The sequence below is a fragment of the Lentzea miocenica genome (assembly GCF_033949945.1).
Classification (GTDB): Bacteria; Actinomycetota; Actinomycetes; order Mycobacteriales; family Pseudonocardiaceae; genus Lentzea; species Lentzea miocenica.
On sequence record NZ_JAXAVW010000005.1, the window covers coordinates 229,403 to 313,395 of the forward strand.

The 83,993-nt window shown below is 69.3% G+C and carries 46 protein-coding genes (1 of these 46 cut by a window edge); 25 read left to right on the plus strand and 21 right to left on the minus strand.

The genetic code is table 11. From position 1 onward, the window contains the following. The 5 genes from SK803_RS08445 to SK803_RS08465 all read right to left on the minus strand — a co-directional run. A protein-coding gene (locus SK803_RS08445) for an exo-beta-d-1,3/1,6-glucosidase (RefSeq protein WP_319965247.1) crosses the window boundary here: on the minus strand, window positions 1-1,515 show its 5' portion. Its footprint begins 726 nt before the window's first position; only the first 1,515 of its 2,241 coding nucleotides appear in the window; its start codon is at window positions 1,513-1,515; its stop codon lies beyond the left edge, outside the window. A 245-nt stretch (window positions 1,516-1,760) separates the two neighbouring features. After that, a complete protein-coding gene (locus SK803_RS08450) occupies window positions 1,761-2,270 on the minus strand; it encodes a COG4315 family predicted lipoprotein (protein WP_319965248.1) in 510 nt (169 codons plus the stop codon). 44 nt (window positions 2,271-2,314) lie between these two features. Continuing rightward, the gene (locus SK803_RS08455; protein ID WP_319965249.1) at window positions 2,315-3,739 is read right to left on the minus strand and encodes a hypothetical protein; all 1,425 of its coding nucleotides are present in this window, start codon (window positions 3,737-3,739) and stop codon (window positions 2,315-2,317) included. 276 nt (window positions 3,740-4,015) lie between these two features. Then, window positions 4,016-4,633, minus strand: a complete 618-nt coding sequence (locus SK803_RS08460; RefSeq protein WP_319965250.1) for a TetR/AcrR family transcriptional regulator — start codon at window positions 4,631-4,633, stop codon at window positions 4,016-4,018. A gap of 89 nt (window positions 4,634-4,722) precedes the next feature. After that, window positions 4,723-5,310: a D-alanyl-D-alanine carboxypeptidase family protein gene (locus SK803_RS08465; RefSeq protein ID WP_319965251.1), complete on the minus strand. Its 588-nt coding sequence runs from the start codon at window positions 5,308-5,310 to the stop codon at window positions 4,723-4,725. A 244-nt stretch (window positions 5,311-5,554) separates the two neighbouring features. Here SK803_RS08465 and SK803_RS08470 point away from each other — a divergent pair, with 244 nt between their 5' ends. The 4 genes from SK803_RS08470 (at window position 5,555) to SK803_RS08485 (ending at window position 9,867) form a co-directional block, all read left to right on the plus strand. Next, window positions 5,555-5,944, plus strand: coding sequence for an SSI family serine proteinase inhibitor (locus SK803_RS08470; RefSeq protein ID WP_319965252.1), 390 nt, complete (start codon window positions 5,555-5,557; stop codon window positions 5,942-5,944). Window positions 5,945-6,063: 119 nt separating this feature from the next. Next, entirely contained in the window at window positions 6,064-7,161 is a 1,098-nt protein-coding gene (locus tag SK803_RS08475) for a calcium:proton antiporter (protein WP_319965253.1), read from the plus strand. Window positions 7,162-7,243: 82 nt separating this feature from the next. Beyond that, the gene (locus SK803_RS08480; protein WP_319965254.1) at window positions 7,244-8,650 is read left to right on the plus strand and encodes an FAD-binding oxidoreductase; all 1,407 of its coding nucleotides are present in this window, start codon (window positions 7,244-7,246) and stop codon (window positions 8,648-8,650) included. An 86-nt stretch (window positions 8,651-8,736) separates the two neighbouring features. Beyond that, the gene (locus SK803_RS08485; RefSeq protein ID WP_319965255.1) at window positions 8,737-9,867 is read left to right on the plus strand and encodes a lipase family protein; all 1,131 of its coding nucleotides are present in this window, start codon (window positions 8,737-8,739) and stop codon (window positions 9,865-9,867) included. Here the strand turns inward: SK803_RS08485 and SK803_RS08490 are convergent. Next, complete coding sequence (locus SK803_RS08490; RefSeq protein ID WP_319965256.1) at window positions 9,848-10,249, minus strand: hypothetical protein; 402 nt, start codon at window positions 10,247-10,249, stop codon at window positions 9,848-9,850. The two genes, SK803_RS08485 and SK803_RS08490, sit on opposite strands and share 20 nt — an antisense overlap. A 56-nt stretch (window positions 10,250-10,305) precedes the next feature. Between SK803_RS08490 and SK803_RS08495 the strand changes: the two genes are divergently transcribed. From SK803_RS08495 to SK803_RS08560, 14 genes are all read left to right on the plus strand, one after another. Then, the gene (locus SK803_RS08495; protein ID WP_319965257.1) at window positions 10,306-10,845 is read left to right on the plus strand and encodes a TetR/AcrR family transcriptional regulator; all 540 of its coding nucleotides are present in this window, start codon (window positions 10,306-10,308) and stop codon (window positions 10,843-10,845) included. Between the two features lie 7 nt (window positions 10,846-10,852). Beyond that, window positions 10,853-11,794 carry a D-2-hydroxyacid dehydrogenase family protein gene (locus SK803_RS08500; RefSeq protein WP_319965258.1) on the plus strand — a complete coding sequence of 314 codons (942 nt, stop codon included), beginning with the start codon at window positions 10,853-10,855 and terminating at the stop codon, window positions 11,792-11,794. Between the two features lie 176 nt (window positions 11,795-11,970). Beyond that, entirely contained in the window at window positions 11,971-22,392 is a 10,422-nt protein-coding gene (locus tag SK803_RS08505) for a calcium-binding protein (RefSeq protein WP_319965259.1), read from the plus strand. 67 nt (window positions 22,393-22,459) lie between these two features. Then, a complete protein-coding gene (locus SK803_RS08510) occupies window positions 22,460-23,320 on the plus strand; it encodes an NmrA/HSCARG family protein (RefSeq protein WP_319965260.1) in 861 nt (286 codons plus the stop codon). Between the two features lie 13 nt (window positions 23,321-23,333). After that, window positions 23,334-23,789: an SRPBCC family protein gene (locus tag SK803_RS08515; RefSeq protein ID WP_319965261.1), complete on the plus strand. Its 456-nt coding sequence runs from the start codon at window positions 23,334-23,336 to the stop codon at window positions 23,787-23,789. Between the two features lie 232 nt (window positions 23,790-24,021). Beyond that, window positions 24,022-25,110, plus strand: a complete 1,089-nt coding sequence (locus SK803_RS08520; RefSeq protein WP_319965262.1) for a mandelate racemase/muconate lactonizing enzyme family protein — start codon at window positions 24,022-24,024, stop codon at window positions 25,108-25,110. A 64-nt stretch (window positions 25,111-25,174) separates the two neighbouring features. After that, entirely contained in the window at window positions 25,175-27,130 is a 1,956-nt protein-coding gene (locus SK803_RS08525; RefSeq protein WP_319965263.1) for an alpha-galactosidase D, read from the plus strand. A gap of 20 nt (window positions 27,131-27,150) precedes the next feature. Continuing rightward, window positions 27,151-28,116 (plus strand): carbohydrate ABC transporter permease, encoded by a 966-nt coding sequence (locus SK803_RS08530; RefSeq protein ID WP_319965264.1) that lies wholly within the window; start codon window positions 27,151-27,153, stop codon window positions 28,114-28,116. A 13-nt stretch (window positions 28,117-28,129) separates the two neighbouring features. Continuing rightward, on the plus strand, window positions 28,130-29,023 hold the full coding sequence (locus SK803_RS08535) for a carbohydrate ABC transporter permease (RefSeq protein ID WP_319965265.1): 894 nt from the start codon (window positions 28,130-28,132) through the stop codon (window positions 29,021-29,023). Then, window positions 29,020-31,179: a glycosyl hydrolase family 95 catalytic domain-containing protein gene (locus SK803_RS08540; RefSeq protein ID WP_319965266.1), complete on the plus strand. Its 2,160-nt coding sequence runs from the start codon at window positions 29,020-29,022 to the stop codon at window positions 31,177-31,179. Before SK803_RS08535 ends, SK803_RS08540 begins: the two co-directional genes overlap by 4 nt. Beyond that, complete coding sequence (locus SK803_RS08545) at window positions 31,173-32,078, plus strand: acetylxylan esterase (RefSeq protein ID WP_319965267.1); 906 nt, start codon at window positions 31,173-31,175, stop codon at window positions 32,076-32,078. Before SK803_RS08540 ends, SK803_RS08545 begins: the two co-directional genes overlap by 7 nt. After that, a complete protein-coding gene (locus tag SK803_RS08550) occupies window positions 32,075-33,421 on the plus strand; it encodes an ABC transporter substrate-binding protein (protein ID WP_319965268.1) in 1,347 nt (448 codons plus the stop codon). The genes SK803_RS08545 and SK803_RS08550 overlap by 4 nt, the downstream gene beginning before the upstream one ends. A 20-nt stretch (window positions 33,422-33,441) precedes the next feature. Then, window positions 33,442-34,092, plus strand: coding sequence for a GntR family transcriptional regulator (locus tag SK803_RS08555; RefSeq protein WP_319965269.1), 651 nt, complete (start codon window positions 33,442-33,444; stop codon window positions 34,090-34,092). Window positions 34,093-34,621: 529 nt separating this feature from the next. Next, a complete protein-coding gene (locus SK803_RS08560) occupies window positions 34,622-35,236 on the plus strand; it encodes a hypothetical protein (RefSeq protein WP_406601502.1) in 615 nt (204 codons plus the stop codon). Between the two features lie 73 nt (window positions 35,237-35,309). Here the strand turns inward: SK803_RS08560 and SK803_RS08565 are convergent, their stop codons facing one another. From SK803_RS08565 to SK803_RS08600, 8 genes are all read right to left on the minus strand, one after another. Then, the gene (locus SK803_RS08565; RefSeq protein ID WP_319965271.1) at window positions 35,310-36,158 is read right to left on the minus strand and encodes an XRE family transcriptional regulator; all 849 of its coding nucleotides are present in this window, start codon (window positions 36,156-36,158) and stop codon (window positions 35,310-35,312) included. 10 nt (window positions 36,159-36,168) lie between these two features. Next, complete coding sequence (locus SK803_RS08570; protein ID WP_319965272.1) at window positions 36,169-57,648, minus strand: glycosyltransferase; 21,480 nt, start codon at window positions 57,646-57,648, stop codon at window positions 36,169-36,171. Between the two features lie 192 nt (window positions 57,649-57,840). Continuing rightward, window positions 57,841-59,604 carry a WXG100 family type VII secretion target gene (locus tag SK803_RS08575; protein WP_319965273.1) on the minus strand — a complete coding sequence of 588 codons (1,764 nt, stop codon included), beginning with the start codon at window positions 59,602-59,604 and terminating at the stop codon, window positions 57,841-57,843. Window positions 59,605-59,652: 48 nt separating this feature from the next. Then, the gene (locus SK803_RS08580) at window positions 59,653-60,159 is read right to left on the minus strand and encodes a YbaB/EbfC family nucleoid-associated protein (RefSeq protein ID WP_319965274.1); all 507 of its coding nucleotides are present in this window, start codon (window positions 60,157-60,159) and stop codon (window positions 59,653-59,655) included. Window positions 60,160-60,202: 43 nt separating this feature from the next. Continuing rightward, window positions 60,203-60,967 (minus strand): ESX secretion-associated protein EspG, encoded by a 765-nt coding sequence (locus SK803_RS08585; RefSeq protein WP_319965275.1) that lies wholly within the window; start codon window positions 60,965-60,967, stop codon window positions 60,203-60,205. Further along, entirely contained in the window at window positions 60,964-62,574 is a 1,611-nt protein-coding gene (locus SK803_RS08590) for a PPE domain-containing protein (RefSeq protein ID WP_319965276.1), read from the minus strand. Before SK803_RS08590 ends, SK803_RS08585 begins: the two co-directional genes overlap by 4 nt. Before the next feature lie 43 nt (window positions 62,575-62,617). Continuing rightward, window positions 62,618-62,998 carry a hypothetical protein gene (locus SK803_RS08595; RefSeq protein WP_319965277.1) on the minus strand — a complete coding sequence of 127 codons (381 nt, stop codon included), beginning with the start codon at window positions 62,996-62,998 and terminating at the stop codon, window positions 62,618-62,620. Window positions 62,999-63,474: 476 nt separating this feature from the next. Continuing rightward, window positions 63,475-64,239: an ESX secretion-associated protein EspG gene (locus SK803_RS08600; RefSeq protein ID WP_319965278.1), complete on the minus strand. Its 765-nt coding sequence runs from the start codon at window positions 64,237-64,239 to the stop codon at window positions 63,475-63,477. A gap of 400 nt (window positions 64,240-64,639) precedes the next feature. On the opposite strand from SK803_RS08600, the gene SK803_RS08605 reads away from it, so the two are divergent. The 3 genes from SK803_RS08605 (at window position 64,640) to SK803_RS08615 (ending at window position 68,896) form a co-directional block, all read left to right on the plus strand. Beyond that, entirely contained in the window at window positions 64,640-65,755 is a 1,116-nt protein-coding gene (locus SK803_RS08605; protein ID WP_319965279.1) for a molybdopterin-dependent oxidoreductase, read from the plus strand. Window positions 65,756-65,831: 76 nt separating this feature from the next. Next, a complete protein-coding gene (locus SK803_RS08610) occupies window positions 65,832-67,409 on the plus strand; it encodes an MFS transporter (RefSeq protein ID WP_319965280.1) in 1,578 nt (525 codons plus the stop codon). Between the two features lie 152 nt (window positions 67,410-67,561). Further along, window positions 67,562-68,896: a collagenase gene (locus tag SK803_RS08615; RefSeq protein ID WP_319965281.1), complete on the plus strand. Its 1,335-nt coding sequence runs from the start codon at window positions 67,562-67,564 to the stop codon at window positions 68,894-68,896. A gap of 3 nt (window positions 68,897-68,899) precedes the next feature. On the opposite strand, the gene SK803_RS08620 is transcribed toward SK803_RS08615, so the two are convergent. From SK803_RS08620 to SK803_RS08640, 5 genes are all read right to left on the minus strand, one after another. Next, window positions 68,900-71,749 carry a CHAT domain-containing protein gene (locus SK803_RS08620; RefSeq protein ID WP_319965282.1) on the minus strand — a complete coding sequence of 950 codons (2,850 nt, stop codon included), beginning with the start codon at window positions 71,747-71,749 and terminating at the stop codon, window positions 68,900-68,902. 40 nt (window positions 71,750-71,789) lie between these two features. Then, a complete protein-coding gene (locus tag SK803_RS08625) occupies window positions 71,790-72,251 on the minus strand; it encodes a hypothetical protein (protein WP_319965283.1) in 462 nt (153 codons plus the stop codon). Continuing rightward, window positions 72,248-72,808: an RNA polymerase sigma factor gene (locus SK803_RS08630; RefSeq protein WP_319965284.1), complete on the minus strand. Its 561-nt coding sequence runs from the start codon at window positions 72,806-72,808 to the stop codon at window positions 72,248-72,250. Before SK803_RS08630 ends, SK803_RS08625 begins: the two co-directional genes overlap by 4 nt. Continuing rightward, complete coding sequence (locus SK803_RS08635; protein WP_319965285.1) at window positions 72,805-74,484, minus strand: S8 family serine peptidase; 1,680 nt, start codon at window positions 74,482-74,484, stop codon at window positions 72,805-72,807. The genes SK803_RS08630 and SK803_RS08635 overlap by 4 nt, the downstream gene beginning before the upstream one ends. 169 nt (window positions 74,485-74,653) lie before the next feature. Continuing rightward, on the minus strand, window positions 74,654-75,589 hold the full coding sequence (locus tag SK803_RS08640; protein WP_319965286.1) for a LysR family transcriptional regulator: 936 nt from the start codon (window positions 75,587-75,589) through the stop codon (window positions 74,654-74,656). A 108-nt stretch (window positions 75,590-75,697) separates the two neighbouring features. On the opposite strand from SK803_RS08640, the gene SK803_RS08645 reads away from it, so the two are divergent. Next, complete coding sequence (locus tag SK803_RS08645) at window positions 75,698-77,074, plus strand: aminopeptidase P family protein (protein WP_319965294.1); 1,377 nt, start codon at window positions 75,698-75,700, stop codon at window positions 77,072-77,074. A gap of 75 nt (window positions 77,075-77,149) precedes the next feature. Here SK803_RS08645 and glpK (SK803_RS08650) read toward each other — a convergent pair whose 3' ends face one another. Further along, on the minus strand, window positions 77,150-78,643 hold the full coding sequence (gene glpK, locus SK803_RS08650) for a glycerol kinase GlpK (RefSeq protein ID WP_319965295.1): 1,494 nt from the start codon (window positions 78,641-78,643) through the stop codon (window positions 77,150-77,152). 25 nt (window positions 78,644-78,668) lie between these two features. Further along, complete coding sequence (locus SK803_RS08655; RefSeq protein WP_319965287.1) at window positions 78,669-79,433, minus strand: IclR family transcriptional regulator; 765 nt, start codon at window positions 79,431-79,433, stop codon at window positions 78,669-78,671. 243 nt (window positions 79,434-79,676) lie between these two features. On the opposite strand from SK803_RS08655, the gene SK803_RS08660 reads away from it, so the two are divergent. From SK803_RS08660 to SK803_RS08670, 3 genes are read left to right on the plus strand one after another with little or no spacing between them, the layout of a single operon-like run. Continuing rightward, on the plus strand, window positions 79,677-80,432 hold the full coding sequence (locus SK803_RS08660; RefSeq protein ID WP_319965288.1) for an MIP/aquaporin family protein: 756 nt from the start codon (window positions 79,677-79,679) through the stop codon (window positions 80,430-80,432). Window positions 80,433-80,458: 26 nt separating this feature from the next. After that, window positions 80,459-81,976 carry a glycerol kinase GlpK gene (gene glpK / locus SK803_RS08665; RefSeq protein ID WP_319965289.1) on the plus strand — a complete coding sequence of 506 codons (1,518 nt, stop codon included), beginning with the start codon at window positions 80,459-80,461 and terminating at the stop codon, window positions 81,974-81,976. A gap of 34 nt (window positions 81,977-82,010) precedes the next feature. Beyond that, window positions 82,011-83,630: a glycerol-3-phosphate dehydrogenase/oxidase gene (locus SK803_RS08670; RefSeq protein ID WP_319965290.1), complete on the plus strand. Its 1,620-nt coding sequence runs from the start codon at window positions 82,011-82,013 to the stop codon at window positions 83,628-83,630. Window positions 83,631-83,993: the final 363 nt, after the last annotated feature.

Genomic DNA, 83,993 nt, shown 5'->3' on the forward strand with positions numbered 1-83,993 from the left:
GCCGACCAGTTCGATGCGGTCACCGACGACGGCGACCACGTAGTCGGCGTCCTGGGCGTGAGCGACTGCCTCGGCGATGAGCTCGGGGTCCGGCGCGCAGGCCTGGACGACGGGAGGGCGCGGCTGACCGTCCGGGAACGTGTCGCCCTCGGGATCCGGTTCGAGCGTGAGGATGTCGGCGCCACGGGCGTAGGTGACCTCGCCGCCGGACAGCTCGCGCAGGCCGTCCAGGACGGTGGTGATCATGTCGCGCGGCTGGCCGTCGGGCAGCCAGTCGGCCTGGCCGGACGAGCCCGCCCAGTCGCCGAGCTGGGTCTGCGCGTCGTCCGCGAGGGGGCCGACGAGCGCGATCCTGCCCTTCGGGTTCTGCAACGGCAGCACGCCGTCGTTGCGCAGCAGCACCAGCGAACGACGCGCGACCTGCAGGTTCAGCGCCACGTGCTCGTCGTGGTTGATCATCACGCGCTGGCGTTCGGTGTCGGGCCTGCGCGGGTTCTCGAACAGGCCGAGGTCGAACTTGAGCGTCAGGATGCGGGTCACCGCGCGGTCGAGGTCCTCCTCGGCCAGCAGGCCGTCCTCGACGGCCTGCAACGCGCCCTCGAAGAACCGCGGGGTGGTCATGATCATGTCGTTGCCGGCCTTGACCGCGGCCGCGGCGGCGTGGGCGTAGTCGGGCTGCAGCTTCTGCTCCCAGACCATCCGGCCCACGTTGTCCCAGTCGGTGATCAGGGTGCCCGTGTAGCCCCACTCGCCGCGCAGGACCTCGTCGAGCAGCCACGAGTTGACCGTGATCGGCACACCGTCGGTGCTCTGGTAGCCGAGCATGAACGTCGCACAGCCCGCGCGGGCGACCTTCTCGAACGGCGGCAGGAACCACGACCGCAGCTTGCGCCGTGACAGGTCGGCCTCGCTCGCGTCCCTGCCGCCCTGGGTTTCCGAGTAGCCGGCGAAGTGCTTGGCGGTCGCGAGGATCGCCGTCGGGTCCTGCAGGCCGTCGCCCTGGTAACCGCGGACCATCGCCGCCGCGAGCTCTCCGATCAGCACCGGGTCCTCGCCGAACGTCTCGTCGACGCGGCCCCAGCGCAGGTCCCGCGTGATGCACAGGACGGGGGAGAACGTCCAGTGCACGCCGGTCGCCGCCGCCTCGACAGCGGTGACGCGCGCGACCTGCTCGACGAGGTCCGGGTCCCACGACGCGGCCATGCCGAGCTGGGTCGGGAAGATCGTCGCGCCCTCGTGGAACGAGTGGCCGTGGATGCAGTCCTCGGCGATGAGCAGCGGAACCCGCAGCCGGGTCCGGGTGGTGAGGTCGTGCGCGCGCAGCACTCGCTCCGGCGAGGTGTGCAGGATCGAGCCGACGTGCTTGCGCAGCACGTGGTCGTCCAGGTCCTCCCTCGAGTCCAGCTGCATCATCTGCCCGACCTTCTCGGGCAGTGTCATGCGGGTCAGGAGGTCGGCGACCCGTTCCGCAGTGGGCAGCGTGGCGTCGAGGTAGGGCACGTCGTCGCGATCCATGTGGTCTCCGAGAGGGCTCGTGCGGCGGCAGCGTTCGTGGGAGCGCTCTCACAATGTCTAGCCGAAACCGGTTCCGGGCGAAACCGGTTTCTGGATTTCCGGTACAAACGAATCGGTTGAGATGGCCGTCAACTACCCCGAACACGACAAAACCGGCTGCCCTTTCGAGCAGCCGGTTCCAGTGTGTGGTCCGGGCGTGACGGCCTGCTGTCTATGGACCAGACCGAAATTTCGGTGTCTGGCCCCTAGCGCGTGGCCTTGGTGCCGTTCGGGGCGATGGCGAACCAGCGATCGTCCTTCCCGTGCCCTGCCGTGTCACCCGCCTGTTCGTCGTCGACGTACCGGTAGACCGGCCGTCCGGCGATGGTGACCTGCTCCAGGCCGTCCGGGCGCTTCACCGTGCCGAGCAACGCCTTGTCGAGGCCGGGAGCCTCGATGTTGCCGCCCGCGGCGAGCAGCGGCGGCCACACGAGCGTGCACTCGGCTTCGACGCAGGTCGACTTGGGCGGGTTGGTGCTGTCCTGGGTGCTGAAGTAGAGCGTGTAGTGCTCGCGGTCGGCGACGACGGGGCCGACCGCGGGCGACTGCTCCACCTGCAGTTTCGCGATGTCTCCCGGCAGCACCGGCGTCGGGCCCGCGACCGGACCGGCCGCGGCCTCCAGTTCCTCGAGCGTTGCGGTCTCCTGGGTCTCTTCGGGCGGTGCGGAGCAGGCACCGAGGACCAGGACCAGCGCGAAAACGGCGAATCGGCTCACATCAGAGGATTACGGACGACGGCCCCAGGCCGGTTCAGACGTCGTCACCAGGCGAAGACTAGCCCCAGGAAGTGGAGGATCAGGAAGAACCCCGGCACCAGCAACAGCACCTTGCCGTACACCGCGAGCATGTGGCTGTTGGTTCGCACGGCCATCGCCCGCTTGCCCGTACCGATCTTCCGCAGCGCTTCCTGCATCGCGCGGGCCACGTAGAACATGGCCGAGCCGTACCGCTTCTTCTCGCCGGGGAAGGGCCCCACCGCTTGCACGTGCGGGGTCCAGTCCTGGTCGAAGACGACCACCGCGGACGTCCACTTGCCCGGCAGCGGGTAGGCCTTCTCGATCTGGGCGGGGATCGGCAGGTGCGCGTCCAGCCGTTCGGTGAGGTCCGGGCGGTCGCCGGGGATCAACAGCACGAGCTTGCCCGGCGGCTGGGTGGCGCGTGCCTGGTCGACCTCCCACCACACCCCCTCGCCGGCGCCGAGCCGCAGCACGATCAGCTGGGACAGCTCCATCAGCCGCAGTACCCCGGCCTGCCAGTCCTCGACGGGCAGGTAGAACCGTGCCGCGCCGAGGTGGGGCACCTGTTCGCCTGGCCGGCCCACCGCGACGACGGGACCGAACGCCCCGAGCGCGCCGATGAGGTGTTCCTCCCGCGTGTGGATGCTCAGCATCCCGGCCGAGAGCGCGCCGGGCAGTGCGTCGATGACCGCCGCGTCCGGGTCGTCGTCGAAGCCGCGCAGGTACAGCACGGGTTCGCGCCAGTCGGCCCGCAGCGCCTGTGCCGCGCCTCGCACGGCCCTGGGACGGGAGTACTTCAGCACGAAGTACGCGACGGGCAACGCCAGAACGCCGCCGGCCAGGAAGAAACCTCGTGCGGCCCAGGGGAGTTCGTTGACCCGGGTCGCCGCGACCACCGCGATGAACCCGCTCACCAGAAGCGTGTAGCCGATGCCGCTGACCACCAGGAAGACCGGCCGCCGCCACCACGGTCGCGGCGGGACGAACGTCATGACCAGTTCGACGGCCTCGGCGTTCGCGGCGCGGCGCCGATGTCGCAGGACGAGCGCGCCCGCCGCGAGGATCGCGCCGGCCACCAGCCACGGCAGTGCGCGGTCCCAGGCCTCGGCGGCTTTGACGTCGAGCTCCCGCTGGTCCTCGACGAGCTCCTCCGGCACGTCGTCGGCGAAGAGCTGGGCGGTGTCCATCTCGCCGTCCTCGGCGGCACTGGCGGCGAGCGAGATCGAGGCGTTCGAGCTGCTGCCGGCGGAGGTGTTCTGGTCGAACCAGCGGGCGACCGCGCGGATGTCGGCGGAGGACCGGTTTTCGAGTGCGGTGAGGAACGTGGCGTACTGGGCGGGCGCGTCGTGGAAGGTGTTGCGCGCCCTCAGTTCCTTGCCCGCGGTGATGGCCAGGATCAACGCCACGTAGCCGACGACGACAGCTGCCGCCGTGACGAGTCTGCTCACCGTTCGCACGCCGTCATCTGATCACGACGACGATCCCGGTCGTGGTGCTTCGCGGCCGGATCGCCCGAACCGAGCAGCAAAGTCTTTCTGCTGTTTGGCGTGTGCAAGTACTACCAACTCATGATCGAACCGCCGCTACCTGCACCCAACTCCGCAGCGATGCCTTGCTCGATCGGTGCCGCCGCAGGACGGGACACGGCCAGTTGGTAGTAGCAAAGTGCCTGTTGATGTTGAGTTGGTGGTACTTGCAGACGCCATTGACGCAGGCCCCGTGAGCTACGGCCGGGTGATCGCCGCCAGCATCAGGTCGCAGATCTCCGCGGCGATCTCGTCCACCGCGAGCGGCGGCTGGTGCGCCTGCCACTCCCGCAGCAGCCCCGTGATCGCCCCCACCAGCGCGATCGCGGTCAGCCGGTACGACCGTTGCGGCGCCACTCCGGCGGCGGCCGCGCGCAGAGCCTCGGACTCGATGAACTCCGCCCACGTGTTCACCCAGCGCACGTGCTGCTGCTCGATCTCCGCGTTCACCCCGACGGCTTCGACGTAGTTGAGGCGCGGCGCACGGGGATCTGCCGTCACGCTGCGCACGAACACGTCCAGCAGCGTCGTGATCCGGGCGGCCAGGTCGGCGGTCTCGAGCTGGGCGAGCGCGGTGCGGACCTCGTTGAACGCCGTGGCGTTGATCAGGTCGTGCAGCTCGCGGAGCAGCTCTTCCTTCGAGGGGAACTCCTCGTAGAAGTTGCGCGTGGAGACGCCGGCCTCGGTGCACAGCTCGGAGATCCTGGTGGCGGCGAAACCCGTGCTGGTGAACAGCTGCAGGCCTGCCCGCAGCAGCTTCGCCCGGCGCTGCGCCTTGCGCTGCTCGGGTGAGATGCCGCCGTAGGCACGTGCCACCGGGGTGCTCCAATCTGGTAACTCGGGTTGTCAGATTACGTCGGCGCAACCTCGCGCGCACCCCAGGCGTCTAGACCTTTGCACGGGGGTCAGTTGCCGGTCGCGCTCTTCTCCAGCGCGGGGCAGCCGCTCGTGGAGTAGCCGGCGTTGTACTCGAAATGCCACTGCTCGTTTTCGTAACGGCGGCACCAGCCGAGGGTGCTGCCGTTTTTCTCGACCCATTGTGCCGATTCGATCGGCTGGATGTCGATCGCCAATCCGATCACGTGCATCGAGCGGTCCGGCGGGTTCAGCACATATCGCGACGCGAGTTCTTCGGTGCCGAACTTCTTGACGGCCTCGTCGAACTCCTTCCGCTGTTGCTGACGGCTGCGCTTGCCGTCGTTCAGGCAGAGCTGAACGCCCTGCTCAGAGGCGTTGGCGCGGAGCTTCTTCCACGCCTGCAGGACGTCCGGGCGCAGGCCGTCCGGAGCCTCGTCGAGGTAGCGGGCGTCGATGGGGCACTTCGGTCCGTCCGGCGGTCCCGGCACTTCTTCGAGAATCGCGAGCGGCTTTCCCGGATGACGGTCGAACGCGAGCGTCAATCTGCCCAGGTAACCCAGCGCCCCGCCGGCGGAAACCACGAGTGCGACGATCAGGAGCACGCCGAACACGACGCGTCTGGAGGTCTTGGACATGATTCGGATAATACGTCGGTCCGCAACTGGTTCTGTCCGCAACCCGTAACAGTCCGTCGGCAGCTGTGTCCCGGCACACGTGGCGCGGAACACATCCGTTCGGCCCAATCATGCTTTTGGCGGAGCGTCACAAATGTGATCGGTGAACGACGCTGGCCCCTTTTGCATCACCGAAACGTGGTGGCAACATCTGTGTCGGCCGAGAACCGGCCCGTTTTTGTGAGGTCTCAGGAGGACCGCTTTCATGTCCGGCCGCATTCTTGCGTTCGTTGCTCTGTTCGCTTCACTTTTCGCCTTCGCCGGCACCGCACAGGCCGCCCCGGCCGCTCGGGACACCGCGCTGGTGCTGACGGTCAAGTACTCGGATGTCGAGGACAACGCCTTCAAGGCAACGGTCCTGACCTGCGAACGAGGTGACAGCCATCCGCGCAGGGCCCTCGCCTGCGCGACGCTGGCCTCCGCCGGTGCCGACCTGCGGTCGATGCAGTCCGACGACCGCGCCTGCACGTTCATCTACGCGCCGGTCGAGGTGACCATGTTCGGCTTCTGGCGAGGTGAGCCGGTGTCACAGGTTCAGACCTACCCGAACTCGTGCGTCATGCTGGCGCACACCGGTGCCGTGTTCGATTTCTAGGCACCGGATATTAATGTGGAGCGGGGCGCGGCAGGGGCGCTCCGCTCCACATTTTCTTGTCCCGAAATGGGTGTTGCGCCGAATGGCGGCCTGGTTGATCGGTGTGCCAGGGTGTGATCATGGCCGCCACCTCCCGCTCCCCGCTGCTGTCCTGGACGACCATCGCCCCCGCGCTCGGCGTGCTGCTGCTCGTGCTCGCCTGGGGGCGTGAACTCGCCCCGGTGCTGGTCGCGCTGGTCGCCGTGGTGCTCGCCGCGACCGTCCTCGCCGCGGTGCATCACGCGGAGGTCGTGGCGCTGCGGGTGGGGGAGCCGTTCGGATCACTGGTCCTCGCGGTCGCGGTCACGATCATCGAGGTGGCCCTGATCGTCACGCTGATGGTGTCCGGCGGTCCCGAGGCGTCGTCACTCGCGCGCGACACGGTGTTCGCCGCGGTCATGATCACGACGAACGGCATCGTCGGCATCGCGTTGCTGCTCGGTGCCCTCAAGCACGGCACGACGCTCTTCAACGCCGAGGGCAGCGGCGGCGCGCTCGCCACGGTGATCACGCTCGCGACCCTCACCCTGGTCCTGCCGACGTTCACCACGACCACGCCCGGCCCCGAGTTCTCCGGCCCGCAGCTCGCGTTCGCCGCGCTCGCTTCCCTGGCCCTGTACGGGATGTTCGTCTTCACCCAGACCGTCCGGCACCGCGACTTCTTCCTGCCCGTCGACGAGGACGGCGTGATCGAGAACGACGAGCACGCCGAGGCGCCGTCCGGCAAGGCCACCCTGGCGTCGCTCGGTCTGCTGCTGGTCGCGCTGGTCGCCGTGGTCGGCCTCGCGAAGATCGAGTCGCCCGCGATCGAGGCGGGCGTGCGCGCCGCCGGCTTCCCGCAGTCGTTCGTCGGCGTCGTGATCGCCCTGCTGGTGCTGCTGCCCGAGACGATCGCCGCCGCGCGCGCCGCGTTGCGCGACCGCATCCAGACCAGCCTCAACCTCGGCTACGGCTCGGCGATCGCGAGCATCGGCCTCACGATTCCGACGATCGCGCTGGCAACGGTCTGGCTCGACGGCCCGCTGCTGCTCGGGCTCGGGTCGACGCAGATGATCCTGTTGCTGCTCACGGTCCTCGTCAGTGTCCTGACCGTGGTGCCGGGGCGCGCGACTCGTCTTCAGGGTGGCGTGCACCTGGTGCTGCTGGCCGCGTTCCTGTTCCTTGCCGTGAACCCGTAGCGCTGTGAACCCGTAGCACCGGGATCGGGACCGGTCCGCAGATCCGTTGTGTGCCGGTTTGTCCGGCTCCTACGTTCGTGGAATGTTGCGTCGCAGGGCACTTCTGCAAACGGCCGCGCTGGGCGCTGTGTCCGCGTGGTTCGGCAAGTCCACAATGGACGTCCAACTGATCAGGCCCGGCGACGCGGCCTATCGCGATGCCAAGCTCGGGTACTTCACCCAGTACGACGGGCAACGTCCGAGCGCGATCGCCCGCGTGACCTCGCCCGCGGATGTCCAGCGGTGCATCGAGATCGCGCGTCAGGACAGGTCGCGGATCACGGCGAGGTGCGGCGGCCACAGCTATCCCGGTTACTCCACGGCGGACGGTGCGCTGGTCGTCGACGTGCGGGGTCTCAACCGGATCGACGTCCGGCCGGACGGCACGGTCGAGGTCGGCGCGGGCGTCCTGTTGATGGATCTGTACGTGGCGCTGGCGAACGCGGGCCGCATGATGCCGGCGGGCACCTGCGCGACGGTCGGGATCTCCGGGCTGACGCTGGGCGGCGGCATCGGTGTGACCGCCCGCCAGTTCGGCCTCACCTGCGACCGTCTGGTCAGCGCGCGGATCGTGACACCGGACGGCGTGCACCGCACGGTCTCGGCATCGGAGCACGCGGACCTGTTCTGGGCACTGCGCGGCGGCGGTGGCGGCAACTTCGGCGTCGTCACGTCGTTCGTGTTCCGCACCGAACCCGCGCGGAACCTCACGACCCTCAGCCTCGTGTTCCCGTCCGCGGCGCTCGCCTCGCTGCTCAGCGTCTGGCCGGACTGGCAGGGCAAGGCGCCCGACGCCATGACCACGACGGTCGGCGTCGGTAACGGGCCGAACCCGTACGTCGAGGTCTCCGGTTGCTACGTCGGCACGCCCGCGAACGCGAAGCCGCTGCTGGACGACCTGGTCCGGCGGGCCGGGTCGCAACCGACGTCGCGTCGCGAACAGGAGCAGAGCTTCCTCGCCGCGATGGAACGGTTCGCGTGGTGCAAGAGCACTGACGGCTCGTGCCGCCCGAGCTGGAACGGTGGCGGCGGAACGCAGGGTCGCGGCAGCTACGTGGCGACGTCCCGGATGCTGACCCGTCCGATCACCGACCCGCAGCGGCTCGCGGAGATCTTCAAGAGCACGCCCAACTCGTACAACATGATCGACGCGATGGGCGGGGCCGTTGCCCGGGGTCCGGCTTCGGCGTTCCCGCACCGGTCGGCGCTCGCGAGCATCCAGGTCGAGCTCACCCTGCAGGCGGGGGAGACCAACGCGCGGCGGGCGATGGGCGTCGCGCGGGACGAGCTCGCGAAGATGTTCGGCGCCACCGGGTACGTCAACTACCTCGACCCGCAGATGCCGGACTGGGCGCGTACTTACTACGGCTCGTCGCTCACACGGCTGCAGGAGGTCGCGCGCAAGTACGACCCCGACCGGGTGTTCGCCTTCCCTCAGGGCCTGGTGTGAATCCATAAAGCCATTCCGGGTATTGCCACGTTACGACGTTCGGCCCTACATTGCGGTAACGCCGGTTACCACAAAGGGGTCCAACGATGCAGCTCCGTGCCGTGCTCGCCGCCGTTCTGCTCTTGTTCGCCCTGGTCACACCCGCAACCGCGGCCGCACCGGGCGAACTGGTCAGCAGCAGGGAGGTGGCGTGGCATCCGGAGCCGTTGAGGTTGCTGCCCGCCCCGGTGAAGGCCTACGACATCCGCTACCGCTCGACCTCCGCGACGGGCGTGGGCAACGTCGTGTCCGGCATGGTGCTCGTGTCGCCGCTGCCGTGGAACAACGGCCCGCGCCCGATCGTGGCGTACGCGATGGGCACGCAGGGGATGGGCGACCAGTGCGCGCCGTCGCAACAGCTGCAGAACGGCACCGAGGTCGAGATCGCGTTCCTCGCGCAGGCGATGTTCAACGGCTGGGCGGTCGCGGTGACCGACTACGAAGGCCTTGGCACGCCTGGGGATCACACCTACGCGGTGGCCCGGTCGGAAGGCCGTGCACTGCTGGACGTGGCACGGGCCGCGAGCGACATCCCCGGTCTGTCCGCTGACGCCCCGGTCGGCGTCTTCGGTTACTCGCAGGGTGGTCAGGCCGCGTCGGCCGCCGCCGAGCAGTGGAAGTCCTACGCGCCTTCGCTGAACGTCGTCGGTGTCGCCGCGGGCGGCGTGCCCGCCGATCTGAACGCGGTCGCGAAGTTCAACGACGGCAACGCCGGTTCGGGACTGGTGTTCGCGGCGGCCGCGGGGTACGCGGCGGCCTATCCAGAACTGCCGTTGTCGTCGCTGCTCAACGCCCGCGGTCAGCAGGTCATCGACCAGATCCGCGACGCGTGCGTCGCCGAGATCGCTTTGGTGGCACCGTTCACGCGACTGAACTCACTGACCACGACGCCGGACGTCATCCAGGACCCGTTGTGGCAGAAGCGGTTGAAGGAGAACACGCTCGGCGCGGTGAGGCCCGCGGCGCCGGTGTACCTCTACCACGGCACGCTCGACGAGCTCATCCCGTTCGCCGTCGGCCAGAAACTGCGCTCGCAGTGGTGCTCGCTCGGCGCCGACGTGCAGTGGACGCCGCTGCCGCTGCTCGGGCACGTCGCCGCCGTCAGCGCGTGGGGTTCGAACGCGATGCTCTGGCTCGGCGACCGGTTCGCCGGCAAGGTCACCCGCCCCAACTGCTGATCACCGCGGCGGCGAGGGCCGGGAACCAGGCCACTGGCGCGAGGAAGCCGTGCGCCAGCAGGAGCGGCTTCTTCCAGGCGGCCTTCGTCGCCTGGAAGTAGGCGATTCCCGGTGCGTCGGGATTGCGCTTCCGCCAGCCCTGCACCATCAGCGTGTCGCCGAAGGTGTTGTGCAGGGTGAGCACGGCGAACCCGATCCACGCCAGCGGTGTCGAGCCCGTTGTCATGAAGCCGACCCAGAAGCCGAGCCCGACGAACGCGGTGGTGAGGTGGTAGTAGGCGAGGGGCGGCACGTGTCTTCGTGCTCGGAGCAGGCGCCCCAGGATCGCCAGTCCCACCCCGATGTTGAGCACCCATCCGACCAGGGCGATCGTCGCTGTCATGAGTCGACGGTACTACGTTCGTAGTGTTCCGTCACTACGTTTATAGTAGAGCTGTGATGTCGAACCGGGACCGTGCTCTCGTCGCCGCCGTCGAACTGCTGGGCACCGAAGGCCTGCGCGGCCTCACGCACGCACGGGTCGACGACCGCGCGGGTCTGCCCAAGGGATCGGCGTCGAACTACTTCCGCAGCCGCGCCGCTCTGCTCGACGGCGTCGTGGACTGGATGGTGCGTCAGGAGACCCCTCGGGTCGAGGCGACGTTCAGGCCGGAGTCGCCGGAAGAGCTGATCGACCAGCTGTGCGAGCTCTACGAGTTCATGACCGGCCCGAACGCCGTCGTGGTCACCGCGCGGATGGTGCTGTGGGTGGAGGCCGCGACCAACCCGCGGGTGCGGCAGGCGTTGCTGCGAGGCCGGGCCTCGATGGCAGCGATGCTGATCCCGGCACTGGCGGGCCTCGGCGTGCGCGATCCGCTGGCCGTCTCGGACACGCTCGGGGCCTGCGTGCAGGGCCTGTTCCTGCAGCAGTTCGCCCGTGGCGAGGTGATCGACCCCCGGCCGTTGCTGGAGATCATCGTTCGAGGCGCTCTGACATGATCGGCCCATGAGGTGCGTGGTGCTGGACGACTACCAGGGTGTGGCTCTCGCGAACGCCGACTGGTCGGGCCTCGACGTGACCGTGGTCCGCGACCATCTCGACGACCCCGCGCAAGCCCTGGCCGAGGCCGAGTGCGTCGTGATCATGCGGGAGCGCACGCCGTTCACCGCGTCCTTGTTCGCCCGCCTGTCCAAGTTGCGACTGCTGATCACCAGCGGCATGCGCAACGCGTCGATCGACCTCGAAGCCGCGCGGGAACACGGCGTCACGGTCTGCGGCACCGGCAGCGCCAAGACCCCGCCGGCCGAGCTGACCTGGGCGCTGATCCTCGGCCTGGCCCGGCACCTGGCGGTCGAGAACGCGGCCTTCCACGACGGCGGACCGTGGCAGAGCACGGTCGGTGTCGACCTCGCCGGCGCCACGCTCGGCCTGGTCGGCTTCGGCCACCTCGGCAAAGCCGTCGGCCGCGTCGGCAAGGCGTTCGGCATGGACGTCGTCGCCTGGAGCCAGAACCTGACCCCCGACCGCACCGAGGCCGAGGGTGTGCGGCTGGCGTCCTCCTTGCACGAGTTGCTCGGGCAGTCCGACTTCGCCTCCGTCCACCTCGTGCTGAGCGACCGCACCCGAGGCCTCCTCGACGCCGCCGCGCTGGCCTGCCTCAAACCGTCCGCGTTCTTGATCAACACCTCGCGCGCGGCCGTCGTCGACCAGGTTGCCCTGCTGGACGTGTTGCGCGACAACAGGATCGCCGGCGCGGGCCTGGACGTTTTCGAGACCGAACCGCTGCCGCTGGGCGACGAGCTCAGGACGTTGCCGAACGTCCTCGCCACCCCGCACCTCGGCTACGTCACGCAGGCCAACTACCGGGCGTACTTCCAGGAGGCCGTTGAGGACGTCCACGCGTTCCTCCGGGGCGCGCCGATTCGGGAGCTGGCCCACTCCCGGTAGGTGTCTGGTCGGCCGAACGGGTGAATCGCGGCCCCCGCTGGATCCACGGCTAACGCCTTCTTCTGGACGGGCGACTACCCGTTGGCGGCACAAGTGTGCCCTGCGTCACTCCATATTGGACAACTGACCTGGCAGCGAGGCGTCGGGGGCCACGCCGTCAAGAGGGCGGGTCGGCCATGCGGTATTCGCGGAGCAGCAGGCGGGCGGTAGCGGCGTTCACCAGTGGTGCGCTGGCGTTGCTCGGACTCGTCGTGGTCAGTCCACCGGCGGTGGCTCAGGCCCCGGACGTGCAGAAGATCCTCGCGGGGATCAGCGCGTTCGGTGACTTCTCGAAACAGCTCGCGAGCGTCGGCAAACTGGGGGAGGCGCTGCCGCTGCTGGGCGTCAGTCCTGGCGCGGCGCTCGGGTTCGGCGATCTCGTCGCCAAGACCGTGCACGACCCGTTGAAGGACAAGCAGAACTTCCCCGACCTCGCGGGCACCTACCAGCTCGGCGACAGCCGGCCGGGCACGCTGACCGTGCAGACGAGCGACACCAACGGCATCAAGCGCGTCGACGCCACGCTGCACGTCACGACGGTCGCGGACAAGCAGCCGATCAGCGTCGCCGATCCGTCGGTCAGCTTCACGACGTCTGGTGCCGTGGACGTGACGTTCACGCTCGACGCCAGGTTCCACTTCGCCTACCAGGAGTCCACCGGCTCGTTCTGGCTGGTCAAGGACGGCGACTCGCCGAAGTTCACCGTGGGCGCCAAGGGCGGGCTCGACCCCGACGCCGTGCCGACCGCCGGCTTCGGCATCCTCGGCGTCGACCTCGACAAGGGCGCGTCGCACGTCACGGTCGAAGCGAACCTCACCGCGTCCGCCGACGACCCCAACGGCGACGGCAGGCTCACCGAGATCAGCGAGCCCGGTGCCGCCGCGGGCCTGTTCCACATCGGCCTGGGCAACCCGGCCGGCAAGGTGGACGCCAGTCTCAAGTTCACGTCGCAGCAGCTCGCCGGAGCGAACGTCGGCGGGCTCACCGGCACGATCGGCGTGCAGTGGCCGGACATCGCGAGCGGCACGCCGTCGATCAGCGTCAGCGGCCCTGACCTGGCCCAGCTCACCAGGTTCACCACGCTCAGCCCGCGTGACCTGCTCGAGGGCCTGAGCCACCTGGTCAACTCGATCGACGCCGTGCAGCGCGCCCAGTGGGGCTCGACGGCCGACCCGGTCGGCAACGTGAACCTGCCGTTCATGCGCGGCACGGTCGCCGACGCGGTCAAGGCGGGCAGCGCGCTCGCGAAGTTCGTCGACGACAACGTGTTCAAGCCGGAGGAGGACCCGGCGAAGGCCGGGCTGCCGAAGTTCAGCTCGGTGCAGGAGCTCTTCACCAAGCTCAACACCGGCCCGATCGCCGTGTCGGGCGTGAACTACCGCGACGACGTGAAGAAGCTCGAGTTCACGTTGACCATGAAGCAGGACGCTCCGCAGAACGGCGCGCCGCTGGACGTCGTGGCCGAACTGACGTCAGGGCAGGGCGACGACGTCACCTACACCGACACGACCCTCAAGCACGTCAACAAGACCAAGCCGTGGGCGGTCGACGCGTTCAAGGGGCGCATTGTGTCCGCCGGCACCTCACAGGGTGTGGTGAAGAGCAACACCGCTGACGAGATCACGCTCGAAGAAGGCTGGCAGGGCGGGAAGCCGGTCGACCACGCGCCGTACAAGGTGAACGCGCCGGACCCGATGACCGGCCAGGTCACGTTCGGCGACATCTTCGCGAGCAAGGGCCTCAAGGGCGCCAACGCGTTGAACGCCACCGCGACCGTGAAGCCCTCCTACGAGGCCAAGGCCACGCTGGTGCTGGACCTGCGCGACCCGATCAAGGGTGACGCGTGCAAGCCGCTCGACCCCGACGCCGCGGCCACCGGCTGCCCGTTCGCGGACAAGAACCCCGACGGCACCACGACCCTGGTGTCCAGCCTGCCGCGCACGCCGGACCGGTTCCTGCTGCGCACCGGCGGCAAGTTGCTCGGGGCCAGCGCCGCGATCGACACGAACGTCGACGTCAACGGCAGCGTCGGCTACCTCAAGGTGCACATGTCCGGCGATCTGCACATGTCCACGAAGGACGGCTCGACCGACATGCTGTCGATCAGCCTGAAGAAGCTCGGTGACGCGGACGGCGACCTGCCGTTGTCGCAGATCTTCGCGAAGGTCGTCGACAACCCGGACACCCCCGCGCTCGAACCGGAGAACCTGCTCACGGTCGCGGTCGGCGCGAAGGCCACCGCGACGGTGAAGCTCGACGTGCCCGGCATCCAGGACTTCTTCGGCGGCCCGGTGCAGGTCGGCGTCACCATGCCCGACATCACCGATCCGGCGAACGTCCAGTTCACCGGCCTCGACGCGCTCGACAAGGCCAAGGCGTTCGACTTCGACCCGAACAACCCGCGCGCCATGTTCGGCCAGATCATCAAGGCGCTGCAGGTGCTCAACGGCTCGTTGCAGGCCGTCGAGGGTGACGGCAAGGTCAAGAACGCGCTGACCACGCCGTTGCCGGTCGTCGGCAAGTCGTTGTCCGAACTGCTCGGCAGCGCGGACACCGGAACGGGCAAGTACGGCAACACCACGTTCAACGGCAAGAACGTCGGCTTCCTGCGGGACGACAGCAGGACCGGGGACAAGGCGTTCGGCGCGGACCTCCACGGCCGGGCCGTGCTGGTCGGCACGCAGGTCGCCGTGGTCCTGGCCGCGGACCCGCAGAACAACCGCGTGCTGCTGGCCGAACCGTGGGGTCAGGTGCCTGGTGACGGCACGGCGTACGCGTTCCGCAGCCCGCTGGAGGACGCGGTCGACAGGCTGACCGCCGCGCCACCGGACTACCTGCAGGACCTCGTGACGCAGCTCAACGCCGCGCTGCCAGCGGGCAGCGGCATCTCGTTCGCCTACCAGGTCGTCGACTCCAAGCCGTCGATCGTCCTGAAGATCGACGTGAAGCGGAAGGTCGCGACCTCGCAGCCGGTGCGGTTCTCGTTCACCGACGACAAGGGCACCGCGCGCTCACTCGTGGGCGCCGAGGGAGAGGCCACCGCGAACCTCGCGCTGACCGGCTCCACCAAGATCGGCTTCGTGCTGCCGCTGGAAGCCGGTGACGGACCGGCGAACGCCGGCGGTCTCAAGGTCCTGCCGGACTCCACTGTGGACATCACCGCGCACGGCGGCATCACCGGTGTGGTGAAGTCGTCCGTCGGGCCGCTGTCCATCGCTCTGGGCAACCCGAAGGGCACCGAGAAGGCCGTCGCGAACGCGCACTACAACGCACACCTCGGCTATTCCGGGCAGAACCCGGTGTCGTTGAGCGACTTCGTCAAGGGCGTGTCGCTGACGCTGAACGGCGACAACCAGCCCGTGACGTGTCAGGGCGACCCGGCGCAGGGCACCGACCTCGCGCTGTGCGCGGTGATGCCGGTGTTCGTCAGCTCCGACAACGTCACCTGGACCAAGCTGTCCAGCCCCGGTGACTCGTTCGTCGTGCGGTTGCCACGTCAGGTCAGCGATCTGGACCAGGCGTTCTCGTTCAGCCCGGACCTGCCGGGTGGCGTGAAGCGGTTCGAGATGCCGACCGACATCGGGCAGAAGATCCTCGACGCGCTGCTGGACTTCTCCCAGTTCGGCGACGGTGTCGAGAAGTACCTGGCGATGATCGAACGCGCGCTGCGCACGGCCGCGTTCGACGGCAAGCTGCCGCTCGTCGGCGACGACGTCCAGCAGGGAGCCGACAAGTTCGGCCAGCTGCGGGCGAAGATCCAGGAGGCGATGACCAAGCTGCCGGGCGGCGGCCGGGTGAACAACACCGGCGAGCTCTCGACATGGGTCAACGACCACCTCAAGCCCGCGGTCGGCAGTGCTGTCACGGTCGGCTTCACCTGTGACGCCACGTTGCAGCCCGCGACCAATGCGAAGGCCACGGCCCAGGGCACGACCGGGTCGAAGAAGTACGTCTACGGCGTCGTCGCGACGGCGCAGGGCAAGGACGCGCCGCCGTCGGTCGCCGAGGTCACCAACGGCGCGGATCCGTTGACCAACGACAACTTCAACCGCATCACGTGGACGAAGTCGCAGTACGCCACCGGCTACAAGATCATCCGCAAGACCGACCCGAACGCGAACAACTGGGTCGTGATCAAGGGTGACGTGGCCGGTGACCAGGTTCAGTTCGACGACAAGAACCTGCCGGGCGGCGCGGCGTACGTGCCGGCCACGTCGAACCCGAAGCTGACGGACTGCCCGGCGGCGGCGTCGCTGGCGGACATCACCGGCGCCACGTTCACGTTCGACGTGTGCGACGGCGACGTGTTCGGCAACGACTGCGACAAGGAGACGCTGACGCCGGAAAGCCCGCTCGACATCGGCATTCCGGGTCTGTCCCTGAAGGCCGCAGAGGGTGCGCCGAACATGAAGGCCGCGCTGGCCTACCACCTGCACGTCAAGGTGGGCGTCGACAAGAGCAGCGGTTTCTTCGTGGCCACGAAGGACGGTCCGAACCCGGAGCTCGGCGTCAAGCTGAGCTTCACGCTGCCCGACGGGATGAAGGCACGTCTGGCTTTCCTCGACGTGGACCTGAAGCAGCACGCGGGCGGTGCGACGGATCTCTTCGCCGGCACGTTCGTCGTCGACCTGCACAAGAAGGGGCAGGCGGCCTGCTTCGAGAACTGCGGCGCGGCCAACGACGACCGCATCACGCTGGCGGACCTCGCCGACATCGGCCAGGTCACCAGCGTCTCGCTGAAGGCCAAGGTCGGCATCGACTGGGACTTCGACGTCAGCGCCGGTCCGCTGCCCGGCATCAACGGCTGGTTCCACCTGAAGTGGGAGTGGAACGCGTTCGGCGGCAAGCCCGGTGACGGCACGCCGGAGATCGCGTTCAACAACGTCCAGCTCAACGCAGGCAAGTTCCTCGGAGCGGTGCTCAAGCCGATCGTCGAGAAGATCGCGCTGTTCACCAAGCCGATCCAGCCGATCATCGACCAGCTCTACGCGCCGATCCCGGTGCTGTCGGATCTTTCGCGGGCAGTGGGTGGCGGTGACGTCAACCTGGTCACCATCGCCAAGGAGTTCTCGACCATCGCCGGTGGACCGGACCTGGAGTTCGTGGACAAGGTCCTGCGGGCCATCCAGCTGATCGGCAAGATCACCCAGAACGGCGGGGCGATCGACATCGGCAGCTTCTCCGTCCTGGGAGACAAGGCGAAGACGACGACGAACTCGCCGGACAACGCCGCGTCGCTGATCGACCCGAACAAGATCAACCTCGCACCGGGCGACCTGGCGTCGAAGATCGACGCGTCGGCCGGTGGGGCGAAGATCGTGTCCGACGGCGAGGAGGGCAACAAGGCCGGCTTCACGTTCCCGATCCTCAAGAACCCGGCCCAGCTCTTCGGCCTGATCATGGGCCAGGACGTGGACCTGATCCGGTTCGACTCGGGACCGCTGCGCCTCGGCTTCTCCTACAGCCAGTCGTTCGGCCCGGTGTACGCCCCGCCGCCGGTGCTGGTGACGATCTCCGGCAGCGCGTCGGTCGAGGCGCGGTTCCGGGCGGGCTTCGACACGTTCGGCATCCGCAAGGCTGCCGAATCGAATTTGGCGGAGTCGGGCAAGGCCGCGTCCATCCTGGACTCGATCTACCTGGTGACGCAGGACGACTCCGGCAAGCCGCTGCCCGTCGTGACGTTCCGCGGTGAACTGGCCGCGGGCGCGGCGGTGAGCGTGGTGCTGATCGAGGTCGGCATCAAGGGCGGTGTCGCGCTGACGATCAACCTCACCTGGGCGGACCCGAACAACGACGGCAAGTTCCGGTTCTTCGAGTTCTCCAAGGTGGCGCTGAACAACCCGATGTGTCTGTTCAACATGGACGGACGCCTGAGCCTGTTCCTGAAGGTGTACATCACGCTCGGGTTCTCGATCTTCAGCGTCTCGTTCGACTTCACGCTGGCCGACATCACTTTGCTCGACTTCTCCGTGAAACCGAACTGCAAACCGGAACCGCCGACTCTCGGACACGTGGCCCCGGACGGCACGACGCTGATCCTGCACGTGGGCCAGGAGACGTTCAGCCGCGGCGACTCCGCGTGGGAGGTCCAGAACAACGAGGAGAAGTGGACCGTCACGCAGCTGGTCAAGGACGGCGGCGGATTCGACGGGTTCGCGGTGAACGCTCTCGGCTTCCGCCAGGAGTTCCGCGACCCGAAGCTGACCAAGGTGTTCGGCAACGCCACCGGCGACACCGGGAAGCGGATCTTCGTCTTCCAGGGTGACGGCGACAAGAGCGGTGCCGTCAACGACGCCAAGGCCGAGGCCAAGCCGTTCGACAAGGACGTCGAGGTCACCGGTGGCACGGGTGACGACTCGATCAAGACCGGCATCGGCAGGTCGGTCGTGAACGGCGGTCCTGGCAAGGACCAGATCACGACCGGTGACCTCGCGGCCGCGTTCGGCGGCAAGGGCAACGCCACGGTCGACGGTGGCGACGGCGACGACACGATCACCGTTGGTGGCGCGGACGACGTGGTGAGCGGTGGTTCCGGCAAGGACCGGATCGCGGCCGGGCTCGGCAAGAACCGGATCGACGGTGGCGCTGACGACGACAACATCGGCATCGCCTCGGACAGCCCGCTCGCGGTCAGCAACCCCGGCAAGCCGGAGTACGTCGCGCAGGCCAACGTGATCATCGGCGGGACCGGCAGCGACCGGATCTCCGGTGGTTCCGGCAACGACACGATCTACACCGGCACCGAGGTCGCGACCGGTGTCGACGATCCCGGTCCAGCGGACAAGGGCTTCAACGGTGACAACTTGAAGGACGCGATCAACGTCGTGGACACCGGCACGGGTACGGACACCGTGTACGGCAGCCAGGGCGTGGACCTCGTGACCGGTCACTCGTTGAAGGAGCAGGTGGACGACATCCGCGGCGGCGGCAACAACGACGTGCTGACGGGTGGCTACGGCAAGGACAAGGTGTACGGCGGCCCGCAGGACGACTACGTGATCGCGGAACCGTCCGACGTGGGCGAGGTGACCGGTTCCGGAGTGTTCGGCCCGGTGCGCGCCGTCAAGCACCGCGTGTTGCCGGCCGGTGTCACGCCGTCGTCGAAGCTGCTGGTCGGCGGTTCGCACAACGACCACGTCATCGGTGGTGACGGCGGCGCGGACGTCTTCGGTGACAAGCACGCCAATCCGTGCACGCCGCCGAGCGACGACCCGGTGTCGATGCCGCCGGCCGAGCCGCAGGACGGTGACGACGGCCGCGACCTGATCACCGGTGGCACCGGCGTCGAGATCGTGGCCGCCGGTGGCGCGGCGGACAACGTGGACGCCAGGTCCGCCAAGGACCGGCTGTGCGGTCAGCTCGGTGATGACGTGTTGGCCGGTGGCAACGACGACGACACCATCTACGGCGGTGGCGGCAAGGACGTCGCATACGGCGACGCGGGTGTCGACAACGTCTACGGCAACAACGACGACGACACGTTGTACGGCGGGGCACAGGACGACGTCATCGAGGGCAACAACGGCGTGGACCGCGCGTTCGGTGGCGCGGGCAACGACCGTGTCATCGGTGGCACGCGCAAGGCCGGCGAACCCGACGTAGGCGACTTCCTCTACGGCGACTCGGGCAACGACATCGTCATTGGTGACAACGGCGTGGACGGACCGTTCGACCTCGACGGCGCGAACGCCGGCGCTGGTGGTGCGGACTTCGTCTTCGGTGGCGAGGACGAGGACCGGGCGTTCGGCGGACTCGCGCACGACGAGGTGTCCGGTGGCCCGAAGGACGACTACCTGGAGGGCAACAACGCCGACGACGTCGTGCACGGTGACGGTGGCGAGGACCGGATCGTCGGTGGCAGCTCCGAGGTGGCGTCCGGTGCCGGTCGTCCGGACGCGGGCGACAGCCTGTTCGGCGACTCGGGTCCCGACCTGATCGCCGGCGACAACGCGGTGCTGTCCCTTGTGGACGGAGCGCAGGCCACGCCGGTCACGCTCGGACGTGGCTTCGCCAAGGCGCACAAGGCCGAGCTGCTCGACCTCGGATACGCGCCCGCCGCGGGCACGTCCGGTGGCGACAAGATCAGCGGTGGCGACGACGCCGACGTGATCTACGGTCAGGGCGACGAGGACACCATCACCGGTGACGGCTCGGACGACTACGCCGAGGGTGGCCCGGCCCGCGACAAGATCGACGGCAACGGCGGCCAGGACGACCTCGTGGGCGGCAGCTCGACCGAGGACAGCCCTGGTGTGGGCCAGCCTGACACCGGTGACGTCATCCACGGCAACGGTGACCAGGACGTCGTGCTCGGTGACAACGGCGCGCTGGTGCGCGGCGGGGCACCGCACCGGGTCGTGCAGGAACGCGGCCTGACCGCACGGGCGATCTCCCTGTACGACCTCGGCCTCACCCCGCACGCCGGCTCGTCCGGCCCGGACGAGGTCGACGGCGACGACGCCAACGACGTGATCATCGGCCAGGCCGGTCCCGACCGGTTGAAGGGCAACGGTTCCGACGACTACGTCGAGGGTTCGCAGGGAGTGGACTGGGTCGAGGGCAACGACGGCGACGACGACCTCGTCGGCGGCAACAGCACCTCGTTGTCCGGCGCCGGTGACACGACCGCCGGCCAGCTCGACGCCGACGACGCCGTGTTCGGCGGCCCAGGCAACGACGTGGCCATCGGTGACAACGGCGTCGTGCTGCGCCCGGCACAGGGGGAGACCCCGACGCGTGCCACGATCCGCCTCGCTCCTTCCGGCGGAAACCCCGTGGCACCACGGCTCGTGCAGCGCTACGACCTGCAGGCGGGCCCGGCCGGCCGCTTCGGTGACGACCGGATGTCCGGTGGTTCCGGGGTGGACGTGCTGTGGGGCCAGGACGGCGGGGACTTCCTCGCCGGCGACGGCAACCCCGACTACCTCGAGGGCAACGGCGGCGGCGACGTGCTGCGCGGTGACCGCGGGCTCGGCTCCCCGTCGTCCGAGACGACGGTCGTGCCACTCGCGGATCCCGGCTGGCCCGGTTCGCCGAGCGGTCCTGCCCAGCTGGTCGGCGACGCGCCGGACGGTCAGGACGACATGATCGGCGGCAGCACCATCCAGGGCTTCCGCGACGGTGGCGACGCGTTCGAGGGCAACGGCGAGGACGACGTCCAACTCGGCGACAACGGTTCTCTGAAGCGCACGCTCCAGGGCCAGCCGGGTTCGATGTCCGAGCAGGTCTACGTCGAGCGCTACAAGTCCGGTGCCGTGCCGTCCAATGCCACCGTGTCGCGGGTTGCCGACATCGGTCCGTCGACCCGGTTCTGCACCACGGCGCAGGCCACGTGTGAGGTTCTCGGTGCTTTCGGCAACGACACCATGTTCGGTGACGACGGCAACGACGGCATGTGGGGCCAGGACGGCAACGACACCATGCACGGCCAGAACGGCGATGACGACATGTACGGCGAACTCGGCGACGACGTGATGTTCGGTGGCGACGGCGAGGACGCGATGCTCGGTGACCGCGGTGGCGTGGTCAACGAGTACATGAACGCCAACGACGTCGCGGCTCGTAGCTTCAGCGTGAACCTGAGCTCAGTGCCGCAGGAGTCGTACACGGGCTTCCGTGCCGACACCTACGACCGCAGGGCGGACCTGCTGCACGACGTCAACGGCGACCAGTTCGTCGGTGGCGCGACCGCACCGGCCATGCCGCACAACGGCATCGCAGAGGGCGGCGACGACCGCATGCGCGGCGGCCAGGGCAACGACAACATCCACGCCGGCTTCGGCGACGACCTGGTCAACGCCGACAGCGGCGGCGACCAGACGTTCGGCGGCGACGGCGCGGACGTGCTGTGGGGTGGCAAGGGCTGCGACCAGGTGGTCAACGCCCAGACCCCGGACTGCCGGACGAACGGCACGTTCGACGCCTCCTCGCGCGGCACGAACGACAGGTTCCTCGACCACACCTTCGGTGGCGTCGGCGGTACTTCCCAGGCGTCCCAGCAGGGCGCTCTGGGGTCGGACGTGCTCGACTTCAACCCGCGCGGCGCCTACCCCGGCAACTGCGCGCCGGGCCGGTGGCCGGTGACCTTGGGCGACGGCGCGATCGACCCGTGCCTGTGGTTCGAGATGACCGAGAAGACCAACGACAACCCCGCCGTTCCGGCGACGCTGGCCGACAACCAGCACCACGACGGCACGGACTGGATCTACGGCGGCTGGGACCGCGACGTGCTCCAGGCCGACCGCGCGCAGAACGGCCCGAACCCCGGTGACCGCCTGATCGACTGGGCCGGTGCGTACAACCTCTACACGCACTGTCCTGCGTCGTACGGCGGCTACAACGACATCCGTCAGCGCAGCCCTGGGATGGAGACGTTCCTGCAGAAGCTGGCGTGGGGTTCCGGCGCGGGTCAGACGGCAGGTGACGTGACCACGAGCGGCACCTCGGCGTTCCGCGAGCTGGCGCTGGTGTACCCGGCGGACAACAACGCCCACGGGATCGGTCCCGCCTATCCCACGACACCGGGCCACTTCGACTCACCGGTGTCCTGCACGGACTGAAACAGACCGCCCGGAGTCGCTGTGGCGACTCCGGGCGTTTCGGCGACCTACAGCCAGGAGGTCCACGATGAACGACACCAGGCTGGTCGTGGTCACCGGCGCGACCGGGCGGCAGGGCGGTGCGGTCGCACGGCACCTGCTCGCGGCCGGCTGGCGGGTGCGGGCGCTGACCAGGGACCCCTCGTCACCTGCGTCCGGCCGGCTCGCCTCGGCGGGCGCCGAGGTGGTGCGCGCGGACATGGCCTCCCCGGACTCGTTGCGGCCGGCCTTCGCGGGCGCGCACGGGGTGTTCAGCGTCCAGAACCCGATGATCAGCGGCCTGGACGAGGAGGTCCGGCAGGGACGCGCGGTCGGTGACGCTGCGGCCTCGGCGGGCGTGCGGCACGTCGTGTACGCCTCGGCAGGCCCGGGAATACCGGAAACCGGCGTGCGGCAGTGGGACAACAAGCTGGTGGTGCGGGCACACCTGGAGTCGCTCGGCCTGCCGTTGACCGTCCTGCGGCCGATGGCGTTCATGGAACTGATGACGGACAAGGACTTCTACCCGCCGGTGTCGATGTGGCACCTGATGCCGAAGCTGATCGGCGACGACCGGCCGCTGCCCTGGTTGTGCGCTGATGACGTCGGTGCCGTGGCGGCGAGGGTGTTCGCCGATCCGAACAAGTTCGCGGGAGTGGAACTCCCGCTCGGCGCGGACGTCCGGACCATCGGCGAGTGCCGTGAGCTGTGGCGGGAGGTGTCCGGGCGCCCACCACGCGGCTTCCCGATGCCGCTGTGGCTGTTCCACAGGTTCGTCGGCGACGACCTGACCAGGATGTGGCGCTGGCTGCGGACGCACCCCGTGGCGTTCGACCTCGCCGAGACCAGGGCGATCGCGCCGTCCGCGCGGACCGTTCGCGAGTGGCTGGTGCAGCGAACCTACTCGTAGTAAGTTCGGGCGCATGACCCCGGACGCCTCCGCGCACATCGACGTCGCTGCCACCCCGCAGCGGGTGTTCGACCTGGTCAGCAGTCTGCGCGGGCTCGGGGAGTGCGCCGAGGAGTACTCGGGCGGCAAGTGGCTGGGCGCCTCCGGTCCGTTCGTGGGGGCGAGGTTCCGCGGCATCAACAAGCGCGGCTGGCGGATGTGGCCGACGACCTCCACCGTGACCGACTGCTCGGTCGGGCGGTTCGCGTTCGAGGTGAAGTCGCTCGGGCTCGCGGTGTCGCGGTGGCAGTACGACATCGAGGAGACGGCGGACGGCTGCCGTGTCACGGAGTCCACCTGGGATCGCCGGCCCGGCTGGTACGTGCCGCTCACGGTGCTGGCGACCGGGGTGAAAGATCGCGCTGTGACCAACCAGCGCAACATCGAGGCCACGTTGCGGCGGCTGAAGCACGCCGCCGAGTCCGTCTGACAATCGGACAGAATCACTCACTTTTAAACACACCGCCACACTCCGACTGGGCGGTGTGATGCGGCTGTGAGCTGCAAACATCGGAGGACCGTAACTAGAACCGGTCCGCGCTGACCGTTGTAAACGCTCTCATTGCCGTGGCAACCTGCCCAAACGACGGTTGACACCCTCGTAACGCCAGCGTTCAATCCCCGTCAAATATCCTATAGGATCAGAGATCCGAGGAGTTGGCGTGGCAAAGGTCCTACGTGCCGAGGCGTTCCAGGTCGACGTTCCGGTCGAGACGCTGCGCACCGACGCGGTCCAGCAGTTCGTCAAGCAGGAGACGGTCTTCGTCGAGATCACGACCGACGACGGGCTCACCGGACTCGGTTACGCCTACACGATCGGCACGGGCGGCAGCTCGGTCCTCGCTCTCCTGAAGGACCACCTGCTCCCGCGGATCGTGGACGCCGACGCACGCCGGATCGAGCAGATCTGGCAGGACCTGTTCGCCGGCACGCGGAGCACCACCGTCGGTGCGATCACCTCGCTCGCACTGGCCGCCGTCGACACCGCGCTGTGGGACCTGCACTGCCTGCGCGCCGGGGAACCGTTGTGGCGCATGGCCGGCGGCTTCCGGCAGGAGGTGCCGCTGTACGACACCGAGGGCGGCTGGCTGCACCTGTCCACCGAGGAGCTGGCCAAGGGCGCGAAGGAAACCGCGGACCAGGGCTGGCAGGGCATCAAGATGAAGGTCGGCAAGCCCGATCTCACCGAGGACGTCGAACGCGTCGAGGCCGTCCGTGCGGCGGTCGGCGAGCGGTTCGCGATCATGGTCGACGCCAACCAGTCCATGACGGCGGCCGAGGCGATCCGGCGCGCGGACGCCTTCCGGAACGTCAACCTCACCTGGCTGGAGGAACCGCTGCCCGCCGACGACGTGAGCGGGCACGAAAGGCTCGCCAGGGCCACGAGCATCCCGATCGCGGTGGGGGAGTCGCTGTACTCGGTGGCGCAGTTCCGCGAGTACCTCGAACGCGGTGCCGCCTCGATCATCCAGGTCGACGCGGCACGGATCGGTGGCATCACGCCGTTCCTCAAGGTCGCGCACGTCGCGGAGGCGTTCAACGCCGACGTCTGCCCGCACTTCCTGATGGAGCTGCACGTCAGCCTCGCGGCCGCGCTGCCCAACGGGAAGTTCGTCGAGCACATCCCGCAGCTGCGCGCCATCACCAGGAGCGAGCTGACCGTCCACAACGGACACGCGCTCGCGCCGGACACACCGGGTCTCGGCATCGACTGGGACCGCGACGCGATGGACGACCTCAGGGTCGCCTGAACCAACGAGTCGCCTGAATCACCGGGTCGCCTGAAACACCGCTGGAAATCACAAAGGAGTGGTCTTGAGAGCGTTAGGTGTCGTTGCCGGCCTGCTCGCGTCGCTGATCGCGGTTCCCGCAGCAGCCCAGGCACCGGAAGCACAGCAGCAGACCGCCGCGCCGGCGGCCAAGCCGTACATGGGCTGGAGCAGCTGGACCCTGCAGGCGACCAACTACCCCGGGGTGAACCCGGACGGTCCTGCCAGCTGGCTCAACGAGAAGAACGTCGTGGCGCAGGCGGATGTGCTCGCGGTGAGGTTCAAGAAGCACGGCTACAACCACATCAACGTGGACGCCGGCTGGCTCAGCTCGTTCGACGAGTACGGACGCCCGGTCGCGGACGCCAAGAAGTTCCCGCACGGCATGAAGTGGCTCGGCGACTACGTGCACGGCAAGGGTCTCAAGTACGGCTCGTACCTCGCGGTCGGCCTGGACCTCAAGGCGTACAACGACGGCAAGACGCCGATCTACAACGCGCCCGGCTGCACCACCAAGGACATCGTCTACCCGGACCTGCGCAAGACCAACGGGTGGGACATGGCCTACAAGATGAACTTCGACAACCCGTGCTCGCAGAAGTACATCGACTCCATCGCCCAGGTCATCGCGGGTTACGGCGTCGACTTCCTGAAGCTCGACGGCGTCGGCCCCGGCAGCTTCAAGGGCGGCGAGAACTACGACAACACGAGCGACGTCAAGGCGTGGAACGCCGCGCTCAAGAGCACCGGGCGGCCGATCGAGTTCCTCATCTCGTGGGCGCTGAGCCACCGCCAGGCCGACGTGTGGAAGGCCAACACCAACGGCTGGCGCGTCGACACCGACGTCGAGTGCTACTGCGACACGCTCGTCACCTGGAACCAGTCGGTGAAGCAGCGGTGGAACGACGTCGTGCAGTGGATCGACGACGCGGGCCCCGGCCACTGGAACAACCTCGACAGCCTCGCGGTCGGCAACGGCCAGATGGACGGCCTCACCGAGGCCGAGCGGCAGAGCTACCTGACGCTGTGGTCGATCTCGTCCTCGCCGCTGTACATCGGCGACGACCTCACCAAGATCGACGACTACGGCTACCAGCTGCTGACCAACGACGAGGTCATCGCGATCAACCAGGCCGGCGTCCCGTCCCGGCCGGTCGACCAGTTCTCCGACCAGCAGGTCTGGTACGCCCGCAACCGCGACGGCAGCTACACCGTGGCGCTGTTCAACCTGGGTTCGAAGCCCACGAAGGTGACGGCCGACTTCGCGCAGCTCGGCATCGGCGACAAGGTGAAGGTCCGCGACGTGTGGGCCAGGCGCGATCTCGGCCAGAAGTCCGGCGGCATCACCGAGGAACTCCCGGTGCACGGCTCGAAGCTGTACAAGATCACGCCGCGTTCCTCGACCGCGCCGGGCGTGGTGCAGGGCACCGCGGCCACGCCGACCAGCGTCTCGCTGAAGTGGCAGGGCAAGACCGGCGTTCGCTACGACGTCTACGCGGGCAACAAGAAGGTCGCCACGACCACCGACACCAAGGCGACCGTCACCGGCCTCACGCCGTCGACGGAGTACTCGTTCACCGTCGTGCAGAACGGCAACCGCTCGCAGGCGGTCACCTACGTGACACCCAAGGACTCCGTGACCTACGAGGCGGAGAAGGGCAGCGTCGCCGGCGGCGCGACCGTCTACGGGTGCGCGTGCTCGGGCGGCAACAAGGTCGGCTACATCGGCGGCAGCGGTGTGCTCACCATGCCGGCGGTCACCGTGCCGCGGGAGGGCAACTACCTCGTCGAACTGTCCTATGTGGCCGCTGACGCCAGCAGGACCGGCATCGTCACGGTGAACGGCACCAGCTTCAAGCTGCCCGTCGCCGGCTCGAACGACAACGACTGGAACACGCCCCAGAAGGTCACCGTCCCGATCTACCTGATGAAGGGCAACAACACCATCAGGATCGGCAACCCGGACGACTCCGTGTTCGACGTCGACAGCATCCGCATCTAACCCCCTGAACAGGAGGCGTCGTGGTGACAACCGCGCAGGACTCAAGCGCCCAGGTCGTGCGTGGACCTGCCACCACGGCGCCTCCGCCCACACCCCGGCGACGCAAAGGCCCCGCCTCGCGCCGCCACGACACGTGGGTCGCGTGGCTGCTCGTCGCCCCCGCGATCCTCGGGTTCGGCGTGTTCTTCGCCTACCCGATGCTGCGCGGCGTCTACCTGAGCTTCACCGAGTTCCACATCCTCAGCCCACCCGTTTGGACGGGGCTGGAGAACATCCAGCAGCTGATCAACGACGGCAGGTTCTGGCACTCGCTCGGCGTCACCGCCTACTTCGTGGTGCTGACCGTGATCCTCGGTGTCGGCATCTCGCTGATCACCGCTGTCGTGTTGCACCGCCTGGGGGTCAACACGACGGTGCGCGGGCTGATGATCCTGCCGTTCCTCATCTCCGGCGTCGTCACGGCGCTGGTGTGGACGTGGATGCTCGACCCGCAGCTCGGCATCGTGAACCAGCTGATCACCTGGGTCACCGGCGAGCCGGTCATGTTCTTCGGTTCCGACGCGTGGGCGGTGCCGACGCTGGCCGCGTTGAACGTGTGGAAGTCCATGGGCTACAACGCGGTTCTCATCTTCGCGGGCCTGCAGACGATCCCCGCGTCGATCTACGAGGCCGGCCGGATCGACGGCGCGTCGGAGTGGCAGATGTTCCGCTCGCTCACGTTGCCGTTGCTGCGGCCGATCCTGGTGATGGTCGTGATCCTGAACGTGATCAGCGCGACCCAGGTCTTCGACATCGTCCAGGTCAGCACCAAGGGCGGTCCGGCGGACGCCTCGCTGGTGCTGCAGATGTACATCTACGACAAGGCGTTCGGCCAGTTCGACTTCGGTTACGCCGCCACCATGTCGCTCGCCCTGTTCCTGCTGCTCGTCACGGTGACCTTCACGCAGATGCGGATGGCCCGTGCGGGCGAGTCGGACACGAACTGAGGAGGGCCGCCCGATGAATGTTTCCGGGAACCTCTCGATGAGGCTCGGCAGGGGCGTGGCGTGGGGCTACATCATCGTCGTCCTGCTGATCACGATCTTCCCGTTCTACTGGATCATCCGGACCGCGCTGTCCAACAACTTCGCGATGTCGACCGACCCGTCGTCGTTGCTGCCGGTGCACTTCACGTGGGGTCCGTTCAAGCGCGCTCTCGGCCTCGCCACACCGGCTGAGGCGGCCGCGGAGGGTGGTTCGGGCGCCAAGATCGACCTGGCGCTCGCGTTGTGGAACTCCATTGTGTACGCGGGACTTCTGACGCTTTGCACGGTCGCGTTCTCCGCCTTGGCCGCCTACGCGTTCGCCCGGTTGCAGTGGAAGGGCCGCGACGTCGTGTTCGGCCTGTTGCTGACCGCGCTGATGGTGCCGTCGGTGTTCACGCTGCTGCCGAACTTCGTGCTGATGAAGGACCTGGGGCTGCTCAACACGTTCGGCGGCATGATCCTGCCGGGCGCGTTCTTCTCCGCGTTCAACATCTTCTTCCTGCGGCAGTTCATGTTGGGGCTCTCCAACGAGGTCGAGGAGGCCGCGATCATCGACGGCGCCGGCCCGTTGCGGGTGTGCTTCCGAATAGTGCTGCCGATGAGCGTCGCGCCGATGGCCACCCTGACGCTGCTGACGTTCATCACCACCTGGAACGACTACTTCTGGCCGTTGCTCGTCACCAACGACGAGTCGGTCCGTCCGCTCACCCTCGCGCTCGCGGTGTTCAAGCAGTCCTCACCGCAGGCGTCGCTGGACTGGGCTGGGCTGATGGCGGCGACGCTGGTCGCGGCGCTGCCGATGTTGCTGCTGTTCGTGGTCTTCGGACGGCGGCTGGTCAACTCCATCGGCTTCACGGGGATCAAGTGAGACTGCACTGGCCTGCCGCGGCGCAGGAGTGGACCGAGGCGTTGCCGGTCGGAAACGGACGCCTTGGCGCGATGGTGTTCGGTGGGGCCGGACGGTCCCGCGTGCAGGTCAACGACGCGACCGTGTGGTCAGGTGCCGCGGACGGGCCGGCGAAGGCGCTGGCGGACGTGGTGGCCTCCGGTGCTGGTCTGGAACGGCTCGCGCAGGTGCGCCAGGCGATCTTCGGCGGTGACCTGGAACGGGCGACGCAACTGCTGATGTCGTTCGAGGGCCCGTACAGCCAGACGTTCCTGCCGTACGTGGACCTGTGGATCACGCTCCCGGACGGCGAGTCGCACGGCCGCACGCTGGACCTGAACACCGGTGTGGTCACCGAGCGGCTGACCATCGGCGGCAAGGACGTCGTGCGGCGGGTGTGGACTTCGGAAACCGCGCTGTGCGTGGAGATCACCGGCGCGGTTCCGCTCGACGTGGAGATCACCACACCGCTGCGCGAGGTGTCGCGGAACGGCTTGGACCTCGTGATCGAGATCCCGGTCGACTCGGCGCCAAGGCACGAACCACAGGTCGACGCACCGGTTTATGGCGATGGCGAACGCGGCACAGTCACAGTGCGGCGCAAGTCCGGCGACCGGTGGTTGCTGACGCTCACCAGCTCCACCACCACCGAGAAGTACTGGACCGGTCAGCGCAGGAGCGACCTGCCGTCGTTGATGGATGCCTGCGACGTGCGGTTCGGCGATGTGCCGGACGTCGTGAACGTGCCGGAGCTGTTGCAGGGCAAGGACGAACAGCTGACGGCCTCGGTGCTGTTCGCGTTCGGCCGCTACCTGCTGGCTTCCTCGTCCCGGCCGGGCGCGCCGCCCGCGAACCTCCAGGGCGTCTGGAACGGCGAGCTGCGTCCCGCCTGGTCGTCCAACTACACGATCAACATCAACACCCAGATGAACTACTGGGCGGCCGAGGTCACCGGGCTCGCCGAGTGTCACGAACCGTTGCTGGAGCTGCTGGAGAAGCTCGCGGTGACGGGTGCGGACGTGGCACGGGAGCTGTACGGGGCGCGCGGCTGGGTGGCGCACCACAACACCGATGCCTGGGGCTGGGCGCTCCCGGTCGGCATGGGGCACGGCGCGGTGTCGTGGGCGCTCTGGCAGATGGGCGGCGCCTGGCTGGTCCAGCACGCCTGGGACCACTACGACTTCGCCCGCACCTGGTCCACTTTGGAGCGTGCGTGGCCGCTGCTGCGCGGGTGTGCCGAGTTCCTGCTGGACTGGCTGATCGAAGGACCGGACGGCTACCTCGACACGTGCCCGTCGACGTCACCGGAGAACTGGTTCCTGGTCGACGGCAACCCCCAGGCCCTGACGTGGTCCGTGACCATGGACGTGACGCTGATCCGTGCCGTGTTCGAACGGACGCTGGCGCTGGCGCTGGCATCTGGCCGGACCGACCCGGTGATCGCCGAGATCTCGGCGGCGCTGCCCCGCCTGCGGCCGTTCCCCGTGCTGGACGACGGCCGGCTGGGCGAGTGGGTCTCCGACCTGCCGGAAGAAGACCCGACGCACCGGCACATGTCGCACATGGTGTCCGTCTACCCGCTGGGCCAGATCGTCGCCGGCACGCCTCTCGGTGACGCCGCGGTGGCGACGCTGGACAAGCGCGGCAACGGCGCGATGGGCTGGTCGTGGGCCTGGAAGATGGCGTTGCGGGCCCGGATGGGCGACGGCGACACCGTCCGGTCGTTGTTGTCCGAGGCCTCGCAGGCCTTCACCGGCGATCGGCACCGTGACGCGCCGTTCGACGGCTCGGAGTGGGGCGGTCTGCTGCCGAACCTGTTCAGCACGCACCCGCCGTTCCAGATCGACGGCAACTACGGCTTCACCGCGGCACTTGCGGAAGTCGTGGTGCAGAGCCACACCGGCGTGATCGACATCCTGCCGGCGCTGCCTTCTGGCTGGACGCGTGGTGAGGTTCGTGGGCTGCGCTGCCGCGGCGGGCTCGCGGTGGACGTGTCGTGGGACGCCGGCGACGTCTTCGTGCGGGTGCGGCGGTTGTCCGGCGACGCCGCGGAGGTCGTGCCGGTGAGCGTCAGCGGCGAGGTCACCGAGGTAGTGGTGAGCGACGTCGTCGAGGTGCGGGGGAGGATCTCGTGCTGACGGACCTGGGCCTGGAAGAGCTGTGGGACTACCGCAGTTCGTACATTCGGCCGGACGACTTCGACTCGTTCTGGGACTCGACCCTGGCCGAGGCGCGTGAACTCGACATCAAGGCCGAGGCGGTACCGGTCGAGACGCCGTTGCGGACGCTGGACGTCTACGACGTGACGTTCTCGGGGTTCGGCGGCGACCGGATCCGTGCCTGGCTGAGGACTCCCAAAGGTCAATCCGGACTTCCCGCCGTGGTGCAGTACCACGGGTACGGCGGCAACCGGGGGAGTGCGGTCGAGAACCTGACCTGGGCCAGCGCCGGGTTCGCGCACCTGCAGGTCGAGGTCCGGGACCAGCGCGGTGGTGCCGGGTTCATGACCCGCGGGATCGCCGACCGCTCGACCTACTTCTACCGCAAGGTCTTCACGGACGCCGTGCGCGCGGTCGACGCCGTGCGCGAGCTGGGGTCGTCCGACGTGGCTGTGATCGGCAACAGCCAGGGCGGCGGAATCGCGCTGGCCGTCGCGGGTCTCGTGCCCGGCCTGGCCGCGGTGCACGCGCAGGCGCCGTTCCTGTGCGACTTCCGCAGGGCGTTGAACGTCTGTGGCCGGCCGCCCTACACCGAACTGACGACCTACATCGCCGAGAACCGGCGTTCCGGCATCTTCCCGACACTGTCCTATTTCGACGGTGTGGGGTTCGCCGCTCGAGCAGTCGCCCCCGCCTGGTTCTCGATCGGCCTGATGGACGACATCGTGCCGCCGTCCACCGTGTTCGGCGCCTACCACGCCTATGCGGGACCACGGCACATCGCTGTCTGGGAGCACAGCGCCCACGAGGCGGGCGGCTCCGACGACCTCGACATCGCACTCGACGCCTTCCGATCCCGCCTTTTGGAGTTGCCATGAAAATCGCCGCCGCTGCCCTGGTCGCAGCAACAGCCCTGGTGGTCGCGGGTTGCGGGAGTTCCGACACGGGCTCCGGCAGCAACACCGTGAACTGGTGGACCTGGGACGACAAACAGGCAGTCGCCTACGGCGAGTGCGAGAAGGCGTTCGAGGCCGCGAACCCCGGCACCGACGTGAAGATCACCCGCTACAACGTCGACGACTACTTCACCAAGCTCACCGCCGGTTTCGTGGCCGGTACCGCCCCCGACGCGTTCCAGAACTCCGTGCAGTTCCTCCAGGCCTACGCCTCGCAGCACCAGCTGATGCCGATGGACGATCTCATCGCCAAGTCCTCTTTGGACACGAAGAAGTACTCGGTCGGCTTCGACACCTGGAAGTTCACCGACGGCAAGCAGTACGCGCTGCCGCTCGACTGGGCCGCTGCGGGCATCTACTACAGCAAGGACGCGCTGACCAAGGCCGGCGTCGCGGAAGCCGACGTCGCCAAGATGACCTGGAACCCCGACGACGGCGGCACGTTCGAGAAGATCGCGGCGCGGTTGACGATCGACAAGTTCGGCAGGCGCGGCGACGAGGCCGGCTTCGACAAGAGCGCCATCGCCACCTACGGCGTCGGCGCCATCGCCGGACGCAGCTTCATCGGCGAGACCACGTGGGCCCCGCTGGTCTCGACGCTGGGCTGGAAGATGGGCGACAAGGACCAGTGGCCCACCAAGTTCAACTTCACCGATCCCCGCTTCGTGAAGACGATGAAGTGGGTGACGTCGCTGACCGAGAAGGGCTTCTCCCCGAAGCTCGGCACCTTCACCACCGGAAACCAGTCCACCATCTCCGACATCGACCTGGTCGGCTCCGGCAAGACCGCGATGACCATCGGCGGCTCGTGGTCCGCGCCGTCGTTCGGCAAGATCCCCGGCGTCCCCGTCGGCATCGCGCCCACTCCGCTGGGCCCGGAGGGCAAGCGTTCGGTGCTGTCGAACTCCAACGGCAACAACATCTGGGCCGGCACCAAGAACCCCGACCTGACCTGGAAGTGGGTCAGCTACATGGGCGGCGAGGAGTGCCAGACCAAGGCGGGCGCCACCGGTACGTTCTTCCCGTCGATCCCCGCCGCCATGGACAACACCGTGACGTCCATGAAGAGTCAGGGCGTCGACCTCACCGTGTTCAACCAGTACGTGAAGGACGGCGTCCTGTACCCGTCCAGCGCTTACGCCAACGGCTCGGCGATGCAGTCCGCCGAACAGCCGCTGTTCGAGGCCTACTTCGGGGGACAGCGCTCCGATGACGTGTTCGCCGAGATGGAACGTGTCTCGCAGGAGATACTGGCCAAGAACTGACGGGAGTGACAGGAGTGGTGTTGCGGATACCGACCAGGCGCGTGCTCGCGGATGACGTCTACGAGCAGATCCGCGCGCTGATCATGAGCGACGGCATCGCGCCGGGCGCCCGCGTCAACATCGACGAGATCGCGCGCGAGCTCACGGTGTCCCCCACGCCGGTCCGTGAAGCACTGGCCCGCCTGGAATCCGAGGAACTGGTCAGCAGGCTCCCGTTGCGCGGCTACCGCGTGACGGACCTGCTGAACCGCAAACAGGTCGACGACCTCTACGCGTTGCGTCTGCTGCTGGAGCCGCCGTCCGCGGCTCTGGCGGCGGTCCGCATGACGCCGGAGAACGTCGTGCTGATCGAGGAGGAGCTCGCGACCTGCCCGGCGGCTCCCGCGGATGACGCTTATGACGACTACAAGAACCTCACGGCGCACGATCAGCGGTTGCACGAACTCATCCTGCGAATTGCGGGAAATGAGGCGGTTCTGCAGTCGTTCGCCAAGACGCATTGTCATCTCCACCTGTTCCGGCTGAATTTCCAGCAACCGTTCGGGGTGCAGACCATCACCGAGCACCGGGCGATCGTGGACGCGCTGGTGGCCGGGGACGAGATCGCGGCCAGTGCGGCGATGACCGCGCACCTGGAGGTGGCGCGGGCCCGGCTGCTGGACCGCATGTGAACGTGTCGAACGGCAGTGTCGAACGCCGGGGCCCGTCGGAGTCGAACGCTGTCGAACGGCACAACGCCGACCGGACCACCGCGGTCACCGGTATTACGCCCTCCTGGCCCATTCGCGGACTGAAACCCGAACTGGCCCCTCACTCCGCGAAAACAGCGTCTGACCAGCAAGATCACCTCCGGCCGGAAACCTTAAACGCATTTAAAAACAACATGGTCTAGTCCGATTTGAACCTCGTCCGTGACCTCCCCGTAGTCATCGGTACAACACCGATCGACCCCCCGAGGAGAATCGAATGGGCGCTCGACACCGCAAGCCCGCCATGATCGGCGCGGGCGCCATGCTCGCGGTCGCCGCTGTCGCCGGTGGCATCTTCGCCTTCAGCGGCACGGACTCGAACGCGGCTGAGGACTGCGGCGGACTGGACACCGCCCTGCAGAACAACCTGACCTTCATCGCCGGGCAGCAGGCGAACCCCGACGCTCAGTCGGACGCTCGCATCGCGAACCGGCAGGCGGTGGTCAACCTCATCAACCAGCGGCGTGCGGCCGCGGGCTGTGGCAACAACGTTCAGGCGAAGCCAGAAGCGGGCCAGGCGGCCACGTCCGGAGAGGACTGCGGCGGGCTGGACAAGGCGTTGCAGAACAACCTGAGCTTCATCGCGGGGCAGAAGGCAGCCCCGGACTCGCAGTCCGAGGCCCGCATCGCGAACCGGCAGGCCGTGGTCGACCTCATCCAGCAGCGACGCAAGGCGGCGGGCTGCAAGGGTGACGGTGGCGCGGCCAACGCCGACCAGGGCAACCAGGGCAACGCCGGAAACGAGGGCCAGAACACGGCCCAGCCGGCACCGAAGCCCACCGCGGCCCCGGGCAACGACAACGGTGGCGGCGCGTCCGGTCAGCAGGTCTGCAACGGTTCCACCGTCACGCTGTCCGGCGAGGGCGGCGAGCCTGCCGCGTCGAGTGGCACGTTCCCGGTCGGCACCACGCTGAAGGTCACCAACCTGGACAACAACAAGTCCACCACCGTCAAGGTGGCGTCGGTGTCCGGCAGCTGCGCGCTGCTGAACAACGCGGCCTTCGAACAGGTTCGCGAGCCGGGCAAGTTCCTGATCCGCAACGCGAAGATCGAGAAGATCGGCTAGGTCCACACAGGACTGGTTCCGCGACGGACCGGTAGGACGGGTGTTCCCGGCAAGGCGCGGGGGAGCACCCGTCCTAGGTCCACGTCCAGTGGAAACCGCGGACACCGGGCTGCACGTCCAGTGCCACGTCGAGCAGTGTCCGACCGGGCTGCACCGTCGAGCCGTCCGCGACCTGGGTGACCGAGACCGGCGCGTCGCCCTCGAACGTCACCTCCAGCACGTACTCGTGGGTGGGCAGCCGGAACTTGCGTTCGTAGTTCGTCGCGAGTGGACACGGCGCCTGGTTCACCAGCTCGTGCTCGATCACGATGCTCTCGCCCTTGCGCAGCGCCCGGTCGAACAGCAACTCCGCGACCAGGAAGCCCTGCGCCGGGTCCTGCACCAGCTGACCGACCTTGCAGTGCTTCAGGGCGTTGACCTGCGGCAACGGCCGGTCGTGCTGGTCGACGTGCATGATCACGACCCAGCGGTCCGGCCCGTTCATCGACGCCGACAGCACCTGCCGCGACCGGAAGGACAGCTCGGTCCGGTCCGCGCCGATCGTGACGAAGTCCTGCTGGCTCACCCGGATCAGCTGGTCGTCCCACTGGGTGTCCAGGTCCTGCAACACGTTCTCCACGTGCGAGGGCGACGGCCAGAACGCGGACATCGCCTCCGGTGCCTTGCGCAACCAGCGGCCGCGCGGCCGGAACGAACCCAGGAGCCCGGAGAGATGGCCGGGCGGCAGTTGCAGGATGTGTTCCAAGTGGACTACGGCCTGAAGCGACTTCTTGCGCTCCGGCCGGCTGCGGCCCGTCTGCCAATAGCTCAACGTGGCCAGCGAAACCGAGACACCGTTCTGAGAAAGGTGTTCGCGCAGACGCTCCAGACCGAGACCACGATTCGTGATCGCTGTCCGGAGCGCCTCCGCGAACTCGTCCACGCCGGTCACGCTAATGCATCGTCACGTCCGGCTGTAGCCCCTGACGTGGGCGGTAGGTGACCTGACGGCCGTCCATGACCATCTCGACGTCGACGGTCTCCTCGAACGGCGGGCCCATCGGCCGGATCAGCACCGGGTTGGCGCCGCCCTGGTGGATCCGCACGTTGACGCTGAGCTGCGTCGCGATCAGGTGCGCGACCAGGTCACGTGCGTTGCCGGCGCCGACGTTCTCGGCCGCGTCCTGCTTCATGTGCCAGTTGGTGTTCTCCACCAGCGCGCCGTTCATGTGGCCCTGGTGCATCGGGCGGCTGACGGTCCAGTCGGCCACGGCCCTGGTCACCGCCTGATGCGTCGCCGCCAGGCTGACCACCTGCTGGCGCAGCGTCGCCGCGTCGATGCCGCGCGCCTGCCCGACCGCGGCGTAGAGACCGTTGGTCGTGACCGGCGGCACCGGCTGACGGACCAGGATGTCCTCGTTCAGGAACCGCAGTTGCCGCTGCGTGTTGCTGACGTGGTCGGAGGCCACGAGCCCGTGCGCCGCGACGACCTTCTGGTCCTTCTGGACGCCCGCCTGCTGGTCGGCGAACGGTGCGGGCAGCGGCGCCGAGACGGCCGGGTTCATCCGGTTCTTCTGCGGTGCGCCGAGCTGGGTCTCCATCTTCCTCGGCGGGTTCCACGTCGACGTGGACTCTCCCGGCGCGGGCTGACGGAACGGTTCGACGGTCGCGTGCGGACCGGTGGCGAGCCGCTCGCGTTCGTCGGCGAACTTGGTGCCCGCCTTCGACGACTTGCCGTCGAGGAACCGCTCGGACACGTTCGGCAGCGCGGTGTGCGACTGCGGCAGCTTGCCGTCCTTGATCAGCCCGTAGGCGATCCTGGACAGGTCGGTGCCGGTGTCACCCGCGACGAAGTCCGTCGTGAACGCCTGACCGCGCACCGGGTGCCGGTTGTTCTGAACGTCCACACGGGCCTGTTCGGTGGCCTCCGCCATCCGCGCCGGGTCGGCCGGCGTGTGCAGCTTGGCCAGTTCCTTCGCGTAGAACCTGTTCAGCGACTGACCGAGCTGCCCGAACTCCGCCTGGCCCTCGCCGAACTTCACCGACGGGTCCGCGAGCGGCACGAGTCCGTCGAAGAAGAGGTTCGGTTCCGGGGTGTAGGGCAGCAACGGGTGGATGCCCTGCTGGTTGCGGCGCGCGTGCATGTCGGCGTTGATCGCGTGCTCGAACCGCTCGGTGAAGCCCTCCTCCGCGAGCTTGTCCCGGTAGACCTGCTTCTGCGCGTCCGTGGTCTTCGTGTCGTTGTCGATGCGCGTCAGCACGTCGTTCTGGAGCTGCTGCGGCGTCACGGTCACGCGGTAGCCACCGCCGACCATCAACGGCCGCAACGGCGCCGGGACGTCGGGACCGTCGGCCGGGCCGACCTCGTCCGCGGTCATGAGCTGCGTGACGTGGTCGAAGACGTGCCCGCCCTGCCTCGTCCTGCGGTCGCCCGCGTCGAAGTCCATGACCGAGACGTACGGGTGCGTTCCGTTGGCGGCCAACGCCGTCACGGCGAACTCGTGCGCGTTGCTGCCCAGCGTGCTGTTGCGCGTCTCGCCGAACTTGAAGCCCTTGGGCCCGTGCGGAACGCTCACCAGCGCGATCGGCTCCGCGTGCCCGTTCACCACCGGAGCGGCGGCGGCGATCGCGGTGTCGATGTCCTCCTGCGTCGCGGCGTTCACGCCCAGCACGAACGCCACGCGGCCGTTCATGTCACCGGTGTTGGCCATGACGCCGTTGATGACGCCGTCGAGCTGGTCCAGCTCGCCCGCCCGGACGATCATGCTGACCACGAACGCCGGCGGCTCGTTGTTCGCGATGCTCTGGCGGGTGCGGTCGAGGTAGTTGGCCGCGGTGATCGGCGTGAGCGTCTGCCCGTTCGCCAGGTTCTGGAACGCCGCGTTGTGCACGCCGTTCTCGTTGACCAGCTCGACCGGCTCGACCAGTTCGGCTTCCTGGTCCGCCATCTCGACGTCGTTGTCCTCAATGGACAGCTCGGCCAGGTCCTCGCGGGTGCGCTTGACCGGGTCGCCGGCCGGGTGGGCGTCCAGGTGTTCGTTGCCGCGCTTGTTCGAGGCCGGCTTCTGCGGCGCGGGCCGGGTCTGGTCGTCCTCGTCGACGTCCATGTCCGAGTCGCCGTCGGCGTCGCTGTCCAGGTCGCTGTCGATGGTCAGGTCGGCCATGCCGGACCCCAGCTGGGTGGAGGGGCCGGGGCCGCCGTCATCAGTCGAGCGGGACGGCGCGAACGTGGTCCTGCCGCTGGGGTTCGGGCGCGCGTCGATGTCGAGCACGTCGGCGTCCGCCCCGTCACCGGTGAAGGGCTGGATCGGCGTGGCGGGCCAGCCAGGTCCGTGGACGCGGATCGGCCGGCCGATCTCGGTCGCGAGCAGCCGGACCGCCAGCTCCTCCGCCTTGGCCGCCTTCTCGTTGTCCTCCGCCTTCTCCGCGGCGTCGGCCTCGTTCTGGGCCGCGCGCTCGACGTCGGTCAGCTCCTGGCCTGGCGTGCCGGTGTTGTCGACGGCGACGTCACCGGTGCCGGGCCGGTACTCCGGGTCGATCGGGCTCTGCGGCGTCGGGCCCGGCTCGATCAGCGCGACGACCAGGTGGCCGTTCGCGAGGTCGTGCTGCTGCCGGAAGCGCGCGATGTCCGTGGTGACCTCGTCCGAGGCCATCGACCCCTGCCGCACGGCGCCCTGGCGCAGGTCGGCCGGCGTCGTGCCGGCGGGGCTGCCCATGGCCTGGTGGACGGCGTTGAAGAGACCGTCCTGACGCGGGGCCAGGGCGATCGGCAGAACGTCGCGATCGAGGGTGCCGAGCATGCGGGTGACGTTGCTGTTGTTGTCCGACAACGTCATGTCGAGCATCGCGGCCATCTTGTGCTGCTTGGTCTGCCCGTCGATCTGAGGCAGCAGCGCCTCCTTGGCGGCGGTCTCCGCCCGCTTCTCGGCCGCGGTCTTCTTGGGCTGCTTCCCGCTCTTCTTGGTGGGCTGGGTGTCCGAGCTGGTGGACGGATCGGCGGTCCCGGGAGGCGGTGTCGTCGCCGCGGGGTCGATGCCCGAGTAGCCGAATCCGTCCTTCAGCGGGACGGAGACGTTCTTGTCGAGCGTGTTCTTGTCCTGCCAGCCGAGCTTGCGCGCGTCCTTGTCCGGCGGGGTCCACCCGCCCTCGGTGGACACGTGCGTCCGGACGCCCGTCTCGGGGTCCCTGTCGGTGTAGGTGTGGTACTTGACCTGCTGGGGCTCGCGCTGCCGGTGGTCCTTGGCCTGGTACTCGTTGCGGATGTTCGCGGGGGACGTGCCCTGCTTGGCCGCCCGGTCCGCCTGTCCGGGAGGACCGCCGAAGAACCGGCCGGGCACGGTGTCGTAGTTGACGTGCGACTGGGCCCAGTCGTCACCTTCCAGCTTCGCGAAGCTCAGCCCGATCCGGGACAGGTCGGTTCCCACCGCCCCGTCGACGAAGTCGGTGGAGAAGGTCTCGCCGCGGTACGGGTTGCGGTTCGTGGCACCGTCGACGTCCGAACCGGACGCGATGTCCGGCATGCGTTCCTGGAGCTCCGCCCTGAGGGCCTCCGGGTCCGCCTTCGTCTCCTGGCTGATGTCCGCGAAGGACTTGTGCTTGTTGATCTCGACGATCTCGGTCGCGGCGAAGGTGTTCATCGACTGGCTGAGGCCGTTGAACTCGGCGGCGTTGTCGCTGAACTTCACGCTGGGGTCGACCAGCGGGACGACGGCGTCGACGAACAGGTTCGGCTCCGGCATGTACGGCAGCAGCGGGCTCGTGGCGGACTGCCGGACCCGCGCGTCCATGTCGTCGCGCATGGCCTGGTGGAACCTGTCGACGAAGTCGCTCTTCCTGACCTCGACCTTCGCGGTGTCCAGGGCGGCCTGCTCGGCGTCGTGCGCCTTCTGCTTCTTCTTGAGCGCGTCGATCTTCTTCTGGTCGGGTTTGCCCTGCGCGAGCTTCTTCGCCTCGGCTTCCAGCAGCGGGGCCGCGGCGTCGAGCTTCTTCTGCTCCGCCTCGATGCGGTTGTCGATGTCCAGCAGGAACTGGGGAACGTCGTCGACCCGGTAGCCACCCGCGAACATCAGCGGCCGGACGGGACCGACGTCGGTGTTCATCGAGTCGGTGAAGTGGTTGAAGATGTCCTTCTGCCCACTGGTCACCAGACGCGAGCCGGTGTCGAAGTCCTGGATCGAGATGTACGGGTGGGAGCCCTTGTCCAGCAGCGCGCCGACCGCGTACTTGGTCGCGTTGCTGGTCATCGTGTTGTTGCGCATCTTCCCGTAGGGGAAGGTGACCGACTTGCCGGTCGGCGCGGGGGTGTCCAGCGCCACCAGGGCGACGGCCTCCGGCCGCCCGGCCATCTTGGCGTTGGCCGTCTCGATGGCCGCCTGGATGGCCGCCTTGTCGGCTGCTGTGCCGTTCACGCCGACCACGAAGACCATGTTGTTCTTCAGATCGCCCGCGTCCGCCGTGATGCTCTCGACGACGGCCGCGATGTCGTTGTCGGCCTTGTTGAGCTGCGCGTGGCTGACGATCATGTTGACGACGAACGACGGCTGCTTCTCCGCGTCGATGCTCTCCTTGAGCTTGCCGATGTACGAGCCCTTGGTCGGCAGCGCGGGATTGCTGTTGTTCACCAGGTCGGCGAACGCCTGGTTGTAGGTGAAGTTCGCCGCGCCGATGGACGGCACCACCGTGATGGGGGTGACCTGGGTGTCGACGTCCATCGACGTGCCGGCGTTCGAGTTGCCCGGACCGGGCTCGGCCCACGTCTGGGCGCCGGGCTTGCGCTTGGTCCTGCGGTCGTCGAGCGGGGGAGCGTCGGTGTCGCTCTCCGCGTCGTGCGGGCGCTTCATCGGCCGGGTGTCGCCCTCGACGTCCGTGCCCGTGTTCTGCCGCGCGCCGGACCTGGTGTCAGCACTGGGGTTCGTGACCGAAGGCGGCGTCCACCCCGGGGGCGGCGGCACGGTGGCCGGGCCCGCGGGCTCCAGCCTCGTGTCGGGGACCATCACCTGGCTGGTGGCGGTGCGTTCGACGAGCCACAGGTGCCGCGGCCGCAGACCGGGGTTGTCGAGGTGGACGTCCTCGCCCATCATGCCGCCGTCGTCCTTGTGCACGCCCGAGTTCGTGTCGTGCTGCTGGAAGACCCTTGACTTGTCGCTGTACTCGTCGGGGATGCCGAGGTAGTGCAGCGTCTCGTGGGCGAGGACCTCCGGCTTGGTGCCGGGCTGCCAGTGGGTCTGGTCGACGTTCGGGTTCTTCGGGTCGACCTTGACGGTGGTGTGCGCCTCCGCCCTGTTGTCGGTGAACTCCAGGTTCAGGTGGAACTGGTCGCCGCTGGGCAGCCGGTATCCCTGGTTCAGCAGGTCGTTCACGCCCTTGGCGGCGTCCTGCTTGACCTGCTCGACGACCTTCGGGTCGGCACCCTTCGCAGGGTCGATGTGCACCTTGACGGTGTACTCCTGCACGAAGTTGCCGGGGCTGGTCTCGATCCGGCGCAGGTCGTAGTTGATGAGTCCCTTGTAGGACTTGATGTTCGTGGGCGTGCTCGTGGTGCGCACGTCGTGGACGACCTGGTTGACCGTCCGGACGTTCTCGGCGTCCCGGCGGTCGGCCCAGGTGCTCCGGTCGGCCGGGTCCTGGGGAGCGAACCAGTCCGCGGTCCTCGCGGGGTCGTGCCGCCACGACTCGTCGGTGATGACGTCCTTGCCCCGGTGGGATTCCGGGGTCGGCGGGGTCATCGCGGGCGGCGCGCCACCACTGCGCACCTGCTTGGGCGGTGCGTCGGTGTTGCTGTTCGGCGCCGGGGGAGCGGGCGGTGCCGGGGGAGCGGGGCGGGACGAGCTCGCCTCGGCACCGCTCCTGCTGGTCCCCGCGGCCGAGGACTCCGGCGGGAGCGGCGGCAGCGGCTTCGAGTCGGCGTCCGCGGCGGTGTTCGTGGCCGTGCTGGTGGTCGTGTCGGCGGGTGTCGTGCTGGACGAAGCCTCCGGCTTGGGCGGCACGGGCGGCGGGGCCTGCGCGGCCGTGTTGAAGGCGTCGACCTCGCGGTCCACCTTGGCTTTGGCGTCCCACCACTCCTGTTGCTTGGTGTCCGCGGAGCGCCGGGCGTCGTCGAGCTTGGTCTCCGCGTCCTTGATCGCCTTCTCCGCCGCGGCCCGCTCGTCCGCGAGCGCCTGGTGCGCGTCCTCGGCGGCGTTGCGGGCGGCGTCGGCCTCGGCCACGACCTTCTGCTGAGCCTGGAGTTCCGCACGGGCGTCGGCGGCGGCCTTGCGCTGGACGTCGAGGTCCGCGTGGGCATCGGTGAGGTGCTGCTGGGCGTCGGTCAGCGCGGTGTGCGCCGCATCGGCCTCCCGCCCGAGGCGGTCCAGTTCGGCCTGCGGAGCGCCGTTGATCTGGGCGTCGTCGAGCGCGTCCTTGCTCGCCAGCGCGTCCTGGCTGAGCGAGGTGATCTGCGGGTTGAGCTCCTGGATCGTGGCACGGGTGTTCGCCACGTCCGCGGACGCGCGCTGGAACGCCGTGTCCAGCGCCGGGAGCTTGGCCTCGGCGTCCAGGTGGGCGTCGATGGCCGTGTTCAACGCCGTCGCGGCGTCACCGATCGCCTGGTCGGTCCTGGCCAGGACAGCGGCGGAGGAGTTGATGGCGTCCTGCGCCTCGTGGCGGGCCGTCTCGACTTCCTTCTCCGCCGTCCGCCAGTCGTCGGCCGCCTTCTTGACCTCGGTCTGGGCGTCCTTCAACGAGTCGCCGAGGTCGTGCTTCAGCGCTGCGTCGAGCTCGGTGGCGGGCATGCGCACGCCGGCCGAACCGGGCACCGTCAGGTCGACGACGCCGGTCTTGCCGCCGACCGTCGCGACGATGCGGTACTCGACGTCGTACTGCACGAGGCCGGTGCGCGACGGGTCCTTGGGCTTGATGTTGCCGCCCTGGGCCTGCGAGGGGCCGCCGGACACCGCGGAGGAGTCCTCGCCCGCGTGCCGGACCTCGACGCCGCCGGTGCCGAAGTTGACGGTGTCCTTCGCGTCGGTGCCCTGCTTGACCGCCGCGCTGCCCTGCGCGAGACCGACCGACACGTCGGCGGTCTCGGACACCTTGGCCTCGCTGGAGGTCTCGGTGGTCTTCGTGGTCAGCGGGGTCTCGATCTTCACGTCGTCGCTGAGCGACCCCAGCTGCGGGTTGACGAGCTTCGCGTAGACCTTGACGTCGGCGTCCTGGCCGAACGTCAGCGCGGCCTCCTTGAGGCCGGGCACGTCGAGCGGGCCGGACAGCATCGAAGGCAGGTGCGGCTGCAGGTTCTCCGGGCTCAGCGTGGAGAGCAGGCTGTTCAACGAGCCGGTGCCCTTGCCGGTGAGGCCCTTGCCCGCGCCCGCCTCGGTCATCGCCTTCACCGCGGCGTCACGCAGGTCGTTGGCACCGCGCAGGTTCTCCACCGACGCGGTCTGCGGCAGCTGCGAGGCACGGGTGTCCTGCTGGAAGGCGAACGTCGCCGCCGGTGTGCCGAGCTCGCTGCCGCGCTTGCTCGCCGCGGACATGTACGGCTGCGGGTTCCCGCGACCGGAGGTCGGCTGGGAGACCTTCTGGTTGTCCGCGTGCGTGCGGACCACCATCTCCTGCCGGCCGCTCTCGGCCTTCGCGATCTCCTTCGAGCCCTTCTCGACGACGAGCTCGAACTCGACCGGCACGGTGTACTGCGCCGCCGGGCCGCTCGCCGTCCGGGTGTTGCTGAACGCCTCGTTGGTCGAGGTCGTCACCGAACTGCTCGTGGACTGCCCGATGTTCACGCCCACAGCAGCACCGGCGGTGCCCGAGACGTTCGGGTTCGCGCTGCCCGGCGAGGCCAGGCCAGGAGCCCGGATGCCGGCGCCCCAGCCGGAGCCGCGGCCCTGGCCCTCGCTCTCCTTGCGGGAGCCGCCGGAGTTGTGGCTCATGTCCACGCCGTCGTTGACGACCTGGTCGAACTTCGGCTCGCCGGCCTTCGCCCGCAACGTGACCTGGTACGAGTCCTTGCCGAACGTGCCGGGCTGGTGCACCAGCAGCGGCACACCGCCGTCCAGCGCGCTGTCGATCATCGCCTTCACGCTCGTCGGCGAATTGAGGTCGACGATGCGCTGCAGGTTGCTCATCGAGTCCTTGAGCACCGAGTCCGGGATCAGCGCGTCGCTGCCGAACTTCTGGGTGTTCGTGGCGAGCTTGGTCGTGAGGTCGTTGACCACACCGGACAGGTCAGGAACTGACTCCACAGTGGACAGACCCAGCGCGCCGGGCTCGCCGACCGCCACCGTCGCCGGCGGCGCCATCTTGGGGAAGTCCGGCTTGGGCACGTTCGGCGTCACCGTCGGCAGCGCGCCGAGTTCCCGCGCGACGTCCTCGGACACGCGCACGAACACGGACTTCGGCATGTTCACCGTGACGCCCTCGGCGTTCGGCGTGCCGCCGTGCACGAAGTTCCCCGCCCGGCTCTCGCCGACGATGGTGAACTCGGCGTCGATCTGGACCAGCACGGTCCGCGCGTCACCGGGGGTGGTCTTGCCGCGGTCGACGTTGCCGCCGATCTCGTTCGACTCGGTCTTGGTGTCCGACCACGGCGTCCACTTGGCGGTCGCCGCGGCACCACCGGCGCCACTGGTCTGGGACGGCGTGCCGGCGGGCGGCGGGGTGACGTTCGGGCGCACCGGCACGTTGATGCCGGCGGTGACGTCGACCGAGCGGCTGGTCGAGGACGACTCACCGGCCTTGTAGCCACCGCTGACCGAGTTGTCCGCGCCGGTGGTGTCCGAAATGGACACCAGCTTCGCGTCGCCCAGCTTCACCGACATGCCGATGGCACCGGAACGGTCGGTGACGCGGCGGTCGTACTTGAGGCCCTGCTCCTGCACGCCGGTCTCGATCAGCCGCTGCAGGTTCGCCTTGATGTTCTCCGGGGTGAACATCTTGTCGATCTGGGCGCGCGACGCGGTGCCCGGCGTGGTGAGCGCCGAGTCGCCGTTGGCCGCGCGGTTGAGCGCGTCGATCGCCTGGTCCCGCAACGCCGTCGTGTTCGCGACGGCCTCCACGTGCAGGAACTCCGGCGACTTCGGCCGGGCTTCCTTCGGGTTGAGCAGGTCCTTGACGGTCGGCGAGTTGTCGAGCTGCTTGGGCTCGGGGTCACCGGGCTTGAAGCCGTCGCCGGGGTCGTTGTCGAGCGTCGAGCCGTCCGACACCCACAGGTTGACCTTGCCGTCGATCTTGTCCAGACCGGCGCCGGTCTTGGCGACGGTCTTCACCTCCGGCGAGTGGAAACCGGGCGCGCCGGGCACGATGTTGCGCACCCAGGTGCGCGGCCGGGTGAACGAGGTGATCTCGACCTCGAACTCCACGTCCTGCTGGAACACCTGGGCGTCCGCGCTGCCGGGGTTCGACGACGTGGCCGAGACGGCCGGTCCGGCAGAGGTCTTGTCCGTCCACGAGTGGCTGTAGGACACACCGGCCTGCGGTGACGGGCTGAGCGAGGCGATCCCCGTCTTGACCGGGATGTTCGCCCGGCCCTGGACACCGCCGGTCCAGCCCTTGGTGGTGCTGGTGTTGGCATCGAGCTTGGGGCCGGTGGTGGTCGAGTCGCTGACCGGGCGCGCGTCGGCCTGGCCGAGGTGCTTCGGGTTGCTGACCTTGGCCTTGACCGTGACGTTGACGTAGGTGTTCGTGGTCTTGCCGGTGTTCTTCAGCTGCACCTGGACACCCGGCCCGAGCAGGCCGTCCATGTTCGCCTTCAACGCGGCGGGGGACAGGTTCGCGGTCAGCTTGCGCTGGTTCGCGAGCTGCTCGGCCACGTCACCGAAGCTCTGGCCCTTGCCGCTGCGCGGGTTCGCGTCCGGGTTGTTCCACTTCGGCAGGAACTTGCCCATGCCGGGCAGGTCCTTCAGCGCGCCCTCGACCTGGCTCTGCACCTTGGTGGCGGGCACGAACTCGCCGACCTTGGCGTTGCCGGCGGCGAGCGTGTCGGCGAGGTAGGGCGGCAGGTACTTGGTGTCCGCGGTGGCCGGGTCGGTGGTGGAGTTCCTGGTGCCGTCCGGCGTGGGCAGACCGACCGCGCCGGCCTCGTGCAGGCCCATGCGCATGTGCGTGGTCACTTCGACCTTGACGCTCTCACCGGACGGGGTGCGCACCTCGACCTCGGCGGTGACCTCGTACAGGCCGGTCTCGTTCTTGACACCGATACCGGTCTTGTGGCTGCTGCTCGATCCCGCGCTCACGCCCTCCGCGGTGCGCGTGGAGTAGGTGGCGGTGGCGCCGACCGTGCCGCCGGCCTTGCCGGGCACGCCGAGGTTGCCGCCGAACCCGGCGGTGACGTCGAAACCGGTCTTGGTGGTCGCGGACACACTGCTGCCCCAGGCAGAGGTGTCCTTCAGGTCCAGGGCCGCGGTGTCGTGCGTGCCGACCAGCTTCGCGTCCTTCAGCGTCGCGGTCATCTGCACCGCGCCGCCCTTGCTCGCGTGCGGGCTGGTCAGGTCGGGCGAGGTGACGAACCCGCCGAGCATGGCGGGGAGGTTGTTGCGGATCGAGGTGGGGCTGAGGAAGTTCTGCAGCACCTCGCGGCCGGGCGAACCGACCTTCGTGATGGACGGGTGCAGCTTCTCCGCGACGTCGGAGAACGCCTTTCCGGAGTTCTTGACCACCACCGCTTCCGGCACGGCGTTCTCGACCTTCGTACCCCACTCCGCGTCGGCGGGCGTGACCACGTCGGAGGTCCTGCCGGAGTCGACGATCGTGCTGAGGTCCGTCGGGACCTGCAGCGTGACGCCGCCACTCTTCGTGGCGAACTGCGTGGGGGTGCCGGCTGCGTTGGTGACGATGATCGAGAAGTCGACCGGCGTGGTGATCTTCTTGGAACCGTCGTCCGACGACTTGATCGCGCGCTGCTCGGTCGTGCTGTTCGTGGTCGACTGCGACACCGCGGGCGTCGCGAGCGCGGCCTTGCCGCCCAGCGAGCCGTACGGCCCCATCGCGACACCGGCCGTCGCCGAGCCACCGACGTCGTTGGACGTGGCGATGGTGTTCGTGGTGGTGGAGGCCGCGGCGGCCTGGAAGTTCTTGTCCACCTTGGTGTCCGGCGCGTCGTTGACGGCGGTGGTGGTGTCCGCGTGCATCTCCGCGCGGATGTTCGCCTCGAACCAGGCGTTGCCGATCTTCACCTGGAAGTTGCGGCCGCTGTCGAGGAACGTCTCGAAGTCGTTCTCCAGCGCGTTCTTGATGCGCGCCTGGTCGTCCGGCTTGAGGCCCTGGATCTCGCCCACGACCGCGTCCGCGCCTTGCACGTCCGTCGGCGTGATCGAGCCCAGTGCCTTGTTGTCCTGGAAGAAGCTCGGCAGGTTGGTGGCCGGCAGCTGGCCCACGGGTTGCGGGGCCAGGGTGGTCATCGGGATGACCGGGTTCGGGGTCTGCCTCGGCGGTGCCGGGCGCGTCTGGGGTTCCGGTGCCGGGCGGGTGTCGGCATCGGGCGTGGACCGCGTTTGCGTGTCCGGGGTGGGCGGGGCTGGCCGTGTGTCGGCGTCTGGCGTGGACCCGGTTCGCGTGTCAGGTGCGGGCGGTGCCGGACGAGTGTCGCTGTCAGGCGCGGACTGCGTTTGCGTGTCGGGTGCGGGTGGTGCCGGACGAGTGTCGCTGTCAGGCGCGGACTGCGTTTGCGTGTCGGGTGCGGGTGGTGCCGGGCGTGTGTCGGCGTCGGGTGCCGAGCGCGTCTGGGTGTCTGGGGTGGGAGGTGCTGGGCGCGTGTCGGCGTCTGGCGTGGACCGCGCCTGGGTGTCTGGGGCGGGCGGTGCCGGGCGTGTGTCGGCGTTGGGTACTGACCGCGTCTGCGTGTCAGGCGCGGGCGGTGCCGGGCGCGTGTCCGGGGCGGGCGGCGCAGGACGCGTGCTGGGTGCGGGCGGTGCGGCGCGGTGCGACGGGCCCTGACCCAGGTCGTGCGGGCTGTAGGTCGTCTTGCCGTTGGCGTTCGGCCGCGCGTCGAGCTCCAGCGGAGGCGGGAACGTCGGCGGCGCCCACTTCTCCGCCTTCTTGATGTCCGCGGGCTTGGACTTCGAGTTGGTCTCCGGCCTCGGCTCGAAGAACGGGTCGATCGTCTTGACGCCGTCCGGGCCGTGGATCTTCAGCGGCCGGCCGATCTCGGTCGCGAGCAGCTTCGCGGCCAGTTCCTCCGCCTTGGCCGCCTTGGCGTTGTCCGCGTTCTTGTCGGCCGCGTCCTGCTGGTTCTGCGCGGCGCGCTCCTCGGGGGACAGCTCCGTGCCGGGCGTGCCGGTGTTGTCGACCGCGACGTCCCCGGCTCCCGGCTTGAAGCTCGCCGGGAGGTCGGTCTTCGGGGCCGGGCCCGGTTCGATCAGCGCGTTGACCACGTGACCGTTCTCGAGGCCGTGCTCCTGGCGGAAGTTCGCGATCTGCTTGGTGATCGCGGGCGACGCGATCGATCCCTTCTGGACCGCGCCGGCGCGCAGGTCGTTCGGGGACTTGATCTCCGGAGCGGCCTTGCCCTTGCCCTTCCTGGACGTGGACGGGGCGGGGCCGGCGTCCTTGACCATGGCGTCGTGCACGGCCTTGAACATGCCGTCCGGCCTCGGGTCCGCCGCGATCGGCAGGACGCCGTGCTCCAGGGTGGCGAACGTGCGGGTGACGTTGTTCGGGTTGGTCGACAACGCCAGGTTGAGCATCGCGGCCATCTTCTCCGGCTTGGCCGCCGGATCGATGCCCATGTGCCCGTGCCCAGGGACCGGCGCGGAGACCGCCGGGTTGAGGGTGTTCTTGTCCTGCGTGCCGAGCTTCTTCGCGTCGACGTCCGACGGGTTCCAGCCGCCCTCCGACCCGGTGTGCGTGTGGACACCGGTGGCGGGGTCGTAGCTGTACTGGTGCGTGGTGACCTGCTGGGGTTCCCGCTCGCTGTGCGGCTTGTTCGACGGGTTCGGCGTGCCGTCCGCCTTGGGCTTCTTGTCGGCGAACTCGTCGCGGATCTTCGCGCCGGACACGTCGGCCTTGGCCGCCCTGTCCGCCTTGGGGTCCACCTTGCCGGTCGTCGGGTCCGGGGTGCTGCCGTACATGCGGCTCGTCACCGAGGTGAGCGCGACGTGCGACTGCGGCCACGACTTGCCCTCGGTCTTCGCGAAGCCGAGCGCGAGGCGGGACAGGTCGGTGCCCACCGCGCCGTTGACGAAGTCGCTGGTGAAGTTCTCGCCGCGGTAGGGGTTGCGGTTGTTCTTCAGGTCGACGTCGATGCCGGAGTCGATCGTGCTCTTGTTGATCGACTGCTCGACGATGGCGTCGATGTCCGACTGGGGCGCGTTGGGGTTGGCCTGCTTGACCTGGGCCTCGACCTCGGCCCTGACCCGCGCGATGTCCTGCTCGGCCTTCTTGATCCCGGCGTCGAGCGACTCCAGGGTCTTGACCTGGGCCGGGCTCGGGTTGCCGCCGCTGGCCCTGATGTCGGCTTCCAGCTTGGCCTTCGCGTCGGCGAGGGACTCGTTCGGCTTCGGCGGCGGCGGGAGCTGGTTCTGGTGGATGTCCGCGATCTCGTTGCCGGCGAACCTGTTGATCGACTGGCTGAGACCGCCGAACTCGTTGGCGTCCTTGCTGAACTTCACCTCGGGTCCCACGACCGCGACGTTCGCGTCCAGGAACAGGTTCGGTTCCGGCGAGTACGGCAGCAGCGGGGCCGAGTCCTTCTGGCGGCTGCGCGCGTCCATGTCGTCGCTCATGGCCTGCTGGAACTTCTCGGCGAAGTCCGGCTTGCGGATCTGCGCCTCCGCGACGTCCAGCTCTTTGAGGGCCGCGGCCCTCTCGTCGGGCTTGAGCTTGGGGTCGTTGGTGACCTGGGCTCGTTCCTTGTCGATCCGCGTCTGGGTGTCGGTGACGAGCGCCGCCGGGTCACCGACGCGGTAGCCGCCCGAGTACAGCAGCGGCCGGATCGGGCCGGCGTCGGAGTTCAGCGAGTCCTTGACGTGGTTGAAGATGTCCTTCTGGCCACCGGTCACCTGGCGCGAGCCGGTGTCGAAGTCCTGGAACGCGATGTACGGGTGCGTGCCCTTGCCGTTCATCGCGCCGATGGCGAACGTCGTGGCAGGGCTGTGCATCGTGTCGTTGCGCATCGTGCCGAACGGGAACCCCGGCTTGGGGTCGAACGTCGGCAGCGGCACCAGTGCGATCGGCTCTTTCCGGCCCGCCACGGCGTTGTTGGCCGTCTCGATGTTGGTGTTCATCGCGGCGTCCGACCCGTTGGGGCCGTTCACGCCGACCACGAACACCATGTCCTTGCCGAGGGGCCCGGCCTCCGCGGTGATCGAGTTGATCACATCGTTGATCTTGCCCAGCTCGCCGTGGCTCACGATCATGTTGACCACGAACGACGGAGGCTTGTCCGCCTCCACGCTCTCCTTGAGCTTGGCGAGGTAGTTGTCCTTGGTGGGCAGGTCGATCGGGCCGCTCGCCAGGTTCGCGAACGCCTGGTTGTACTGGAAGCCCACGTCGCCCAGCGACAGGTCGTCGAACGTGTTGGCGAGGTCGTCGAGCTGGCTGTCGTTCTGGGCGCCATCGTTCTGGGCGTCCATGTCGACGTCGCCGTCGGCCTGGGTGTCCGCGTTCTGGCCGGCCGACGGCTGGTCGACCTCCATCGCGGTGTCTGTGTCCACAGTGGACGGACCGGCGTTGCTGGGGCCGGCGACGTTGTTCGGGTCGAACGGCGCCCCGTCGTTCTTGGGCTTCTTGGTGTTCGGCTCGGCGTCTGCCTCGACATCGCTGTCGCTGTCGAAATCGCTGTCGTCACCGAAGCGGCGCTTCGGCGGCATCTGCCGGGTGTCGGCGTCGGACTTCGTGTCGGAGTCGGTGCCGGACTTGGTGTCCGTCTCCGTGTCGGACCTGGTGTCCGCGTTCGGGTTGGCGTTCGTGTCCGTGTTCGGTGCGGCGTTCGGCGTGGGGGCCGGGTTCGCGGGCGGCGGCACGGTGGCCGGGCCAGGCGGGTTGATGGTGGTGTCGGGCACCATCACCTGGCTGTTGGCGGTGCGCTCGATCAGCCAGAGGTGGCGCGGCCGGACGCCGGGGTCGGGCAGGTGGACGTCGGTGCCCATCATGCCGCCGTCGTTCTGGTGCACGCCGGAGTTGGTGTCGTGCTGCTGGAAGACACGGCTCGAGTCGCTGTACTCGTCCGGAATGCCGAGGTAGTGCAGCGTTTCGTGCGCCAGGACCTCGGGGCTGGTGTCCGGGTTCCAGTGGGTCTGGTCGACGTTGGGGTTGTCCGGGTCGACCTTGATGGTCGTGTGGGCGTCCGCCGCGTTCTCGGTGAACTCGAGGTTGAGGTGGAACTGGTCGCCGCTCGGGAGCCGGAAACCCTGGTTCAGCAGGTTGTTGACGCCGTTGGTGGCGTTCTCCTTGACCTGCGCGACGACGTCCGGGTCGGCGTTCGCGGCAGGATCGACGTGCACCTTGACGGTGTACTCCTGCACGAAGTTGCCGGGGCTGGTCTCGATCCGGCGCAGGTCGTAGTTGATGAGTCCTTGGTAGGACTTGATGTCCGACGGCGTGCTGTCGGTGCGGACGTCGTGGACGGTGACGTCGACGGTCCGGACATCGGTGTCGTTGCGGCGGTCGGCCCAGGTGCTCCGGTCGGCCGGGTTGTTCGGCGTGGACCAGTCGGCGGTCTTGGCCGGGTCGTGCCGCCACGACTCGTCGGTGATGACGTCCTTGCCCTGGTGGGATTCCGGGGTCGGCGGGGTCATCCTCGGCGGCGCGCCGCCACTGCGGACCTGCTTCGGCGCGTCGGCCTTGGTGTCGGTGCTGGTGTTCGGGGCCGGCGGCGCCGGGGGAGCGGGCGGTGCCGGCGGGGCGTCCCTGGTCGGCGCGCCACGGCTGTCGCCGGGGTTGTTCTGCACGGGCGCGTCGGTGTCGGCGGCCGTGTTGGTGTCCGTGTCGGCACCGGCGGTGTTGTCGTCGAGCATCGCGTAGTCGACGAGCTCGTTGCGCAGTTCGGTGATCTTCGCGTCGTCGAGCTGGACACCGAGCGCCGTTTCGAGGGCGGCCTTGTTGTCGTTGACGGCGGCCGTGAAGTCCGTGGCGTTGGCGCTGCCGTCCTTCGAGATGATGCCCGCGTTGCCCAGGACCTGGTACGTCCACATCGCCTGGCTGGTCGGATCGTTGCCGGTCGGCGGGATGTCGGCGATCGACTCGTCGAGCGTCGGGCCGTCGATGATGCCGGCGACCTGGGCTTCCTGGGCGAAGTTGGTCGCCCGGTTGTAGCCCTTCTCGTGGTCGAAGATCTCCGACGCGAGGGTGTTGGGGTCGTTGTACTTGGGCGTGTTGTCGATCGTGCCCCAGAGCTGCGTCGCCCAGTTGTCGAAGTTCTGCTTGCCGTTCTTCGGGTCGTTGAAGGCCTCGATCTGGGTGTCTTCGATGATCGGGCGGTTGAACTGCTGCCGGAACGCCTCCGCGACGTTCTTCGCGCCGTGCTGCTCGATCAGCGCGGCGATCTCCGGCGTCTTGGTGTCGAGCACGACCGAGGCGCCCAGCAGATCCAGTCCGGCCTCGTTGTAGACGAACTTGTCCGGGTTGTTCCGCAGCGCCGCCTCGACGTCCTTGACCTTCGGACCGGCGTTCTGCATCGCGTCGGCGGTGAGGTCGTTGACCTGGCTCTTGACCTCGGCGACCACCGCTGGGTCGATCTCGGGGTCGATGTTCGACTCGACGTCGGAGTCGGAGCCGGCATCGGATTTGCCGTTGGAGTCGGAGTTGTCGTTCGGGGCGGGCGGGGGCGGCGGCGGGGTGTCCTTGCTCGGCGCGGAACGGCTGCTGTCCTGGTTGCCGTCCTTTGCGTTGCCGTCTTTACCGCTGCTGTCCTTGCCGTTGCCGTCCCTGGTGTCGCCGCCCTTGGTGTTGCTCGGACCGGGCTTGTCGTTGTCGTCCGCGCCGGGCTTGGTGTCGGAGTCGAGCTGGCTCTCGCTCTCCGGCGTGACCCACTCGAGGCCGGTCCACTTGTTCTTGACGTCCGGGTCGAACAGCGAGTTGAAGTCGGTCTTCTCGACCAGCGGGATCTGCGGCGGCAGGTAGGAGACGCCGGGCTCGACCTTGAGGCCGTGGTTGTCGGGATCCATCGTGAACTGGCTGATGACACCGGTCCGCGGCGGCAATCCGCCGTCGACGAGCACGTTCGGTCCGGAGATGTCCGGCGCCTGGGCCTTCAGCTCCTCGTTGAACTTCGCGGGCGGCATGTTGTAGCTCTGCAGGCCCTCGAACTTCTGCGGGATGATGTCGGCGAACGTGTTGATGAAGTCGTTGTTCGGCGGCGCGACGATGAAGTTGTTGTTCAGCTCGCCCTTGCCGTACTGGATGTTCGCGGCCGTGTCGAGTTCGGTGCCGGGCGCGACGTCCGGCTGACCCTTCAGCGTGTCGTTGACGCTGCCCTGGTCACGCAGACGCGGCGCGAACAACGGCACGTCCGTCGGCTGCATCTTCATGTCACCGATGGTGTCCAGCGACACCGCGCCGGGCCGGATGTCGACGTCGACGTACACGCCACCGTTCTTGGACAGCACGGCATACCGCGCGATGTCCGCCGCCAGGTTGTAGGCCTTGGCGTCCGGGTTCTGCGCGGCGGCGTACACGTCGTTGATCGTCGTGTTGGTGTCCGTGCGGCTCTGGACGTCGTTGGACAGCTCGTTGACCAGCGCCGGCGTGTCCGTCTTGATCTCGATGCCGGCGTCGTTGAGCTCCTTGACGACGGCGGGGTCCCAGTTGGCACTGGAGCCGTCGGTCCAGAGGGTGGCCTTCCACTGCTGGTTCGGGTCGGCGTTCTTGCCGTTGTTCTCCCCGACCTTGGCGCCCCACTCCTTCATGCCCTGCACGGCGGCAGGGCTGGGAGTGTTGCCGAACCAGGCGAAGTGCAGCTGCTTCGGCACCTCGACCTTGCCCGCGTCGCCCTTGTTCTGGACGGACTGGTCGTACTGCTGCTGCAGCGCGGCCTTCGTGTCCGGGTCCGTGACGCGGTTGATGAGGATTCGTGCCTTGCCGGGCTTGCCGTCGTTGACGGCCGTGTCGACGTGCGCCTTGAGGGTGTCGAGGTCCACGGCGTCCGGGTTGGCGCCCTTGCCCACCAGCCCGACCCACGGGTCCTGGGGAGTCGTGTTCTGGTTCGTGCTCGGTGCGGGCGCCGGTGCCGGTGCCGGCGCCGGTGTTGCCGGCGGCTTGTTGAACAGGCCCTTGATGAAGTTGATGCCCAGGTACTTCTTGATGGCGGCGCGCTTCTTGCCCTTGCCGCCGTCCGGACGCGGCTGCGCCTGGTAGCTCGACGACGCCGGGTTCGACCGCGTCACCACACCGGGCGCGGGGCGGGTGTTCGCGTCGGTGCCGGTGTTCGAGTTGGTGTTCGGCGCCGGGGTGACGATGGGTGGCGCGACGACGAGGTCCGGCGCGGCGTTGGGGTTCGTGGTGGTGCTGGGGGCGGGCGGCGTGTTGACCGGAGGAGTGCTGACGGACGGGGTGTTCGGGTTCGGCGTGTTCGCGGCCGGAACGTTGGCCGGGGGCACGTTGGCCGGGGGCACGTTGGCCGGGGGCACGTTGGCCGGTGGGACGTTGACGGGCGGGGCCGGGGCCGGGCGAGTCTGCGCGGGCGGCGGGGTGTTCGTGTCCGGCGTGGGCTTCGGCTGAACCGGCGGAGTGTTGGTGTCCGGCTTGGGTGTGTTGGCCGGCGGGGGGTTGGTGTTCGGCGAGTTCGCCGGTGGCACGTTCGTCGCCGGGTTCGGCGAGGGTGTGTTGGCAGGGGGAACGTTCGCTGCCGGGTTGGGCGAGGGAACGTTGGTCTCCGGCCGCGGGGACGGCACGTTGGCCGGCGGCGTGTTGACCGAGGGCGTGTTGGTGCTCGGCGCGTTGACCGGTGGCACGTTCGGCGTTGGCGACGGCGTGTTGACCGGCGGCACGTTGGGCGCGGGCGACGGCGTGTTGACCGGGGGCACGTTCGGCGCGGGCGACGGGGCGTTGACCGGGGGCACGTTCGGCGCCGGCCGTGACTGCGCGGGCGGCGGCGTGTCGGCCTTGGGCTGCGCGGGCGGCGGGGTGTTCGTTTCCGGCCTTGGCGACGGCGTGTTCGCGGGCGGAACGTTCGTCGATGGCGCGTTCGTCGCCGGTGCGTTCGTCGCCGGGTTCGGCGTCGGCGAGTTCACGCTGGGCGAGTTCACGCTGGGCGAGTTCACGCTGGGCGAGTTCACGCTGGGCGAGTTCACGTTGGGCGCGTTGACGTTCGGCGCGGGCGACGGGGCGTTCACCGGCGGAGCGGCAGGAGCCGGGCGTGACTGGACGGGCGGCGCCGTGTCGGCCTTGGGCGTCTGCGTGGACGGCGCGGTGTCCGACCTCGGCGACGGCGTGTTCGGCGACGGTGCGTTGGTCGACGGCGCGTTGACCGAGGGCGTGTTCGTGCTTGGCGTGTTGACGTTCGGCGTCGGCGACGGGGCGTTGACCGGTGGCGCGACGGGAGCCGGGCGCGACTGGGCCTGCGGTGCCGTGTTCGTGTTGGGCGGCGGCGTGTTCGTGACCGGTGGTGCGGTGGGGGCTGGGCGCGACTGGGCCGGTGGGGCGGTGTTCGCGTTGGGGCCTGGGGTGTTCGGGGAGCCTGCCGGCGGTGTGGTGGACGACGGCGGGGGAGTGAGTGGCGTCGGCTTCGGGGCCGGTGGTGGGGTGGAGGGCGAGGAGCCTGGGGCCCTGTTGATGGTGTTGTCGGGGGTGGGGGGCTTGGGTGCGTCGAACACGCCCTTGCCCGCGCCTGGGCTGGTGAACTTGCTGCCGCCGCGTTCGCCGCCGGTGGCGGCGGGGTTGGCGCCGGCGCCTGGGGCCATGGGTGGGGCCGCTGCGCCGGGGGCCGCCGAGACCGGTGGCGTCACGCCGGGGGCGATGCCGCCGCGTGGGGCGCCCGTCGACGGCGAGGTCACCGAGCTCTGCGAGCCAGGGGTGGTGGGCGTTGCGGGTGCGGGGGTGCTGGGGACGCCTGGCTTGGGCGTGTTGGCTCCGCCGGCTGAACCCGGCGTTGGAGAGCCCGGCGTCGGAGAGCCCGGCGTTGGAGAGCCGGGGGTGCCGGGGATGGTCGGCTTCGGCGCGGGCTGGGGGGTCGAGGTCGAGTTGGGCGGGGGCTTGGAGATCGTGCTGTCGGGTGTGCCGGGCTTGGGCGCGTCGAACACGCCCTTGCCGCCGCCCGTGCCGAGCTTGCTGCCGCCGCGTTCGCCGCCGGTGGCGCCGGGCGTGCCGGGGGCCATGGGCGGTGCCATGCCCGGCGACATGCCGGGAGGGGTGGCGCCGCGCGAGCCGCCGGTCGACGGGGACGTCACGGCGCTCTGCGGGCCGGGAGGTGTCACGCCGGCCTTGCCGCCGGAACCTGGTGTGGCGCTGCCGGGCACGGTCGGGACGCCGCCCACCTTGCCGCCGCCGCCGGGGGTGCTGCCGGGCTTGGGCGAACCGGCGCCGGGGGTGGCGCCGCCGGGAACGGTGGGGACACCGCCTACCTTGCCGCCGCCAGGGGTGCTGCCGGGCCTGGGGGAACCCGCGGCGGGCGTGCCGCCGCCGATGACCGGGGGTGCCACCGCGCCGGGGCCACCCGGCGACTTCACGCCACCGGCGCCGACCGGGCCGGCGCCGCCCTTGATGTTCGGCGTGGTGCCGACGGACGGACCGCCTGGACCGCCCTTGAGGCCACTGCCTGCCGGACCCGTGCCGCCCTTGACGTTGGGCGTCGCGCCGACGGAGGGACCGCCGGGGGTGTTGAGGCCGCCGCCGACGGGGCCCGCGCCGCCCTTGACGTTCGGCGTGGCGCCGACCGAGGGCCCGCCCTGGGCGTTGAGCCGGCCGCCGATGGAACCGGCGCCGCCCTTGACGTTCGGGGTCGCGCCGACGGACGGGCCGCCGGGGGTGTTGAGCCCGCCGCCGACCGGACCGGCGCCGCCCTTGATGTTCGGGTTCTGCGAGACCTTGGGCCCGCCCTGGGCGTTGAGCCCGCCGCCGACGGGGCCGGCGCCGCCCTTGATGTTCTGGTTCGGCGTGACCTTGGGCCCGCCCTGGGCGTTGATGCCGGGGGCGTTGACGCCGCCGCCGTTGATCGACCCCGGCCCGCTGGCCTTGCCGCCCTGGGTGTTGAGGCCGGGGTTCGGGGCGGTGGCGCCGGGTGGCGGCTTGGCGTTGGTCGTGGTGTCGACCGACCCGAACTTCGAGCCCTGGCTCGTGTCAGTGTTGGTCGACGTCTGGTGCGTGGCCTTCAGGCCGGACTGGACGTCGTTGAACGCCTTGGCGCCCTTGTCCGCCTGCGAGACGGCGTTGTCGTTGGACGCGTTCAGCGCCGGCACCGCGAACAGGCCGATCGGGCCGAGCGCGTTGCCGCTGAAGTTCAGGCCGCGCAGGCCGCTGGAAATGCTCGACAGCCGGGACCCCAGGTCACCCGCCTTGTTCTGCAACCCCTGCATCGAGGAGTCGCTCATGGAGTAACCGCTGTTGCCCGTCGGTCCGCCGCCTCCGGTGCCCGTGGGCGAAGGGGACGGCGTCGGATTCGGCGCCGGGTTGGGACTCGGCGACGGGTTGGGATTGACGTTCCCCTTGGCCATGAGCGGCGATTCTCCAGATACTGCGTCAGAACAAAGCAGGGTGGGCGGGGTCCCGGCTGCCGGTGAGGCTTACTCCGACGGCCTGGTGGGCCGTTCGTAGGCCACGGCCGGCCGGAGCGGCTGGGCCGCGGCGCCACCCGCCTGGGCGACACCGTCGTAGGACTGCAGCGGGTTGTTCTCCTGGACCGGCGTGGCCTCGACCGTCGAGAACGGCGTGTGCGCCTGGAGCGGGTTGTAGCCCTCACGCGGCTCGAGAGCCTCGTACGCGTGGGACATCTGGGTCCGCGCCATCGGCTCGTAGCCCGACGAGGCCGGCTGCAGCGGCTCGGCCGGGGTGGCCTCGACGCTGCTGTACATCTGCTGCGGCTCCAGCGGCTGCACGGCGTGGTGCACCGGCGTGCCCGCGGTCTGGGAGACACCCGAGACCATGGTCGAGTCCGACGCTTCCACACGGGAGAACGCCACCGGCGCCTCGTGCGTGGTCATGCGCGCGGCCTGCATGGGCTCCACCGCATCGACGCGGTGCGCGGCCTGCATGGGCTGCGCTGCCTCCACATGGGTCCGCTGCATGGCCTGCATCGGCTCCACCGCGTCCACACGGTGTGCGGCCTGCATGGGCTGTAGAGCTTCCACGCGGTGTGCGGCCTGCATGGGCTGTAGGGCTTCCACGCGGTGTGCGGCCTGCATCGGCTGTACCGCTTCCATCTGGGTCCGCTGCAACGCTTGCATGGGCTCGGCAGCCGTGCGGGCCTGCATCGGCTCGGTGGCCGTCATCATCCTGCGGGCCTGCATCGGCTCGGCCTGGACGGTGCCCACGCGCATCGCCGTGAGCGCCTCGGTGGTCTGGGCCGGCTTCAGCCCGGAGTGCTCGGCCTGGACGGTGCCGACGTGGGCGTTCGGCAGCGTCGCCGCCGTCGCCGTCGCGGTCCCGTCCTGGGCCGGTTTGCCACCGGAGGCACCGGGAGGAGTCCCGCCACCGCCACCCTGGTTGTTCGCGACCGCCTCGTCGATCTTCTTGTCGACGTCCTTCGCGGCCTTGACACCCTCGTAGGTGATCTCGGCGACGTCGGCGGTGTTCTCGAAGCGCTCCCAGCCCTTGCTGATCTTGGCCATGATGCCGTCGAGGTCACCGATGCGCTTCATCTGCCTGCCGAGGGCGGCGACGACGCGGGCGACGCGGGACGCGATGTTCACGCCCAGCGCGACCGCCTTGCCGACCGCGAAGCCGATGAAGGCGGGGATCGAGGCGCCGAAGGTCGGGATCATCGCGGCGACGGCGAGCAGCGCGCCACCGATCAGCGAACCGAGCAGCTGGGCGATCAGGTCGCGCACGATGTCGCGCAGCACCGTGACCAGCATGCCCATGATCGCGACGATCTTGGCCTTGGTCTCGACCGCGCTGGCGAGCTCGTCGAGCTCCTGCGACATGCCGTCCATCGAGGTCTTGAACCGCTCGGACGACGCACCGGTCCAGCCGTCGAACGTCGCGAGGCCGCTCTTGTGGTCCTCCGCCAGCACCCGCAGCTCGGCTGCCTTGGCCTTGGTGGCCTCGACGTTGGCCTGGATCTCCTCCGGGTTGCCCATCAGCTGGTTCAGGGCGTCCCGCAGGAAGCTCACGTGCTCGATGAGCCAGCCGATGCCGGCGCCGATCAGGCTGCCCAGCGGGTCGATCGCGAGCATCACCGTGGCCGACGCCGCGCCGATCGCGTTGAACGTGATGTCGAGGGCCTTCTCGGCCTCGGACTCGGCGTCCTTGCCGATGCCGTCGATGAGACTGCCGTAGGCCTCGATGAACAACGAGCCCTTGAGCTTGTTCTCCTCGGTGATGTTCATCCCGGGAGGAGAGGGGAGTGGCGTTTGAGGCGCGGTCATCGCTGTTCCTTACCAGGGCTGGTTGTCGTCGTCATCGTCGTAGTCCGCGCGGCGTCGGCCGCGGACGGGCGCCGGCTGCGGGGCCGCGGCGGGCCTGCTCACCGGGGCCGGGGCGGGGGCCGGCTCGTCGTCGATCTCGTCGTACGCGTCGGTCTCGTCGAGCTCCTCCTCGTCCGCCGGGATCGAGTCGGCGACCATCTGGTAGGTCTCCGTGCCCTCACCGAGCGGCTTGAAGATCTCGAGGACCTTCTCCGCCGCCTGCTTCTGGGCGTGCCGGGCGGTCTCCAGGATCAGCGCGGTGAGCCGGGGCCCGCCCAGCTCGACCGCGCGGTGCCCGAGCACCAGGTTCTGCAGGCCGCCGTTGGGGCCCACCGTCACCGTCACCGCGCCGTCCTTCGACGTCACGGTCGCGGTGGACGCCGCGAAGTTCTCCTGCAGGTCCTCCGACTTCTTCTTCAGGTCGGCCAGCTTGGCCTCGTACTCTTCGACCCACTGAGTTGGGTTCGCGGGATTCACACGGTCCTCCGGCGGCGGCGGTTCAACGGGAGCTGGCGTGACGTCACGCCAGCACGGCGTCGATTCGGGTGGCGATGCGGTCGTTGTCGGTCGGCGAGACGCTCAGCCAGCCGTCCGAGTTGACCATCAGGTAGCGGCCCTGATGGGTGTCGAACCAGTTGATCACGACACCCGACCGCTGCCGGCCGTGGGTGACGCCGAACTGGCCGCCCGCGACGCGGTTCGCCGCGAGCTCGCCGAACTGCTTCGCGTCCTGAGGGGACAGACCGGCCTGCTGCAACGCGTGCCGGTCGTCCCTCTCGTCGTCGGCGGAGCCGCCCCACATGTCCTCGGAGGCGTCCTGCTCCTCGGCCTCCTGGATGGTGACGGCCTGCTGCAGGGTCTCGACCCGCACGTTCACCGCGGTGCCTGGACCGGGCTCGCCGTCGGGCAGCACCCGCACGATCTCGCGGGCGATGCCGGTCTCCCGGATCGCCAGCAGCCCGATCCGGCCGTCGTCGATGATCGCCAGCACGGCCTGGCGGCCGTTGGAGGCCGCCAGGGCCCGCACGGTGCGGTCGAGCCCGGCGACGGCGTCCACCGAGACCACGTGGTCGTCGAGCAGCCGGAGGTACGCCTCCAGCCGCTCGTCGCCGGCCAGACCGCGCTGCCGCAGCTCTTCGAGGGTCTTGTCGCGCAGCACCCGGCGGTCCTGCTCGGTCTCGCCCTCGCTCGGCACGTCCAGCGGGTAGGGCATCCTGCCGAGCTTCAGCTCGTGCCACAGGACGTCGAACTCGCGCGGGGAGAGCAGGAACTCGGGGGTGATCACGACGCGTCAGTCCCCTTCGCCTTCTTGGACTTGGCCGCGCCGATCACCGACGGGGGCAGGTTCTCGCCGGGGACCTCGAACAGGTCGCCGCCCATGATGTAGCTGGCGGAACGGTGTTCCTTGTCGTCCTCGCCCTTGCCACCACCGGGAGCGCCGCCCATCGGGGCACCGGCGCCCATGCCGGCGCCGGCCGCGCCGGCCGCACCGGGACCCATGCCCATCATGCCGGGGCGGGCACCCTGGCCCTGGACACCGGCCGAGCCACCGGGCTGCATGGCGCCACCGGCACCACCCGCACCGGCACCGCCGCCGAACGCGCCACCACCGGCACCGCCGGCCGCGCCGAAGTTCGGCATCGCACCGGGCCGCGCGCCCGCGCCGCCACCGGCACCGCCGCCGGCGCCGCCACCGCCGCCGCCACCCGACCCGGGACCGCCGGGACCGTTGTAGCCGGGAGCCGTCGGCGTGTAGGCCGCGGGCCCCTTCGGGTTCTGCGGGGTGTAGTTCGGGTTCGCGATGTCCTTGCCGACCACCGGGATCTTCGGGATGTTCGGGTTGTTGTTGCCCGAGCCCGACCGCGGCGTGTTGCCCGCGGCGGGGTTGTAGCCCGTCATCTGCGGCGTGTAGCTGCTGCCGCCACCACCGCTGCCGCTGGTGTAGGTGCTGCCGGGGTTGCCGGGACCGGTGTAACCCGGAGCCGTCGGGGTGTACGCGGCGGCGACGTTCGTGCTCGTGTTGCCGGGCATCTGCGGCGTGTAGCCCGCGGCACCACCGCCGCCGCCGCCACCGGGGTTGCCGGGGCCCGTGTAGCCCGGCGCCGACGGCGTGTACGCGGCCGCGGCGGGCTGGTTCGCGCCACTGCCGGCAGCAGCGCCACCACCGGCGCCGGCACCCGTGGGCGAGGGCGGGGCCGCCACTGCGCCACCCTGCGCGTGCGTGGCCATGAGGCTGTCCACGCCGGTGCCGAGCGCGGGCGTGGCACCCGAACGCGCCATCGCCATGACCGGCTGCTCGACCTCGCCGGTGTTCGGGTTGAACGGCGGCTTGAACGTGGGCACCGACGAGTCGATCTGCCGGGAGTTGTTCTCCATGGTGGTCATCACGCCGACCGCCTGGTCGTGCGCCGCGCGCGACGCGGCGTTGGCCACCGCGATGTCGGCGGAGGCGAGCACGAAGGCGGGCGTGCCCGGCTGCGAGAGCGCGGCCGCTGCCTTGTTCCAGTCGAACTGGACCGGCGCGGGCATCTGCGCTCGGGCGGCCTCCATGACACGGCCCTGGTCGGCGACCTTGGTGCCGACCTCGACGGCGGTGCGCGCCGTCTCGTCGACCCAGTCACCGAGCCGCTTCATCGCGGCACGGGCGGCCTCGGCGGCAACACCCGTCCACTTGGACTCCGACGCGGTGATGACGTTGTTGATGGTGCGCGACGCCTCGGTCAGCTCCGAGCCGTACTTGCCCCAGTCGGAGCTGATCTGGCCGGCCTGACCGGGGTCGTTGTTGTTGTGGACCGCGGCGTAGAGCTCTGGGTGCGAGCGTGACGCCCAGTTCTGCGGGTCCGTGAGGACCGGCTTGTTCTCGATCTCGCTCGGGTCGGTCTCGGGGGGCATGACCGGCTCGCCTCTCGCGTCGATGGACTGTGCTGCCAGGAGGTCAGCGGTCGCCCATGTGCTTCTTCAGTTCGGCCTGCTGTTCCTCGTCGAGGCGGGTGAAGTTCTCGATCGCCTCGACGATCGAGTTCTTCGTCTGCTCCAACACCGTGCGGTACGCGGTCATGACGCTGACGAACGAGTACTGCTCACCCTCCGCGCGGTGGGTGAACTTGTCTCGCATCGCGTCACCGACCGGGTTCGCACCCAGGGCCGCGGGACGGGCAATGCTGTTGTTCGCACGTTCGAGCCACGAGTCGACCTGGTCGATCTGAGCCTGGAACTGCTTGCGGAGCTCTTCGCCCGCGGCCGGGTCGAGCTGCACCTGACCCGAGGTGACGGTGTCCTTGAGCGGGACAGCGTCGTTCTCACCGACGATGTACATGCGGGCAGTATCGGGGGTCTTTTCGTGCATCGCTCACTTTGCCGCGCGCGAGTTACCAATTGAGACCGGCATTCACAATGCGTTGCGACGCAGCGAAACGGGCCACAGCCGGGTGAACGACGTGTAACGGCCGTGATCGTTTGCCCAGGTTGTGGGAGCGCTCTCGGGTAGCTGCCCGCTCGGGCTTTCGATCTCTGTTCACATCACTGGAACGGGCCTTGACCAGCATCCCCTGTGGCCTAAATCACATAGGGCAAAACTTGGAATTTAGGACGTACTTGAGGTTGGTCACAGGCAGGTTCGTCCATCACCGGATCGGCTGAATCGGTTGACTGACAGGCAAACGCGGGCGCACTCCTGTGGAGAGTACGCCCGCGTTCGCGATGTCGATCAGAATTGTGTGGTGAAGCCGCTGGGATCGCGCGAGCCGGAGATGAGTGGTATGTCCGGCTCCGGTGCGCCCGGCCCGGGGCCGCTCACGACAGCACGGCGGCGATCCGGGTCGCGATGCGGTCGTTGTCGGTGGGGGACAGGCTCAGCCAGCCGTCGGAGCGGACCATGAGGTAGCGGCCCTGGTGGGTGTCGAACCAGTTGATGACCACGTCCGCCCTGCTCCGGCCGTGCGTCACGCCGAACTGGCCGCCGGCGACGCGGTTGGCCGCGAGCTCGTCCATCTGCCGTGCGTCCTGTGCCGACAGTCCGGCCCGTTGCAGCGCCTGACGGTCGTCCATCTCGTCGTCGGCGGCACCCCACGGGTCCTCGGAGTCCTCGTCGTCCTGCTCGGCCTCCTGCAACGCCACGGCCTGCTGCAACGTCTCCAGCCGCACCGACAACGCGCTGCCAGGACCTGCCTCGCCGGCCGGCAGCACCCGCACGATCTCGCGCGCCAGCCCGGTCGGTCTGATCTCCGCGAGACCGATCTGGTCGCCGTCGAGGACCGCCAGCACGGCCTCGGACTCGGTGGCGGCGGCGAGCGCCCGCACCGTCCGGTCGAGCCCCAGGACGGCGTCCACGGACACCTCGTGGTCGTCGAGCAGCCGCAGCAGGTCCTCGAGCCGCACGTCGTCTGCCAGGCCACGCTGCCTCAGTCCGGCGAGCGTCCTGTCCTGCAACGCCTTGCGTTCCTGCTCGGTGTCGCCCTCACTGGGCACGTCCAGCGGGTAGGGCAGCCTGCCTAGTCGCAGCGTCTGCCACAGCACCTCGAACTCGCGGGTCGACAAGAGGTACTCGGGCGTGATCACGATTGCTCGGAACCTTTCTGCGGTGCCTGTTGTGCGCGCAGTATCGAGCAGGTTCAGGACAAGTGGCCATGAATGAGCAAATACGTACCCGGTTGAGACGCAGGTTCACAATCTCCGGTGATCGGCGGATTCGGTCACTGACGGGTGAACGCGCATTGACCAGGTGCTTGTTCACCCTGGTTGTGGAAGCGCTCTCGGGTCTTTGTCGAGGTGGCTGCGGGAGGCCTGTTCACCGGCGTGCCCAGGCGTGGCGGTGACCGAACTCACGCGGGGTGCGCCGCTGCGGCGGCGCTGGGGCCGGGGTGGGGGAAGGGTCGTGCGCAGATCATGTCTGTGGGCGACCTTTTGTTCGTCCCGCTGTGTGGGAGGAGCCTTGTGGTGGGTGGCTAGCTTCATGCGCATGATCTCTCGGCGCGGCGTGCTGCTCGGTGCGGGACTGGCGCTGCTATCGTCTCGTGCGGTGGCGGCTCCCTCTGTTGCTTCCATCGTGAAGCCGTTGCCCGCCAGCGATTTCATCGTGCACGGCACCAACGCGGAGACGCGCTGGGAGGCTCTGCGCGGCACCGGTGGTTCGCTGACGCCGGTCTCGAAGTTCTTCGTGCGCAACCACACTTCCACGCCGCTGCTCGACGCTTCCACGTGGCGCCTGCAGATCCACGGGTCCGGGGTGACGCGGCCGTTGTCGTTGTCGCTGGACGTGCTGAGGTCGTTGCCGTCCTGCTCGGTGGAGGCGGTGATCGAGTGCGCGGGCAACGGGCGGAGCTTCTTCGCCTCGCAGCAGGGGCAGTCGGTGTCCGGGACGCCGTGGCAGCTCGGTGTGGTCGGCAACGCCCGGTGGCGCGGGGTGTCCTTGGGGTTGCTGCTGCGGTTGGCGGGGTTGCGGTCTTCGGCTGTCGACGTGCTGCCGGTCGGGCTGGACGCGGAGTACATGACGGGCGGCGTGAACCTGGGGCGGGTGCGCCGGCCGTTGCCGGTGGCGAAGGCGTTGGACGACGTGCTGGTGGCGTACGAGATGAACGGAGCTCCGCTGCCGGTCGACCACGGGTTCCCGGCGCGGCTCGTGGTGCCGGGGTGGGTGGGGATCGCCAGCATCAAGTGGCTGGGGTCGCTGGAGGTGTCCACTTCCGCGCTGCACTCGCCCTGGGACACGCAGTACTACCGGCTGCTCGGGCCGACCTATCCCGCTGAGGGGACGTTGGTGACCTCGCAGGTGGCCAAGGGTGCTTTCGAACTGGGGTTCGGGGCAACGCTGCCGGCCGGGCGGCAGGTGCTGACCGGGCGGGCCTGGGCGCCGGGCGGGGTGCGGCGGGTCGAGGTGTCGACGGACGGGCGTTCGTGGAGGCGGGCCACGCCGGTGACGCGGGGTGGGTGGACGCGGTGGCAGATCCCCTGGCGGGCCACTCCTGGTTCGCACGTCTTGCGGGTGCGGGTGGACGGGCAGCCGGACGAGGTTCCCCACAACACGCAGGGCTATCTGTTCGGGGCCGTGGTGAAGCATCCGGTCAGTGTTGTTTGAGCGCTCTCAATGACTTCAGTGTTGGCCGAAATCAGACTGCTCTGCTCCTCGGTCCCGGAAGTGTGAAGATCGTGCGGTGACGATCTCCGCATGGGCGCCCCTGCGCCGCAGCGCTTTCCGCGCGTTGTGGCTCGCCCAGTTCGCCTCCAACATCGGCACCTGGGCCCAGACCGTCGGTGCTCAGTGGCTCATGGGTGACCTCGGCGGCAGTGCCCTGCAGGTCGCGCTGGTCCAGACGGCCACGACGCTGCCGGTGTTCCTTCTGGTGGTGCCGTCCGGGGCGCTGGGGGACATCCTCGACCGGCGGCACGTGCTGATCTCCGGCCAGGCGCTGATGCTGGCGGGTGCGGGCGGGTTGATGCTGCTCGCCGGCACGGACCGGGCGACGCCGGCCAGTTTGCTCGGGTTGCTGGCGTTGATGGCCGTCGGGCAGGCGTTGTCGATGCCGTCGTTCCAGGCGATCCAGCCCGAGCTGGTGTCCCGCGAGGAGATTCCGCAGGCCGCGTTGCTCAACGGCGTCAACATGAACGTCGGCCGCGCGATCGGGCCCGCGCTGGGCGGGTTGCTCATCGCGCTGGCCGGGTCCGAGGCCACGTTCGCGTTCAACACGATCTCGTTCCTGGGCGTGTTGATCGTGCTCGCGCGGTGGAAGCGGCCCTCGGACCACCGTCCACTCGGGACGGAGCACATCGCCACGGCCATGCGGACCGGTGCGCGGTACGTCGGGAGTTCGCCGTTGTTCCGGCGGGTGCTGGCGAGGCTGTCGTTGTTCATCGTGTTCGGCAGCGGGTTGTGGGCGTTGTTGCCGGCGATCGCGCGTGGGCCGCTGAGGCTCGACGCCAGCGGGTACGGCGTGTTGCTCGGCAGTGTCGGGGCGGGCGCCATCGGCGGGGCGTTCGTGGTGCCGAAGTTGTTGCGGAGCATGAGCAAGAACCGGATGGTGCTGTTCGCGACCTGGCTCTACGCGGCGGCCACCAGTGCCGCGGTGCTGACGCAGAGCTTCGCGCTGGTGATCGTGGCGATGCTGCTGACCGGGGCGTGCTGGATCGCCACGTTGTCGACGTTCAACGCCACCGCGCAGATCCTGTTGCCCGCCTGGACACGCGCCCGCGCGCTGGCCTACTACCAGCTCATCCTCATGGGTGGTCAGGCGCTCGGGGCGGTGGTGTGGGGCGCGATCGCGGACGCGTACGGGCTCAGGACGGCGATGATCGTGCCCGCCGCGGTGATGGCGGTGGCGGCGCTGGTGGCGACGAAGTGGTTGCCGCTCAACGATCGGCCGCTCGACGTCAGCCCGGCGATCTACTGGGGCGAGCCGCCGGAGCTCGACGAGAAGGAGGCAGGGCCGGTGCTGGTCACCGTGGAGTGGCCGGTGGCCGAGGAGAACGAGGACGAGTTCATCGCTGCCATGCAACGGGTCGGGCGGGCGCGCCGGCGCACCGGGGCCACGATGTGGGGTCTGTTCCGGGACGCGGAGAAGCCGGGCACGTTCCTGGAGACGTTCACCATCGCCACCTGGCAGGAGCACCTGCGTCAGCACATCGAACGCGGCACCGTCGTGGACCAGGAGAACCAGGAAGTCGCACGTGCGCTCGCTTCGGGCGATGCGCACGTGCGGCACATGATCTTCGCTGAACCCAGGAAGCCGGATTGAGCGTCGCAGGCCTCGACGGCGGCAGCAGCGACAAGATGACAAGGTTGTCCACGGGTTGTCCATAGCAGCGAGCTATGAGCGGAAGGGATGTTCGCGGCCCGCCGGCCGGTGTGACGCTCCTGAGCACCTCACATCCCCTGCGGAGGACACCGATGCGATTAGCGGCACTCGTCCTGGCGCTCCTGGCCGGACTTCTCGTTCCTGCACCGGCTCAGGCGTCACCGGGCTCACCGAACAGCCCGTTGCTGCCACCCGAGGTGGCGCGCAACCTGCCCCACACGGCACCCCTGTCGACGATCTACGCGACCGTCACCGACTACCCGGCTGAACTGCGCGCACTGACGCGGGTTCTGGACAACTACACCAGCGCCGACGACGCCACCGTGCACGCCGGCATGATCATGCTCTACTACGGCCACGGCGATCCGCGGTTCCTGGCCGCGGTGAAGGCCGAGCCCGAGATCCTGCGGGCGCTGCACCGGTTCGTCGTGCGGAACCTGTCCCTCTTCGGCACCGGCCGGGCGTACCTGGTCACCAACGGGACCCGCGAGCTCGGCAGATTCCTGCAGCACCGCGACATCGCCCCGACGGTCCGCCCCCTGCTCGTGGACCTGGCCTCGCGCGGTGACGTCGTGGGCCGGTTGGCGCCGCTGTGGGTGGGCGTCGCCGAGATGGTCGACTGGTACGACAAGGCGAACTGCCGCCGGTACGGCACGTGCGACTTCCGCGCGACGATCGACCGCCGGGTGCTCACCGTCCGGCACACCTGCAGCCCGACCCTGCGCATCCGGGCCCAGCAGCTGACCAGGGTTCAGCTCCGCCGGACCTGCTCGTCGCTCGCCGGTCAGGACGCCGCGTTCCACGGGGTGGTGCGCGATCCGGGACCCGTTGCCGGTGACCGGAACACCTCGCTCGAGGTCGTCGTGTTCGACACCAGCAACGACTACCGCACGTACGCCGGGGTGTTGTTCGACATCGACACCAACAACGGCGGCATGTACCTGGAGGGCGACCCCGCTCTGAACCAGGCGCGGTTCATCGCGCACGAAGCGGACTGGCTGCCGACGTTCGCGATCTGGAACCTCAACCACGAGTACACCCACTACCTCGACGGCCGGTTCGACATGCACGGCGACTTCGAGGAGAACATGACCACGCCGACGGTGTGGTGGATCGAGGGGTTCGCGGAGTACCTCTCGTACACGTATCGCAACGAGGTCTACGCGGACGCGCTGACGGAAGCGAAGAAGAAGACCTACGCGTTGAGCGCGCTGTTCGACACGACCTACGACCACGACACCAAACGTGTCTACAACTGGGGCTATCTCGCCGTGCGGTACATGGTCGAGAAGCATCCGGCGGACGTGTCGACGGTTCTCACGAAGTACCGGGCCGGTGACTGGGCGGGCGCACGGGACCACCTGACCCGCGTGATCGGCAGCCGCTACGACACCGACTGGTACGCCTGGCTCGCCGAGGTGCGCTGACGTTCAGCCCGCACCGAAGCAGAGCAACGGAATGCGGCTCGTGGCGGGGGAGGCGTCGGCCAGCGCTCTGGCCGGCGTCGCTCCCGCCGTCAGCGCGCGGTGGTAGGCGCTCATGACGTCCACCGCCAGGTCGTCGGGCACGCGGGCGACGCTGGCGATCACACTGCTCGTGCCGGAGTGCAGCAACGCCGCCGTGAAGCCGAGCGCCTCGTCACCGGCGCGGACGGTGGCCTGCCCGACGTCGCAGGCGGACAGCACGACGTGGCGCGGCGCGACCTTCAGCCGGGCCAGGTCGTAGGCCATCAGCGGGCCGTCGGCCAGGTCCAGGCACGAGAACAGCACGTTGTCCGGTTCGTGATGGCCGTGCGCGACCAGGTGCGCGACGTCCACGCCGTCGAGCGCGTCCAGCACGGCCTCGACGGTGGCCGCGGCACCGGTGAGGGAGCGCGCCGCAGGGTGGATCGCGCTGATCCCGATGATCTCCTTCTCCGCGTTGTGCAGCCGCGGTCCGCTCGCGAGCAGGGCCCCCGCCCGCACCGGCGCGCCGGCGGCCTGCCTGCCGAACGACCACGTGGAAGCCGACAACGCCACCGTCACCGGCCGGCCGCGGAACTCCGGCAGCAGCCCCCAGGGCAGCACGCTGAGGTGTTTCGTCGGCACGATGACGACGTCGCGGTCGCCCAGGAGAGCGCACAGAGGCGCCACGACGTCCGCGCTCAGCTGCCGCACGTGGTCGTCGATCGACGCGGACACGGCGGCCTCGAGCCGGGCGGGCAACCGCCTGCCGCACACCACGTCGAGGTCGTTGAGCAGCCGGACGACCGTCTCGACGACCGCGCTGGTGCGTCCGAGCGGCACGAGCCGCACCTGGCGCCGGTCGGCGACCAGCGCGAAGAGGCGGTCGGCGCGGTCGAAGAAGCTGACCATCACCTGGTCGGCCTGGCCGAGCTGCGCCTGGACCGCGGACACGCTCACCGCGCGCCGCGCCGTACCGTCGCCCTCCCACTGCCAGGTCCGCTGCCGGATGACTCGTTCGAGCTCGGTGCACCGAGCCCGCGTGGCCGGGTCCCGGCCACCGCGCATCCGGACCTCCCGCAGGTTGTGGTTCAGCTGCCGGAGCTCCGCCAGCGCCTCCCGCACGACCGGGTCGGCGGGCGGCCGGACGGGGGTGAGCCGGAACGACTGGGCGCGGCACCGTTCGGTCCACGAGAACACCAGCCGGGGCGAGCCGCTGGTGAGCGCCAGGTCCAGCCCCCGCACCGCGAGGTCGGCACCCGTGGTGGCGAGCGCGGCGCGCAGCTCGGTGCTGCCCCACCGGCTGCGCTGGGCCTGCAGCAGGTCGAGTCCTGACCGCAGTTCGCGCAATGCCGGGCCCGGCGGGAGCTGCCTGGCCCGCACCAGCCTCCGCAGCAGCCGCACCTCGATCGGACCGCCGCGACCGGCCACCGCCGCGACGGGCCCGCCGCGAACCGCTACCGCCGCGACGGATCCACCACGACTGGCCTCGGCCGTGACGGGCTCACCGCGACCGGCGACGTGCTCACCGTGACTGGCCGCGGCTGCGATGGTCCCGTCACGACCGGCGACGGCGGTGACGGGCTCACCGTGACTGGCCGCGACGGCGGCAGACCCATCACGACTGGCCTCGGTCGCGACGGGTCCACCGCTACCCGCCGCAGCGGCGATGGACCCGTCACGACCGGCGACGACGGCGACAGGCTCACCGTGACCGGCCACGGCCGCCACTGGCCCACCGAGACCCCGCGCGGCCGCGACAGACCCACCGCGACTGGCCACGGCTCCGACGGGCCTGCCCGCCTCCAGCAGGGCGCGGGCCGCCAGCAGGTCCGCGAGTTCCGCGTCGTGGTCGAGGCCGAGCCCGCGCAGCCGGTCCGCCAGCTGCCCGCACCGCGCGGCGGCCGCGACCACCGACCTGCCGGTCGCGAGGCGTGCCCGCATCGCGGTGAGGTCGGCGATGGCGGCCCACGCGTGGTCGCCGTGGCGGCGGAACCGGCGGCCGGCGCGCACCGCCCAGTCCCGTGCGACGTCTGGCTGGCCGGTCGCGAGCGCTGCTTGGGCGCGGGTCAGTTCGGCCCAGGCGTAGTCGACGCTGAAGCGGTCGGCCGTGAACATCGCGAACGCCGAGTCCAGCTCACGTCCGGCCTCCGCGGCGAGACCGGCCGACAACAACGCGCGTGCCTTGTCCATGGCCAGCACCGGCAGGTAGCCGGGACCGTGTTCGGCGTAGCCGCCGGCCGCTTCCTCGAAGGAGCGCAGCGCGGACGGGATGTCGTCGTCGAGCACGGCGCAGTAGCCCAGGGCGTGTGCCACCTTGGCCTCGGTGAGCGCGAACCCCTCGCGTGCCGCGATCTCCCCGCAGACCCGCAGGTCCTCGCGCGCCCTGCCGGTCCGGCCGACGCCCATGCCGATCGCGACTCTCGTGAGCAGCGCGGAGGTCAGTGGGAACGGAACGCCCGCGCGGGTGAGGCGCGGCACGGCGGCGTCGAGCAGTCGCAGGGCCTCGGTGACCCGGCCCGCGCGGTGCAGCACCAGGGCTCGTTGCTGCCACAGGATCGGGCGGTCCTGGTCGGTGACCACCCGCTCGGCGGCGTCGAGTGTCGCGAGGCCGCGAGCGGTGTCACCCAGCTCGGCCTCGGCGAGTCCCAGGCTGATCAGCACGTGCGAGGTGAGCACGCGCAGCGGCAGCAGGTCCGGGGAGGTCTCCGGTGACCAGTCGAGCAACCGCAGCGCGGCGCGCAGTTTCCGGGCTCCCGCACCGGGTTTGCCGCTGTTGGTGAGCAGGGAGCCTTCTTCGCGCATCCGCCGGACGCGGTCTTCCCGCGTCGGCTTCACGGGACGGTCCCGTGTCGCACCTGGTCGTCCCGTGCCGTCCTCATAGGACGATCGCGGGGGTCGCGACGGTCGCGCCGGCGGTGCGGACGACGAACTGGACCAGACCGGGCGCGGCGTCGTCGATGACGAAACGGCCCTGGGGCGAGGTGTCCACCGGGGTGGTGCTCGTCGCGGTGCGCAGTTCGAGTTCGCTGCCGGGCGGGGTGAGCCAGCCGTCGATCCGCACGTGCCCGTCGTCGTGAACTTGGAGCTGCACCATGAGCGCGACGTCGTCGCCGCACTCGAACGTGATCTGGCGGGCGGACTCGCCGCGCGTCACCGCGAGTTCCTCGGTGCGCTCGATCCGCGCGATGTCGAAGCCCTCGTCCAGGTCCACGGCGAACTGCGCGCACTCGACGAGGCCGGGCGGCATGGGGTCCAGCGCGGTGTGGAGGTCGCGCAGCTCGTCGAGGACGCGGAGATCCTCGGCGTCGAACGGTGAGGTGTCGAACGGTGAGGTCATGACCCGCCCCCTCGCAGCTCGGCGTGCAGCTTGTCCAGGCACCTCTTGCGGGTCGGCCCCACGCTGCCGTGCTTCATGTCGAGCGCGTCCGCGATCATCGCGTAGTCCGGCCGCGGGATGAAGGCCACGTAGCGCAGCAGCTCCCGGCAGCGCTCGTCGAGCAGCGCGACCGCCGCCCACAACCGCCGCTTCTGGTCGTCCAGCCCGGCCAGGTCCTCCGGGCCGGGCGCGGGATCGGCGCCGTCGGGCTCGACCGCGGTGAGGACCTCCGCACGGCGCCGGTCGCGCACCCGCCAGCACTCCCGTTTCGTGGTGGTGATCAACCAACCGGCCAGCGCGAGCGGGTTGCGGATCTGCCGCATGTCGCGCACGAGAGAAAGCCAGGCCGTCTGCACGACGTCCTGGCTGGTCTCCCGATCGAGGCCCTGCGATCTCGCCACGTGCCACAGCAACGGGCTCAGCACCGCGACGAGTTCGTGGAACGCCCGCCGGTCACCGTCGCGGGCCGCCGCGAACAGGGCCGCGGCGCCCGCGAAGGTGCGATCACCGATGTTCACGGGGCCGGGGCCGGTGGGGTCGTCGGCTCGTCCGTCGGCGGGTTCGCCGCGTGCTTCACCGCGGCTACCGCGTCGGCCGCGCGTTTCATCGCCTGCTCCGTCTTGCCGATGCCCGTCGCCTCCGCCGGTGCCATGTCGTGCAGGGCTTTCGCGAGGTGCGCGGCGATGTGCGGTGCCGCGAACGAGCTGCCGGTCCAGACCGTGAACGGGCTGAGCCGGTGGTCGTCGACGTCGGGTGACTGCCGGAACTGCGGCAGGCCCGGGCGGTTGACCGCGGGCACCTGCACCAGCGGCTGACGGCTCGCGTTGGCGTCCTGCGGGAACGTGCTGATCACGTTCGTGCCGGTGGCGTAGCAGGTCACCGACTTGCCCTCGTTGGTGAACAACGCCTTGCTGCCGTTCGGGTTGAGCGCGCCGACGGAGATGACCGGAGGCGTGGTCAGCGCGTTGCTGAAGGTGGACAGGCTGGCGGGGAAGAACCGCTCGGACGAGGCCGAGTTGCCGGCCGCGGCCACCACCAGCACCCCGCGGTTGCGCAGTTCGTTGATCTGCACCGCGATCGGCGACAGGGCCTCCTCGGACTCGGGCCGCTCGAACAGGTATCCCATCGACAACGACACGATGTCGACCATCATCTCCGGATCACCGGTGAAGAGCGCGTCGTCGATGCGCTGGACGAGAGCCCGCAGCGCCGCGACGACCGCGCTCTCCCTGGCGACGCCGTCCGAGCCCATGACGCGGACGGCCAGCACCGTCGAGTCGGGAGCGATCTGCTGGATGACACCCGCGCAGAACAGGCCGTGCCCGAAGCACCACGCCTGCGTGCCGACGAGCGGGTTCCTGGTCAGCGGCTCGTCCTTGGGGTGTGTGATGACCTCGACGCGGTGATCCTGGTCCCGCAGATATGTGCCCGCCTCCTGCACGGCGGTCTGGATCTTGTCGTCCACCTTCACGTGCGGACCGGTCTTCCACCGGAACACGGGCAGTTTCGTGTCCAGCTCCGGGATGTCCAGCCAGGTGTTCCGCCCGATCCCGGTGTCGAGCACCGCGACCACCGGCCGCCGGCCCAGCGCCAGCGTGGACACTTCCTGCTGCCGGATCGCCGGAAGTTCCAGCGCGACCGGGCCGTCCAGGTAACCCGATCCAGCGGTACCGGGGCCGAACGGCACGAAACCCTGGATGGGCCCCGGAACGCCGCCCAGGTCCCCGTTCCACCTGGACGCGAACATGAGGTGGTCCAGGGAGATCTGGTCCGAGAGTTCCTTGGCGGCACCCGCCCGGATCGCCTGCAGCGCCGCCCACGCGTCGACGACGGCGGACTGCCCGGCCGGCTGCAGCACGACGGGCACGGTGTCCAGTCCCTCGGGCAGCGGGGGCAGTCCCGGCTTGCCGTCCCTGCCGTTGTCGAGCTCCGGGAGCCGCATCCCGATCGGGTTGAGCAGGACGTTCAGGCTTTCGTTGTTCTTGGCCGTCAGCTCGGCCCTCGGGATCAGCAGCACCGATGACACGTACGCGGTCGGTCGCAGCGCACGCCCGACCGCGGAATTCGCGGCGGTCGAGGGCTCCAGCACGCTTGCGCCGTGCCGTCGCAGCACCTCCTGCGGCACCTCGAACGCGAGCCCGCCGTCGTTCACCGGGTCCTCGGCGAGCGGGGTCTTGGGCCAGTAGATCGTCATGTGGTTTCCCCTCCGAACCGACCGTGACTCGCCGCCGCCCCGTGATGGTGGCCCGGATGCCGGAACCGGGCAAGGCCTTTTGGCTCCGTCCGAGTGGCGGGAGTCCTCACGATCACCACGGGTGCGCGGTGCTGCCGCCAGATACATCGGCTTTCCGCCAGGAATCGTGTCAGGCGCGGATCGGCTGGTTCGTCTCCCACCAGGATCGGAACGACTGGCTCCGCAGCGCCTGGGTGGCGTAGGCGTCGACGATCTCGGCGAACACGCGGTTCGTCTGCTCCCAGGTCAGCCGCTCGCGCCGCCACGCGAACACCAGCCGCATCCGCATCGGTGCCCCCGCCAGCGGCCGCACCGCCACCCCGGGACCACCCTGCGACGTCGGCTCGACCAGCTGCACCGCCTTGCCCGCCGCGATCAACTGCCGGCCCGCGCCGCTCGGCATCTCGAACCGGATCCGCGGCACGTACCCGACCGCCCGGCAGGCCGCGCGCAACGCCGTCAGCGACCCGTCCTCTGCCCCCGGCGGTCCCACCCACGCCTCGCCCGCCAGGTCGGCCAGCTCCACCTCGGGTAGCGCGGCCAGCGGATGTGAGGCGGGCAGCGCGATGTACACCGGCACCCAGGGCACGACGATCCGCTGCGCCACGCCCCGTGGCAGCCCCAGGTCCTGCTCCTCGTCGACCGCGATCACCGCCGCGTCGAGATGCCCGTTCGCCAGCCCGAGGGCCAGCCCGGTCGAGGAGGGATCGACCACCAGGGTCACGTCGTCGAGGGCGTCCTCGAGCCGGGTGAACAACGCGGCCACGCACTCCATGTGCACCGATCCGAACCGGACCGGTCCGTCCCGCCCGGCCATGTCGGAACCGAACGCCTCCAGCTCCACCAGCAGCAACCGGGCCCGCCGCAGCATCTGCGCGCCCAGTGCGGTAGGAACGGCACCGGCGCGGCCGCGTTCGAAGAGCTTGCCGCCGACCAGGCGCTCGACCCGTTGCAGCAGGGTCGTGAGCGAGGGCTGGGAGATGCCGAGCTGCGTCGCCGCGCGCGAGAGGCTGCCCGCGTCCCCGATGGCGCAGATCGCCCGCAGGTGCCGGATCTCCAGTTCCATAGCCTGAGGCTATCCCCGATCTGGATTGGCGGGGCCCCTCCGTTCGAGGGGAGGCTGGCAGGAAGGACAACCCTGGAAGGACGCGAATTGGCTCGGACACGCCGCGACATGGCGAAACTGGTGGACGCGGACGGTTTCCGCACCTACATCCGCGACGGCTGGGGCGAGTGGGACAGCGACATCGACCTCCCACCCGGCACCGCTGAGGCTGCTCAAGCCCACCGCGCCAGGCTCGCCCAGGCACTCCCCGGCAAGCGGATCGCCCTGGCCGCGGGACGCGCGCACGTCCGGTCCAACGACACGTTCCACGAGTTCCGCGCCGACAGCGACTTCGTGTGGCTGACCGGCTGCCAGGTCGAGGGCGCCGTGCTGGTGATGTCCGATGAGGACGCCACGCTGTTCGTGCCGGTGCCGTCGGAGACCCACAGCGTCGACTTCTTCGGTGACGCCGACCGCAGCCCGTTCTGGATCGGTGCCGCGGCGGGCCCGAAGGAGTGGGGTGCGGCTCTCGGCATCACGGCCCGCCCGCTCGAGGACCTGGCGCACGCCCTGCGCGGCCGCCACCCCGAGACGCTCACCGCCAAGGGCCTCGACCCGCTGCTGGACGCCCTCACCGGCAGCCACAGCGACGAGCTGCGCACCGTCCTCTCCGAACTGCGCCGCATCAAGGACGACTGGGAGATCGACCAGCTGCGCCAGGCCGTCGACGCTTCCGTCAAGGGCTTCGCCGACGTCGCCATGGAGCTCGGCCAGGCCGTGCGCGGCGGGGGAGAGCGCTGGTTGCAGGGCACGTTCGACCGCCGCGCCCGCACCGAGGGCAACGGCCCCGGCTACACCTCGATCATCGCGGCCGGCCCGCACGCCCCGGTGCTGCACTGGACGCGCTGCGACGGCCGCGTGAACGAGGCCGACCTGCTGCTGCTCGACGCCGGTGTCGAGATGAACAGCCTCTACACCGCGGACGTCACCCGCACGTTCCCGGTCAGCGGCGAGTTCAGCGCGGCCCAGCGCCAGGTGTACGACCTTGTCCACAGGTCGCACGTCGCCGCGCTCGCGGAAGTCAAGCCCGGCAACGACTACAGCGCCTTCCACCACACCGCCATGCAGGTGCTCGCGGAGGGCCTGCACGACTGGGGCCTGCTGCCGGTCAGCGTCGACAAGGCACTCGACCCGGCGGGCCAGCACCATCGCCGCTACATCGTCTGCGGCACCGGCCACTTCCTCGGCCTGGACGTGCACGACTGCGCCGACGCCCGCCAGGAGACCTACCAGCAGGGCATCCTGGAACGCGGCATGGCCCTGACCGTCGAGCCCGGACTGTACTTCCACCCCAACGACGAGACGCTGCCGCCGGAGCTGCGCGGCATCGGCGTGCGCATCGAGGACGACCTGGTCGTCACGTCGACGGGCGCGGACATCCTGTCCGACGCGCTGCCGATCGAAGCCGACGACGTCGCCGCGTGGGTGCGGAAGCAGCGTTCCTGACCACTGGCTGTCGAGGTGTCTGCAAGTACTACCAACTCGCAGTTGGTAGTACTTGCAGACACCAAACCAGCAGACCTAAGTAGACGGAGTGGAGCGGGCCCAGGCGAACGTGAGTTCCACGGCCCGCTTCCAGTTCGCGTACTCGTTCTCGCGGTGCCGCGCGTCCATCACCGGGTTCCACTGCGCGGCCAGGTGCCAGTTGCGCCGCAACCCCTCCAGGTCCGGCCAGAACCCGGCGGCGAGCCCCGCGGCGTAGGCGGCGCCCAGTGACACGGTCTCCGCGACGAGCGGCCGCATCACCGGGATGTCCAGCACGTCCGCGATGAACTGCATCAGGAGGTGGTCGGCGGTCATCCCGCCGTCCACCTTCAGCACCGGCGTCGGCGCACCGAGGTCGGCGTTCATCGCGTCGACCACCTCCCGGGTCTGCCAGCCGGTCGCCTCCAGCACGGCCCGCGCGAGGTGGCCCTTGTTGATGTACGAGGTCAGCCCGACGACGAGCCCGCGGGCCTGCGCGAGCCAGTGCGGCGCGAACAGGCCGGAGAACGCCGGCACGATGTAGCAGCCGCCGTTGTCCTTCACGGTGCGCGCCAAGGTTTCGATCTCGGGCGCGCTGTGGATCAGCCCGAGGTTGTCGCGGAACCACTGCACCAGCGACCCGGCGACCGCGATCGACCCCTCCAGCGCGTAGGTGGGCTCCGGACCGATCTGGTAGCCGATGGTCGTCAGCAGTCCGTGCTTCGACCGCACGAGTTCGTTGCCGGTGTTCATCAACAGGAACCCGCCGGTGCCGTAAGTGCCCTTGATCGCGCCCTTCTCGAAGCACGTCTGCCCGAACAACGCCGCGTGCTGGTCGCCCAGCGCCGCGGTGATCGCGATGCCCGGCACCACCCGCGTGGTCCTGCCGTTGATCTCGGACGACGGCCGGATCTCCGGCAGCATCGACGCGGGCACGCCGAAGAACTCGAGCAGCATCGGATCCCATTGCCGCGTCGACAGGTTCATCAACATCGTCCGTGACGCGTTGGTCACGTCGGTGACGTGCAGGCCGCCGTTCACGCCGCCGGTGAGGTTCCAGATCAGCCAGGTGTCCATCGTGCCGAACAGGACGTCGCCGCGCTCCGCCTTCTCGCGCAGCCCGGCCACGTTGTCGAGCATCCAGCGCAACGACGGCGCGGAGAAGTAGGTCGCGAGCTGCAGGCCGCAGCGGTCGCGGACGTCCTCGACGCCGGGCTTCTTCCCCAGTTCGGCAACGAGTTCCTCGGTGCGGATGTCCTCCCAGACGATCGCGCGTCCGACCGGGACACCGGTGTGCCGGTCCCACAGCACGAACGTCTCGCGCTGGTTCGTGATGCCCAGCGCGACGACCTGTTCGGCGGTGATTCCCGCCTGCCGCAACGCCTGCGGCATGATCCGGTCGACGTTGCGCCAGATCTCCACGGCGTCCTGCTCGACCCAGCCGGGCCGCGGGTGGTACTGCCGGTGCTCGCGCTGGGCGACCGCGACCAGGCGGGCGTTCTGGTCGAACACGATGCAGCGCGTCGACGTCGTCCCCTGGTCGATCGCCATCACAAACCGTTGCACGCCGAGCCCTTCAGTTCTCGTCGACGAGAGAAGTGGTGACCGCTTCAGCGGCCTGGCCGACCTGGCGCACGAGCGTCGCGCGCGGCCGTCCCGTGGAGTCGCACAACCGGTCCACCGCACCGGAGATGCCGATCGCACCGACCACGAGACCGCCCGGGATCCGGATGGGCGCGGCGATGCTCGCCTCGCCCGGCATGTACTCCTCAGCCTCGCCTGCCCAGCCCTGCGCGCGTACCTCCGTCAGCACCCTCTCCAACGCCTGCGCCCGGACGATCGTCCTGCGGGTGAGCGACGTCAGCTCCCGCCGGCGTGCGGCCGCCGACAGGTCCGGGTCGTAGGCGAGCAGCACCTTGCCGAGCGCGGTGGCGTGCAACGGCAGCATCGCGCCGATGCCGAGTGTTTGCGCAGAGTCATCGGGCCGGAACACGTGGTGCACGACGAGCACGGCGCCGTCGTGGTGCATGCCGATCCTGACCTCCTGGCCAGACCGCGCGGCGAGCGTGTCGGCCCAGTTGATCGATCGAGAACGCAGTTCGTTCGCGTCGAGGTAGGACGTTCCCAGGTGCAGCAGGGCCGCGCCGAGCCGGTAGCGGCCGGTCGCTTGATCTTGTTCGACGAACTCGACCCGTTGCAGCGTACGGAGAATCCCGTGCGCGGTACCCCGCGCGAGCCCGAGCGAGTCGGCTATCTCTGTGAGACCGTGGTGGCCGGAGCCACGCGCGAGCAGCCGCAGCACGGCTGCGGCGCGTTCGATCGACTGGATGGGTCCCGGCACGCGTGAAACGTAATTGAGACGACCCGTGTCGGCAATGTCGAACAGCTACGACGGCCATCACCCCTGGAAACAGGCCTGAAACGCCTTGTCTGCGCGCAGCGTGACCGGTTGGTCACACCTTCGTGGGTCGAGGGTGTCGACATTGTCGAAACGCGGCTGTTGAGCAGGAGTGACCTGCGTCATTACGTTCCGCCTCAATCACCACGGGGTGATCAGCGGTTCTCAGACGATTGGGAGGCCAGCGTGGGTCTCGGGTCAGTGTTCCTCAGCGAGGTGCTCGGTACGGGTGTCCTGCTGTTGCTGGGTGCGGGCGTGGTGGCCAACGTGCTGCTCGCCAAGTCGAAGGGGTTCGACGGCGGATGGCTGTTGATCAACTTCGGCTGGGGACTCGGTGTCTTCGCCGGTGTGTACGTCGCCTACAAGTCGGGCGCGCACCTCAACCCGGCGGTGACCGTCGGCATTCTGACCAGCGGTGCGGCCGAGTACGCCCCTGGTGTTCCGGTCGGCTTCGGTTCGACGATCGTGTACTTCGCCGGTGAGATGCTCGGCGCGTTCCTCGGTGCCGTGCTCGCGTGGCTCGCGTACAAGCCGCACTTCGACGAGACGCCCGACGAGGGTCTCAAGCTCGCGGTCTTCTCCACCGGCCCGGCGATCCGCAGCTACACCTGGAACCTGGTGTGCGAGGTCATCGGCACGTTCGTCCTGGTCTTCGTGATCCTCGCGTTCGGCAAGACCCCGACCCAGATCGGCCCGCTGGCCGCGGCGCTGCTGGTCGTCGGCATCGGCGCCTCCCTCGGCGGCCCCACCGGCTACGCGATCAACCCGGCCCGCGACCTCGGCCCGCGCATCGCGCACGCCCTGCTGCCGCTGTCCTACCGAGGGACCGACGGCGAGGCCGTGGGCAAGAAGGACTCGGACTGGGGTTACTCCTGGGTGCCGGTCGTCGGCCCGCTCATCGGCGGCGCGCTCGCCGGTGTGATCGCCTCGCTCGCGTTCTGACGCTGACCATCCCGAAAGGACTTTCGATGTCGCAGTACGTTCTCGCCGTCGACCAGGGCACGACCAGCACGCGGGCGATCATCTTCGACCACAGCGGCTCCATCGTCGCCGTGGGCCAGAAGGAGCACGAGCAGATCTTCCCGCGGGCCGGCTGGGTCGAGCACAACCCGGTGGAGATCTCCGAGAACACCCGGTTCGTGATCGGCCAGGCGCTCTCCACCGCCGACCTCAACACCGGTGACCTCGCCGCCGTCGGCATCACCAACCAGCGCGAGACCGCGGTGGTGTGGGACAAGAACACCGGCGAGCCGGTGTACAACGCCATCGTCTGGCAGGACACCCGGACGCAGGCGATCGTCGAGGAGCTCGGTGCGCTCGGCGGCGGTGCCGAGCGCTACAAGGCGAAGGTCGGCCTGCCGCTGGCGACCTACTTCTCCGGCCCCAAGATCCGCTGGATCCTCGACAACGTCGAGGGCGCCCGTGAGCGCGCCGAGGCCGGCGACCTGCTGTTCGGCAACACCGACACGTGGACGCTGTGGAACCTCACCGGCGGCCCCAACGGCGGCGTCCACGCCACGGACGTCACCAACGCGTCGCGGACCATGCTGATGGACCTCGACACGCTGCAGTGGGACGCGGAGATCGCGGCCGACATGGGCATTCCGCTGTCCATGCTGCCGGAGATCCGTTCCTCCTCGGAGGTCTACGGCAACGGTGGTCCCGGTGGCGTGCTGAAGGGCGTGCCGATCGCCGGCATCCTCGGCGACCAGCAGGCGGCGACGTTCGGCCAGGCCTGCTACGAGCCCGGCACCGCGAAGAACACCTACGGCACCGGCAACTTCATGCTGCTCAACACCGGTACCGAGAAGGTGGCGTCGAAGAACGGCCTGCTGACGACCGTTTGCTACAAGATCGGCGACGAGGCTCCCGTCTACGCGCTGGAAGGCTCGATCGCGGTCACCGGCTCGCTGGTGCAGTGGCTGCGCGACAACCTCGGCATCATCTCGTCGGCTCCCGAGATCGAGACGCTCGCGCGGACGGTCGAGGACAACGGTGGCGCGTACTTCGTGCCCGCGTTCTCCGGCCTGTTCGCACCGTACTGGCGGGCGGACGCGCGCGGCGCGGTCGTCGGCCTCACCCGGTTCGTCAACAAGGGCCACCTGGCGCGGGCCGTGCTGGAGGCGACGGCGTTCCAGACCCGCGAGGTCCTGGACGCGATGAACGCCGACTCCGGTGTGCCGCTGACCGAGCTGAAGGTCGACGGCGGCATGGTCCAGAACGAGCTGCTCATGCAGTTCCAGGCGGACGTGCTCGACGTGCCGGTGGTGCGTCCGGTCGTCGCCGAGACGACCGCGCTGGGTGCCGCGTACGCCGCCGGTCTGGCCGTCGGCTACTGGTCGTCCCTGGACGAGCTGCGCGCGAACTGGGCCGAGGACAAGCGCTGGACGCCTGCGCTCGACTCCGACGAGCGGGAGCGCGAGTACCGCAACTGGAAGAAGGCCGTCACCAAGTCGTTCGACTGGGTCGACGCCGACGTTCGCTGATTCTGTTCTGCTGATTCTCTTTGGGGAGCTGAAGGTGTTCGCAAGGCTGGATCCGGCTCGGCGTGCTGACTCGCTTGCCGCTTTGGGCAGCACGGAGTTCGACGTGCTCGTCGTCGGAGGTGGTGTGGTCGGCGCGGGAGCCGCTCTCGACGCGGCGTCACGCGGCCTCTCCGTCGCGCTCGTCGAGGCGAACGACTGGGCGTCCGGTACGTCGAGCCGGTCCAGCAAGCTCGTCCACGGCGGGCTGCGATACCTGGAGCAGCTGGAGTTCAAGCTGGTCCGGGAGGCTTTGAAGGAACGCGGCCTGTTGCTGCGCCGGCTCGCACCGCACCTGGTGCGGCCGGTGCCGTTCCTCTTCCCCTTGAAGAAGCAGTGGGAACGCGCCTACGTCGGCGCGGGCGTGCTGCTGTACGACTCGATCGGCGGCGCGGGGGCCGTGCCGATGCACCGGCACCTGTCCCGTCGCAAGATGGCGGACCTGGGGCCGTCGCTGGACTCCGAGGCGTTCGCCGGCGCGATTCGGTACTACGACGCGCAGATGGACGACGCGCGGCTGGTGTCGACGCTGGTCCGGACCGCCGCCCAGCACGGTGCGACGGTGGTGTCGCGGGCTCGGGTGACGTCCTTGCTGCGTGTCGACGGCCGGGTTTCCGGTGCGTCGGTGCGCGATGAGCTGTCCGGGGTCACGCATGTGGTGCGCGCTCGGCGGGTGATCAGCGCGACCGGGGTGTGGACGGATTCGCTGAACGCGCTGAGCCCTGGGGTGCCGCCGTTCCACGTGCGGATGTCCAAGGGTGTGCACGTGCTGGTGGACCGGTCGAAGATCCAGCTGGACGGTGGGTTGATCACGCAGACCGAGAAGTCGGTGCTGTTCGTGATTCCCTGGGGTGCTTACTGGATCATTGGGACGACGGACACGCCCTACACCGGTGATCCTGCTGCTGTTTCTGCTACTGCTGAGGATGTCTCCTACATCCTGGACCACGTCAACGCTGTGTTGCGGTCGCCGCTGTCGGTTGACGATGTTGTCGGTTCGTATGCGGGGTTGCGGCCGTTGCTCGACGGGGCTTCCGGTGACACGGCGAAGTTGTCGCGTGAGCATGCGGTGGCGGAGCCGGAGCCTGGGTTCTTCGTGATCGCTGGGGGCAAGTACACGACTTATCGGGTCATGGCTGCGGATGTTGTGAACGCGGCTGTCTCGGGCCTGGGGCGGGCGGTGGCGCCGTCGTTGACCGCGAAGCTGCCGTTGTGCGGTGCGGTTGGGTATCAAGAGCTGTGGGCGGACCGGGCTCGAGTCGCTGCGGAGTCCGGCCTGCCCACGTCCACTGTGGAGCGATTGCTGCGGCGGTACGGGTCCGCGGTGTCGGATGTGCTGGCGTTGATCGCGCAGGATGCTTCGCTGGCTGCTCCGGTGGCTGGGTATTTGGCGGCTGAGGTTGTTTACGCGGTGACGCATGAGGGTGCGTTGGGGTTGGAAGACGTCTTGGCGCGGCGGACTCGGATTGCCATGGAGCATCTGGACTTCGGGGCGTCGGTCGCGGGTGACGTGGCGGATCTGATCGCCGGGCCGTTGGGGTGGTCTGTCGCCGAACGTGATGCTGCGGTTGAGTCCTACAGGGCTGGTACGGAGTTGGCTGCCCGGACGGGAACGTGACAGTGAGATGGACGGCGCTGAGCTGATCGAGAGATTGCGGCGGGAGGGTGGGTTTCGGCTGCTTCCGTTGCTGGGGAACACCGGGCAGGTTGCCGGGGTGCATCTGAGCCGGTTCCTTCCTGGTGGGCATCTTGAGGTGATCCAGGCTTGGGATGAGCGGTGGGCCGCGTTCGCACGGATGCCGGATGCGGTCGATCCGGCGGCGCCGTTCGGTGGGCCGGGTGGGGGAGTCGTGCGGAGTGGGCCGTTCGGTCGGATCGTGGCGCCGTTGTTGCCGATTCAGTCTGGGATCGTTGGGGTTTAGGGTTCCTGTTGCGTGCGTGGGTGGGGGCTCCGCCCCCTAGACGAGTAAGTCCTAGCCCC

Bases quoted from the DNA above. Each gene is read 5' to 3' on its own strand.
- SK803_RS08605 (WP_319965279.1), top strand. From the start codon at position 64,640: ATGATCTCTCGGCGCGGCGTGCTGCTCGGTGCGGGACTGGCGCTGCTA.
- SK803_RS08595 (WP_319965277.1), bottom strand. From the start codon at position 62,998: ATGTACATCGTCGGTGAGAACGACGCTGTCCCGCTCAAGGACACCGTC.
- SK803_RS08635 (WP_319965285.1), bottom strand. From the start codon at position 74,484: ATGACGATCTACTGGCCCAAGACCCCGCTCGCCGAGGACCCGGTGAAC.
- SK803_RS08480 (WP_319965254.1), top strand. From the start codon at position 7,244: ATGTTGCGTCGCAGGGCACTTCTGCAAACGGCCGCGCTGGGCGCTGTG.
- SK803_RS08645 (WP_319965294.1), top strand. From the start codon at position 75,698: ATGGCGAAACTGGTGGACGCGGACGGTTTCCGCACCTACATCCGCGAC.
- SK803_RS08510 (WP_319965260.1), top strand. From the start codon at position 22,460: ATGAACGACACCAGGCTGGTCGTGGTCACCGGCGCGACCGGGCGGCAG.
- SK803_RS08500 (WP_319965258.1), top strand. From the start codon at position 10,853: ATGAGGTGCGTGGTGCTGGACGACTACCAGGGTGTGGCTCTCGCGAAC.
- SK803_RS08550 (WP_319965268.1), top strand. From the start codon at position 32,075: ATGAAAATCGCCGCCGCTGCCCTGGTCGCAGCAACAGCCCTGGTGGTC.
- SK803_RS08570 (WP_319965272.1), bottom strand. From the start codon at position 57,648: ATGAGCGACTCCTCGATGCAGGGGTTGCAGAACAAGGCGGGTGACCTG.
- SK803_RS08470 (WP_319965252.1), top strand. From the start codon at position 5,555: ATGTCCGGCCGCATTCTTGCGTTCGTTGCTCTGTTCGCTTCACTTTTC.
- SK803_RS08615 (WP_319965281.1), top strand. From the start codon at position 67,562: ATGCGATTAGCGGCACTCGTCCTGGCGCTCCTGGCCGGACTTCTCGTT.
- SK803_RS08590 (WP_319965276.1), bottom strand. From the start codon at position 62,574: ATGCCCCCCGAGACCGACCCGAGCGAGATCGAGAACAAGCCGGTCCTC.
- SK803_RS08505 (WP_319965259.1), top strand. From the start codon at position 11,971: ATGCGGTATTCGCGGAGCAGCAGGCGGGCGGTAGCGGCGTTCACCAGT.
- SK803_RS08625 (WP_319965283.1), bottom strand. From the start codon at position 72,251: ATGACCTCACCGTTCGACACCTCACCGTTCGACGCCGAGGATCTCCGC.
- glpK (WP_319965295.1), bottom strand. From the start codon at position 78,643: ATGGCGATCGACCAGGGGACGACGTCGACGCGCTGCATCGTGTTCGAC.
- SK803_RS08495 (WP_319965257.1), top strand. From the start codon at position 10,306: ATGTCGAACCGGGACCGTGCTCTCGTCGCCGCCGTCGAACTGCTGGGC.
- glpK (WP_319965289.1), top strand. From the start codon at position 80,459: ATGTCGCAGTACGTTCTCGCCGTCGACCAGGGCACGACCAGCACGCGG.
- SK803_RS08485 (WP_319965255.1), top strand. From the start codon at position 8,737: ATGCAGCTCCGTGCCGTGCTCGCCGCCGTTCTGCTCTTGTTCGCCCTG.
- SK803_RS08475 (WP_319965253.1), top strand. From the start codon at position 6,064: ATGGCCGCCACCTCCCGCTCCCCGCTGCTGTCCTGGACGACCATCGCC.
- SK803_RS08515 (WP_319965261.1), top strand. From the start codon at position 23,334: ATGACCCCGGACGCCTCCGCGCACATCGACGTCGCTGCCACCCCGCAG.
- SK803_RS08490 (WP_319965256.1), bottom strand. From the start codon at position 10,249: ATGACAGCGACGATCGCCCTGGTCGGATGGGTGCTCAACATCGGGGTG.
- SK803_RS08575 (WP_319965273.1), bottom strand. From the start codon at position 59,604: ATGAACATCACCGAGGAGAACAAGCTCAAGGGCTCGTTGTTCATCGAG.
- SK803_RS08465 (WP_319965251.1), bottom strand. From the start codon at position 5,310: ATGTCCAAGACCTCCAGACGCGTCGTGTTCGGCGTGCTCCTGATCGTC.
- SK803_RS08535 (WP_319965265.1), top strand. From the start codon at position 28,130: ATGAATGTTTCCGGGAACCTCTCGATGAGGCTCGGCAGGGGCGTGGCG.
- SK803_RS08640 (WP_319965286.1), bottom strand. From the start codon at position 75,589: ATGGAACTGGAGATCCGGCACCTGCGGGCGATCTGCGCCATCGGGGAC.